104 protein-coding genes and 5 tRNA genes (2 of these 109 running past the window's edge) are annotated in these 115343 nt (G+C 48.5%); 86 read left to right on the top strand and 23 right to left on the bottom strand.

The window, feature by feature from the left end:
• Positions 1-841, top strand: the final stretch of a protein-coding gene (plsB, locus tag CEW91_RS11250) for a glycerol-3-phosphate 1-O-acyltransferase PlsB (RefSeq protein WP_232506968.1). Its footprint begins 1136 nt before the window's first position; 841 of the gene's 1977 nt are visible here — the last part of the coding sequence; its start codon lies beyond the left edge, outside the window; its stop codon occupies positions 839-841.
• A gap of 14 nt (positions 842-855) precedes the next feature.
• On the opposite strand, the gene ubiA is transcribed toward plsB, so the two are convergent.
• Both ubiA and CEW91_RS11240 read right to left on the bottom strand, forming a co-directional pair.
• Positions 856-1677, bottom strand: coding sequence for a 4-hydroxybenzoate octaprenyltransferase (gene ubiA / locus CEW91_RS11245; RefSeq protein WP_232507058.1), 822 nt, complete (start codon positions 1675-1677; stop codon positions 856-858).
• Between the two features lie 32 nt (positions 1678-1709).
• On the bottom strand, positions 1710-2294 hold the full coding sequence (locus CEW91_RS11240) for a chorismate--pyruvate lyase family protein (RefSeq protein ID WP_088769096.1): 585 nt from the start codon (positions 2292-2294) through the stop codon (positions 1710-1712).
• A gap of 76 nt (positions 2295-2370) precedes the next feature.
• Here CEW91_RS11240 and CEW91_RS11235 point away from each other — a divergent pair, with 76 nt between their 5' ends.
• Positions 2371-2769, top strand: coding sequence for a flagellar basal body-associated protein FliL (locus CEW91_RS11235; protein WP_088769095.1), 399 nt, complete (start codon positions 2371-2373; stop codon positions 2767-2769).
• Here CEW91_RS11235 and CEW91_RS11230 read toward each other — a convergent pair.
• Genes CEW91_RS11230 through CEW91_RS11215 form a run of 4 tightly spaced genes read right to left on the bottom strand, consistent with a single transcriptional unit; the run spans position 2763 to position 6181 of the window.
• Positions 2763-3608 carry a rhomboid family intramembrane serine protease gene (locus CEW91_RS11230; RefSeq protein ID WP_088769093.1) on the bottom strand — a complete coding sequence of 282 codons (846 nt, stop codon included), beginning with the start codon at positions 3606-3608 and terminating at the stop codon, positions 2763-2765. The two genes, CEW91_RS11235 and CEW91_RS11230, sit on opposite strands and share 7 nt — an antisense overlap.
• A 3-nt stretch (positions 3609-3611) precedes the next feature.
• On the bottom strand, positions 3612-3917 hold the full coding sequence (glpE, locus tag CEW91_RS11225) for a thiosulfate sulfurtransferase GlpE (RefSeq protein ID WP_088769416.1): 306 nt from the start codon (positions 3915-3917) through the stop codon (positions 3612-3614).
• 36 nt (positions 3918-3953) lie between these two features.
• Entirely contained in the window at positions 3954-4979 is a 1026-nt protein-coding gene (tdh, locus tag CEW91_RS11220) for an L-threonine 3-dehydrogenase (protein WP_088769091.1), read from the bottom strand.
• A gap of 11 nt (positions 4980-4990) precedes the next feature.
• Positions 4991-6181 carry a glycine C-acetyltransferase gene (locus CEW91_RS11215; protein WP_058576628.1) on the bottom strand — a complete coding sequence of 397 codons (1191 nt, stop codon included), beginning with the start codon at positions 6179-6181 and terminating at the stop codon, positions 4991-4993.
• A gap of 157 nt (positions 6182-6338) precedes the next feature.
• Here CEW91_RS11215 and coaD point away from each other — a divergent pair, with 157 nt between their 5' ends.
• On the top strand, positions 6339-6836 hold the full coding sequence (gene coaD / locus CEW91_RS11210) for a pantetheine-phosphate adenylyltransferase (RefSeq protein ID WP_088769089.1): 498 nt from the start codon (positions 6339-6341) through the stop codon (positions 6834-6836).
• Positions 6837-6853: 17 nt separating this feature from the next.
• Here the strand turns inward: coaD and CEW91_RS11205 are convergent, their stop codons facing one another.
• Entirely contained in the window at positions 6854-8173 is a 1320-nt protein-coding gene (locus CEW91_RS11205; protein ID WP_088769087.1) for a sodium-dependent transporter, read from the bottom strand.
• A gap of 210 nt (positions 8174-8383) precedes the next feature.
• On the opposite strand from CEW91_RS11205, the gene pckA reads away from it, so the two are divergent.
• Positions 8384-9985, top strand: a complete 1602-nt coding sequence (gene pckA / locus CEW91_RS11200) for a phosphoenolpyruvate carboxykinase (ATP) (RefSeq protein WP_088769085.1) — start codon at positions 8384-8386, stop codon at positions 9983-9985.
• Positions 9986-10081: 96 nt separating this feature from the next.
• Here the strand turns inward: pckA and CEW91_RS11195 are convergent, their stop codons facing one another.
• Together CEW91_RS11195 and fabR are read right to left on the bottom strand one after the other, a co-directional pair.
• A complete protein-coding gene (locus CEW91_RS11195; protein WP_088769084.1) occupies positions 10082-12100 on the bottom strand; it encodes a S9 family peptidase in 2019 nt (672 codons plus the stop codon).
• Positions 12101-12132: 32 nt separating this feature from the next.
• Positions 12133-12744, bottom strand: coding sequence for an HTH-type transcriptional repressor FabR (fabR, locus tag CEW91_RS11190; RefSeq protein WP_088769082.1), 612 nt, complete (start codon positions 12742-12744; stop codon positions 12133-12135).
• Positions 12745-12896: 152 nt separating this feature from the next.
• Here fabR and CEW91_RS11185 point away from each other — a divergent pair, with 152 nt between their 5' ends.
• The 3 genes from CEW91_RS11185 (at position 12897) to CEW91_RS11175 (ending at position 15339) form a co-directional block, all read left to right on the top strand.
• A complete protein-coding gene (locus CEW91_RS11185; RefSeq protein WP_088769080.1) occupies positions 12897-14036 on the top strand; it encodes a fatty acid desaturase in 1140 nt (379 codons plus the stop codon).
• A gap of 105 nt (positions 14037-14141) precedes the next feature.
• Complete coding sequence (locus CEW91_RS11180; protein WP_088769078.1) at positions 14142-14453, top strand: flagellar basal body rod C-terminal domain-containing protein; 312 nt, start codon at positions 14142-14144, stop codon at positions 14451-14453.
• A gap of 19 nt (positions 14454-14472) precedes the next feature.
• A complete protein-coding gene (locus CEW91_RS11175; protein WP_232506967.1) occupies positions 14473-15339 on the top strand; it encodes a putative metalloprotease CJM1_0395 family protein in 867 nt (288 codons plus the stop codon).
• 13 nt (positions 15340-15352) lie between these two features.
• On the opposite strand, the gene CEW91_RS11170 is transcribed toward CEW91_RS11175, so the two are convergent.
• Positions 15353-17680, bottom strand: a complete 2328-nt coding sequence (locus CEW91_RS11170) for a Tex family protein (RefSeq protein WP_088769074.1) — start codon at positions 17678-17680, stop codon at positions 15353-15355.
• Between the two features lie 63 nt (positions 17681-17743).
• On the bottom strand, positions 17744-18223 hold the full coding sequence (gene greB / locus CEW91_RS11165) for a transcription elongation factor GreB (protein ID WP_088769415.1): 480 nt from the start codon (positions 18221-18223) through the stop codon (positions 17744-17746).
• A 500-nt stretch (positions 18224-18723) separates the two neighbouring features.
• Between greB and CEW91_RS11160 the strand changes: the two genes are divergently transcribed.
• The 16 genes from CEW91_RS11160 to envZ all read left to right on the top strand — a co-directional run bounded on the left by CEW91_RS11160 (position 18724) and on the right by envZ (position 35397).
• Positions 18724-19140 carry a hypothetical protein gene (locus CEW91_RS11160; RefSeq protein WP_088769072.1) on the top strand — a complete coding sequence of 139 codons (417 nt, stop codon included), beginning with the start codon at positions 18724-18726 and terminating at the stop codon, positions 19138-19140.
• A gap of 609 nt (positions 19141-19749) precedes the next feature.
• On the top strand, positions 19750-20826 hold the full coding sequence (locus CEW91_RS11150) for a DUF4236 domain-containing protein (protein ID WP_088769069.1): 1077 nt from the start codon (positions 19750-19752) through the stop codon (positions 20824-20826).
• Positions 20827-20897: 71 nt separating this feature from the next.
• Positions 20898-21209, top strand: a complete 312-nt coding sequence (locus CEW91_RS11145) for a cupin domain-containing protein (RefSeq protein WP_088769066.1) — start codon at positions 20898-20900, stop codon at positions 21207-21209.
• Between the two features lie 41 nt (positions 21210-21250).
• Positions 21251-21625: a hypothetical protein gene (locus CEW91_RS11140; RefSeq protein WP_088769064.1), complete on the top strand. Its 375-nt coding sequence runs from the start codon at positions 21251-21253 to the stop codon at positions 21623-21625.
• Positions 21626-21714: 89 nt separating this feature from the next.
• The gene (locus CEW91_RS11135) at positions 21715-22122 is read left to right on the top strand and encodes a GFA family protein (RefSeq protein ID WP_088769062.1); all 408 of its coding nucleotides are present in this window, start codon (positions 21715-21717) and stop codon (positions 22120-22122) included.
• A gap of 25 nt (positions 22123-22147) precedes the next feature.
• Positions 22148-22438 carry a hypothetical protein gene (locus CEW91_RS11130; protein ID WP_088769060.1) on the top strand — a complete coding sequence of 97 codons (291 nt, stop codon included), beginning with the start codon at positions 22148-22150 and terminating at the stop codon, positions 22436-22438.
• Between the two features lie 135 nt (positions 22439-22573).
• Positions 22574-23473 carry a lipid kinase gene (locus CEW91_RS11125; protein WP_088769058.1) on the top strand — a complete coding sequence of 300 codons (900 nt, stop codon included), beginning with the start codon at positions 22574-22576 and terminating at the stop codon, positions 23471-23473.
• A gap of 1 nt (position 23474) precedes the next feature.
• Positions 23475-23915 carry a hypothetical protein gene (locus CEW91_RS11120; protein ID WP_088769056.1) on the top strand — a complete coding sequence of 147 codons (441 nt, stop codon included), beginning with the start codon at positions 23475-23477 and terminating at the stop codon, positions 23913-23915.
• A 104-nt stretch (positions 23916-24019) separates the two neighbouring features.
• Positions 24020-25204, top strand: coding sequence for a GGDEF domain-containing protein (locus CEW91_RS11115; protein WP_088769054.1), 1185 nt, complete (start codon positions 24020-24022; stop codon positions 25202-25204).
• Positions 25205-25219: 15 nt separating this feature from the next.
• Complete coding sequence (locus CEW91_RS11110; protein ID WP_088769052.1) at positions 25220-25885, top strand: YoaK family protein; 666 nt, start codon at positions 25220-25222, stop codon at positions 25883-25885.
• A 125-nt stretch (positions 25886-26010) separates the two neighbouring features.
• Positions 26011-27024 (top strand): efflux RND transporter periplasmic adaptor subunit, encoded by a 1014-nt coding sequence (locus CEW91_RS11105; protein WP_088769051.1) that lies wholly within the window; start codon positions 26011-26013, stop codon positions 27022-27024.
• Positions 27017-30241 (top strand): efflux RND transporter permease subunit, encoded by a 3225-nt coding sequence (locus CEW91_RS11100; protein WP_088769049.1) that lies wholly within the window; start codon positions 27017-27019, stop codon positions 30239-30241. Before CEW91_RS11105 ends, CEW91_RS11100 begins: the two co-directional genes overlap by 8 nt.
• On the top strand, positions 30231-32822 hold the full coding sequence (locus tag CEW91_RS11095; RefSeq protein ID WP_232506966.1) for an EAL domain-containing protein: 2592 nt from the start codon (positions 30231-30233) through the stop codon (positions 32820-32822). Before CEW91_RS11100 ends, CEW91_RS11095 begins: the two co-directional genes overlap by 11 nt.
• Positions 32822-33244, top strand: a complete 423-nt coding sequence (locus tag CEW91_RS11090; RefSeq protein ID WP_088769047.1) for a potassium channel family protein — start codon at positions 32822-32824, stop codon at positions 33242-33244. Before CEW91_RS11095 ends, CEW91_RS11090 begins: the two co-directional genes overlap by 1 nt.
• A 102-nt stretch (positions 33245-33346) precedes the next feature.
• Positions 33347-34072: an osmolarity response regulator transcription factor OmpR gene (ompR, locus tag CEW91_RS11085; protein WP_157776086.1), complete on the top strand. Its 726-nt coding sequence runs from the start codon at positions 33347-33349 to the stop codon at positions 34070-34072.
• Positions 34072-35397 carry a two-component system sensor histidine kinase EnvZ gene (gene envZ, locus CEW91_RS11080; RefSeq protein WP_088769045.1) on the top strand — a complete coding sequence of 442 codons (1326 nt, stop codon included), beginning with the start codon at positions 34072-34074 and terminating at the stop codon, positions 35395-35397. The genes ompR and envZ overlap by 1 nt, the downstream gene beginning before the upstream one ends.
• Here envZ and sthA read toward each other — a convergent pair.
• Complete coding sequence (gene sthA, locus CEW91_RS11075; protein ID WP_088769412.1) at positions 35378-36796, bottom strand: Si-specific NAD(P)(+) transhydrogenase; 1419 nt, start codon at positions 36794-36796, stop codon at positions 35378-35380. The genes envZ and sthA overlap by 20 nt on opposite strands.
• Before the next feature lie 126 nt (positions 36797-36922).
• On the opposite strand from sthA, the gene nudE reads away from it, so the two are divergent.
• Entirely contained in the window at positions 36923-37483 is a 561-nt protein-coding gene (gene nudE, locus CEW91_RS11070) for an ADP compounds hydrolase NudE (RefSeq protein WP_088769043.1), read from the top strand.
• Entirely contained in the window at positions 37476-38288 is an 813-nt protein-coding gene (gene cysQ, locus CEW91_RS11065; RefSeq protein ID WP_088769041.1) for a 3'(2'),5'-bisphosphate nucleotidase CysQ, read from the top strand. The genes nudE and cysQ overlap by 8 nt, the downstream gene beginning before the upstream one ends.
• Here cysQ and CEW91_RS11060 read toward each other — a convergent pair.
• Positions 38260-38496 (bottom strand): YheU family protein, encoded by a 237-nt coding sequence (locus CEW91_RS11060; RefSeq protein ID WP_088769039.1) that lies wholly within the window; start codon positions 38494-38496, stop codon positions 38260-38262. The genes cysQ and CEW91_RS11060 overlap by 29 nt on opposite strands.
• 12 nt (positions 38497-38508) lie before the next feature.
• Positions 38509-40422 (bottom strand): ATP-binding cassette domain-containing protein, encoded by a 1914-nt coding sequence (locus CEW91_RS11055; RefSeq protein WP_088769037.1) that lies wholly within the window; start codon positions 40420-40422, stop codon positions 38509-38511.
• A gap of 57 nt (positions 40423-40479) precedes the next feature.
• Between CEW91_RS11055 and CEW91_RS11050 the strand changes: the two genes are divergently transcribed.
• Entirely contained in the window at positions 40480-40683 is a 204-nt protein-coding gene (locus CEW91_RS11050; RefSeq protein ID WP_053953135.1) for a YheV family putative zinc ribbon protein, read from the top strand.
• Here the strand turns inward: CEW91_RS11050 and queG are convergent.
• Complete coding sequence (gene queG, locus CEW91_RS11045; RefSeq protein WP_088769035.1) at positions 40680-41807, bottom strand: tRNA epoxyqueuosine(34) reductase QueG; 1128 nt, start codon at positions 41805-41807, stop codon at positions 40680-40682. The genes CEW91_RS11050 and queG overlap by 4 nt on opposite strands.
• A gap of 14 nt (positions 41808-41821) precedes the next feature.
• Here queG and CEW91_RS11040 point away from each other — a divergent pair, with 14 nt between their 5' ends.
• The 29 genes from CEW91_RS11040 to CEW91_RS10900 all read left to right on the top strand — a co-directional run bounded on the left by CEW91_RS11040 (position 41822) and on the right by CEW91_RS10900 (position 72522).
• Positions 41822-43354, top strand: coding sequence for an NAD(P)H-hydrate dehydratase (locus CEW91_RS11040; RefSeq protein ID WP_088769033.1), 1533 nt, complete (start codon positions 41822-41824; stop codon positions 43352-43354).
• 1 nt (position 43355) lies between these two features.
• Entirely contained in the window at positions 43356-43814 is a 459-nt protein-coding gene (gene tsaE, locus CEW91_RS11035; protein ID WP_088769031.1) for a tRNA (adenosine(37)-N6)-threonylcarbamoyltransferase complex ATPase subunit type 1 TsaE, read from the top strand.
• Entirely contained in the window at positions 43811-45121 is a 1311-nt protein-coding gene (locus tag CEW91_RS11030) for an N-acetylmuramoyl-L-alanine amidase (protein ID WP_088769029.1), read from the top strand. The genes tsaE and CEW91_RS11030 overlap by 4 nt, the downstream gene beginning before the upstream one ends.
• On the top strand, positions 45121-46899 hold the full coding sequence (gene mutL / locus CEW91_RS11025; RefSeq protein WP_088769027.1) for a DNA mismatch repair endonuclease MutL: 1779 nt from the start codon (positions 45121-45123) through the stop codon (positions 46897-46899). The genes CEW91_RS11030 and mutL overlap by 1 nt, the downstream gene beginning before the upstream one ends.
• Positions 46886-47836 carry a tRNA (adenosine(37)-N6)-dimethylallyltransferase MiaA gene (gene miaA, locus CEW91_RS11020; protein ID WP_088769025.1) on the top strand — a complete coding sequence of 317 codons (951 nt, stop codon included), beginning with the start codon at positions 46886-46888 and terminating at the stop codon, positions 47834-47836. Before mutL ends, miaA begins: the two co-directional genes overlap by 14 nt.
• Before the next feature lie 177 nt (positions 47837-48013).
• Positions 48014-48271, top strand: coding sequence for an RNA chaperone Hfq (gene hfq, locus CEW91_RS11015; RefSeq protein ID WP_053953128.1), 258 nt, complete (start codon positions 48014-48016; stop codon positions 48269-48271).
• A gap of 28 nt (positions 48272-48299) precedes the next feature.
• A complete protein-coding gene (hflX, locus tag CEW91_RS11010; protein ID WP_088769023.1) occupies positions 48300-49592 on the top strand; it encodes a ribosome rescue GTPase HflX in 1293 nt (430 codons plus the stop codon).
• Positions 49593-49622: 30 nt separating this feature from the next.
• Positions 49623-50774 carry an FtsH protease activity modulator HflK gene (gene hflK, locus CEW91_RS11005; protein WP_088769021.1) on the top strand — a complete coding sequence of 384 codons (1152 nt, stop codon included), beginning with the start codon at positions 49623-49625 and terminating at the stop codon, positions 50772-50774.
• On the top strand, positions 50774-51667 hold the full coding sequence (hflC, locus tag CEW91_RS11000) for a protease modulator HflC (protein WP_088769019.1): 894 nt from the start codon (positions 50774-50776) through the stop codon (positions 51665-51667). Before hflK ends, hflC begins: the two co-directional genes overlap by 1 nt.
• Before the next feature lie 104 nt (positions 51668-51771).
• Entirely contained in the window at positions 51772-53067 is a 1296-nt protein-coding gene (locus tag CEW91_RS10995) for an adenylosuccinate synthase (RefSeq protein WP_088769017.1), read from the top strand.
• A 133-nt stretch (positions 53068-53200) separates the two neighbouring features.
• Positions 53201-53276 (top strand) — tRNA-Thr (locus CEW91_RS10990).
• A 19-nt stretch (positions 53277-53295) separates the two neighbouring features.
• A tRNA-Tyr gene (locus CEW91_RS10985) sits at positions 53296-53380 on the top strand.
• A gap of 45 nt (positions 53381-53425) precedes the next feature.
• A tRNA-Gly gene (locus tag CEW91_RS10980) sits at positions 53426-53500 on the top strand.
• Positions 53501-53512: 12 nt separating this feature from the next.
• Positions 53513-53588, top strand: a tRNA-Thr gene (locus CEW91_RS10975).
• 88 nt (positions 53589-53676) lie between these two features.
• On the top strand, positions 53677-54861 hold the full coding sequence (gene tuf, locus CEW91_RS10970; protein ID WP_088769004.1) for an elongation factor Tu: 1185 nt from the start codon (positions 53677-53679) through the stop codon (positions 54859-54861).
• A gap of 131 nt (positions 54862-54992) precedes the next feature.
• Positions 54993-55069: transfer RNA gene (locus CEW91_RS10965), tRNA-Trp, on the top strand.
• 45 nt (positions 55070-55114) lie between these two features.
• Positions 55115-55495, top strand: a complete 381-nt coding sequence (secE, locus tag CEW91_RS10960; protein ID WP_088769016.1) for a preprotein translocase subunit SecE — start codon at positions 55115-55117, stop codon at positions 55493-55495.
• A 3-nt stretch (positions 55496-55498) separates the two neighbouring features.
• Positions 55499-56038: a transcription termination/antitermination protein NusG gene (nusG, locus tag CEW91_RS10955; RefSeq protein WP_088769014.1), complete on the top strand. Its 540-nt coding sequence runs from the start codon at positions 55499-55501 to the stop codon at positions 56036-56038.
• 137 nt (positions 56039-56175) lie between these two features.
• A complete protein-coding gene (rplK, locus tag CEW91_RS10950) occupies positions 56176-56604 on the top strand; it encodes a 50S ribosomal protein L11 (protein WP_011233603.1) in 429 nt (142 codons plus the stop codon).
• Between the two features lie 3 nt (positions 56605-56607).
• A complete protein-coding gene (rplA, locus tag CEW91_RS10945; protein WP_053953120.1) occupies positions 56608-57303 on the top strand; it encodes a 50S ribosomal protein L1 in 696 nt (231 codons plus the stop codon).
• A 248-nt stretch (positions 57304-57551) separates the two neighbouring features.
• Positions 57552-58070 carry a 50S ribosomal protein L10 gene (gene rplJ, locus CEW91_RS10940; protein WP_088769013.1) on the top strand — a complete coding sequence of 173 codons (519 nt, stop codon included), beginning with the start codon at positions 57552-57554 and terminating at the stop codon, positions 58068-58070.
• Positions 58071-58123: 53 nt separating this feature from the next.
• A complete protein-coding gene (gene rplL, locus CEW91_RS10935) occupies positions 58124-58501 on the top strand; it encodes a 50S ribosomal protein L7/L12 (RefSeq protein ID WP_053953118.1) in 378 nt (125 codons plus the stop codon).
• Positions 58502-58717: 216 nt separating this feature from the next.
• A complete protein-coding gene (gene rpoB, locus CEW91_RS10930; protein WP_088769011.1) occupies positions 58718-62746 on the top strand; it encodes a DNA-directed RNA polymerase subunit beta in 4029 nt (1342 codons plus the stop codon).
• Between the two features lie 72 nt (positions 62747-62818).
• A complete protein-coding gene (gene rpoC / locus CEW91_RS10925) occupies positions 62819-67054 on the top strand; it encodes a DNA-directed RNA polymerase subunit beta' (protein WP_088769009.1) in 4236 nt (1411 codons plus the stop codon).
• A gap of 206 nt (positions 67055-67260) precedes the next feature.
• Positions 67261-67635 carry a 30S ribosomal protein S12 gene (gene rpsL, locus CEW91_RS10920; RefSeq protein ID WP_006956845.1) on the top strand — a complete coding sequence of 125 codons (375 nt, stop codon included), beginning with the start codon at positions 67261-67263 and terminating at the stop codon, positions 67633-67635.
• A gap of 76 nt (positions 67636-67711) precedes the next feature.
• Positions 67712-68182, top strand: coding sequence for a 30S ribosomal protein S7 (gene rpsG / locus CEW91_RS10915; RefSeq protein WP_088769007.1), 471 nt, complete (start codon positions 67712-67714; stop codon positions 68180-68182).
• A gap of 30 nt (positions 68183-68212) precedes the next feature.
• On the top strand, positions 68213-70339 hold the full coding sequence (gene fusA / locus CEW91_RS10910) for an elongation factor G (RefSeq protein WP_088769006.1): 2127 nt from the start codon (positions 68213-68215) through the stop codon (positions 70337-70339).
• A gap of 60 nt (positions 70340-70399) precedes the next feature.
• The gene (gene tuf, locus CEW91_RS10905) at positions 70400-71584 is read left to right on the top strand and encodes an elongation factor Tu (RefSeq protein ID WP_088769004.1); all 1185 of its coding nucleotides are present in this window, start codon (positions 70400-70402) and stop codon (positions 71582-71584) included.
• Positions 71585-71727: 143 nt separating this feature from the next.
• Positions 71728-72522 (top strand): ABC transporter substrate-binding protein, encoded by a 795-nt coding sequence (locus tag CEW91_RS10900; RefSeq protein WP_088769002.1) that lies wholly within the window; start codon positions 71728-71730, stop codon positions 72520-72522.
• Between the two features lie 3 nt (positions 72523-72525).
• On the opposite strand, the gene glsA is transcribed toward CEW91_RS10900, so the two are convergent.
• Genes glsA through uvrA form a run of 3 tightly spaced genes read right to left on the bottom strand, consistent with a single transcriptional unit; the run spans position 72526 to position 76710 of the window.
• Positions 72526-73482 (bottom strand): glutaminase A, encoded by a 957-nt coding sequence (glsA, locus tag CEW91_RS10895; protein ID WP_088769000.1) that lies wholly within the window; start codon positions 73480-73482, stop codon positions 72526-72528.
• Positions 73472-73879 carry an acyl-CoA thioesterase gene (locus CEW91_RS10890; RefSeq protein ID WP_088768998.1) on the bottom strand — a complete coding sequence of 136 codons (408 nt, stop codon included), beginning with the start codon at positions 73877-73879 and terminating at the stop codon, positions 73472-73474. The genes glsA and CEW91_RS10890 overlap by 11 nt, the downstream gene beginning before the upstream one ends.
• Before the next feature lie 11 nt (positions 73880-73890).
• Positions 73891-76710 carry an excinuclease ABC subunit UvrA gene (uvrA, locus tag CEW91_RS10885; RefSeq protein WP_088768996.1) on the bottom strand — a complete coding sequence of 940 codons (2820 nt, stop codon included), beginning with the start codon at positions 76708-76710 and terminating at the stop codon, positions 73891-73893.
• 131 nt (positions 76711-76841) lie between these two features.
• Here uvrA and CEW91_RS10880 point away from each other — a divergent pair, with 131 nt between their 5' ends.
• Positions 76842-78221 (top strand): MFS transporter, encoded by a 1380-nt coding sequence (locus CEW91_RS10880; RefSeq protein ID WP_088768995.1) that lies wholly within the window; start codon positions 76842-76844, stop codon positions 78219-78221.
• Between the two features lies 1 nt (position 78222).
• Positions 78223-78759 (top strand): single-stranded DNA-binding protein, encoded by a 537-nt coding sequence (ssb, locus tag CEW91_RS10875; RefSeq protein ID WP_088768993.1) that lies wholly within the window; start codon positions 78223-78225, stop codon positions 78757-78759.
• Between the two features lie 76 nt (positions 78760-78835).
• On the opposite strand, the gene CEW91_RS10870 is transcribed toward ssb, so the two are convergent.
• Positions 78836-80062 (bottom strand): adenosine deaminase family protein, encoded by a 1227-nt coding sequence (locus tag CEW91_RS10870; RefSeq protein WP_088768991.1) that lies wholly within the window; start codon positions 80060-80062, stop codon positions 78836-78838.
• Between the two features lie 102 nt (positions 80063-80164).
• On the opposite strand from CEW91_RS10870, the gene CEW91_RS10865 reads away from it, so the two are divergent.
• From CEW91_RS10865 to tldD, 28 genes are all read left to right on the top strand, one after another.
• A complete protein-coding gene (locus tag CEW91_RS10865) occupies positions 80165-80746 on the top strand; it encodes a thymidine kinase (protein WP_088768990.1) in 582 nt (193 codons plus the stop codon).
• Between the two features lie 55 nt (positions 80747-80801).
• Entirely contained in the window at positions 80802-81836 is a 1035-nt protein-coding gene (gene pyrC / locus CEW91_RS10860) for a dihydroorotase (RefSeq protein ID WP_088768988.1), read from the top strand.
• Between the two features lie 192 nt (positions 81837-82028).
• The gene (locus tag CEW91_RS10855) at positions 82029-82874 is read left to right on the top strand and encodes a Type II secretory pathway component (protein ID WP_232506965.1); all 846 of its coding nucleotides are present in this window, start codon (positions 82029-82031) and stop codon (positions 82872-82874) included.
• Positions 82871-83473: a PilN domain-containing protein gene (locus CEW91_RS10850; protein ID WP_088768984.1), complete on the top strand. Its 603-nt coding sequence runs from the start codon at positions 82871-82873 to the stop codon at positions 83471-83473. Before CEW91_RS10855 ends, CEW91_RS10850 begins: the two co-directional genes overlap by 4 nt.
• Entirely contained in the window at positions 83470-84102 is a 633-nt protein-coding gene (locus CEW91_RS10845; protein WP_088768982.1) for a Type II secretory pathway component, read from the top strand. The genes CEW91_RS10850 and CEW91_RS10845 overlap by 4 nt, the downstream gene beginning before the upstream one ends.
• A complete protein-coding gene (locus tag CEW91_RS10840; RefSeq protein ID WP_088768981.1) occupies positions 84095-84430 on the top strand; it encodes a general secretion pathway protein GspB in 336 nt (111 codons plus the stop codon). The genes CEW91_RS10845 and CEW91_RS10840 overlap by 8 nt, the downstream gene beginning before the upstream one ends.
• Positions 84427-86100 carry a pilus (MSHA type) biogenesis protein MshL gene (gene mshL / locus CEW91_RS10835; RefSeq protein ID WP_088768980.1) on the top strand — a complete coding sequence of 558 codons (1674 nt, stop codon included), beginning with the start codon at positions 84427-84429 and terminating at the stop codon, positions 86098-86100. Before CEW91_RS10840 ends, mshL begins: the two co-directional genes overlap by 4 nt.
• Positions 86101-86105: 5 nt before the next feature.
• Positions 86106-87017, top strand: coding sequence for an ExeA family protein (locus CEW91_RS10830; protein WP_088768978.1), 912 nt, complete (start codon positions 86106-86108; stop codon positions 87015-87017).
• Positions 87014-88147, top strand: coding sequence for a tetratricopeptide repeat protein (locus tag CEW91_RS10825; RefSeq protein ID WP_088768977.1), 1134 nt, complete (start codon positions 87014-87016; stop codon positions 88145-88147). The genes CEW91_RS10830 and CEW91_RS10825 overlap by 4 nt, the downstream gene beginning before the upstream one ends.
• A complete protein-coding gene (locus CEW91_RS10820) occupies positions 88144-89859 on the top strand; it encodes a GspE/PulE family protein (RefSeq protein ID WP_088768975.1) in 1716 nt (571 codons plus the stop codon). Before CEW91_RS10825 ends, CEW91_RS10820 begins: the two co-directional genes overlap by 4 nt.
• Positions 89859-91100: a type II secretion system F family protein gene (locus CEW91_RS10815; RefSeq protein WP_088768973.1), complete on the top strand. Its 1242-nt coding sequence runs from the start codon at positions 89859-89861 to the stop codon at positions 91098-91100. The genes CEW91_RS10820 and CEW91_RS10815 overlap by 1 nt, the downstream gene beginning before the upstream one ends.
• Positions 91101-91102: 2 nt before the next feature.
• On the top strand, positions 91103-91561 hold the full coding sequence (locus CEW91_RS10810; protein WP_088768971.1) for a Type II secretory pathway component: 459 nt from the start codon (positions 91103-91105) through the stop codon (positions 91559-91561).
• 45 nt (positions 91562-91606) lie between these two features.
• Positions 91607-92221: a prepilin-type N-terminal cleavage/methylation domain-containing protein gene (locus tag CEW91_RS10805; protein WP_232506964.1), complete on the top strand. Its 615-nt coding sequence runs from the start codon at positions 91607-91609 to the stop codon at positions 92219-92221.
• Positions 92222-92251: 30 nt separating this feature from the next.
• Positions 92252-92773: a type II secretion system protein gene (locus tag CEW91_RS12455; RefSeq protein WP_088768969.1), complete on the top strand. Its 522-nt coding sequence runs from the start codon at positions 92252-92254 to the stop codon at positions 92771-92773.
• A gap of 51 nt (positions 92774-92824) precedes the next feature.
• Positions 92825-93250 (top strand): type II secretion system protein, encoded by a 426-nt coding sequence (locus tag CEW91_RS12450; protein ID WP_088768968.1) that lies wholly within the window; start codon positions 92825-92827, stop codon positions 93248-93250.
• Positions 93240-93758, top strand: coding sequence for a type IV pilus modification PilV family protein (locus CEW91_RS10790; protein ID WP_088768966.1), 519 nt, complete (start codon positions 93240-93242; stop codon positions 93756-93758). Before CEW91_RS12450 ends, CEW91_RS10790 begins: the two co-directional genes overlap by 11 nt.
• On the top strand, positions 93758-94543 hold the full coding sequence (locus tag CEW91_RS10785; protein ID WP_088768964.1) for a PilW family protein: 786 nt from the start codon (positions 93758-93760) through the stop codon (positions 94541-94543). The genes CEW91_RS10790 and CEW91_RS10785 overlap by 1 nt, the downstream gene beginning before the upstream one ends.
• Complete coding sequence (locus CEW91_RS10780) at positions 94533-94979, top strand: Type II secretory pathway component (RefSeq protein ID WP_088768961.1); 447 nt, start codon at positions 94533-94535, stop codon at positions 94977-94979. The genes CEW91_RS10785 and CEW91_RS10780 overlap by 11 nt, the downstream gene beginning before the upstream one ends.
• Position 94980: 1 nt before the next feature.
• A complete protein-coding gene (locus CEW91_RS10775) occupies positions 94981-98784 on the top strand; it encodes a DUF6701 domain-containing protein (protein WP_088768959.1) in 3804 nt (1267 codons plus the stop codon).
• Between the two features lie 197 nt (positions 98785-98981).
• Positions 98982-100841: a formylglycine-generating enzyme family protein gene (locus CEW91_RS10770; RefSeq protein ID WP_088768957.1), complete on the top strand. Its 1860-nt coding sequence runs from the start codon at positions 98982-98984 to the stop codon at positions 100839-100841.
• Positions 100842-100901: 60 nt separating this feature from the next.
• On the top strand, positions 100902-101945 hold the full coding sequence (locus tag CEW91_RS10765) for a rod shape-determining protein (RefSeq protein WP_058576770.1): 1044 nt from the start codon (positions 100902-100904) through the stop codon (positions 101943-101945).
• Positions 101946-101948: 3 nt separating this feature from the next.
• A complete protein-coding gene (gene mreC / locus CEW91_RS10760) occupies positions 101949-102803 on the top strand; it encodes a rod shape-determining protein MreC (RefSeq protein ID WP_088768955.1) in 855 nt (284 codons plus the stop codon).
• Entirely contained in the window at positions 102800-103285 is a 486-nt protein-coding gene (gene mreD / locus CEW91_RS10755; RefSeq protein ID WP_088768953.1) for a rod shape-determining protein MreD, read from the top strand. The genes mreC and mreD overlap by 4 nt, the downstream gene beginning before the upstream one ends.
• Positions 103285-103869: a Maf family protein gene (locus CEW91_RS10750; protein WP_088768951.1), complete on the top strand. Its 585-nt coding sequence runs from the start codon at positions 103285-103287 to the stop codon at positions 103867-103869. The genes mreD and CEW91_RS10750 overlap by 1 nt, the downstream gene beginning before the upstream one ends.
• 1 nt (position 103870) lies before the next feature.
• Positions 103871-105337 (top strand): ribonuclease G, encoded by a 1467-nt coding sequence (rng, locus tag CEW91_RS10745; protein WP_088768949.1) that lies wholly within the window; start codon positions 103871-103873, stop codon positions 105335-105337.
• Between the two features lie 4 nt (positions 105338-105341).
• Positions 105342-109235 (top strand): YhdP family protein, encoded by a 3894-nt coding sequence (locus CEW91_RS10740; protein ID WP_088768947.1) that lies wholly within the window; start codon positions 105342-105344, stop codon positions 109233-109235.
• Positions 109189-110028 carry a carbon-nitrogen hydrolase family protein gene (locus CEW91_RS10735; protein WP_232506963.1) on the top strand — a complete coding sequence of 280 codons (840 nt, stop codon included), beginning with the start codon at positions 109189-109191 and terminating at the stop codon, positions 110026-110028. Before CEW91_RS10740 ends, CEW91_RS10735 begins: the two co-directional genes overlap by 47 nt.
• Positions 110015-111436 carry a metalloprotease TldD gene (gene tldD / locus CEW91_RS10730; protein WP_088768946.1) on the top strand — a complete coding sequence of 474 codons (1422 nt, stop codon included), beginning with the start codon at positions 110015-110017 and terminating at the stop codon, positions 111434-111436. The genes CEW91_RS10735 and tldD overlap by 14 nt, the downstream gene beginning before the upstream one ends.
• Here the strand turns inward: tldD and yjgA are convergent, their stop codons facing one another.
• Positions 111437-111970, bottom strand: a complete 534-nt coding sequence (gene yjgA, locus CEW91_RS10725; RefSeq protein WP_088768944.1) for a ribosome biogenesis factor YjgA — start codon at positions 111968-111970, stop codon at positions 111437-111439.
• A gap of 86 nt (positions 111971-112056) precedes the next feature.
• Between yjgA and pmbA the strand changes: the two genes are divergently transcribed.
• On the top strand, positions 112057-113370 hold the full coding sequence (pmbA, locus tag CEW91_RS10720) for a metalloprotease PmbA (protein ID WP_198400907.1): 1314 nt from the start codon (positions 112057-112059) through the stop codon (positions 113368-113370).
• A gap of 24 nt (positions 113371-113394) precedes the next feature.
• On the opposite strand, the gene mgtE is transcribed toward pmbA, so the two are convergent.
• The 3 genes in view from mgtE to rapZ are tightly spaced (at most 3 nt apart) and all read right to left on the bottom strand, a layout consistent with a single transcriptional unit that may run on beyond the window.
• Positions 113395-114756 (bottom strand): magnesium transporter, encoded by a 1362-nt coding sequence (gene mgtE / locus CEW91_RS10715; RefSeq protein WP_088768941.1) that lies wholly within the window; start codon positions 114754-114756, stop codon positions 113395-113397.
• Positions 114757-114759: 3 nt separating this feature from the next.
• On the bottom strand, positions 114760-115035 hold the full coding sequence (locus tag CEW91_RS10710; protein WP_088768939.1) for an HPr family phosphocarrier protein: 276 nt from the start codon (positions 115033-115035) through the stop codon (positions 114760-114762).
• On the bottom strand, positions 115028-115343 hold the end of the coding sequence (gene rapZ / locus CEW91_RS10705) for an RNase adapter RapZ (RefSeq protein ID WP_088768938.1). Its footprint extends 536 nt past the window's final position; 316 of the gene's 852 nt are visible here — the last part of the coding sequence; the start codon falls outside the window, past its right edge; it ends in the stop codon at positions 115028-115030. Before rapZ ends, CEW91_RS10710 begins: the two co-directional genes overlap by 8 nt.

Raw genomic sequence — 115343 nt, 5'->3', positions numbered from 1 at the left:
CTTGACCAAAGAAGAGCTTTTAGCGCAGTTGGATGTTTATTTGGGCGTGTTGAAAGAAGTGCCGTACAGTAAAGACATCAGTGTGCCTAAAGAGACGTCGGAAGAGTTATGGCAACAGGCCTTGCGCACCGACAAATTTAAAGTTGAATCGGACACTATGGGCGAAGTTATTTCGCTTGAACGTATGTCGGCTATAGCCATGACGTACTATCGTAACAACATACTGCACATGATGGTGGTGCCAGGCATGGTTGCCTCTATTATTATGGCGAAAAAGCGTGTGTCCGTTGGTGAAATCGTTGAGCGAACGCAAGCTATTTACCCTATGTTGAAAGCAGAGCTTTACTTGAGCCATTCAAAGGATGATATTCCGTTATGGGTGGAAGCGCTATGTGAAGAGCTAGCTCGTCAGCAGTTAATCACCCGTGACGGCAGCGACTGCGTCATTGCAAAGCGCGAAAGCGCCGAATGGTACCGCCTGCGTCTGCTGGCGAACAGTGCCAGTGAAACTCTGCAGCGTTACTGTATTGTGCTAGAACTTCTACAACAGGCACAACCAATAATGCGAGCAGAGCTTGAGAAACAGTCCATTACGCTGGCAGAGCGACTGAGCGCCATTCATGGCATCGACGCGCCGGAATTTTATGATAAGAAAGTCATGGCGACACTCATTGCCAGCTTGAAGCAGCAGGGACTTGTTGAGATCGACGACGATGGTCAACAAATTGCTGCAGAGCCCGTTGGCGCGCTAAGCGACCAAGTCGATGAACTGATTGACGGACCTGTTCTGCAAACCATCAGGCAATCGGTGCAGCAGTTCGTCAATCAGCCGAGTGAATAGCGTTTCGTTTAAACTTAGTACCAGTAATGTAATGCCAGGCCTATAGCGAAAACCATACCGACGTAATGGTTGTGCAAAAAGGCCTGGAAGCATTTCATTGGTTCGCGGTGGCGTATCATCCACTGCTGATACATAAACAATAGGACACTTACGCCAAGCGCTGCCCAGGCTATCCAGTCAGCGGTCAGTATATAAAGCACCCATGCCAATAAACCAATGACCACCAACTGCAGTAAAGCAATAATCAACTTGTCGAAGCGGCCAAATAAAATAGCCGTACTTTGCAGACCAATTTTCAAGTCGTCTTCCCGGTCGGCCATGGCGTATTCGGTGTCGTAAGCGACGGTCCAAACAATATTGGCAATAAACAGCAGTGCGGCGATAAACCATTCGTTCGATTCAAGCGCCGTAAATGCCATGAGTATGCCGAAACTAAAAGCAACGCCTAACACCACCTGCGGCAAATGCGTCCAGCGTTTGCAGAACGGGTATAACGCTGCAACGCCGGCCGCGAGGAAACTCAGCATAACGGTATTGGTGTTGAGCTGAAGCACCAACCCAAAAGCGATAGCGAGCAAAATAAAGAAGCCAATAATCGCTTCCGTTGCGGATATTTTCCCCGCCGGAATGGGGCGCTGTTTAGTTCGTCTGACATGACCGTCGAAGTTACGATCAGCAAAGTCATTGATTACGCAGCCGGCGGAACGCATAACAAAGGTACCCAGCAGAAATATCACCACAATTTTCAATGGCGGATTACCGGTTCCGGCAATAAGCAAAGCCCATATTGTTGGCCACGCCAACAAATAAGTTCCGATAGGGCGGTCAGCCCGCATTAACTGCCAAAATGCCTGAAGTTTTTGTGCTATCACTTTGTTACCTCTAGCGACCCTTCATAAATGGGTGACGACGTTAAAAATATCTCGCTGACTAACAGTTGCTCCCCTGCGGTCGAGAATATTCGGCGGCGACCTAATAAGGGTTTCGAATGGTTAAACCACTGCTGGTTCAGTTTGCCGATAACATGGGATTCCGTCACAGTCGCTATTTCAATCGGTCCTGAGGTTAAGTCGTCTCGTTGAAATAACGAGTCGCCCAGTGAACGGTTACCCAGTTCTGAAAGTTGCAACTGCTCGTTGTTTTCAGCGCTTTTTGCGAAAATACTGCGAGCAAATACCCAGGGTTTATTGTCACAGTATAGCAGCACCTCGCGCACCACTGCCGGCTGACTCTGCTTTAAGCGACGGCGCTCTTCATCATGCAGTAGCATTTCCTGTTGCCCTAATAAACGAACCTCGAAATGCTCGCAATTATTCTTCAGGCGCTGAGTTAACGAGCCCTCGAAGCACAGCCAGTCATGCTGTGTTGGGGTGAGTTCGACCTTGTCAGGAGACTGCCATTTAAGCGGTTCACTGACAGGAAATGTTGGTGCTGGGTATAACTCTGTTGTCATTTGTATTGGCGTTATCAAGCTCTATCGCTATGATAGCAAAGAGGAAACAATTGAACAGCGAAAGCTGGGTGGCTATATGAAACTGATTCGGACGTTAGGTTTAATTTTAACAATGTGCTTGCTGAGTACCGGCGCAAATGCTCAAAGTGACGTTGCGTACTACGGCTTTGAACCTGACATAACAACCAATTATTTAAAAGAAGGTAATGATTACCGCCTTGGCTTTGTGCGGGTGGCTGTGGAAGTCATGGTTCCCGACCCAAGTTATGTGAGTGTGGTGGAGCATCATGCGCCGCTGTTAAGAAACGAATTTATCAGTATTTTGAGCACAGCAACAGAACGGCAGGTGCGCACCATGACCGGGCGCGACCAACTGCGACTCAAATGCCTTGAGCGCGCCAAAGAGCTGATGACTCAGGAAACCGGTAACCCGGTCATTAAAGAAGTCATTTTCACTAAGTATATTTATCAGTAACGAATTTTAGGTGTGGGATTCAGCGCCCGCACCACAAAACCCGCTAAACAACCTGACAGCAGTCCGGCTAAATGCGCTTCGTTAGCCACATTGACCCAAAGCACACCGGTATAACCCAGTGCCAGCCAAAGCAGCATAAAGACAATGAGCCCCGGCGGCAGATACAGTGGTGTCGCCCGGCGGAAGCTATACACCCAACAGAAGCCAAGCAAACCATAAACCACACCCGACATACCGCCAAAGTTTGGACCGTTCATGAGGTACTGAATAACATTCGCGGTAATACCGGAGAATAAGAACAATGCCAGCAGCCAAGACGTGCCGAGCGTCTTTTCAATACGACCGCCCAGGTACCACCACCAAAAAATATTGAACACAATATGAAGCAGTGTGAAATGCATAAAGACCGGGGTGACAAAGCGCCAGGGCTGGTCAAAGGGCAGAGCGTTAAAAAACCGGCTAATTTTTAAAGTTTCGAGCGTTGTTTCCGGCCACATATTTAAAACAATGAAAATCAACACCGACAGCGCAGCAACAACGCGGGTTAGCCAGCCGCTTTGTGCCAGTAACGACAAAGAAATAGGCGCTGAGCGACGAGAAAAGCGAGAGGTGCTTTGTGCCGATGACGGCTGTTGTGTTGGAGCCTGGTCCAGTAACTCCGGGTTTGCCTTACATTGTTGAACTAAGTCCTTGGCGAGCGCCTCGTAGCTGCTTTGGTGCAACCACAGCTCCAGCTGCTCGCCTTTTTCCGTGACACTCACCGGTATGCCGTGCTGACGCAGATATTGGTAAAGCTTTCGCATCCATTCCGGGTCTTTACTGCTCAGCAATCGGCGCATGGTTTATTCCTTGTTAACGTGCTCGGGGTAAGACATGGACCAGGCGGTGAAGCCGCCGTTCATACTACTGACATTATTAAAGCCTTGGGCCGCAATATATTCTGCGGCGCCCTGACTACTAATGCCGTGATAGCAAACCACGATGATGGGTGCGTCTTTGTCGACAGACTCCAAAAACACACCCAAATTACTGTTGTCGATGCGCTGCGCACCCGGAATGTGGCCCATAGCAAAAGATTGAGGGTCGCGAATGTCGGCAAACACCGCGTCACCGGCTTGCCAGTGATCTGCCGCGGTGTTTAACTCCATCAATTCGTAGGTGCGTTCGTTTGAACTCATAGACGTTTAGTCCCAGTTCAGAATGACTTTACCCGACTGACCTGAAATCATGGTTTCAAAGCCCTCTTCGAAGTCGTCGACTGACATTTCATGAGTCAGGATAGGCGAAATGTCTAAACCCGACTGTAACAAGCTGGCCATTTTGTACCAGGTTTCGAACATTTCACGACCGTAAATGCCTTTAATGACCAGACCTTTGAAAATGACTTCGTTCCAGTCGATGGCGACATTCTCCGGTGGAATGCCTAACATGGCAATCTTGCCGCCGTGATTCATGGTCGCCAGCATTTGCGAAAATGCAGAAGGGACGCCCGACATTTCCAGACCAACGTCAAAACCTTCTTTCATGCCCAACTCTGTCATGACGTCAGACAGTTTTTCTTTGCTGACATCGACTGCACGGGTGACACCCATTTTACGAGCCAAGTCCAGGCGGTATTCGTTTACGTCAGTAATAACCACATGGCGCGCGCCAACGTGACGAGCAACCGCTGCCGCCATAATGCCAATAGGGCCGGCGCCAGTAATTAAAACGTCTTCACCGACTAAGTCGAATGCCAGTGCTGTGTGTACGGCATTACCGAATGGGTCAAAAATAGACGCCATTTCATCGGTCACGTCGTCCGGCAGTTTAAACGCGTTCTCAGCTGGCAACGCTAAATACTCAGCAAACGCACCCGGGCGGTTAACGCCAACGCCATAGGTGTTGCGACATAAATGACGACGACCGGCACGGCAGTTACGGCAGTGGCCGCAAGTAATATGGCCTTCGCCAGAAACGCGGTCACCAATCTCAAAACCACGTACGCCTTCACCCATGGCAGCGACTTCGCCCACGTATTCGTGACCGACCACCATAGGTACTGGAATGGTTTTTTGTGACCAGTCGTCCCATTTGTAAATGTGTACGTCGGTACCGCAAATTGCCGTTTTCTTAATTTTAATCAGAATATCGTTATAGCCGCATTCAGGCTTCTCGACATCGGTCATCCAAATGCCGGGTTTGGAATGCAGTTTCGCCAAAGCTTTCATTTCAATACTCCTTAAATCACACCCAGCTCTTTACCAATGCGGGTAAAGGCTTCAATGGTGCGATCCAATTGTTCGCGTGTGTGAGCCGCCGACATTTGCGTGCGGATACGAGCTTTGCCTTTAGGAACGACAGGGAAGGAGAATCCGATCACGTAGATATCTTCTTCCAGTAGTTTGTCTGCCATTTCCGATGCTAAGCGCGCGTCGCCAACCATCACTGGAATAATGGCGTGATCCGCACCGCTCAGGGTAAAGCCGGCCGCGGTCATTTTCTCACGGAAGTACTGGGCGTTTTCCCACAACTGAGCGCGCAGTTCATGGCCATTTTCCAGCATTTCCAGTACGCGAATAGACGCCTGAACAATGGCTGGTGCTACCGAGTTAGAGAACAGGTATGGGCGTGAACGCTGACGTAACCAATCAATCACTTCTTTCTTGCCCGAAGTGTAGCCACCAGATGCACCGCCTAATGCTTTACCTAAGGTGCCGGTGATAATATCGACACGGCCCAATACGTCACAGTATTCGTGTGTACCTTTACCATTCTCGCCTAAGAAGCCAGTGGCGTGGCAGTCGTCCATCATAACCAAGGCGTTGTACTTGTCAGCCAGGTCACAAATGCCTTTTAAATCTGCAATAACACCGTCCATAGAGAACACGCCGTCGGTCGCAATCAGCTTATGACGGGCGCCGTCAGCGTCAGCCTGCTTAAGCTGTGCTTCTAAGTCTTCAAGGTTGTTGTTTTTGTAACGGTAGCGTTTTGCCTTGCTTAAACGGATGCCGTCGATAATACTGGCGTGGTTCAGCTCGTCACTGATAATGGCGTCTTCCGGGCCCATTAGTGTTTCGAACAAGCCGCCGTTCGCATCAAAGCACGACGAATATAAAATGGTGTCTTCGGTGCCTAAAAAGTCACTCAGCTTTTGTTCCAGCGTTTTGTGAATGTCCTGCGTACCGCAAATAAAACGGACTGAAGCCGTACCAAAACCATGCTCGTCCAGACCTTTTTTGGCTGCGGCAATAAGGTCAGGGTGGTTCGCCAGACCTAAGTAGTTATTGGCGCAGAAGTTAAGCACACGGTGGTCATTAACAGTAATTTCAGAACTTTGATCAGAGGTAATGATACGCTCTTTTTTGTATAACCCTTCGGCTTTGGTTTCAGCCAGTTGATCGGCCAGTTGCTGGTAAAACGCTGAACTCATGTTCGACTCCATGTTTTGAAAAATTCGTTACCCTCTAGTTTACTGATGTTAGCCCCAACTCGCATCCTTAATTTCAATTTCGGACTTTTGTTTGGTGTCCAATTGCGTGTACTCTTTAGGGAAATTTGAGCGAGAATTTGTCGGTTTAGGAGAGTTTATGCATCGCCGAGCGATTTACCCAGGCACGTTTGACCCTATTACCAATGGGCATGCAGACCTTATTGAGCGTGCTGCGGCGCTGTTCAATGAAGTGGTCGTTGGTATAGCAGAAAGCCCCAGTAAAAAGCCATTATTCACGTTAGAAGAGCGGGTGTTACTCGCTCAGCAGGTGACCGAAAAGCTCGATAACGTCACCGTAGTCGGCTTTTCGGGTCTGTTGGTGGACTTTGCTCACGAATACGATGCAACGGTGCTTATTCGCGGGCTGCGTGCGGTGTCCGACTTTGAGTATGAATTCCAGCTGGCCAACATGAACCGCCGCCTGGATCCGAATTTAGAAAGCGTCTTTCTAACGCCAGCCGAAGAAAACTCGTTCATTTCGTCGTCGCTGGTGAAGGAAGTGGCGCTGCACGGCGGAGATGTATCTGGCTTTACCGACGCACGAGTGGCGTCGGCCTTAGAGCAGAAATTTGCGGGGAAACGTCCGGGTCAGTAATACCTGACCCGAAACAACTAACTTAACGCTACGTGGTAAAACACGATACTCATGAGCACCGGGCATAAGTAACGAATGTGCCAGCGCAATAATGTCAGCCCGAAACTGCCCGCAGCAATGGCTTTTAGATGATTGCTGCGGCGCCATAACCAACCCACTACCAGTAAGTAGAATAAGCCTGACAGTGGTAACTGGAACTGTGTGACGGCGGTGACAACCCAACCAAACAGTGGCTCGAAGAATAAAATTAATAAGAGTGAGAACACACCAATCAGCACCAGCGATGCCGCAGTAGCAACCGGACGGCTTAACTTGCGCTCCTCAATGCAGTACGACACCGGGACTTCTGCCTGAGCAATGGTCGATGTTAGTGCGGCAATACTCAGCAGACTAAAGAAGGCAAAAGCGACAAAGGGACCGGCAACGCCCATGCTGTTGAAAAGCTCTGGTAGTACTGCAAATATGAGTTGTCCTTCGCCGACCAACTCGGTCCCTTCACCAACGGAAACGCCTAAATGAATACCTGCGTAAAGTGCCGGAATAATCAGTAAGCCAGCTAAAAACGCGATGAACGTATCGAGTGCCGCAACTGACAGGCTCAAACGGCCCAAGTTTGCGCCGGGCTTTAAGTATGATCCGTAAATCATCATGCCGCCCAGACCAATCGACAGCGAGAAGAACGCCTGCCCCATAGCTGCAACCAGAATGCTGGTGTTGGTTATTTGCGTGAAGTCTGGCACTAAATAACGCTCTAAGCCGACGCTGGCACCGGGCAGAGTCATCATGTAAATAATCAGGCCGACAAGCAGAATCACTAATGTTGGCATTAAACGCTTGGACCAACGCTCAATGCCTTTTTCCACGCCCTGGAAGACGACTAACGCAGTGGCGGTTAAAAACAGCCCCGTGAAGATTAAGTCGCGAGGCATGGAGCTGTTCAGTAAGAATGCGGACACGGATGCTAAGCCAACGCCTTTAGCCAAGAAACCAAGGGCGTGAACCACCATCCAACCGGCGACGACGTGATAAAAGCTCAGCATTAAGCACGAGCCCAGTACGTTCAAATAGCCCATTAGCTTGCCGACAGGACGAGCCTTTCCTCCGGAAAGCTGAGTCAGTGACTTAACCGGGTTAGCTTGTGCACTGTGACCTATGAGCAGCTCGCTATAAAGGGCAGGAATAGCCAGAATAAAAATAACGCACAGGTACACGAGTAAAAAAGCGCCACCACCATGGTTGGCGACTTGCGTCGGAAAGCCCCAAATGTTGCCGAGTCCGACGGCGGAACCTGCGGCCGCTAAAATAAAGCCAATGCGGCTATGAAATGAATCACGCATAAATGTCCAAAAAGCTTACTGCCCCTACTTAAGTCAGGCGGGCATTCTAACGAACTGAGAAAATTTTGCCCTATCTTTTTTTAGTCAATCGGGTTACTATTCGCGCCCTGAATTTCAGCCAGTTGCCCAATTACTGAACAGGACGTTTCAAGTAAGCGCAACTGACCTAAACGTTAACGTACAAGACCGTAATCTCAGGAGCCTTACGTCATGCCAAATCTGGATCTGAGCCGCTACGGCATCACCGATGTCGAAGAAATCGTCCACAACCCGTCCTACGACCTGCTGTTTGAAGAAGAAACTCGCGATGACCTGCAGGGTTATGAAAAAGGCACGGTGACGGACTTAGGAGCGGTTGCTGTCGATACCGGAATATTCACCGGCCGTTCACCAAAAGACAAATACATTGTTCGCGACGACACGACGCGTGACACCGTTTGGTGGGCTGACCAGGGTAAGAACGACAACAAACCCTTGTCGACTGAAACCTGGAAAGAACTGAAAGGCTTAGTCACTGAGCAGCTGTCGAACAAACGCTTGTTTGTGGTCGACACCTATTGCGGTGCTAACGAAGACACACGCTTAGCGGTTCGCTTCATTACTGAAGTGGCATGGCAGGCACATTTCGTGAAAAACATGTTCATTCGTCCAAGCGAAGAAGAGCTGGAAACCTTCGAGCCAGACTTCGTGGTCATGAACGGTGCGAAGTGCATTAATCCTAAGTGGCAAGAACAAGAGCTGAACTCTGAAAACTTTGTAGCGTTTAACTTAACCGAGAAAATCCAGTTAATTGGCGGTACCTGGTATGGCGGCGAAATGAAGAAAGGTATGTTCTCAATGATGAACTACTTCTTGCCGCTTAAAGGCATTGCGTCAATGCACTGTTCAGCAAACGTGGGTAAAGAAGGCGACGTTGCTATTTTCTTTGGCTTGTCAGGTACCGGCAAAACCACGCTGTCTACTGACCCGAAACGCGCGCTGATTGGTGATGACGAGCACGGTTGGGACGACGATGGTGTCTTCAACTTTGAAGGCGGCTGTTATGCGAAAACCATCAACCTGTCGAAAGAAGCGGAACCGGATATTTACAACGCGATTCGTCGCGACGCGTTATTAGAAAACGTTGCGGTTGATGAAAACGGCGTTGTCGACTTTGATGACAACTCGAAAACCGAGAACACTCGTGTTTCTTACCCTATTTACCACATCGACAACATTGTTAAGCCGGTGTCTAAAGCGGGTCACGCGAAGAAAGTAATCTTCCTGACGGCTGACGCGTTTGGCGTATTACCGCCGGTCTCTAAGCTGACTAAAGAGCAGGCGCAGTACCACTTCCTGTCTGGCTTTACCGCGAAACTGGCGGGTACTGAACGCGGTGTGACTGAACCAACTCCGACCTTCTCAAGCTGTTTTGGTGCAGCATTCTTAAGCCTGCACCCAACTCAGTATGCGGAAGTACTGGTAAAACGTATGGAAGCTGCCGGCGCAGAAGCCTATCTGGTTAACACCGGTTGGAACGGCACTGGCAAACGTATTTCTATTAAAGCAACGCGTGCTATCATCGACTCTATTCTGGACGGCTCTATTGAAGACGCAGAGTTTGTTGAACTGCCTTACTTTAACCTCGCTATGCCAACTCAGTTAGCGGGCGTTGAAGACAGCAGCATTTTAGACCCGCGTAAAACCTATGAAGACGACGGCGAGTGGGACGTTCGTGCGAAAGACTTAGCCGAGCGTTTTGTCGCTAACTTCGAGAAGTTTACCGACACCGAAAACGGTAAAGCCTTAGTGGCAGCTGGTCCTAAGCTGTAAGCTTTAGCTAACGGTAAAAGCCGCACACTAAAAACCCCGCAACACCATAGGTGCTGCGGGGTTTTTTAATGCCCCGATTTAACGGGGCGATAAGACTTACTTCAGTTGTTCTGCGTGTGGCAGCTCGAACGGAGGCTTCTCTTCTGATTTCTCCATTAAGAACGTGTCCATCCAACGCATGAAACGCATGCTGTAGTCTAACTGTGCAGCCACTTTACGGTTACCATGGCCTTCGCCCGGGTAGAACACCAAGCGTACTGGCACGTTACCGTGAGTCTTCAGGTAACGGTACAGCTCCATCGACTGTGACGGATGCACGCGCGTGTCTTCTTTACCGTGCATAATCAGAATTGGCGTACGTGCTTTCTCTGCATGGAAAATAGGGCTGCGTTCTAAGTACCATTGCCACTTGTCCCACGGGTAGCTACGTGCGTGAACGGCGTGCATTTCTTTAGGGATATCGGTAGTACCGAATTTTGACAAGTTATTGCTAATACCGACAAACATTACACTGGCGGCAAAGTGCTCAGTCTGCGCCGTTGCGCCCCAGGCCGAAGCGTAACCACCGTATGAGCCGCCGGTAATACCCACGCGAGACTCATCAGCAATGCCCATGGCCACTAAGTGCTCTTTGGCATCAACAATGTCGTCGAACTCTTTACCCGCGTAGTCGTTTTGACCAAGCTTCGAGAATTCAACGCCACGGCCTGTGCTACCACGGTAGTTCGGGAAGAACAGCGCATAGCCTTTAGATGCGGCATGCTTAACCGGCGACGCATAGCGATCTAACCAGCCATTGCTGTAATGCGACTCCGGACCACCATGAATGACCATAACGGTTGGGTAGCTTTTACCTTCTTCGTATCCCAGTGGGTAAACCAAAATACCTTCCAGCTCTAAACCATCGCGCGCTTCATAGGTAATGGTTTCCTGACGTGGCATATCAATTTCTGACAACCAAGGGTTCGAGTCTGTTAAGCGCTCCAACCCACCGTTGGCGTATTTAAAAGCTTCGCTTGGGTGAGAAGGGCGGTGTGCGGTTAACACAAACTCAGATTTGCCCGCTTCGCCGTCAATGCTGGTCACAATGGCTTCGCCCGGCTCAACCAAAATGCGGCTTTCCAGGAATTTCAGCGTTAACGCCTGAACTTCTGACTCTGTGCCTTGGTGTCCAAGCCAAACCAACTCTTCACTGGTACGCCAGGTAAAGTCTTTTACCGAGCCTTTGTAGTTCGGTAATACGTTGCGATGCTCTTGTTCGCGAGTGTCGTAAACAAACAAAGAACCCGCTGACGGATCGTTATAGTCTGCCGCACGAATCATGGCTAAGTAACGACCATCCGGTGAGAACTCAGCACGACCCAGCTTGCCTTTAGCCTCAAAGGTTGAAGCCACTTCGCCATCTAAACCAATCAGTTGGTATTGGCTGCTCATATAGTTGTCATCAATAAGCGGGGTCGGTGCCGTGCGAACTAACAGCTGTTCGTTGTTCGGGTGGAATGCCACAGAATAAACTTGCTGATCATCTGGCGTTACGGCTTTCGCTTCAGCGTCTCCCTCACCTAAAACGACGTGATAAACTTGGGTGTAGGTTAAATCTTCTTCATACACTTCGGCTTTAAAGCCCTTTTTCGACAGCTTCTCTTTGTCGCTGTCTTTCGGGCCAGATGACAAGAACACTAATTGTTTGCCGTCTTCGCTTAAGTCGTAACTGCCAATATTGCCGTCGAACTCAAACACCGACTGCACACCACCGCCTTTAACTGGCATGCGGTACAGCTCCTGGTAGTCGTCGCCGTCTTCTTTCGCAGTGAAGTACAAGTACTCACCCTGTGGACCAAAACTGACTCGACCAAACTTTTCAGTTTTACTGAGGTAAGAAGTTTCCTCGCCCGCTGAGTTAATAAGTACTAACTCACTGTAGTCTGAACCATCGTCGTCTTCATACGGCGCACGTGGAATGGAGCGGATAACTGCCGTGAATTCGCCCGTTGGCGACAAGTCCGCCATGCGCACTGCTTCTGTTGTTACGGTATCCATTAGCGTCATTTCGCGGGCGTCGGCATCGACTGCCCAAGCCGCTAACGCGATACCCCCTGCTACACGTAAAAGCATAGTTGTCTCCGTTGTTGTTCTACTATTTAGGTTTACTTCATAAATCGTTTTGTTGCTTCGGCGCCACGCGCAACCAGACGCACTTGCGCTATCGTTGTTTCTGTAATGCGTTCGCGCTCTTCTTCGTTTACGTCAAAACAGTCAGCGCCGGCACTGAATACAATTTTGGCAATGGTGTCCGACTGTAATTCGGCTAACTCACGGGTAAATGACTGTTCATTTACTAAATACTCTTCCAGCTCGGCTTTAAAATGCTCAATTTCACGCACAACCGCTAAGCGAAAGCTGCGCGAACGACCCGAGCGTTCTTGCAGTAGGAGTCTGAATATAGCCGTGTTTTCCGCCACAAACTGCATAAAAGTTTCTACCGATACCCGGATAATAGAGCCACCGGTTTCTATGCGTTGGCGTGCCTGACGCAATAATTGACGCAGCGCTAAACCGCACTCATCAACCAAAGTAAGTCCTAACTCATCCATGTCCCGGAAATGCCGGTAAAAAGAGGTTGGTGCAATGCCTGCCTCACGCGCCACTTCACGCAAGCTTAAGCTGGAAAAGCCCGCCTCAGCACTGAGCTGATTCATCGCGGCATTAATAAGCGCGCGGCGCGTCTTTTCTTTCTGTTTTGCTCGAACCCCAGCCATATTTGTTGCCATCCTTCGCTGTTATTGAACGAATAGTAACACAGGTCTTTACACATTTTCCGCTTGTAATTTGAACGCAAAACCCGTACATTCAGCGAACAGGTGTACGCTGTTTTGTCACCTGACTTTTTTCGTTGTTTTAGGTTATATACATGCAAAAGAATTTTGAAAAACCCCCTCTTATTTGGCTTAACACCCTCGTGTTCTCCATTACATTCGCTATAGCCGCCATTGGTGTTCCTTTATACGCGTTCACCGTCGGCATTGGCGCAGAATTTTGGTGGGTTATGTTTGGTACCGCGTGTTTTGCGGGTATTTCCATCACCGCGGGCTACCATCGTTTGTGGGCGCACCGTACGTACGACGCCAATCCGGTATTGCGCTTTTTATTTGCTATTGGCGGCGCTGTAGCGCTGCAAAACAGTGCCCTGCACTGGTCGTCTGATCACCGTGTGCATCACACGCACGTTGATGACAATGACAAAGACCCGTACTCAGCAAAACGCGGCTTTTGGTATTCGCACATTGGCTGGATGCTGCGTGAGTATCAGGCGAGTCGTTATTCTGACTACGACAACGTCAAAGACTTACAGAAAGATCCTATCGTTATGTGGCAGCACAAGTATTACCTGCCGCTGACGCTGTTCGTGAACTTCGGTTGGCCAATTGCCGCCGGCTTTATGCTGGGCGATGTTTGGGCTGGCTTATTGGTTATTGGCGTATTGCGTCTGGTGCTTAACCATCACACGACCTTCTTTATTAACTCGCTGGCGCATATTTGGGGCAAGCAGCCTTATACCGACAAAAATACCGCGCGCGACAATGGCGTGCTGGCGTTTATGACCTTTGGCGAGGGCTATCATAACTATCATCACATTTTTGCTAGTGACTATCGCAACGGCATCCGTTGGTGGCAGTTTGACCCGACCAAATGGCTTATTCGTGCCAGTAGTTGGTTCGGTTTAGCGCGTAACCTTAAACGCAGCTCGCCGTATCAGGTCGAGCGCGCGAAGCTGCAAATGCAGTTAAAAGTCGCTCGTAAGAAAGCCATGAGCGCACCAGAGTCATTGTTCGAAAAAGCGCATGAGCATTACGAGCAACTGGGTACGCAATTACGTGAATACTACAAAGCACGTAAAAAGCTGCTGGACTCTAAAGCTCAGGACATAAAAGAGCACTTAAACCATGACATTGATGCATTGAAAAAGCAGGTCGATGACATGCGTGAATCTCTTGCTGAGCAGAAGCGTCACTGGAAAGCCTTATTAAACCAAATTCAGCAGCACGCGTAATAGAATTTAGCCCTTCAGTACTTGAAAATGAACAAAATATAATCAATACTGGAGGGTAAATTCTTCGAAGTCAGCACAATTGTGTTTTGTGCAAGTGAGGTGAGTATGGAAATTGGTGCAGCAATGAATTCAGGCCTTCAGGGGATGCAACGTGCAAACCAGCAAGTGTCTGAAGCAAGCCAGGAAATTGCCTCTGCGGCGGGTCGTAATGACGTGCAGCAGCAAGACAACGCCAATACAAATGGTGGTCAGCCAGCTACCGAAACCGCGACTGAAACGGCGCAAAGTGTTAACGCTGCCAGTACAACTGACTCGCTGGTTTCATTAAACGAAGGGCAGACCAACTTTGAAGCCAACACTCGTACAGTAGAAACCGCTGACGAAATGTTGGGCACTCTTATTGATACCAGTGCTTAAGTAGCCGAATGTTCTAGCCATGAATATCACCACAGCGCTACCGGCCATTCCTGTGACATCGGCTCCTCCTATGGAGTCGATGCAGATGGACAATGCCGCAAAAGCGCTGGTCAGTGAACCTACCGCAACTGAAAAGCAAAACAACAGCGCCGACAGCGCAGCTCCCACCTATTCTCCTAACGGTAAAGTCGCTAAAAAAGGCAAAGACTCAGCCGAGGGTGAGGCGAGAGGTGCTGAAGCTAAGGGAGCGGAGTCTGAAGAAGCGAAAGGCGAAGAAAAAGCTGACGCAACTGAAGAGAAAAAGCCAAACGGCCAACAGCTGGACGAGCAAGAGCTCGAAAAAGTTGATGAACTGAAAAGTCGTGATCAGGAAGTGCGCGTGCATGAACAAGCGCATGCGGCTGTGGGCGGGCAGTACGCCGGTTCACCTTCTTACGAATACGAACGTGGTCCCGATGGTAAGTCTTATGCTGTTGGCGGTGAGGTTCAAATTGACGTTAGTCCGGTTCAGGGCGACCCTCAAGCAACCATTCAGAAAATGCAGGTGGTACGTCGTGCGGCGTTAGCACCGGCTCAGCCCTCTGCTGCTGACCGTGCAATTGCTGCGGACGCAACGAGTAAAGCCACGCAAGCTCGTGCAGAGTTGGCAAAACAGCAAGTGCAAGGTGAAGAGGGCGAGCAAGCGCCTGATATCAGCATTAACGCACCCTTTAAGAAAAGCTTAGAAGGTGAGGGCGAAGCTTCGAAAAGTGAATCACCTGACGCTGCAGCACCGGCTGAGCAAGGCAAGAAAACCCTATCTGCGCCAGAGCGCGGCGCTATGGTGGCTTCTTTCTACGACAATAAAGTTCGTCCATCCGTGGACTCATTCAGCGCTACCGCTTAATCCTTTCTCTTATTTATTTCTGTTTCGCTTTTGCAAAAGCGTCGGCTAAGGCATTGCCCATAGCTGCATTTTGCGGCTGCTTGTTTTGCTGACCACGCTCACGCTGAGGCTTGCCTTTATTAGAGCTGCTGCCCTGCGGTTTAGACTTAGCAGCCGGTTTTGCAGAGACTTCATCGTTTAAACGCATGGTTAAACCAATGCGGTTACGCTCTATGTCCACTTCCAGCACTTTTACTTTCACAATATCGCCGGCTTTCACCACTTCGCGCGGGTCGCTGACAAACTTGTCTGCCAGTGCAGAAATATGAACCAGACCGTCCTGATGGACGCCAACATCCACAAAGGCACCAAAGTTCGCCACGTTGGTCACTACACCTTCTAATTGCATGCCGGGTTTCAGATCGCTGACTTTCTCAACACCTTCTTTGAATTCCGCCGTTTTGAACTCAGGGCGCGGGTCACGACCTGGTTTTTCTAGCTCAGACAAAATGTCCGTTACCGTTGGCAGACCAAAGCGCTCGTCGGTGTAGTCCGCGGCGTTAAGGCTTTTTACCAATGAGTGGTTGCCAATCAGCTCTTGCACCGGCAGTTCATTCGTTTTTGCCATACGCTCGACCACCGAATAAGCTTCCGGGTGAACCGCTGAGGCATCTAGCGGCTGTTCGCCGTTGTTAATGCGGAGGAAACCCGCAGCCTGTTCGAACGCCTTCGGTCCCATGCGTGGCACATCTAATAACTGTTTGCGGTCGGCAAAGGCGCCATTGGCGTCGCGGTAATCGACAATGTTTTTGGCCAGAGTTTTTGACAGGCCCGACACGCGCTGTAGCAACGCAGACGAGGCCATGTTCGCATCCACACCGACCGCGTTTACACAGTCTTCTACAACGGCATCCAGACTTTGTCCGAGTTGCGACTGGCTAACGTCGTGCTGGTATTGACCAACACCAATGGATTTCGGCTCTATTTTTACCAGCTCGGCTAACGGATCCTGCAAGCGGCGAGCGATAGACACCGCGCCACGTAGCGACACATCCATATCCGGAAACTCTTGTGCCGCCAATTCCGACGCCGAGTAAACCGATGCACCCGCTTCGTTCACGATAACCTTGGTGGCTTTAATTTCGCTGTGCTGCTTCAGCATGTCACCGACCATTTTGTCGGTCTCGCGCGAGTGAGTGCCGTTACCAATACTAATAAGCTCAACCTTATACTGCTTGCACAGGGTCGCCAGCGTGCGCATGGCTTTGTCCATTTGGTTTTGCGGCTGGAACGGGAACACCGTGTTGGTCGCAACGGCTTTACCGGTTTCATCGACCACGGCAACTTTAACACCGGTACGAACGCCTGGGTCTAAGCCCATAGTGGTTTTAGCACCGGCAGGCGCCGCCATCAGCAAGTCTTTTAAGTTGCTGGCAAACACCTGAATGGCGGCTTCTTCAGCACGTTCACGTACGCGAGCCATAAGTTCGGTTTCCATGTGCAGTGACAGCTTCACCCGCCAGGTCCACTGAATGACCTGACGCAGCCAGTCGTCCGCAGCGCGGCCCTTGTGTTCAAAGTTCAGGAAGTCGGCGATCATCACTTCGCAGTGCGAGCCGGAGGCTTTGTCTTCACTGCCCGGGTCAGCGTCCATGGATAGCTGCAAAAAGCCTTCATTACGGCCGCGCAGCAATGCTAGTGTGCGGTGCGAGGGAATGGTCTTAAACAGTTCAGAAAATTCAAAGTAGTCACGGAACTTAGCGCCTTCTTTTTCTTTGCCCGGCGCAACCGTGCTGGTTAGGTGCGCGTTCTGCCACAAGTGTGAGCGCAAGCGTTTAAGCAATTCCGCCTGCTCGGCAAAGCGCTCCATTAAAATAGCGCGTGCACCGTCTAGTACCGCTTTGGCGTCAGCAAAGCCTTTGTCGGCGTCAACGTAGTCAGCGGCCGCTTGCTCCGGGTTTTGTGTTGGGTCTTTCCACAGTAGGTCTGCCAGCGGCTCAATACCGGCTTCAATCGCAATTTGGCCTTTGGTGCGGCGCTTAGGTTTGTAAGGCAGGTATAAATCTTCCAACTCGGTTTTCGAGTCAGCGGTTTTAATGCTTTGAGCCAGCTCTTCGGTCAGCTTGCCTTGCTCGTCAATCGACTTCAGTATCACCTGACGGCGGTCATCCAGCTCGCGCAGGTAGTTCAGGCGCTGGTGCAGCTGGCGTAATTGTGTGTCGTCTAAACCGCCGGTGACCTCTTTACGGTAACGGGCAATAAAAGGCACCGTCGAGCCTTCGTCCAGCAACTGGATAACAGCGGCAATCTGACGCTCGTCGACCTTCAGTTCATTAGCAAGTAATTGCGGTATCTGGCTCATAGTACATCTCTTGGTTTTAAAACGTTACGACAAATAATGGGGACGAATACTATCACGAATTGACTACGCGGGCTGTTGGTAACTTATCTTATTAATGAACCAGGTCTTGGTGCCCTGCGGCGTGCGTACCTCGGCCTCGTCGTCCACCTCTTTCTTCAGCAGCGCACGCGCCATGGGCGAGTCAATCGACACCGCGTCTTTGCGATCATAAATTTCATCCGGCCCGACAATTTGAAAGGCGCGAACGTTCTCGTCCTCATCCTCAATTTCCACCCAAGCACCAAAAAACACCTTACCGTCCTGCTGCGGCGAATAGTCCACCACCTTCACTTGCTCCAGACGCTTGGTTAAGTAGCGAATGCGACCATCAATTTTGCGCAGCTTCTGTTTATTGTATTTATAGTCTGCGTTTTCAGACCGGTCGCCGAGACTCGCCGCCCACGACACCTTCTCCACGGTTTCGCGCCGCTCCACCCGCCAAAGGTGCTCGAGCTCCTTCTGCAACATTTCGTAGCCCGGCCTAGTAATTAAATTGGTTTTCATACGCTGATTCATTGGGCCTGCGTTGAATGATTAGGGGATTTTACTGGGTTATGTGTGTGAAAGAAATGGTCATGGAGCTAGCCTAACTTGCGGTTCACTTTTGTAAGCAATAGTGCATAGCTTGTTGTTGTATTACATGTTTAGCTCGTTTAATGTCAATTACATAATAAAAACGTAAAGTTAGATATTGCGCACTTCTGAGACGGGGAATGAGCATGCTCGAATTGCATTGCTTGTTTTGGGTGTTTTTTGGAAAATAAAATGGCTTATTAAAGGGTTATGAAAAAATGCCGCAATTTGATGAATGCATAAAATGCGCATGCGCAATATACAAATGTTATACATAAGGACTCAGTGTGATACGAAAACTATTTCTGGTTTTAGTAATTGCGTCAATTCCAGCGCTCGCTTGGTCATATGCAAAGCCGTTAAGGTTACTTCTGCCTCATTTAAATGGAGTGACGTGCAACGGCTCAGTGTGCGTGGAGGATACGAGGGGGATGTATCAAGCTATTGAGCTTTATGGCTCTGCGGTAAAGAACATCTCTGCAGCTCAATTTCCACTTAGGGCTAGCCCCACGTTTGTTTATTGCTCTACTGCAGAGTGCTACCAGTCGTTTGGTGGAGTAAATGAGCGAGCGATTTCTTATCCGTTTCTCGGTACGGTTATAGCTCCTGAATCGTGGCAACGCTACATCACTCAGCACGAATTGGTTCATTGGTTCCAATTTTATGAAATTGGCCCTGTTTCGACCATGATGAAACCTGAATGGTTTAGAGAAGGTATGGCGTATGTGTATAGCAACGCGCCGGAATCAGACATTCCAGAGCATTACTTGCCAATGATGGTAAAGTACGACGAGTGGCATTCCGATAAATCTTGGTCTGAAGTAGTTCAGGACGCAGGAGACCTATAATATGCATAACCAAGCCATCAAGTACGCTCCCTTCGGTCGCCCGACGCTCGCAAGCTCGCGCGGCTTATGGTGGCGTTATGCACTATACGGTCGAATATGAGTAGCAAATGAGAGTCCATTTGAGTACAGCAACGGTGACGTCACATGAAAATAGGCGTCAGTCGATGAATTTGCACTTTAATCCCGTGGTGCTGTTCGAGGGTAGCTGGCCCTTTCCTGTAGGTCATTTGAAAGACATAAGCTGGAGCATAGAGGCCGAACCGATAGGTAGGCATGACTTTGAGTTCACCACCAGTTGCGATTCACCGTTTGAAGTGGAGAATGATCGGAACTATATAGAATTCTTTCTGAGCAAGAAGAGCGTGCCATTTCAATATGACTATTACCCGTGTCAGATAATCTTTTCGGCCATATTGGACTCTCCTCATTCTGGTCCGATAGAGATAGATCGCCGGTTTTTTGGTGTAGTTAAAACAGTGTGGTCCAGAGGGCTACGCTAAAATGCATAACCAAGCTAGGCACAACGACGGCTTTTTCGTTGCGGCTTCGCCTCCACTACAAAGCCGCGCGTGCTGGCGGCGTTAGGTGCAAAAGAAGGGAGTTTCATAGATGGGATTTTATATTCGCAAAGCTATTAGCGTCGGCCCCTTCAGGTTCAATTTATCGAAATCCGGCGTTGGCGTATCAGCAGGAATCAAAGGGCTTCGATTCGGTACTGGGCCTCGTGGCAATTACGTCCATATGGGAAGGGGGGACTTGTATTACAGAAAAACTTTACCCTCGGGTTCCAGCGGAAAAAATGACGCACCAAATAGCCATGAATTTGAGCAAAGTGACGTCAATATTAAACATGAGCCTTTAAAAGAAATAGAGAGTGCCCATGTCGCGCAAATGGTTGATTCATCATCTACCGATCTTGTCGCTGAAATGAATGGCAAACGAAAGAAGATGAGAATTTGGCCGTCTATAGCAGTATTCGGTACTATTATTACGGTTATCGCCTTTCAGAACTCAGAAACGCCAACCCTCGCATTTATTGGGTTGGTCTTAACTGTCGCCCTCACTGTTATTGCAGCTATCAAGGACAGTTTAAGAAAAACAACGGTTCTATTTTTTGAGCTTGAGCCTGAAATTGAGGCGCTATACCAAAAACTACATGATTCCTTCGGTCAGCTTTCATCGTCGTCGAGTAAATGGCATGTAGAGGCAGAAGGTGCTGTGAAAGACAGAAAGCGTAATGCTGGTGCCGCGAGTGTAATCAAACGAACCTCAATATCACTGGACATCGGAAATCCACCGTATGTAAAAACCAATGTTTCAGTGCCATCCATTCCAGTTGGCAAGCAAACCTTATACTTCTTTCCTGATAAGGTGCTTATTTTTGAGCCATATGGTGTTGGCGCTGTGAGCTATCCGAACCTTAGAATTTCAGTGGAAAGCACAAGGTTCATCGAAGATGGAATTGTCCCAAGGGATGCAAAGGTTGTCGATAGAACTTGGAAGTATGTTAACAAACGGGGCGGTCCTGACAAACGCTTTAAAGATAACCTTGAACTGCCAATTGCCTTATACGAAGACCTGAACTTCACGAGTGACACAGGGTTAAATGAACGAATTGAAATATCAAGAGTTGGTCATGGGGATGGCTTTTCAAGTGCTATCGCTATGTTGGCAAAAAGCATCTAACAATGGGCTCCAAGGGACGCTGAGCGCCCCTGAGCCTAGGCGTTATAAACTATTCATAATTTGGAAGTATCGTGAAAATAATTAGAAGCAAAGAATTCAAAGCTGAACGCGCCTGGGGTGCAAAAAGCATCGCCAATATGAACGGAATTACGACTCGCTTGCATTGGACTGATAAGCCCTATAAATGGCATGTAAATGATGGCGAAGAAGTATTTGTTGTTTTGGATGGCGTTGTCGAAATGCTCTTTAAAGAAAATGGGCTTGAGCAATCAGCGATGTTAGAAACAGGAGATATTTTCTATGCGTCTATTGGAACTGAGCATGTTGCGCATCCTCGCGGAGAAGCACGAATTTTGGTCGTAGAATCCGAAGGAAGCGTATAGCAAACGCTTAAGCGGGCGTTATATAGACAGGAATCACACTGGTGAAAATTAAAAGTACCTGTAACGTTTTGGCCTTGGCGTTATTCGTATCGGCTTGCACATCGGGACGTTTGGAATATTTCACCGCCGAGGGCGAACGAAAGGTTGCATGCGAAACGGAATACACATGGCAGCCGAGTGTTGATAAATATGCGGTTGAATATGTTCTGGCGCATTGCGCTCAAGAGGCGGTATCCAGAGGCTACACGGTCGAAGATACCGCGCTTCTCGAAAAGGATTTGTCGGTTCCGCTCCCTCCCAAAGGAAGAGCGTGGAGCCATGACCTAGCAAAGCAGTATCATTCAAACGGGATGCTGACGGATAAAGAATATGGGTATCTCATCGCCTATTTAGATCTCGGTCATGATAGTGATTGAGCGTGAGCGGCAAACACCAACATGATAAACATCAGAAAATATAACGAAGCAGGGGCGCCGGGTGATGGATTTATTTAACAGGTGATGTCATGACTCAAAAATATTACGGCTCGTGTCTTTGCGGTCGTGTCGGCTACGAGGTGAGTGGTGACTTCGGCGCATTTTATTTATGCCATTGTAGCCGCTGCCAAAAAGGTACCGGCTCCGCTCATGCGGCTAATTTGTTTGCTAAAGCAGGGTGGTTGGTTTGGCTTAAAGGCGAAACGAACGTAACGCATTACCAACACACAGGCTCGCTGCATATTAAGAGCTTTTGTCAGTCTTGCGGCTCTGCGCTTCCTACATTCGCGGAGTCCATTAATTGTGTTGTGGTGCCTGCCGGTAGCCTCGATACGCCGATATCAGTTAAGCCTACGGCTAAGATCTTTGTTGCTGACTGCGCCGCCTGGTCAGTTGATTTAAGTAATGTGCCGAGTTACGACGCGTTACCTGGGTAAGGACCACGACTAAAGGAATAAAGCCATGAGAGAAATATTACAACAAAAAACCGCCTTTGCCTGGGTCTTACTGACGACCTGCGGCCTTCTATTTATCCCGTTGGTTGCCATGCAGTTTAGCAACGATGTTCAGTGGGCTCTCTCCGGTTTCGTGATAATGGGTGCGTTATTGTTAGTGGTTGGCTCTTCGCTAATACTTCTCGCTCGAAAACTGTCCAAAAAGCAATTCCGGCATGCAGCCATTGTCGTCTTACTGGGCTTTATTTATGTTTGGGCTGAGCTGGCTGTCGGTGTCTTTTTCTCGTTCGGCAGCTGATATTTGATGCCTACTTTATCACTAGATTGAGCCAGCCTCACCACCCTCAATAGCGTAAAAATTCCGTCAGTGCTTTGAAGCTCCTCTGCAAAGCCCTTATAGTGAAATCAACACTTACAAAAAACGGACTGAACAATGCAGCATGCGCTGTTAGTGGTGAACCCGAAAAGTCGTGATGGTCACGCTGACGAGCTTGACGACGCTATTGCGTTATTTCGGAGCGCTGGCGTTGAAGTAGACGTGTGTGTGACGGAAAGTCCCTCGGATATGGTGTCCTGCATTGAAAATTACGACAAGGAAAACGGTGTCATTATAGTCGCCGGTGGTGACGGAACCATTAGTGCAGCGTTAGAGCCAGCTCATAAATACAATCAGACCTTGGCGATTTTGCCGATGGGCACGGCGAATGACTTAGCGCGTTCGTTAGGCGTCCCGCAGGATATTGTGCAAGCAGCCCGGGTTATTGCGAACGACAAGCGTGAGCGCATTAACCTTGCAAAGGTGAATAACCACTACTTTGTGAATGTGGCGCATATTGGGCTGGGTGTAGAGGTCACGCACGAGCTTACCTCAGACATGAAAAAGTACTTTGGTGTGTTCGCGTATCTTGGTGCCTTTATTCGTGTCATTAAACGCAATAAAAGCTTCAGGGTCAGTATAAGCGCTGACGGCGACGAAGAGCGCTTAAGAGCAATTCACTTAGCGGTGGGTAATGGTCGCTTTTACGGTGGCGGCAATATTGTGGGCGAAGACTCGACCCTGTTAGATGGGCAACTGAACTTATTTTGTTTGAAGCCTCAGCGCTGGTGGCAGTTGCTGTTACTGGGTTTTAATTTGCGAAATGGTAACTTGCGGGTGGCCGAGCGTGTGGTGTGTAAAAAAGTCCAAAAAATGAGTGTTAAGGCGTCAAAACCCAAGCAAATTCATGCCGATGGTGAACATAAAACCGATACGCCCGCTGAATTTGAGGTGATACCGAAAGCAATAGAGGTTATTGTGGGCGATATGCCGAATCCAACGAAGAGCAAGGAATAATATGCCGATTTTACGCACAGATGATCAGGCCGATAGTATCGAAATTCTAAAGCTGATTGTTGAGACCAAGGACTACTACCGAGAAATAGCGAACGTGCTGGAAGACGGTGAGCTGGCGAATAAATTAGAGACCATTGCTGACGAACGAGCGTCTTTTATAGAGCCGTTTGAAAAGGTTGTTAAAGAGCTGGGAGAGCTGCCGGCCAAACCCGACCCCGACAAAACGTTGATGCAGGTGATTGAAGGTGAACTGACAAAATTGTTCTCGGTCGATGCGAAAAACGCGATTCTGGATAAGTGCCTGCAGGAAGATGAAGCGCTGGAAACCGCTGTAAAGAACACCCAGCTGGGTCAACAGTCTGCGGAATATCAAAGGCTGCTTGATGAACTGACCGAGAATATTAGCGATACGGAAAAGACGGTTCACGCGTTGAAAGGGTAATGTTTTTGTTTGTAAAACGTTAAAAAAATACTGCAAAGCGACGTAAAAAAGGTCAAAATTAGCCATTACTCGTTCAATTGAAACTGCTTTAGCAGGGAAAGCATTTGTCACAACAACAAGAACAAAATGACATACATTGGCTAACGGGTCAGTTTTGCGATAGGCAAAAAGAGCTAAATTACCGATACTTTATTGCCCCCAATGTTCGCTCTGACGCGCGGCTGGCGTTAATTCTGGCGTCCGCTATTTTTGCCATGTTCGGCATTACCGACTACAACCTTCTCGGGCTTACTCAAGAATACTACTTGCTGCTGACCATGCGTATTACGGTAGTGAGCTCGTGTCTAGCGATAGCGTTTATTATTGGCAAAACCGGCGGTTATGCTAAAAAAGCCTGGCTACACGCCTTGCCGCTTTGGATTTTTGCGATAGGTATTATTCTTATTGTGCCACTGCGTCCGGAGAGCATTGGCACTCAGGTTACTGCCATTGTAGTTGCTTTAATCGCGTTCTATTTGCTGATTCCTAATTTATTGACGGTAGCGGCGCTGGCGAGCGCGTTTGTGAGTATTACCTTTTTGGCAGCCGCGATGATGTATGCCGGAGTGAGTGCGGAAGGGGCTGTTCGGATAGGTCTGTTAATTGCAATGGCCAATATCGTCGGCTATTCGTCACTTCGGCGCTTAGAGCGGCTGCAGCGAAAGCAATATGCGTTACTGAATGAAGAACGTGATCAAAACCGGAACTTGCTTCAGGAAATTAAGCACCGCAAGTCGCTGGAGGCGCAGCTCCGTATGGTGGCAGAACGTGACACGCTGACCGGTGTGGACAGCCGAAGTCACTTTATGAAGCGGGCGGAAGCTCTGCTGCAACGGTCTCGGTTGGAAGGTGCGTCGTTTTGTTTGTTCATGATAGACGTCGATCATTTCAAGAAAATTAATGACACTTGGGGTCACACTCGTGGCGACGTCATTCTGACCAAAATAGCCGCAGTATGTCAGCAGTCACTTCGTCCAACCGACATTATTGGCCGCTTTGGTGGTGAGGAATTTGTTGTCGGTTTGCCCCATACAAGCCCTGCTGATGCCACTGTCGTGGCCGAGCGCTTAAAGCACAATGTCGAAGCACTCTCTTTAGACAATGAATTTAAAGACCTGCAACTGAGCGTGACCATAGGCGTTGCTGTTGCCACTCCGGAAGACGACCTCGATGCACTCATTACCCGCGCCGACAACAGACTGTATGAAGGCAAGCGCGACGGGCGGAATAGGGTGGTGTCGTCATCCTAGAAAGGACAAAAAGCATTGATATCTAAACTGCCTAAATGGATTGAGTACGGGGCGTTTGTGCTAGCCTTTGTTGCCGGGTGCATTAACGCGATTGGTTTGCTTGGCTTTGAGCACCAAGCGGTGTCTCATGTTTCAGGTACTGCCACGTTATTTGGTACCAGTATGTTGACTAGCTCTTTCGGGGATATTTTGCATTTAGCGGGAGTGCTGTTCTCGTTTTTTGTTGGCGCAGGTCTTTCGGGTTTTTTACTTCACGGAACACGATTAAAGCTTGGCCGGCATTACGATACGGCGCTTGCGCTAGAGTCACTGCTGATATTTGCCTCTTTTTACTTGCTGTCCGAAGGGTCTATTTACGGACATTACACTGCTTCATTGGCTTGCGGCATGCAGAACGCCTTGGCGACGACCTATAGTGGTGCCATTGTGCGAACCACCCACCTGACCGGTATATTTACTGATTTAGGTATCATGTTTGGCGCCATCATGCGTGGCGAAGTCTTTGATAAAAGAAAAGCGATATTGTTTGGGCTCATTATTGCCGGCTTTATCAGTGACGGAACGTCGGGCGCCTATTTGTTCACACAGCTGCAGTTCCAAGCCCTGCTTGTGCCGGGGCTTATCTGTTTAATGCTGGCAGCTTTGTATCGTTTGCACTACAAACGTATCCGCGAAATTTGAGCCTTCTGGTAACTTGCCTAACTTCCTGTTCCATCAACAAATTTGACCTATCTGAAGCCTCTATTACACTTGATGCAAGTAGTGTTACTATCGAAGAAACTCAACAACACATTTCGGTGAATGTCATGAAAACGGATATTTTTAAGTCGGCGCTAACGGCGTTTCTGCTGGCCGGTCTACTAGGATCACCGGCTTTGGCTCAAGAGTCGTTCACCGTAATAAAGCAGCCAATCAATGAAGCGTTAAGCCTGGAAGGCGTGGTTGAGGCTATTAACCAAAGCACTGTGTCAGCGCAAACCTCGGGGACTATTGTTGAGCTACCGGTGGATGTCGACGATGCGGTAGCTGCCAACCAGCTCATTGTGCGCCTGGATGCCACAGAACAAAAAGCGCGACTGAATCGAGCGGAAGCGAATTTAGAAAGCGCTCAGGCGACATTGAGCGATGCGCAAAAACGTTTTAAGCGCATTAGTGAACTGTATGAACAGAATGTCGCTTCAGAAGCTGAAAAAGATGAGGCAGAAACGCAACTGGAAACCAGAAAAGCTGGCGTCTCTGACGCAAAAGCCGCGGTAGAAGAAGCTCAAAAGCAGTTGAGCTACACCGAAGTGCGAGCGCCATACGCCGGTATTGTTACGGAACGTTTTGTTGAATTAGGCGAGTCAGTTCAACCGGGTCAGCCGCTGATGTCAGGGCTTTCACTGGAACAGCTAAGAGTGGTTACCGAGTTACCTCAGCAATACGCAAGTTACGTGCGCGATAACCGCAAAGCAGACGTTGTTACTGATGATGGTCGAGAATTGTCGATTGCCTCTATGACTTTTTACCCCTACGCAAGTGAGCAGTCACACACATTCCGACTGCGTTTGAACTTACACGATCCCGAAGGCGCCTTATTCCCTGGTATGTTGGTAAAAGTGAAAGTGGCGGTTGGTGAACGTAATGCCTTGCTTGTACCCAAAAACGCTTTATTGATAGAAGGCGAATTTCGGGGAGTGTATGTTTTGGGGGAAAGCGATACGCCTCAGCTGCGGCAGGTGCGCGTTGGTGAACGCACAAACGGTCAGGTGGAAATACTGGCTGGCTTAGCCGAAGGCGAGCAAGTTCTCGCGTCCGCGGAGGCCATGCTCGATGAGTAACAGCGATAAAAAGCTGGGGCCGTCTGGCGTTATCGCCGATATTTTCCAGCGTTCGGAACTCACTCCACTCATATGCTTGCTTGGCATTGTTATGGGGATTGTGGCTGTGCTCATTACCCCGAAAGAAGAAGAGCCGCAAATTGACGTCACCATGGCTGACATTATGGTGGGCTTTCCCGGCGCTTCTATGCAGGAGGTTGAGCAGCTTATTGCCATACCGGGTGAGCAAATTCTCAGCGAAATGCCTAAAGTAGAGCACGTTTACTCGGTGTCTCGTGCAGGTCAGGCGGTACTGACGGTGCAGTTTGAGGTGGGCGTGCCCAGGCAGGAAGCGCTGGTTACGCTTTACAACAAGACACAGTCGAACGTCGACTGGTTCCCTCCGGGGCTAGGTGTTATGCAGCCGGTGGTAAAACCCCGCAGCATTGATGACGTGCCGATAATGACGCTCACACTTTACGACAAAGATCAGGTAAAAAGCGCGGAGCAATTAACGGCGTTGGCGCACCGGCTGGAAATTGCGTTAAAACAAATTCCGGGTACGCGTGACATTAAAACGCACGGTGCTGTACGTCAGCATGTCAATGTTGAAGTGGATAGCAGTAAGCTTTCGGGTTACGGCTTAACGGTGTTAGACATAAAACAAGCCATCGATGCGTCAAATACTGCGGGGCCGGAAACGCGGGTAACGCAAAATGGCTTGTCGGTACCGTTTCAGGCCGGTGGCTTTCTGCAGTCAGTCGATGATATGAAGTCTTTAGTGGTCGGCACCGAGAAGGGGCGCCCCATTTATCTGACCGATGTTGCTGCTGTTAAAGACAGCGGTAGCCAACCGGCGCAGTCTGCTTTAATGGGTGGTGTAGATAACGACTCTCAGGTGTATCCGGCGGTGACGTTGGCGGTGTCTAAAAAGCCGGGCGAAAATGCCATTGATATAACCAATGCGGTTCGGCAGCGGCTGGCTGAATTAAAGAACGAACTGCTCCCGCCGGATATAGAGGTATCTGTTACGCGCGACTATGGTAAAACAGCGACCGATAAGTTTAACCAGTTAGTGTCAGATCTTATTTCTGCGACGGTGTCGGTGATATTGCTGGTGTTGCTGAGCATGGGCTGGCGCCAGGCCGTTATTGTCGGCATTGCGGTCATGGTGACCCTGCTGTTTACCCTGGTGTTCAGTTGGGCATGGGGCTTTACCTTAAACCGGGTGTCATTGTTCGCACTCATTTTCTCAATTGGCATTTTAGTCGATGACGGCATTGTTATTACTGAGAACATTCACCGACGAGTACGCAACTCCAAAAAAGCCTTGACTGAAACTATTCCCAAAGCCGTTGATGAGGTGGGGTCGCCAACGATTATGGCAACGCTGACCATCATGGCGGCGTTAATTCCTATGGCCTTTGTCAGTGGGTTAATGGGCCCTTATATGAGCCCAATTCCGATTAATGCGTCTGCCGGCATGGTGTTTTCTCAGTTAATGGCCTTTATTGTGGCGCCTTGGCTGGCGCTGCGGCTGTTAAACAAAGAGCGCGGCAAAGACAGTGAAGATGAAAGTGACTCGGCAGCCGGCACGTCAGATAAACTCAAAGCGGTTTTCGAGAAGCTATTAAGACCGCTGTTAGGCGACAAGCGCAGGGGAAGGCGAGCTCTGTTTGGTGCCGGTGTTTTTGCGTTATTAATTTTGGTGATGCTGTTACCGGTGTATAAAGGTGTCATTCTCAAGATGCTGCCCTTTGATAATAAGTCAGAGCTGCAAATTGTGGTTGATATGCCCGACGACGCTGCTATGGAAGAAACGCAGCGACTGCAGGTTGCGCTAGGTAATTATTTAACCACTGTCGACGAAGTGGATAGCTGGCAAGCGTATGCGGGGAAGGCATCGCCCATTAACTTTAATGGTTTGGTGCGTCAGTATTATCTGCGGAGTCAGCCTAATCAGGGCGATATTCAGATTAATTTAAAAAATAAAGAAGAGCGTGAGCGCGCTTCGCACGAGATTGCCCGTGATATACGCTCGTCGTTAACCGACATAGCTCAGCCTTTTGAAGCGGCAATAAAAGTGGTTGAAGTGCCGCCGGGACCGCCCGTGTTAGCACCAATAGTGGCTGAAATTTATGGCGGGAATGCAGAGCAGCAAATTGATTTAGCTGAAACGATTCTGGCTAAAATGTCTGACGTTAGAGGGCTTGTCGACAAAGATTCAACCGTAACCGATGACGTTGCTCGCTGGTTCCTGATGATTGATCGGCAACGTGCCGCACAACTGGGCATTTCTCAACAGCAGGTGACTCAGTCATTAATGCTGCTTATTAATGCGCAGCCAGCGGGCTATTTACATAAAGACACAGCGAAGTATGCCGTCCCTATACTGGTACAGTTAAATGAAGGTGCTAAAGCACAGAAACAGCAGATACTCTCGCTTAATGTTCGCTCACAAAACGGTGCTATGGTACCAATATCGTCGTTTGCCTCTTTGGAAACAGAGCAGTGGCAGGGCAGTCGTTACCACAAAGACTTGCAGCCGGTGACTTATGTGCAGGCAAATATGGCGGGCGAAACTGACTCACCCATATACGGCATGTTTGAGCTGGTCTCATTAATTGATGAAATGGACAACCCACCGGAGCAGTTTTTTATCAACCAACCTTCCGCAAACGGACCGGTTGCTATTAAGTGGGACGGTGAGTGGCAAATTACCTACGAAACCTTCCGAGACATGGGAGTTGCGTACAGCGTGGGTATTTTCATGATATTTGTACTGCTGGTTGCTCAATTCCGTTCGTATTTGATGCCGTTAATTATTATGTCACCAATACCCTTAACTCTGGTGGGTATATTGCCGGGTCATTGGTTACTGGGGAAAGAATTCACTGCCACTTCTATGATAGGTATGATCGCCTTAGCCGGTATTATTGTGCGAAATTCCATTTTGCTGGTGGTGTTTATTCGTCAGCTTATCGATGAAGGTTACTCACTGGAAGACGCAGTGGTGCTTTCCGGCGCTGTACGTTTAAAACCAATAGTATTAACGGCAGTATCGGCTATGATAGGTGCATACTTCATTTTGTCTGACCCTATATTCAATGGTTTAGCCATTTCGTTGATGTTTGGTCTAGCGGCATCGACGCTCTTAACCGTTCTGGTCGTTCCGCTGCTGTATTATGGACTTTATGACTATTTAGCGGACAGTAAAGGGCATAAACGTGACCGTTAATTATTTGCGACTATTCATTTTGCGTTATATCCGATATCTGCTGATACCGTTTGCGGTTGTCAGTGCATCGGTAATGGCACAAGAGACTGCATTGAAAGTCGGTGTCTACCACAACCCGCCAAAAATCATGTTCGATGAAGATGGCGAACTAAGCGGTATTCATGGTGACTTATTAATGCTCATTGCAGAGCGTCATGGTTGGCAGCTTATTCCGGTTGAGTGTGAGTGGGAACAATGCTTGCGTCAGTTAGAAGCTGGCGATATTGATATCATGCCGGACGTTGCTAAAACGTCCGCGCGCGGCGACAGGATGTCCTTTCATCGTGAGCACGTATTGCTCAGTTGGTCTCAAATCTACGCGAGTGAAAAAGCGGGTATTACAAACGTTCTTGACCTTAATGGAAAGAAAGTCGCGGTATTAAAAGAATCAGTGCAGCAAAAACATCTACAGAATATTATTGCCAGCTTCGAGCTATCAACTGAGCTTGTCCCTGTAAATTCATTTGCGGCAGGCTTTGAAGCCGTTAATAACCAAGAAGCTGATGCGGTAGCAACAAATCAGTTTTTCGGAAATCAGCAAGTCGCGACGCGCAAAATTGAAATGACACCCATTATGTTTTTGCCTAATAAATTGTACTTTGCCATGCGCCAAGGTAGCGGTAGTGAGGTGCTGGATACGATTGATCGTGACATTCGCCAGTTAAAAGCCGATAAGCAGTCAGAATACTACCAAATTATAAAAAACTGGAGCTCGCAACAGCAACCTATTCAAATTCCTACTTATTTCTGGTGGCTACTCGGATTATTAGCTCTGGGGTTATGTGTTGGTCTGTTATTTAACTACGAATTGCGCAAAAAGGTCCGTGAGAAAACGTCTGAGTTAAAAGAGAATAAACAACGGTTAGACACGATTTTAGGCAGTGTCGATGCCTATATCTTTATTAAAAATACGAAACTACGCTATGAATACGTGAACCAGCGAGTGCTTGACCTGTTTGACAGAGAAGAAAGCGATATTCTCGGAAAGGATGACTACGACTTATTTGATAAAACGACAGCCGATGAGCTGGTTGAGGCAGACCGAAAAGTGCTTTCCACGCAAGAGCGCTCGGCACAAGCCGAGGTGAATTATCTGCCCGGCGACAAAACACCACACCATTACTGGTCTACCAAAGTACCTTTATACAATGCTAGTGACGAATTGGTCGGCATATGCGGCATTTGTACCGATGTCTCCGAATACAAGCAAATGAAAGAAGAGCTGGACTCTTTGGCGTACTTTGATCCGCTTACAGGGCTTGGTAACAGACGCTTTATGCTCGATAGGTTACGTCAGGGGTTAAAACGTTATACGAAAGAGCACAGTGACGGCGCGTTAATTCTGCTCGATATTGATAACTTCAAGCACTTGAATGACAGACGGGGTCACGGAGTGGGTGACGAGCTGTTGATTCAGTTTGGTCAGCGTTTGGAACAAGAATTACGCCAGCAAGACGACGCGGGGCGCCTGAATTCTGATGAGTTTATGGTGTTTTTACAGCAGCCCCGTAATGGCAATTATGTCATGGTGGAAGAGCTGAGAGAACGCCTCACGACCTTGTTGAATAAGTTGACTGCACCTTATGTACTGGATGGGGAAGAAGAACAAGTGTCTGTCAGTATGGGCGTTGTGTTGTTGTCAGATGCCGCTTCCGAGAAAGAGATATTACAAGCCGTTGACTTGGCATTAACTCAGGCCAAAGAAGCGAGCGGGCCGCACTTGCAGTTCTTTAATGCTGGTTTGCAGAGACGGTTTGCGCACCAGCAGGCATTGTTGTCTGCGTTAAGAAAAGCGATAACTGAGGAAGCGCTGCAAGTCTATTATCAACCTCAGTACGAACGTGTGAGCGGCTCGAATCAAATAACGTGCATGGGTTACGAAGCGTTAGTGCGCTGGCATGACGATGAATTAGGTTGGATATCGCCGGGTGAGTTTATTCCGCTGGCGGAAAGTGAGGGGTTAATGCGCAGTGTGCATAAGCTCGTAGTAAAAAAAGTACTAGCGGATACACCAACGTTGCAAACTTTGAACCCAGAGAAACCAGTACGAGTAGCTATTAACGTAAGTGCTAGTCAGTTTAAGCACAGTAAGTTCGTTGATGACATGAACCAACAAATGAAAGTTGCCGGGGTATCAGGGTCTGCCATTGAGTTGGAAATTACGGAGAGTTTACTCATTGATGATATTGAGCAAACGGCTAAAACCATGCACGAGCTGAAAGAGTCTGGTATCACATTCGCTTTGGATGACTTTGGAACGGGCTATGCGTCGCTGGGTTACTTAAAAGAGCTGCCGTTGAATCGCCTTAAAATCGATCAGTCGTTTGTGCAGGATCTCACACAAGACAGCAACGCCACGGCCATAGTACAAACGATTTTAGCCTTGGGTCGGAGTCTTGAAATTGAGGTTATTGCCGAAGGTATTGAAACCGACGAGCAGTTAGCAACACTTGAAAAGCTTGGCTGTTCACAATTCCAGGGATATTATTTTTCTCGCCCCGAGCCCTTGCATGCATTAAGGAATGCAAAGGAAACGACATAATGTTGGTGTCTTTTCTATGTAACTCAATAGTTGTGGGCTTAGCGGTACTGTTCCATTACGAGGCGTTAAATCGTATTGGTTGGCTAATCACTCATATACGAGTTTTCACGCAAATTCGCATCATGTTTGGTGTCTTCCTGGCGCTTATTGCACATACTATTGAAGTTGCTATTTTTGCGGTCGCTTATTACCTGATGCATCATCGAGATGGTTTTGGTGATTTAACCGGTAACTTTGACGGCAGTTTTTTGGACTCGCTGTATTTTTCTTTTACGGTATTCACGACGGTTGGCTTCGGGGATATTGAGCCAACCGGAGCGTTACGTTTTTTAACGGGTATTGAGAGTCTAACGGGGCTTGTACTTATTACCTGGACCGCCTCATTCCTATACGTTGAAATGCAACGCTACTGGCATCGGTAGCGAAAAGATAACTGAAACATTTGTTAACAGAAGCTGGCTTCTCTCGGTATGTAAAGCGGTGTATCTTTATGGGTAGGCATGGCAGCTTGAGATACTAAAATTATGATGCAGGAAACATTAAAAGTTCTGGTAGTTGACGACGACGCACGGCTTCGTAGCTTGTTGGAGCGCTATTTAACGGAGCAAAACTTTACCGTTCGCGTGGCGCAGGACTCTGAGCAGATGGACCGCTTGCTGACGCGTGAAAACTTTCATTTGATGGTGCTTGATCTCATGCTGCCGGGAGAAGATGGGCTGTCGATTTGTAAGCGCTTGCGGAACGAAGGCAATAACATACCCGTCATTATGCTGACCGCCAAAGGCGACGAAGTGGATCGTATTATTGGTCTGGAGCTCGGTGCGGATGACTACCTGGCTAAGCCGTTTAACCCGCGTGAGTTATTGGCCCGTATTAGAGCGGTACTGCGCCGTCGAGGCTCAGAGGCGCCTGGCGCTCCGTCACAGGAAGATCAAGAAATAGAATTTGGCGAGTTTCGCCTTAATCTTGGTACCCGTGAAATGTTCCATGGCGACACGCCTATGCCATTAACCAGTGGTGAATTTGCGGTACTGAAGGCCTTAGTGACCCATGCCCGCCAGCCATTGTCCAGAGACAAACTCATGCATTTGGCGCGGGGTCGTGATTACAGCGCCCTTGAGCGTTCTATCGATGTACAGGTGTCACGCTTACGCCGTATGTTAGAAGAAGACCCTACTAAGCCTCGTTATATTCAAACCGTGTGGGGACTCGGCTATGTGTTTGTGCCCGACGGTAAACTGAAAAGCTAATGAAGCTGTTTCCAAAGTCAGCGTTTGCCAGAACGGTTGCGCTGCTTGCACTGATTTTGCTGATAAACCAGGTCGTTTCTTACGTCATGGTGAGTAACTATGTGGTTAAGCCCTCCATTGAGCAAATTAATGAGCTTATTGCCAAGCATATTCGCACCATGTTTATTCCTCGCCAGCACTCACCTGAAACCGAGCGTGAGCTTATCGAGCGCTACCGGAAAGAAACAGGTATAGAGATATTCAGTGACTCAGAAGCCAGAGAAAATGGCCTGACTAACTCTACTTATTACGGCTATTTGTCTGACGATATGAGCACGATGCTAGGTGGTGAGGCTGTTGTCCGTGTGTCGCAGGGAAGTGAGTTTTTTATTTGGGTGAAGCCACCCAAAGCGCCTGACTTTTGGATACGGGTGCCGTTAGAAAGCATGCAAAAAGGACAATTTTCCCCGCTGATTATGTATTTGCTGCTTATTGGCGTGTCGAGTGTATTGGGCGGCATGCTGTTTGCGAACTGGTTAAACCGTCCGTTAAAGGCGTTGGAAGAGTCAGCGAGAAAAGTTGGGCGAGGTGAATTTCCTAAGCAGTTGGAAGAGAAAGGCGCAAGCGAAGTTATGGCGGTAACTCGTGCGTTTAACCACATGTCCAAAGGCATTCGCGAGCTGGAAAACGACCGTAACTTACTCATGGCGGGCGTTTCACATGACTTACGTACACCATTGACGCGTATTCGGCTAGCGGCAGAAATGATGCCCGAAGACGACACGCTGGCGCAGGGCATTGTTGAAGACATCGACGACATGAATGACATTATCGATCAGTTTATTGACTATGTTCGCCTTGACCAACAAGAGAAGAGCAGTCGAGAGTCACTCAATGAGCTGATAGAACAAACCGTTGCCAACGTGCCCGACAACTGGGAAAAACATTTTGAATTGGCGTTGGGTAACTTACCGTTAGTTTGGTTGCGACCTTTGTCCATGAAACGCGTTATTGTGAACTTACTGGAAAACGCAGAGCGTTACGGTAAGCAAAATGTACTGGTCAGCTCCGGCTACGATAAAAAACAAAAAAGTGTGTGGTTCAGCGTCAGCGATGACGGTCCCGGTATTCCCGAAGAGCAACAAGCGAAATTGTTCCAGCCCTTTATGCAGGGCGACAAGGCTCGTGGTGGCGTAGGCTCCGGGCTGGGATTGGCAATTATTAAGCGCATTGTTGACCGTCACGACGGTTGCATCACATTAAAAAACCGCCCGGAAGGCGGTTTGTGTGTGCGAATAGAGCTACCGCTTCAGGCCGTCTCCAAACCTACAAAGCAAGACGATTAATGCCGTTTAAGGCGGCTACCCGATAAGCTTCGGCCATGGTTGGGTAGTTGAATGTGGTATTCACAAAATAGTCGATGGTGTTGCCGCCGTTTTTCTGCTCCATAATGGCTTGGCCAATGTGAACAATTTCGGATGCCCGTTCGCCAAAGCAGTGCAAACCCAATAGCTCTCGAGTTTCACGGTGAAACAGCAATTTCAAACAGCCAACGTCAGCGCCGGAAATTTGTGCACGCGCCAAGTGTTTGAACTGAGCACGTCCCACCTCGTAAGGCACCTTCATTTCGGTCAACTCTTCTTCCGTTTTACCAACGGAGCTGATTTCCGGAATCGTATAGATGCCGGTCGGTATATCGCTGACTAAGGCTTTGTCACTTTCGCCATTAATAATGGATGAAGCGCAAATACGTCCTTGGTCATACGCTGCGCTGGCTAAGCTGGGATAGCCGATAATGTCGCCCACTGCATAGATGTTGTCGACTGAGGTTTGGTAATTTTCATTGACCTCCAGCTGACCACGATAGTTTGGCTCCAGCCCGACAACGTCGCAGCTCAAGTCTTCGATATTACCCGAGCGTCCATTAGCGAATAATAAGCAGTCCGCCGCCATGGTTTTACCCGACTTGGTTTTTAGTACCACTTTGTCGTCATAGCCAGTAATACTTTCATATTCTTCGTTATGGCGAATAACCACACCGCTGTTGCGTAGGTGGTAACTGAGGGCGTCCGATATTTCCGCATCCAGAAATGACAGTAAGCGGTCGCGTTGGTTGATCAGGTCGACTTTAACGCCCATGCCACGGAAGATACTGGCGTACTCACTACCAATGACACCCGCACCGTAAATCAAAATGGTTTTTGGCTCGTGTGACAGCGACAAGACTTTGTCGGAGTCGTAAATACGCGGGTGGTCAAAGTTGATGTCTCCCGGATGGTACGGGCGGGAGCCTGATGCAATCACGACGTGCTTGGTAATCAGGTCGTCAACGGAGCCATCCAGCTTCGTGACGCGAATACGGTGCTTGTCTAAAAATGAGGCGGTGCCGTGCACGACAGTGACATCATTACGCTCATAGAATGAGCTGCGCAGCTTAACCTGCTTGCGAATAACGGACTCTGCATAGTGCAGAATGTGGCTGAAGGTCATACCGCTTTGCCAACCGGGGCCCGAAAACAGCGGGTTGTTGTTGTATTCAATCAGTCGGCTAACCGAGTGCCGTAATGCCTTTGATGGAATCGTTCCCCAGTGCGTACAACCGCCCCCAAGCGCTTTATGACGTTCAACAATGGCAACGTTATAACCACTTTTGGCAAGTTGCATTGCAGCGCCTTCACCGCCGGGACCTGTACCAATTACCACCACGTCAAATTCGGTTTCTGTCTCGGGCTTTTGCGTTGTCATAATGCTCACTTCTTTATTCGCTACAATGGCTTGAATACTAGCACTCATTCTAAAAACCGTAAATTCAGACTGTTTTCTGTACGCAGAGTCGTTATAGTAAAGAGAGACAATGACTTGGATGGTTGTATGACAAAGAAGCAAGTCCCTCAAATTTTATCCCGTCGTGTGGTAGCTCAAAGTCGGCTGCTGCGCATTGAAGCGGTCGATTTAAAGTTTAGCAACGGTGAGCAGCGTCAGTTTGAACGCATGAAAGGCAGTGGTCGTGGCGCCGTTATGATTGTGCCCTGTCTGGACGACAAAACATTGCTGCTTATTCGCGAATACGCGGCGGGCTCTCACGATTACCAATTGGGTTTCCCGAAAGGTTTGATTGACCCCGGCGAAACGCCGGAAGAAGCGGCGCAGCGAGAGTTAAAAGAAGAAGTTGGCTATGGCAGTCATAACCTCGAGTTTCTAACAGAAGTGTCGATGGCACCACAGTTCTTCTCCGCAAAAATGCATATCTTTGTCGCAACCGATCTTTATCCTGAGAGCTTGCCCGGTGATGAGCCGGAGCCTCTGGAAAAGGTCACCTGGGCGGTAGATGACGCCGATAATTTATTAACTCAGCCAGACTTCACCGAAGCGCGCAGTGTCGCGGCATTATTGATGTTGCTAAGAAAACGAGGTCAGTCTGCCGATGCTTGAGACATTAAAATCGATTGCCAAAGAGGCCGGCGATGTCATCATGACCATGTACGAACGCCGCGACTACAAAACATCTGAAAAGCGTGATGATTCACCGGTGACGACGGCTGACATTGTGGCCAGTGAATTAATTGAAGATCGCTTGCGGCAGCACTTCCCTCATATTCCGGTATTGTCGGAAGAAAGCGACCACGAGAACTACAATGAACGCCGTAAGTGGCAATCTTACTTTCTTATTGACCCCATAGACGGGACGCAAGAGTTTATTGCGCGATCTGGCGATTTCGCGGTGAATATCGCCTATGTTTCGAATAATGAACCCGAAATGGGCGTTATTTTCTGGCCGGTCGGTGAAGCGTTGTATTATGCAGAGAAAGGTCAGGGGGCGTTTAAGGAAGACGCCGTTGAACGACAAAAGATTTCAGTCCGTAAGCTGCAAAATCCAGAGTCTGATCCTCTCATTATTGCCATCAGTCGCCGTCAGGCGCGGGAGCCGGTGTTAAGCCGCATGCAAACCCAACGTGATCTTCAGCCACTGCCAACGGGCAGTTGTTCCTTAAAGTCCTGCTTTATCGCTGAGGGCAAAGCGGACTGTTTTTTACGGTTGGGACCGACAGGGGAGTGGGATACAGCGGCCTCGCAAGTGATTGTCGGCGAAGCCGGCGGACGCATTGTGAATGAGAACTTTGAGCCAATTACCTACAACCGAACGGTCAGTTTATTGAACCCAAACTTCTTAGTGTTGGGTGATCAAAGTGTGCCGTGGGAAGAGGTATTTATTGCTCGTCGTCCGCGTTTCCGGTAACACGGTCTTTGGGCACTACGTCGACACTTTCATGTAGTTCTGAGAACACAATAACGGCTTCCCCGCTTTTCACTTGCTCTCTGAGTTGCTCAACTTTGGTGTCAAATGACACCTCCTGCGAACCATAGTCGGTACCTTCACGCAGCACCACGGACTCAAGTAGATTGTTCAAGGTTTCAGTGTCCACTTCTTGCCATGGAATAATCATAAGTACTCCTGTTTAGTCGCTCTCTGACTGAAGCGTTTCGGTCAGCTCTGCCAATGACTCTTCCGCTTCCATCCAGGTTTCTTCCAGTTCACTCAGCTCTTTTTGAGCGGCGGTTTGCTTGTCTAATAATGTTTGTAAGTCTGTTTTTCGATCGTCGTTATACAGGCTGTTGTCAGACAATTTGTCGTGCAGTTCAGCGAGCTCGTTTTCTAAAACCTGTATGCGCTTTTCGGCTTTTTCAATGGTCTGACGCAGCGGTTTCGTCTTTTGGCGCATTTCCGCTTCTTTGCGTTTTTGTTCTTTGCGATTGTCTCGCTGGCGACTTGGTGCGGTTTGCTCTGCTCGTTTGTCATTAGCGGCTCGCTCCTGCAGCCAGGCATGGTATGCATCTAAATCACCATCGAAGGTCTCCGCCTTTTTATCGGCTACCAGACAAAACTCATCGACCGTTGTGCGCAATAGGTGACGGTCGTGCGATACCACAATTAACGCGCCTTCGTACTCTTGCAAGGCCGCAACCAGAGCGTCGCGCAGCCCTAAATCTAAATGGTTGGTGGGCTCATCAAGTAGCAATAAGTTAGGCCGTTGATAAATAATGAGAGCCAGCGCTAAACGCGCTTTTTCACCGCCGGACATGGGCTCAACCGGGCGTGTGGCATGATCACCGGAAAACCCAAAGCTACCTAAAAAGTCACGCAGTGCTTGCTCGCTGGCGCGGCTGTCCATGCGCTGTAAATGCAACAGCGCGGACGCGGACATATCCAGTGTTTCCAGCTGATGCTGAGCGAAATAACCAATCCGCAAGCCAGGATTGGCAATGCGCTCACCGGACATCGGCTCAAGCTCACCAGCTAGTAGCTTAATTAACGTCGATTTACCCGCACCATTGCGGCCAAGAAGCCCCAGGCGGGTACCCGGCACCAAGTTCAGTTTGATGTGCTCAAGAATGGTGGTATTGCCGTAACCGGCCTGTGCGTCCCGCAGTGTCAGTAATGGGTTCGGCAGCTTTTCCGGCTCTAAAAAGTGAAAGTCGATACCACTTTCCGCACGCAGCGGTGCTTGTGTCGGTAGTTTCTCAATGGCTTTCAGGCGGCTTTGAGCCTGCTTAGCCTTGCTGGCTTTATAGCGAAAGCGGTCAACGTACTTTTGCAGATGTTGGCGCATGACCTGCGCCTTTTCAAATTCACTTTGCTGCTGGGCCAAATGCTCGGCGCGCTGACGTTCAAATTGCGAGTAATTGCCTTTGTATGTGTTCAGCTTCTTATGCTCAATATGGACTATGTCAGTGGTCACAGAATCGAGGAAGTCGCGGTCGTGCGAAATAAGAATCAGCGTCCCTTCGTATTGCTTGAGCCAGCCTTCCAGCCAGAAAATAGCGTCGACGTCCAGGTGGTTAGTGGGCTCATCAAGCAGCATTAAATCAGCGCGGGCTATCAGTGCTTGAGCCAGGTTTAAACGCATACGCCAGCCACCGGAAAAGGCTTTTACAGGCTGCTGCAACTGCGATTGAGTGAAGCCTAGGCCTGCCATCAGTGACGCGGTTCGCGCTTGTATATCGTAAGCGCCAATGGCGGCTAATTTGTCGTGGCAGTGTGCAATTTGCTCGCCGTTATTGGCGGCTTCTGCGTCGGCTAATTGTGATTCTAAGGTTCGATATTCGGTGTCACCGTCCATGACGTAATCAATCGCGGCTTTTTCCAGTGCCGGTGTGTCCTGTGCCACGCTGGCAATGCGCCACTCTGAGGGGACGTGCAAGTCGCCGGTGTCGGCGTGGAGTTCGCCTTTCAGCATTGAGAACAGCGATGACTTCCCACAGCCATTGCGGCCGACTAAGCCGACTTTGTGTCCCGGAAATACTTGTAAGTCGCTGTCTTCAAATAAAACATCACCACCACGCATGAGGCTGATGCTTTGCGCTCGAATCATAAATCACTCTGCGTTATCATTAACTACGTTGCAGCCAATTCTAACACAGGAGTTGTCGTGGCTAGACAAAAGAAACGATTTATCGCTGGTGCCGTTTGCCCGAAATGCGAGGCCATGGACACGCTCATGTTGTTCATTGAAAACGACATAGAACAAGTGGAATGTGTGCAGTGCAAACACCGCTTTAGTGAACCAAAAGAGCAGGGCGGTGGCAGCGAGCGTCAGTTTGACCAAGTTATTGGCGTATTTAAGCCAGACTAAGCGTCTCGTGGCAGGCCCTTTTCTACTGCGCGAACCAATCGTTTCAGCTGTTTGGTGACCTCAGCAACGCCAGTGCGCTGACGCTCCAGCGCCCAGTCGATGTGTTCTTGCACCATGTCGGTGACGCCTTCGGTTTTATTCTCGAGAGCTTCTATAATGGTGGCGTCTGAAGGCGCATTACCTAAAGCAACAGCCAAGTTTCGCAACCAACATTCATAGCCTATGCGGCGAATAGGCGAGCCTTGTAAGTTGTCCAAAAACTGCTGCTCTGTCCAAGCCCATAACTCGAGTAACTGCGGTGAATGCAGCTCCTGACGAGGACTAAAGTCGTCTTCGTCGGTGAGTTGAGCGTAGCGGTTCCAGGGACAAATGAGCTGGCAGTCGTCACAGCCATAAATGCGGTTACCAATAAGCGGGCGAAACTCTTCAGGAATGGCGCCGCGTAGCTCAATGGTTAAATAAGAAATACAGCGTCGCGCATCCAACTCATAAGGCGCGACAATGGCTTGAGTAGGGCAAATGGTCATACAGGCAGTACAGGTGCCGCAACCTTCTTCAACGGGTTCATCAACGGGCAGCGGCAGGTTGATAAGCAGCTCGCCTAAGAAAAACCAGGAACCGCTGTCTCTGTCTAAAATGAGTGTGTGTTTTCCGGTCCAGCCTAAACCGGCTTTTTCGGCAAGAGGCCTTTCCATAATAGGCGCAGAATCGACAAAAGGTCGAAAGTCGGTACCGTCAAACTCAGCTTTTATCCGATCGCCGAGTTGTTTTAAGCGTTTGCGCATAAGCTTGTGGTAATCACGACCCAATGCATAGCGGGAAATATACCCTTTGCTGCCGTCTTTTAGCGTCTTGGCGAAACCTGCTTCAACGGGCAGGTAGTTCATACGCACAGAAATGGCTCTGACCGAGCCGGGGTGTAACTCTGCCGGACGCGCCCGCAGCATGCCGTGGCGCTCCATAAAGTCCATTTCGCCGTGATAGCCATTGTCCAGCCACTGCTGTAAAGTGGCTTCATGTTGACTAAGATCTAAGTCAGTAATACCCACTTTTTGAAAACCCAGCTCTGCGCCCCAACGCTTAATATCATTGGCCAGTTGCTGGTAGTTAATGGAATTGGACATGGTCAGGAGTAGCTATGACGGCAATTGATAATGTCAGTTTAGCACAACGCGTGTACACCGTGGAACAGGTGCAACAAGGCGAAGAGGCGGCCGCTGAAGCCTGCTCAATTAGTATGATGCAGCTGATGTCTGCAGCGGGCACCGCCGTGTTTAAGCAACTGCAAAACGACCTGAAAGCACCGGCCAAAATAGCGGTATGTTGCGGTGAGGGCAATAATGGCGGTGACGGCTATATTATCGCCCGCTTGGCGCGGGAAGCCGGCTATCAGGTCGACGTGTTTGCCCTGTCACCGGACAAGACGCTTTCTTCGAAAACGGACAATAATGCAGAGCGAGCGCGCTTAGCCTGGCGCGAAAACGGTGGCCAAGAAAAAGTCGTTCATGACTGCGCTCCCCAGAATTATGACCTGATTGTTGATGCACTGTTTGGTGTGGGACTTAACCGCGCCTTAGAGGGAACAGCGGCCGAGCTTGTGCAAAACTTAAATGACGCTTCTGCAAAAGTGTTGGCGGTGGATGTGCCGTCGGGATTGAATGCGGATACAGGTTCGGTACCTGGAGTCGCTGTTCACGCCTATAAAACGGTTTGCTTAGTTGCGTATAAACGAGGGCTGTTGACCGGAAAAGCGAAGAATCATGTTGGGCAGTTAGTGCTGGAAGACCTGGGTATTGGGGAGGCGTTTGCGAAGCAAAACAACGCTGGCTATACCAGAATGGCGGCTGAGCATGTTATGAATTGGCTACCTCTGCGACGCCCCTGTGAACACAAAGGCAATAACGGTCATGCACTTATTGTTGGTGGCCAGCCGGGTATGTCCGGGGCGGTTGTGCTGGCAATGAAAGCCGCGCTGCGCTGCGGTGCAGGTAAAGTGTCGGTCGCTTGTCACCCCGAGGTTCAGCCAGTTGTTGCCGCCGCACAGCCTGAAGCTATGGTACGCGCGGCCAATTCTCAGAATGACCTCCAGGCATTAATGGAACAAGCCAGTGTCATCGCTTTAGGTCCGGGTCTTGGTCAGAGTGAATGGTCGCACAAGATGTTTGAGTGGGTGACAAATTATTGCCAGCAGTCTGATAAGACATTAGTTATTGATGCCGATGGATTGAATACTTTGTCTTCTCAGCAATCCAAAATGAAGCGTGGGAAACACGTCATACTGACCCCACACCCGGGTGAAGCGGCTCGATTATTAAATACCGATGCAAATAAGGTAGAATCTGACCGCTTTGCAGCATTGAGCGCTTTGCGCGATACATACGAAGCGCAAATTTTATTAAAAGGCGCGGGCTCGTTAGTGACCAATGACAGCGGGCAGTTTATTCTGGATGTTGGTAGTCCGGCAATGGCCAGTGGTGGTATGGGTGACTTGTTGACTGGCTTGATAAGCGGCCTGGCTGCACAGGGGATGACTGAAGCGGATGCGGCTGTTGCCGCCGGTGTATGGCATGCCAGAGCCGGAGAATTAGCGGGTAATGAAGGTGAGCGCGGAACCTTAGCGTCGGACTTGTTGCCTTATATACGTCAATTAGTGAATGGAAAAATAACGTAAAATGAGTGAGGTTTTCGAGCAAACATTGTCGAACGAAGAAGCCACGTTGGCATTGGCGAAACGCTTTGCAAACAGTATAAAAGAGCCCGTTGTGGTTTATCTGGAAGGCGAATTGGGGGCGGGTAAAACAGCTTTTTGCCGTGGGGTTATTCAGGCGATGGGTCATGAGGGTGCGGTAAAGAGTCCAACCTATACCCTGGTAGAGCCATATCAGTTAAGCGGTTGGCGCATTCATCATTTCGACCTTTACCGCCTGGCCGATCCGGAAGAGCTCGAATACATGGGTATTCGTGACTACTTTGCCGACGACACGCTCAACTTTATTGAATGGCCGGAAAAAGGCGCAGGCTGGCTTCCGGACGCAGACATTGAAATTGCCTTAAGCTATTATGAGCAAGGCAGAAAAATAACTATAAATGCGCTAACTAACGCCGGAAAAAATATCGTTACATCATTATGATAAAAAAGTTTTGGGTTGTGCTTGTCGCCTTATGCTCGTTCAGTGTGTGGGCAGACAACAGTATTGAAAGTGTCCGGGTGTGGCCATCGCCGGACAAAACTCGTGTGGTTTTCGATTTATCGGAAACCCCTGATTACTCCTATTTCATGCTGAGTCAGCAGAAACCCTATCGGTTAGTCATAGACTTTGAGAATACCCGGTTGAAAGCCGGGTTAACCAACCTGGGTGAAGATTCTTTATTGGTGCGAAAAGTGCGTACCAGTAGCCCTAAGAATAATCGCAGCAGTCGGATAGTCATTGAGCTGAATTCGAAAACAGAGCCTAATCTTTTTGTGCTTCCCGCGAACGACTCATACAAAGATCGCTTAGTCGTTGATCTCCCCGGTAAGTCAGTTGAACGTAGCGGCCCGGCAAAGTCGATTGATGAGTTGAAAGATCGCAAAGTGACTATCGCGATTGATGCCGGTCATGGTGGTGATGACCCGGGCTCGATTGGTCCTAGAGGCACTTACGAAAAGAATGTCGTGATTCGCATCGCAAGAGCGTTGGCAAAAATGATCAATGATGACCCAGGCATGCAAGCGTATCTCGTTCGCACGGGCGATTACTATATCGGCTTGAACGAGCGGCCGCAAAAGGCCTGGGACGCTAAAGCCGACTTCTTTGTCTCGATTCACGCGGATGCCTTCAGAACACCCCAGCCACGCGGTGGTTCGGTTTGGGTATTGTCTAAACGTCGGGCTGACTCAGAAATTGGTCGTTGGCTTGAGAACCGAGAGCAAGAGTCAGAGCTGCTGGGTGGGGTGACGGACATTTTAAGTAAAAACAGCCACGAGCCGTACTTGGCCGAAACACTTCTGGATATGTCGATGGACAGTTCTATTGCAGGGGCTTACAGCGCGGCTCGACATATTATTGACGAAATGTCCGCCATCACGGAGATGCATAAAACCAGACCTCAGGCCGCGAGTCTTGCTGTACTGAAATCACCGGATAAGCCGTCGTTGTTGGTCGAAACGGGATTTATTTCTAACCCGGATGAAGAGCGATTACTGACCAGTAATGCGCACCAACAAAAGATGGCGCGCGCGCTATACAATGGTATTCGCCGGTATTTTGTGAGTAATCCGATAGACAATACCTATTTGGCGAATCAAAACAGCTTTACTTACACCGTCAAATCGGGCGATTCGTTGTCGGTTTTGGCTCAGCGCTACAACACGACAGTGAAAGCAATAAAAGCTGAAAATAGCTTACGAAGTAACGTCCTTAAAATTGGGCAAAAACTGACAATTCCGAGCCGTTAATGCCAATTCAACAGTTACCCATAGAACTCGCTAACCAAATTGCTGCCGGTGAGGTCGTTGAGCGTCCTTCATCCGTGGTGAAAGAATTAGTCGAAAATGCGTTAGACGCTGGCGCCGATGAACTGGTTTTAGATATAGAGAAAGGCGGCAGTAAGCGTATTCGCATTCGCGATAATGGTGGGGGAATTGTTCGTGACGAGTTGACGCTGGCGTTGAGTCGTCATGCGACCAGTAAGATTCAGTCGTTAGAAGACTTAGAGCGCATTGGCAGTTTAGGCTTCCGGGGGGAAGCGTTGGCAAGTATTAGCTCAGTGTCGCGGCTGCGTTTAACCTCTAAGCCAGCGGAGCAAAGCGAGGCTTGGCAGGCGTGGACAGAAGGCCGCGACATGCAGGTTAATGTTGAGCCTGCCGCTCATCCTAACGGCACCACGGTCGATATTCAGGATTTGTTTTTTAACACTCCCGCCCGGCGTAAGTTTTTGCGCACAGAAAAAACCGAGTTTAGCCATATTGACGAAGTCATAAAACGTATTGCGTTAAGTCGATTTGATGTGGCATTTCAGTTGACTCATAACGGCAAAACCTTGCGGCGGTATCCTAAAGCAGAGTCTCAAAAGCAACAGCTGCAGCGTGTCGCAAAAATTTGTGGCGGTCAGTTTGCTGAGCAGGCGTATCAGTTACAAAGTCCGGAAGGTGAATACAAGTTAAAGGGCTGGATGGTGGCGCCTGAACATTGCCGGTATCAGGGCGATGTGCAGCACTTCTTCGTTAATGGCCGTATGATGCGCGACAAGCTTTTAGCGCACGCTGTACGTCAGGCTTACGAAAAGTACCTGCCTGCTGACCGGGTGCCAACGTATATTCTTTATTTCGAACTGCCAGCCGAACAAGTGGATGTGAATGTGCATCCGGCTAAACATGAAGTGCGTTTTCATTACCAGCGTCAAGTGCACGACTTTATCCTGACTCAGATTGAACGTGTATTACGCTCTTTAACCGAGGTGCCACCGAATAGTGCATCCGAGGGAGAGCCTGCTGCTTTTCGCGACGACAGTTATGAAAGTGCGCGCGGTCATCAGTACCAGCCGGCCGATACGTCGGCAATGCGCGAAAGCAGTCGTTATTCTGTCGCCCCGCGAAGAGCGATGGGTTCCTTGCTGCCTAATGCCGTAAAGAGTGGGGTAGGAAACGCCTCGAGTCAGGCTGTATCGCCTTCCTTCGTAGCGAGTTCCGCAAGCCCTCATAAAACAAGCTCTTCGGCTAAAAGCTGGCGCTTACTGTCACTGTTTAATGGGTATCAGGCATTAATAAAAAACGCCAACTCATTGGCCTGGCTGAACATACAACAGGTACATTCCGTTTGCGCGCAGACGAGGCTGACCCAGCAAGTTGAGGGAGGGCTGTCCGGACAGCCGTTATTAGTGCCTGTGACGGTATCGGCAAAGGAATTCAAAACGCCGGTAAGTCAATGGCCGGAACAGCAGTTGAACCAACTGGGTGTTATGTACTACCGCCAAAAAGACACAATCGTCATAGAGCAAATGCCGGAAATGCTCCGTAGAGGCAATGTTGCACTGTTATTTAAGCAGCTACTGGAGCAGGTATCAGAGAGCTCAAACGGTCAAGTCATAAAGTGGCTGACAGCCCTTGTAGCTAAAAATGAATACAGTACTACTGAGGCTGAGCATTGGCTAAATCAGTGGCAAGAGCAACTGAACGCGTCTGCTACCTACCTCCAGCCTATCGATATACCAGAGGGATATCATGCAAACCACTAATGCGGTGATTACCATTTACGGACCAACAGCCGCAGGAAAGACAGCTTTGTCTCTCGCGCTGTGCGAAAAACTCGACTGCGAAATTATTTCAGTCGACTCGGCGCTTATTTATCAAGGAATGGATATCGGTACGGCAAAGCCAACCGCTGAGGAGCGTTCTAAAGTAACGCACCACCTTATCGACATCTGCGACCCGTCAGAAACATACTCAGCCGCCGATTTTCAGCGCGATGCACTGCGGCTAATTGATGATATTCAGACACGCGGAAAAGTTCCGTTGCTGGTCGGTGGCACTATGTTGTACTTCAAAGCTTTACTCGAAGGGTTGTCGCAGCTACCTGAGTCCAATGCTACCGTTCGTGAAGCCCTTACTGAAAGAATGGAAGCCGACGGGCTTGCTGCTTTGCACAATAGGCTTAAAGATATTGACCCGGTAAGCGCTGAACGGATTCATCCGAATGATTCTCAGCGAACCCTGCGCGCACTGGAGGTGTATGAAGTGAGCGGAAAAACGCTGACGGAGCTCACTAAAGAACGCTTTGGTCAATTGGATAAGCCCGTTTACCAGTTCGCAATTGCGCCTAAAGAGCGTGCCGTATTGCATCAGCGTATTGAGCAGCGCTTTGATCAAATGCTCTCAGAACCTTTTGAGGACGAAGTCAGAAAGCTGTTTGAGCGCGGCGATTTACATAAAGACTTGCCCTCAATTCGCAGTGTCGGTTATCGCCAAATGTGGCAATACTTACAAGGTGAGTTGACGTACGACGAAATGAGAGAGCGCGGCATTATTGCCACCCGACAACTTGCGAAACGTCAGCTAACGTGGCTGAACGGCTGGCCAGGCGTGACTTGGCTGGAAACAGACGACCCGCATATGAACGATAAAGTCGAGGTCGTTTTAGCTCAGCCTGCGCAAAAATTTCCTGGCCAGGATTGAAATTTTCTCAACCGCCCACAGATCCGATTAGCGAATAAATGAGTAATTTTTAACGTTTTTCCGGTTGCAAAAATTCTTTACTGGTCTAGTGTGTTTACAGGTGGTAGCAAATTGGCGGTGTTATCACTTTTTGTGTTTCGCATTGGATAATTAATAACGATAAAAAAGGAATCCAAGATGGCCAAGGGGCAAACTCTACAAGACCCGTTTTTAAATGCATTGCGCCGTGAGCGCATTCCGGTATCCATTTATTTGGTGAATGGTATTAAGCTGCAGGGTCAAATTGAATCATTTGATCAATTTGTCGTATTGCTAAAAAACACCGTTAGCCAAATGGTTTATAAACACGCTATTTCGACTGTCGTCCCGGCCAGAATTCCTCAGAATTACTTACCTCAGCAAGCAGCTGAAGGCGTGGCTGAGTTCGACGATTAACTTTAAGAAAAGAGAGGTCTGATACAACTTGTTCGATAGGTATGAAGGTGGCGACTACGCAATTTTGGTTCATGTGGACTTTCCCACTGAAGTAAACCGAGAAGATCTCTCTGAACTTAAACTTTTAGCAAACTCTTCTGGTGTTGAGACGCGCGGTGTCATTACAACAAGCCGCGGTTCGCCAACGCCGAAATACTTTGTTGGTAGTGGTAAAGCGGAAGAAATAGCTGAGCAGGTGAAAGCGCTCGATGCCAACATTGTCATCTTTAACCATGCGTTGTCTCCAACGCAAGAGCGTAACCTCGAAGCAATTTGTAAGTGCCGGGTTCTGGACAGAACGGGGCTTATTCTCGATATATTTGCCCAGCGTGCACGTACTCATGAAGGTAAACTTCAGGTTGAGCTGGCGCAGTTGCGGCATATTTCAACACGCTTGGTTCGAGGTTGGACCCACCTGGAGAGACAAAAAGGCGGTATCGGCTTGCGTGGCCCCGGCGAAACGCAGTTAGAAACTGACCGACGCTTAATCCGCGGACGCATTAAGAATATTTTGCGTCGTCTGGAAAAAGTTCAGAAGCAACGCGAGCAAGGGCGCCGCGCGAGGCAAAAAGCGGAAATTCCGACAGTGTCACTGGTTGGCTATACTAACGCGGGTAAATCAACTCTGTTTAACCAGTTAACAGAAGCCGGTGTTTATGCCGCTGACCAATTGTTTGCGACGTTGGACCCCACTCTTCGTAAGCTTACTATTGAAGATGTTGGCGACTTGATTCTGGCGGATACGGTCGGTTTTATTCGACATTTACCGCATGACTTGGTCGCTGCTTTTAAGGCGACGCTGCAAGAAACGCAAGAAGCTGATTTGCTGTTACATGTGGTGGACGTTGCTGATGAACAGCAGCAAAGCAACATTGATCAGGTAACCGAAGTTCTCGACGAAATTGACGCCGGAGATGTGCCACAGCTGATTATTTGTAATAAAATAGATCAAGTAGATGGGGCGAAGCCACGTATTGATTATGAAGATGATAAGCCTGTACGGGTTTGGGTCTCAGCTCAGGAGGGCATTGGCGTCGAATTGATTTTAGAGGCATTAACCCAGTTGTTGGGGCCTCAAATGATGGACGCGACCATAAAAATACCGCCGTCCATGGGCAAATTACGTGGTACATTGTACGAACTAAACAGTGTTACCTCTGAAGATGTTGACGAAAATGGGCAACTGGCGTTGCATGTACGTTTATCATCGGTAGACTGGCAGCGCCTTAAAAAACGATTTGATAAAAACTTGGATGAATTAATTGTCCAAAAGCATAATTAATATAAGTTAAACCATAAATTGGAGCAGTCCATGGCTTGGAATCAACCGGGGAACGGCGGTAACAACAACGACCGTGACCCATGGAAAAATCAGGGCGGCAAAGATCAGGGACCACCTGATCTGGATGAAGCGGTCCGTAAACTCTTTGCAAAGTTTGGCTTTGGCGGCAATAAAGGTGGAGGCTCTGGCGGCAGCTCAGGCATTCCAAGTAAGGGTATTGGCATCATTGCTATTATCGCCATTATTGTTTGGTTCATTGCAGGCTTTTACACCGTAAAAGAAGCTGATCGCGGCGTTGTGCTTCGATTTGGTCAGTTCCACACAATGGTTGAGTCAGGTCTGCATTGGCGTCCTGTTTTTGTCGATACCGTTGAGCATGTCGACGTTAACAATGTGCGTTCGGACAAAACTGAAGGTTACATGCTGACTCAGGATGAGAACGTGGTTCGTGTCGAGCTTGATGTCCAGTACCGTGTTGTCGATCCCCGTGCATACTTGTTCAATGTTCAGGACGCAGACGGTGTATTGTCGCGAGCGACTGACAGTGCGTTACGTTACGTCGTTGGTCACACGACAATGGATGAAGTATTGACGCGTGGTCGTGAGCAAGTTCGTGCAGACACTTTAGATATGCTTGAGTCGACAATGAATCCATATTCTATTGGCTTGCAAATTGTCGACCTTAACTTGTTGCCAGCACGTCCACCGGAAGCAGTTAAAGATGCTTTTGATGACGCTATCGCTGCACAAGAGGATGAAGAACGCTATATCCGAGAAGCTGAAGCGTATGCACGTGAAGTTGAACCGTTAGCGCGTGGTCAAGTCCGCCGTATGCTGCAAGAAGCGCAGGCGTATCGTGAACAAATTATACTGGAAGCGCAGGGTGAGGTCGCTCGTTTTAACGAGTTACTACCTCAGTATGAACGTGCTCCGGAAGTGACTCGTGAACGTATTTATTTAGACACGCTTCAGGATCTTTATGCGAAGACACCAAAAGTCTTGGTTGACGTGGAAGGTGGCAACAACATGATGTACCTGCCACTTGAGAAGTTGTTAGAGCGCCAAGGCAGAAATACAGAAACCTTCTCGCCTCCGCGAGTTCCAGAGCAAGGCGCGGGAACGTCCTTTAACTCTGAACCGCAAAATACTCGCAACAGCAACCGTAGCGGAGGTCGAAACTAATGAAAAACCTAATCGCAATAATCGTTGTGGTCCTGGTCGCACTGGGTTTGTCCTCCATTTACGTGGTGAAAGAGGGCGAGCGAGCCATTTTGATTCAATTCGGTAAAGTTGAACGTGACGCCCAAACGGGTGAAGCGATGGTATTTGAGCCAGGCTTACACTTTAAAATACCCTTTATCGAGCAAGTTAAGAAACTGGATGCGCGTCTACAAACTCTGGACGGGGACCCAGACCGCTTTGTCACCAGTGAGAAAAAGGACTTAATTGTTGATACTTATGTCATGTGGCGTATTAACGATTTCTCGACGTTCTACCTGAGTACAAATGGCGGTAATATTCTACAAGCTGAAGCACTACTTACCCGTCGAATCAACAGTGGTTTGCGTAGTGAGTTCGGTAACCGCACAATTTCAGATATTGTGTCTGGTGAGCGAGACGAACTTATGCGCGAAGCATTGCTGCAAGGTGCGAAAAGTGCCTCAGACTTAGGTATTGAAGTGCTAGACGTTCGTGTCATGCAAATTAACCTGCCTGATGAGGTGAGCCAGTCTATTTATCAACGCATGCGCGCTGAACGTCAGGCGGTTGCGACTGAGCACCGTTCAGAAGGTAAAGAGCAAGCTGAGTTTATCCGGGCTGACGTTGATGCACGTGTGACCGTTATGCTTGCAGACGCTAAACGCCAATCACGCGAATTGCGTGGTGAAGGTGATGCAGAGGCCGCTCGTATTTATGCCGAAGCATACGAAAAAGACGCTGAATTCTTTGCATTCATTCGCAGTATGGAAGCCTACACCAACTCGTTTGGTAAAGGTAACGACATGCTCGTACTCGATGCAAACAGTGACTTCTTCCGCTATCTGCAAAATATGATGGGCGAAAAGCAAGAGTAAAAGTCCAACCAGTGCCCAATGACTCCATTGGGCACTTTTCCTTCATGTACAAACTCCCCGATACAAGGTAAGATCGCCACGCTTTTTTTTTACGCGGGGCAATCATGAGTCAGAACGTTGTTATTTTAGGCACCCAATGGGGTGATGAAGGTAAAGGTAAAATCGTCGATCTGTTGACCGACAAGGCGAGCTTAGTCGTTCGTTATCAAGGCGGTCATAACGCAGGTCATACATTAGTCATTGACGGCGAGAAAACGGTTTTACACCTTATTCCTTCAGGAATTCTTCGTTCAAATGTTCAGTGCGTTATTGGTAATGGTGTTGTTCTATCACCAGAAGCACTGATTGAAGAAATTGATATGCTCGAAGCGCGTGACGTTCCTGTTAAAGAGCGTTTGCGAGTGAGCGAAGCTTGCCCTTTGATTCTGCCGTTCCATATCGCCCTTGATCAGGCTCGCGAAAAAGCTCGTGGTAAAGAAGCTATCGGCACCACTGGCCGCGGAATTGGTCCTGCGTATGAAGACAAAGTGGCGCGTCGGGGCTTACGAGTCGGTGACTTATTCAACGCCGAGCGGTTTGAAGGTAAGCTAAAAGAGTTGGTGGATTACCATAACTTTGCGTTGACTGAGTACTATAAGACCGATGCTATCGACTATGATGCAGTATTAAAGCAGTGCAAAGAGTTTGCGAAATTACTGAAACCAATGGTTGCTGATGTACCGGCAATGTTGGATCAGGCTCGTAAGAATGGCGATAAAGTCATGTTCGAAGGTGCTCAAGGGACATTGCTTGATATCGATCACGGTACTTACCCTTATGTGACGTCATCCAACACAACCGCTGGCGGTGTTGCAACGGGAGCGGGCTTTGGTCCGCGTTATATTGAATATGTATTAGGTATCGTAAAAGCTTACACGACTCGAGTTGGCAGTGGTCCGTTTCCAACTGAACTCGACTGCGATGTTGGTCAGCACTTAGGTGTTAAAGGCCATGAGTTTGGGGCAACAACGGGGCGTAAACGTCGAACAGGCTGGTTAGATGCTGTGGCTATGCGACGTGCGGTACAAATTAACTCAGTCAGTGGCTTTTGTTTAACCAAACTGGATGTGCTGGATGGTTTAGACGAATTGAAAATCTGCACCGGTTATAAGCTGGCTGATGGAACAATCAGTGAATATCCACCAATGGCCGCAGAAGACTATGATGTCGTAGAGCCGGTCTATGAGACGTTAGAAGGGTGGCAGGAAAGCACCGTTGGCTTGACTGAGCATAACCAGTTACCGCCACAAGCGTTAGCGTATATATCAAGAATAGAAGCGTTAACTGGCGTGCCAGTTGATATCATCTCAACAGGCCCGGATCGTAACGAAACGATTGTATTGCGTCATCCATTCGAATAATCTAATTTCTCGGTCAGTTTTTGCTCGAAGGAGTTAAAAACTGACCACTTGATCGTGTTTTTATAAATTTTTTGCGCAAAGCTATTGCACTATCAAATTTAGTACCATAGAATGCGCTCCACCTAACCGGGGTGCCGGCATAGCTCAGCTGGTAGAGCAACTGACTTGTAATCAGTAGGTCGGGAGTTCGACTCTCTCTGCCGGCACCAATTCAAATTGCAAAATGCGGGAGGGGTTCCCGAGTGGCCAAAGGGATCAGACTGTAAATCTGACGGCTCCGCCTTCGCAGGTTCGAATCCTGCCCCCTCCACCACGCAATTTCCTTGGTTTTGAGGTGGCCTCACAATATTGTGAATTTGCGGGTGTCGTATAGTGGCTATTACCTCAGCCTTCCAAGCTGATGACGCGGGTTCGATTCCCGCCACCCGCTCCAAATTCAAGTCGTGCTGATATAGCTCAGTTGGTAGAGCGCACCCTTGGTAAGGGTGAGGTCGGCGGTTCAAATCCGCCTATCAGCACCATTCCTTATACAGGCCATTCTAACGAAACCTTGGTAGGCAAACGTAAGTTTAGGTAAAACACCAAAAGAATTTTGTTAGAGAGGCTGCAATGTCTAAAGAAAAATTTGAACGTTCGAAGCCGCACGTAAACGTCGGCACCATTGGTCACGTTGACCACGGTAAAACTACACTAACTGCTGCTATCACAACTGTTTTGGCAAAAGTTTATGGTGGTGCGGCGAAAGACTTCGCAGCCATCGATAACGCGCCAGAAGAGAAAGAGCGTGGTATCACTATTTCAACGTCACACGTTGAATATGACACACCAACTCGCCACTACGCGCACGTAGACTGCCCAGGGCACGCTGACTATGTTAAAAACATGATCACCGGTGCTGCACAGATGGACGGCGCAATCCTTGTTGTAGCGGCAACTGACGGTCCAATGCCACAGACTCGTGAGCACATCTTGTTGTCACGTCAGGTTGGCGTTCCTTACATCGTTGTCTTCATGAACAAATGTGACATGGTTGACGATGAAGAGCTGTTAGAGCTGGTAGAAATGGAAGTTCGTGAGTTGTTGTCAGAGTATGACTTCCCGGGCGACGACCTGCCAGTAATCCAGGGCTCAGCACTGAAAGCGCTGGAAGGCGACGAAGAGTGGGCGAAGAAAATTGTTGAGCTAGCAGACGCGCTTGACAACTACATCCCAGAGCCAGAGCGTGACATCGATAAGCCATTCATCATGCCAATCGAAGACGTATTCTCGATTTCAGGTCGTGGTACAGTTGTTACCGGTCGTGTCGAGCGCGGTATCGTCAACACTGGCGACGAGTGTGAAATCGTTGGTATGAAAGAAACGCAAAAAACCACTGTTACAGGTGTTGAAATGTTCCGTAAGCTGCTTGACGAAGGTCGTGCAGGTGAGAACATCGGCGCGTTGTTGCGTGGTACTAAGCGTGACGAAGTTGAGCGTGGCCAGGTATTGGCGAAGCCAGGTACAATCACTCCGCATACTAAGTTCGAAGCGGAAGTTTACGTACTGAGCAAAGACGAAGGTGGCCGTCACACGCCATTCTTCAAAGGCTATCGTCCACAGTTCTACTTCCGTACAACTGACGTAACGGGCGCAGTAGAATTGCCGGAAGGCGTAGAAATGGTTATGCCAGGCGACAACCTGAAGTTCGTTGTAGAGCTGATTGCTCCAATCGCAATGGATGAAGGTTTGCGTTTTGCAATCCGTGAAGGTGGTCGTACTGTAGGTGCAGGTGTTGTATCTAAGATCATCGACTAATACGGTTTCAGTATCGTATACAGAGCCCGGCTTTATGCCGGGCTTTTTTATGGCTTGCGCGAAGCGCTGTCTTAGGTATAATACCGCGTCCAATCCTACACCAAGTAAGATAAGCGTGAAGGACATTATTTAGGGGCGTAGTTCCAATTGGCAGAACAGCGGTCTCCAAAACCGACGGTTGGGGGTTCGAATCCCTCCGCCCCTGCCAGATTTTAAGTTAAAAGCGAAGACCGGTCGCAATTAGGATTAAAGAATGAGCGCAAATAACGAGACGCAGAGCAGTTCATTAAACAGCTTGAAATGGATCATCACAATCGCCTTGCTAGTTGTAGCTATCGGCGGAAATCATTACTACGCAGAAGAAATCTCAGTACTTTACCGCGCTATCGGTGTTGTCGTATTGGTGGCATTGGCAGGTTTTTTTGCCTCCACAACGATTAAAGGTAGAAAGTTTTTGTCTTTCGCTAAAGAAAGTCGTACTGAGGTTCGCAAAGTCGTTTGGCCTTCGCGTCAGGAAGCAACCCAGACCACACTCATTGTTGTTGTAGCGACCGTTATTGTTGCTTTAATCCTCTGGGGTTTAGATGGAATACTTGTGCGTGTCGTAGGCTTCTTAACCGGACTGGAGATTTAAACTATGAGCGATAAGAAACGTTGGTACGTCGTACAGGCTTTTTCTGGTTACGAAGCTCGTGTTGCGGAATCTCTGAAAGAACATATCAAGCTGCATAATATGGAAGACAAATTCGGCGAAATCTTAGTGCCGAAGGAAGAGGTCGTTGAAATGCGTGGCGGCGTGCGTCGTAAAAGTGAACGTAAATTTTTTCCAGGTTATGTCTTGGTTGAAATGGTCATGGACGAAGATTCATGGCACTTAATTAAGAGCGTTCCGCGTGTACTTGGCTTTATCGGTGGTACAAGCGACCGCCCTACACCAATTTCTAAGAAAGAAGCAGACGCTATTCTTGATCGTTTACAAGACTCAGCAGACAAGCCGAAGCCCAAGACGTTGTTCGAGCCGGGCGAAGTGGTTCGTGTTACCGATGGTCCGTTTGCTGACTTTAACGGTACAGTGGAAGAGGTTGATTACGAGAAAAGTCGTGTGACCGTCTCTGTTTCAATTTTCGGTCGCGCCACACCTGTCGATTTAGAGTTTGGTCAAATCGAGAAGTCGTGATCAAAAAATCATCAATCTAGCATTGATCAACGACGCGAATTAACTTATAATTCGCGTCCTTTTTTAACGGGAAGCCGATTGAGTAACTTCGCTCTGAAAAGTTACGAGGCGTTAAACCCACAACAGAGGTAATAATCATGGCGAAGAAAGTATCAGCCATTATCAAATTGCAGGTAGCTGCTGGTTCAGCTAACCCGTCGCCGCCAGTTGGTCCAGCCTTGGGTCAGCACGGTGTAAACATCATGGAATTCTGTAAAGCATTCAACGCGCAAACAGACAGCCTGGAAAAAGGCGCGCCTGTTCCTGTTGAAATTACAGTATTTGAAGATCGTTCATTCACGTTCATTACGAAAACGCCTCCTGCGTCTTTCTTGCTTAAGAAAGCAGCGGGTATCAAGAGCGGTTCTGGCGAGCCTAATACCAAGAAAGTTGGTACGGTAACTCGCGCGCAATTGGAAGAAATTGCGAAAACTAAAGAACCCGATCTGACTGCTGCCGACATGGACGCAGCTGTACGCACTATCGCCGGCTCTGCTCGTGCGATGGGCTTGAACGTGGAGGGCTAATCGATGGCTAAATTAACAAAACGCGCTCGCATGATCGCAGAGAAAGTTGAAGCCCGCGATTACGACGTGAATGAAGCAATTGCACTGTTGAAAGAATTAGCAACAGCAAAATTCACTGAAAGCGTTGATGTTGCCGTAAACCTTGGCATCGATGCTCGTAAATCTGACCAAAACGTTCGTGGCGCGACAGTATTGCCAAACGGTACTGGTCGTGACGTTCGCGTTGCGGTATTTACTTCTGGCGACAATGCAGACAAAGCGAAAGAAGCAGGTGCTGACATTGTTGGTATGGAAGATTTAGCTGAGCAAGTTAAGAAAGGTGAGATGAACTTCGACGTTGTCGTAGCATCACCTGACGCAATGCGTGTTGTTGGTCAATTAGGTCAAATCTTAGGCCCACGTGGTCTGATGCCTAACCCGAAAACAGGTACAGTAACTCCTGACGTTGCAACAGCCGTTAAAAATGCTAAAGCGGGTCAGGTTCGTTATCGCAACGACAAAAACGGTATTGTTCACGCAACAATCGGCCGTGTCGATTTCGATGACGCGAAATTGAAAGAAAACCTTGATGCATTATTAGGAGCGCTTAAGAAAGCTAAGCCTTCTTCTGCAAAGGGTGTTTACTTTAAGCGCATCAGCTTGTCTACAACGATGGGCGCTGGTGTGAGTATTGACCAGGGTACAGTCAGCGCTGGTTAATTAAGGTTTATGGGTTGGAGCTGCCGTTTGTAATGCTCAAAAAGCGACAAGCAAGGCTCCCGTCCAAGACCGTAGGTGTACCGCGAGAATTTCAGTAGTATCGAATAGCGGCACTTAATTTCCTACGCAGATGGTGATATCCGACTCAGGCTCTCTGGGTAGAGAATCACCGTGACAACGCGGTGGAGGTAACTCCACCTAATTGTAACGCGGAGCTTCGGCTCCAAATTGAAAACGAGGTGATATCAGTGGCAATTGGTTTAGCCGGAAAGAAAGCCATCGTTAAGGAAGTTAACGACGTTGCTTCGAATGCGCTAGCCGTCACCGTTGCTGAATATCGAGGCATCGAAGTTGCCGATATGACTGAGCTTCGTAAAAAAGCACGTGAGCAAGGCGTATTTCTGAAAGTTGTTCGAAATACTCTTGCAAAACGGGCTTTTGAAGGTACTCAGTTCGACGACATGAGTGATGTACTTAAAGGACCTCTTGTTTATGGCTTTTCTATGGACGCACCGGGCGCATCAGCTCGCTTGTTCAAAGACTTTGGCAAAGAAAACAAGAACCTTCAGGTAATGGCTCTGTCAATCGGTAATGGCATCATGGGTCCTGAAAAATTGGACGCGGTTGCTTCACTTCCGACTCGTGACGAAGCATTGGCTAAATTGCTCGCCACCTTCAAAGAACCTGTTAGCAAGTTCGTTAAAACAGTTAACGAAGTACCTAGCAAGTTCGTTAGAACGTTGGCAGCAATTAAAGACGCTAAATAATACGTTGGTTTTTTAACCATTTTTTGTAATTATCAACCCAGGAGTTTAGAGTAATGGCTCTGACTAAAGACGATATCTTAAACGCGATCGCTGAAATGCCAGTAATGGAACTGGTTGAACTGATCGAAGCAGCTGAAGAAAAATTCGGCGTTGACGCATCTGCAGCAGTTGCAGTAGCAGCTGGTCCAGCAGCAGGCGGCGAAGCAGCAGCTGAAGAGAAAACTGAATTTGACGTAATGCTGAAAGGCGCTGGTAGCAACAAAGTTGCTGCTATCAAAGCTGTTCGCGGCGCAACCGGCCTTGGCTTGAAAGAAGCTAAAGCTATGGTTGAGTCTGCACCAGTTGCAGTCAAAGAAGGTGTTAGCAAAGACGAAGCTGAAGAGCTGAAAAAGCAGCTTGAAGAAGCTGGTGCGGAAGTTGAAGTTAAGTAAGTCGACTTTTGTACAAAATATGGCTCTTTAGAGCCTTGGGCTGGTGGTTAAATAACCACCAGCCTTTTTGCGCTGTATTGCTTGTATCATTTTTGCCCGAGGTTGGGATACAAGTTTTGCAAAAACAACACGGGATCGACAGATAAAAGATTCATCTGTCTTAACCATCGAACCACTCGTTGGTTAGGGTCATCAATCAGCTAGCTGAGGAACCCCATGGCGTACTCCTACTCTGAGAAAAAACGTATTCGTAAGGACTTTGGTAAACGACCGCAGGTCTTAGAAGTGCCTTATTTGCTGTCTATGCAGCTTGATTCATTTAAGAAATTTATTGAAGTCGATCCAGACGCCAATAACGGCTTGGAAGCGGCTTTTCGTTCGGTTTTTCCTATTGCCAGCTACTCAGGTAATGCGGAACTGCAGTACGTCAGTTATCACATGGGTGAGCCGGCATTTGACGTTGAAGAATGTCAAATTCGTGGTATTACCTACTCAGCACCTCTGCGTGTGAAACTGCGTCTGGTCCTGTTTGATAAAGAAGCAGCAGCCGGAACGGTTAAAGACATTAAAGAGCAAGAAGTGTACATGGGCGAAATTCCGTTAATGACAGAAAACGGAACTTTCGTTATCAATGGTACAGAACGAGTGATCGTTTCCCAGCTTCACCGCTCTCCGGGTGTCTTCTTTGACCATGATAAAGGTAAATCGCACTCGTCAGGTAAAGTTCTGTATAACGCACGAGTTATCCCATACCGTGGCTCGTGGTTAGACTTTGAGTTTGATCCTAAAGACAACGTGTTTGTTCGTATCGACCGTCGCCGTAAGTTACCGGCGTCTATTATTCTTCGTGCGCTTGAATACAGCACTGAAGAAATTCTCGATATGTTCTTCGAAACAACCTACTTTGAAATCTTGAAAACCAAAGTCAAGATGGAGTTGGTGCCTGAGCGTCTTCGTGGTGAAACGGCGAAGTTCGACATTAAAGGTACCGATGGCGAAGTATTGGTTGAAAAAGGCCGTCGTATTACCGCACGTCATATTCGTCAGTTGGAAAAACTCGACATTAAAGAAATGGACGTGCCGACTGAATACATGGTCGGGAAAGTATTAGCAAAAGACTACGCCGATAAGAAAACAGGCGAAGTCGTCGGCCATGCAAACGACGTATTAACGCTTGAGTTAATTGCGGAATTAAGCGAAGCCGGAATTAAGAAAATTGAAACGTTATTCGTGAATGACTTGGACCACGGTCCATACATGAGCGAAACGCTGCGCGTGGATTCAACCACTAACCGTTTGGAAGCGTTGGTTGAAATCTATCGTATGATGCGTCCGGGTGAACCACCGACGCGTGAAGCAGCCGAAGCGTTATTCGATAACCTATTCTTTAGTGACGAGCGCTATGACTTGTCAACTGTTGGTCGCATGAAGTTTAATCGCCGTTTAGGTCGTGATGACCTAAGTGGAGATAATACGCTGTCTAAAGAAGACATTATCGATGTTATGAAAAAGCTTATCGAGATCCGAAATGGTCTTGATGAAGTTGATGATATTGACCACTTGGGTAACCGTCGAATCCGTTCTGTAGGTGAGATGGCAGAAAACCAATTCCGTGTTGGCCTTGTTCGTGTTGAACGCGCTGTTAAAGAGCGTTTGTCGCTAGGCGACCTGGACAACACCATGCCACAGGACCTTATCAATGCGAAGCCTATTAGTGCCGCGGTGAAAGAGTTCTTCGGTTCAAGTCAATTATCGCAGTTCATGGATCAAAACAACCCACTGTCAGAAGTGACGCACAAACGTCGTATTTCTGCGTTAGGTCCGGGTGGTTTGACACGTGAGCGAGCAGGTTTTGAAGTTCGAGACGTACACCCGACTCACTACGGTCGTTTGTGTCCAATCGAAACCCCGGAAGGTCCGAACATCGGTCTGATTAACTCACTGTCGAGTTTCTCCAGAACGAACGAGTACGGTTTCCTGGAAACACCTTACCGTCGTATTGAAGACGGTGTAGTCACCGACGAAGTTGACTACTTGTCAGCGATTGAAGAAGGCAACTATGTTATCGCTCAGGCGAACGTAGCGCTTAACGACAAAGGTGAGTTAACCGAAGACTTAGTGCCTTGCCGACATAAAAACGAATTTACATTGATGAGTAAAGAGCAAGTTCAGTATATGGACGTTGCTCCTCAGCAAATCGTGTCAATCGCAGCAAGCATGATCCCATTCCTTGAACACGATGATGCGAACCGTGCATTGATGGGCTCAAACATGCAACGTCAGGCAGTACCAACGTTACGTGCTGACAAGCCGTTAGTCGGTACTGGTATCGAACGCACTATCGCAGTTGACTCGGGCGTTACCGTTGTCGCGAAACGTGGTGGTGTCGTCGACTATGTCGATGCAAGCCGTATCGTTGTTAAGGTAAATGAAGAAGAGATGGTACCGGGCGAAGCGGGCATCGACATTTACAACTTAACTAAGTACACACGCTCTAACCAAAACACGTGCATTAACCAAAAACCAACGGTTAATCCTGGTGAGCCGGTAACGCGTGGCGACGTATTGGCAGATGGTCCATCGACAGACTTAGGTGAATTGGCACTGGGTCAAAACCTACGTGTCGCGTTCATGCCGTGGAATGGTTACAATTTTGAGGATTCAATCCTTATTTCTGAGCGCGTAGCGCAAGAAGATCGTTTAACCACTATCCACATTCAAGAGCTGAACTGTGTTGCCCGTGATACCAAATTGGGTGCTGAAGAAATCACTTCAGATATTCCAAACGTCGGTGAATCAGCGCTTGGTAAGCTTGATGAAGCTGGTGTTGTCTATGTTGGTGCCGAAGTTAAAGGCGGCGACATCCTCGTTGGCAAAGTCACGCCAAAAGGCGAAACGCAGCTGACGCCGGAAGAGAAGCTTTTGAGAGCAATCTTTGGTGAGAAAGCGTCGGACGTTAAAGACAGTTCGTTACGCGTTCCTAACGGTGTCAACGGTACCGTTATTGACGTACAAGTCTTTACTCGTGATGGCGTTGAAAAAGATAAACGCGCAGTTGCTATCGAAGAGATGCAACTGGCGAAGGTTAAGAAAGACCTGACCGAAGAATTTAAGATTCTTGAAGAAGGTATTTATAACCGTGCACGCAACTTGTTGCTAGCGAACGGCTTCGACGAAGCGAAACTTGCGAGTATTGATCGTAAAAACTGGCTAACACAGGACTTAGGTTCTGAAGATGCGCAAGCACAGTTAGAGCAGATTGCAGAGCAATACCAGCAAATCAGCGACGATTTCGATACGAAGTACGAAAACAAGCGCCGTAAAATCACTCAAGGTGATGACTTAGCGCCTGGCGTACTGAAGATTGTAAAAGTTTACTTGGCAGTTAAGCGCAGTATTCAGCCGGGTGACAAGTTAGCAGGTCGTCACGGTAACAAAGGTGTTATCTCTACTATCATCCCTGTTGAGGATATGCCTCACGATGATGAAGGTAACCCGGTCGATATCGTATTGAACCCGCTAGGTGTACCGTCGCGGATGAACATCGGTCAGGTGTTGGAAACACACTTGGGTATGGCGGCTCGCGGAATTGGTAGCAAGATAGACAAGATGCTGAAGCAGCAGCGCGCAATGAAAGATCTGCGTGACTTCTTACAGCAAGTTTATGACTTGGGTGAGTGCCGTCAGAAAGTAGACATCAGTGAGTTCTCTGATGACGAAGTGATGCGCTTAGCAGGAAACCTGAAAGCTGGTCTGCCGACGGCGACACCAGTATTCGACGGTGCGGTTGAAGAAGAAATTAAAGAACTTCTGAAACTGGCGGATTTACCTGAGTCAGGTCAGATACCACTGTTTGACGGCCGTACGGGTGAGAAGTTTGAGCGTGATGTAACCGTCGGTTACATGTACATGCTGAAATTGAACCACTTGGTCGATGACAAGATGCACGCTCGTTCTACCGGCTCTTATAGCTTGGTAACTCAGCAGCCATTAGGTGGTAAAGCACAGTTTGGTGGTCAGCGCTTCGGTGAAATGGAAGTCTGGGCATTAGAAGCATATGGTGCTGCATACACCTTGCAGGAAATGTTGACGGTTAAATCGGATGACGTAAACGGTCGTACGAAGATGTACAAAAACATCGTCGACAACAACCTGCAAATGGAAGCGGGTATGCCAGAGTCGTTCAACGTATTGTTGAAAGAAATTCGCTCTCTGGGCATCAATATCGAGCTGGAACAGAACTAAGCGTCTGTTGCTGGAATTACTGGGGGAGTGATGTTCACTCCCCATAGGTTGAACTCCGACAGGAGATAAATCGTGAAAGACTTGTTGAAGCTTTTAAAGCCGACGAATCAAGCAGACGAATTTGACGGAATTCGTATTGCTTTGTCTTCGCCAGATATGATCCGTAGTTGGTCGTATGGTGAAGTCAAAAAGCCAGAAACTATTAACTATCGTACGTTCAAACCAGAGCGTGACGGGTTATTCTGTGCGCGTATTTTTGGTCCAGTAAAAGACTACGAATGTTTGTGTGGTAAGTACAAGCGTTTGAAACACCGCGGTGTTATTTGTGAGAAGTGTGGCGTTGAAGTCACCTTAACCAAAGTGCGTCGTGAGCGTATGGGTCACATTGAGCTAGCAAGCCCAGTGGCACATATCTGGTTCTTGAAATCACTGCCATCTCGTATTGGCCTAATGCTGGATATGACCTTGCGTGATATTGAACGGGTGCTTTACTTTGAATCTTACGTTGTTACAGAGGGCGGTTTAACGTCTTTAGAACAAGGTCAGATTCTTACTGAAGAAGAATACCTGGACGCATTGGAAGAGCACGGCGACGAGTTCGATGCGAAAATGGGTGCCGAAGCGGTACTTGATTTACTGCGAGCTGTCGACATTGACGCTGAAATTCAAACCTTGCGCGAAGAGTTACCAGAAACTAACTCTGAAACTAAGCGTAAGAAAATCAGCAAACGTTTAAAACTGTTAGAAGCCTTCCAAATGTCTGGCAACAAGCCAGAATGGATGATTCTGAAAGTACTGCCTGTTCTACCACCAGACTTACGTCCGTTGGTACCATTGGATGGTGGTCGTTTTGCTACGTCTGATTTGAACGACTTGTATCGCCGCGTTATTAACCGTAATAACCGTTTGAAGCGCCTATTAGACTTGGCTGCTCCGGATATTATTGTACGCAACGAAAAACGTATGCTGCAGGAGGCGGTTGATGCCTTATTAGATAACGGTCGTCGTGGTCGTGCTATTACTGGTTCCAACAAACGTCCTCTGAAGTCTTTGGCTGATATGATCAAAGGTAAACAAGGTCGTTTCCGTCAGAACCTTCTTGGTAAGCGCGTTGACTACTCAGGTCGTTCGGTTATTACCGTTGGTCCTAAGCTCCGCTTACACCAGTGTGGTCTTCCTAAAAAGATGGCTCTGGAGCTGTTCAAGCCGTTTATCTACGGCAAATTGGAGCGCCGGGGCTTAGCAACAACCATTAAAGCAGCTAAGAAAATGGTTGAGCGCGAAACCGCAGAAGTTTGGGACGTTCTGGATGAAGTGATTAAAGAGCACCCGGTATTGCTTAACCGTGCGCCAACACTTCACCGTTTAGGTATTCAGGCGTTCGAACCGGTACTGATTGAAGGTAAAGCGATTCAGTTACACCCATTGGTCTGTGCGGCATATAACGCCGACTTTGACGGTGACCAAATGGCGGTTCACTTGCCGCTGACGTTGGAAGCTCAGCTAGAAGCGCGTGCGTTGATGATGTCCACCAACAACGTGCTTTCACCAGCAAGTGGTGATCCAATCATCGTGCCTTCTCAGGACGTTGTACTGGGTCTTTATTACATGACCAAAGAGAAGATCAACGGTAAAGGCGAAGGCATGATCTTCAAAAGCCCGTCTGAAGCTGAAAAAGCTTACCGTAATGGTGATGTAGAGCTGCATTCACGCGTAAAAGTGCGTATTACGGACACAACCGCTGATGAAGACGGTAACCGTACGACGAAAACAGCCGTGCGTGATACCACCGTAGGTCGTGCATTGTTGTCGCTCATTATGCCAGAAGGCTTGCCGTTTGAGCTTATCGATCAGGCTATGGGTAAAAAGCCAATCGCCCGTATGCTGAACCAGGCGTATCGTAACCTGGGTCTGAAAGACACGGTTATTTTTGCTGACCAAATCATGTACACCGGTTTCCATTATGCGATGGTTTCAGGTGCATCGGTTGGTATCAACGATATGGTTATTCCTGAAGCGAAGAAAGAAATTGTTGCAGCGGCAGAAGAAGAAGTTGCTGAAATTCAGGAGCAGTTTGAGTCTGGCTTGGTAACCGCTGGTGAGAAATACAACAAAGTTATCGATATTTGGTCCACGGCTAACGAGAAAGTCTCGAAAGCGATGATGGATAACTTGTCGAAAGAAGTTGTCACCAATAAAGACGGTAAAGAAGAAGAGCAGGCATCGTTTAACTCTATCTTCATGATGGCGGACTCAGGTGCTCGTGGTAGCCCCGCGCAGATTCGTCAGTTGGCCGGTATGCGTGGTCTGATGGCTAAGCCAGATGGCTCAATCATCGAAACGCCTATCGTTGCGAACTTCCGTGAAGGTCTGAACGTACTCCAGTACTTCATCTCGACGCACGGTGCTCGTAAAGGTCTTGCCGATACCGCATTGAAAACAGCGAACTCGGGTTACCTGACTCGTCGTCTGGTCGACGTTTCTCAAGACGTCGTTATCATGGAAGAAGACTGTGGTACGCACGACGGTCTGACAATGAAACCATTGATTGAAGGTGGTGATGTTGTAGAGCCGTTGCGTGAGCGCGTGCTCGGCCGTGTCCTTTGTGACGACGTTCTTAAGCCAGGTAGCGAAGACGTGCTGTTACCGCGTAATACGCTGCTTGACGAGAAGAATTGCGACATTCTCGAAGAAAACTCTATCGATGAAGTTAAAGTCCGCTCGGTTATTACTTGTGACACGGACTTTGGTGTCTGTGCGCACTGTTACGGTCGTGACTTGGCTCGTGGCCATATGGTTAACCAAGGTGAAGCGGTTGGTGTTATCGCAGCACAGTCAATTGGTGAGCCGGGTACACAGCTGACCATGCGTACCTTCCACATTGGTGGTGCGGCGTCGCGTGCAACGGCTGAGAACAGCGTACAGGTTAAAAACTCAGGTACTATCAAGCTGCACAACGCTAAATGGGTTGTAAACAGCGATAAAGAGCACGTAATTACTTCTCGCTCGACTGAGTTGACACTTATCGACGAATACGGTCGCGAGCGTGAGCGTTATAAAGTGCCTTACGGTGCGGTCTTGAAGAAAGGTGAAGGCGACGCAGTTGAAGGCGGCGAAACCGTTGCTAACTGGGACCCGCATACGCACCCAATCATTACCGAGGTGGAAGGTCGCATCAAGTTCGTCGACCTAATTGATGGCGTTACTATGACGCGTCAAACCGACGAGCTAACCGGTCTTTCAAGCATCGTTGTGCTGGAAACAGGTCAGCGTACCAGCGCCGGTAAAGATATGCGTCCAATGGTTAAGCTGGTTGATGGTAAAGGTAACGATGTTAACATCGCCGGTACCGATATTCCTGCGCAATACTTCTTGCCAGGTAACGCAATCATTAACCTTGAAGATAACGCCGAAGTAAAAGTCGGTGATACCTTGGCCCGTATTCCGCAGGAAGGCTCGAAAACTCGAGACATTACCGGTGGTCTACCGCGTGTTGCTGACTTGTTCGAAGCACGTCGCCCGAAAGAACCTGCGATTCTTGCAGAGAAGACGGGTACGGTCTCGTTCGGTAAGGAAACGAAAGGTAAGCGTCGCTTAATCATCACACCTAACGACGGTGGTGATCAGCACGAAGAAATGATTCCGAAATGGCGTCAGCTTAACGTGTTCGAAGGTGAACAGGTTGAGAAAGGTGAGGTTATTGCTGATGGTCCAGAGGCACCACACGATATCCTGCGTCTGCGTGGCGTAAGCGCTGTAGCGAACTACATCGTGAACGAAGTTCAGGAAGTTTATCGCTTACAGGGCGTTAAAATTAACGATAAGCACATTGAAACGATTGTTCGTCAGATGCTGCGTAAAGCGTTAATTCTGCGCGCAAACGATACCAACTTGCTGGAAGGCGAAATGGTTGAAATGGCGGAAGTCCTGGCTGCGAACGCAAAAGCGGAAGCGGAAGGCAAAATGCCGGCAACCTTCGAACGTCAGCTCTTGGGTATTACCAAAGCGTCACTGTCGACAGAGTCGTTCATTTCTGCGGCATCGTTCCAGGAAACAACGCGTGTCCTGACCGAAGCGGCCGTTGGTGGACGCAAAGACAGCCTGCGTGGCTTGAAAGAAAACGTTATTGTAGGTCGCTTAATTCCTGCCGGTACCGGTTACTCGTACCACAAGGAGCGCATGCAGCGCCGTGTGGAAGAGTTGGAAATTGAAGAAGCTCCGACAATGACTGCAGAGCAAGCTGAACAACAGTTAGCTGACGCTCTTAACGCAGGAAATGAGTCGCCAAAAGACGATTCTGCTGAATAAACAAATACGGTTTTAGCCTATTTGTACAGAAGCCAGTACTGATTATAGTGCTGGCTTCTTTTTTATAACCTTGACAGGTGAAAATATGACCATTAGAATTTCGGCTCCCGATTTTCGGGATCCGGCTTTTTATGGTCGGGAAAAAGCGATTTTTCACGCACATTGTGCGCGCTAAAAAGCGACATCAACTAAACTAGGAGTAATGAATGGCAACAGTTAATCAGCTGGTGCGTAAAGGCCGTCAAAAGCCCGTTGTGAAGAGCAACGTTCCGGCTCTTGAAGCGTGCCCTCAAAAACGCGGAGTATGTACCCGTGTTTACACCACAACCCCGAAAAAACCGAACTCTGCAATGCGTAAAGTTTGCCGTGTTCGTTTAACCAACGGTTACGAAGTATCTTCGTACATCGGCGGTGAGGGACATAATTTACAAGAACACTCAGTCGTACTGATCCGTGGCGGTCGTGTAAAAGACTTACCAGGTGTTCGTTATCACACCGTTCGTGGCGCACTTGACTGTTCAGGTGTTAACGATCGTAAACAAGGCCGTTCTAAGTACGGCGCGAAACGGCCTAAGTCTTAACGGTTCTCCGTTAGTAAGGCCAAACTGTAATTCATAAGTTTTGGGTAATACCCTGAATTAATCGGAGAATATTGAGATGCCAAGAAGACGCGTCATAGGTCAACGTAAAATCCTGCCGGATCCTAAGTTCGGATCAGAGTTGTTGGCTAAATTTATCAATGTCGTCATGGTTGACGGCAAAAAAGCAGTCGCTGAAAAGATTATCTACGGTGCACTGGACATCCTGGCAGAGAAGTCAGGTAAAGATCATCTGGACGTTTTTGATGATGCACTAGAAAATGTGCGTCCTACCGTCGAGGTTAAATCTCGTCGCGTTGGTGGTTCTACCTACCAAGTTCCAGTTGAAGTTCGTCCGGTACGTCGTAACGCACTGGCTATGCGCTGGTTAGTTGATGCAGCGCGCACCCGTGGTGAAAAATCAATGTCGCAGCGTCTGGCAGCTGAAATGCTAGATGCATCAGAAAACAAAGGGTCAGCTGTGAAGAAACGTGAAGACGTTCACCGCATGGCTGAAGCAAACAAAGCGTTTGCTCACTATCGCTGGTAAATTCACAGTTAACCTAGAAAGGAGTTTATTGTGGCTCGTAAAACTTCCATTGAGCGCTATCGTAATATCGGTATCTGTGCTCACGTAGACGCTGGTAAGACAACCACAACAGAGCGTGTGTTGTTTTATACTGGCTTGTCTCACAAAATTGGTGAGGTGCACGATGGTGCAGCCACCATGGACTGGATGGAGCAAGAACAAGAGCGTGGTATTACTATCACCTCAGCAGCAACGACCTGTTTCTGGCAGGGCATGGACAAGCAGTTCCCTGAGCATCGTGTCAACATCATCGATACTCCGGGACACGTTGACTTCACAATCGAAGTAGAACGTTCTCTGCGTGTTCTTGACGGTGCTGTCGTTGTATTGTGTGCGTCTTCAGGTGTTCAGCCTCAAACAGAAACTGTTTGGCGCCAAGCGAACAAATATGAAGTACCACGTATGGTATTCGTCAACAAAATGGACCGTGCAGGTGCCGACTTCTTGTCAGTTGTTGATCAGATGAAAACACGCCTGAACGCCGTTGCGGTTCCAATGCAATTGCCAGTAGGCGCGGAAGACAACTTCCGTGGTGTTGTTGACTTGATCAAAATGAAGTTCATCAACTGGAACGAAGAAGACATGGGTACGTCTTTCACTTATGAAGACATCCCTGCTGATATGGTTGACCAGTGTGAAGAATATCACGCAGAGTTGGTTGAAGCTGCGGCCGAAGCTAACGAAGAGCTGATGAACAAATACCTTGAAGAAGGTGAGTTAACAGAAGCTGAAATCAAAGAAGGTCTTCGTGCGCGTACATTGGCGAACGAAATCTGCTTGGTAGCTGCTGGCTCAGCGTTCAAAAACAAAGGCGTTCAAGCAGTACTGGATGCGGTTATCGAGTACTTACCGTCTCCGACGGAAGTTAAGCCAATCACTGGTATTTTGGATGATGAATCAGAAGGTGTGCGTAAATCATCTGATGATGAACCTTTCTCAGCGTTGGCATTTAAAATCGCAACCGACCCATTCGTTGGTACGTTAACCTTCGTCCGCGTTTACTCTGGTGTTCTTAATCAAGGTGACGGTGTCGTCAACCCTGTTAAGAATAAGAAAGAACGCGTTGGTCGTATGGTACAGATGCACTCAAACAGCCGTGAAGAAATTAAAGAAGTTCGCGCGGGTGACATTGCTGCACTTATCGGTCTTAAAGACGTGACTACTGGTGACACTCTGTGTGATCCAAACAACAAGATCATTCTTGAGCGTATGGAATTCCCAGAGCCGGTAATCTCGGTTGCTGTTGAACCAAAAACTAAAGCTGACCAAGAAAAAATGGGTATTGCTTTAGGTAAGTTGGCAGCAGAAGATCCGTCGTTCCGTGTTAAAACGGACGAAGAATCTGGCCAAACCATCATCTCAGGTATGGGCGAGCTTCACTTGGATATCATCGTTGACCGTATGAAGCGTGAGTTCAAAGTTGAATGTAACGTGGGTCAGCCTCAGGTTGCATACCGTGAAGCCATTCGTAAGCCGGTTGAAATCGAAGGTAAATTCGTACGTCAATCCGGTGGTCGTGGTCAGTTCGGTCACGTATGGCTGAAACTTGAGCCGATGACCATCGAAGAAGATGATGACGGTGAAGATATCACTTATGAATTCGTTAACGAAATCGTTGGTGGTGTGGTACCGAAAGAGTACATCCCAGCTGTTGATAAAGGTATTCAAGAGCAGATGGAACAAGGTGTATTAGCTGGCTACCCAGTATTGGGTGTTAAAGCAACCTTGTATGATGGCTCTTACCACGACGTTGACTCGTCAGAAATGGCGTTTAAAATCGCTGGTAGCATGGCCTTCAAAAAAGGTGCAATGCAGGCGGACCCAGTTCTTTTGGAACCACTAATGAAAGTGGAAGTTATTACTCCAGAAGAGTCTATGGGTGACGTTGTTGGTGACTTAAACCGTCGCCGTGGTCTGATCGAAGGTATGGAAGAAGCACCTGGTGGCTTGAAAGCTGTCAACGCGGTTGTTCCACTGTCTGAAATGTTCGGTTACGCAACTGACTTGCGTTCACAAACTCAGGGTCGTGCATCTTACTCGATGGAATTCCTGAAGTATGGTGAAGCACCAAACAACATCGCTGAAAAAGTGATGGCTGAGCGTAACGCTAAAGATTAAGTAAGGTCTGGTCCGGTCTTACACAGGACCGGGCTTTCAACTTAAATTTGAGGATATATCATGTCTAAAGAAAAATTTGAACGTTCGAAGCCGCACGTAAACGTCGGCACCATTGGTCACGTTGACCACGGTAAAACTACACTAACTGCTGCTATCACAACTGTTTTGGCAAAAGTTTATGGTGGTGCGGCGAAAGACTTCGCAGCCATCGATAACGCGCCAGAAGAGAAAGAGCGTGGTATCACTATTTCAACGTCACACGTTGAATATGACACACCAACTCGCCACTACGCGCACGTAGACTGCCCAGGGCACGCTGACTATGTTAAAAACATGATCACCGGTGCTGCACAGATGGACGGCGCAATCCTTGTTGTAGCGGCAACTGACGGTCCAATGCCACAGACTCGTGAGCACATCTTGTTGTCACGTCAGGTTGGCGTTCCTTACATCGTTGTCTTCATGAACAAATGTGACATGGTTGACGATGAAGAGCTGTTAGAGCTGGTAGAAATGGAAGTTCGTGAGTTGTTGTCAGAGTATGACTTCCCGGGCGACGACCTGCCAGTAATCCAGGGCTCAGCACTGAAAGCGCTGGAAGGCGACGAAGAGTGGGCGAAGAAAATTGTTGAGCTAGCAGACGCGCTTGACAACTACATCCCAGAGCCAGAGCGTGACATCGATAAGCCATTCATCATGCCAATCGAAGACGTATTCTCGATTTCAGGTCGTGGTACAGTTGTTACCGGTCGTGTCGAGCGCGGTATCGTCAACACTGGCGACGAGTGTGAAATCGTTGGTATGAAAGAAACGCAAAAAACCACTGTTACAGGTGTTGAAATGTTCCGTAAGCTGCTTGACGAAGGTCGTGCAGGTGAGAACATCGGCGCGTTGTTGCGTGGTACTAAGCGTGACGAAGTTGAGCGTGGCCAGGTATTGGCGAAGCCAGGTACAATCACTCCGCATACTAAGTTCGAAGCGGAAGTTTACGTACTGAGCAAAGACGAAGGTGGCCGTCACACGCCATTCTTCAAAGGCTATCGTCCACAGTTCTACTTCCGTACAACTGACGTAACAGGCGCAGTAGAATTGCCGGAAGGCGTAGAAATGGTCATGCCAGGCGACAACCTGAAATTCGTTGTAGAGCTGATTGCTCCAATCGCAATGGACGAAGGTTTGCGTTTCGCAATCCGTGAAGGTGGTCGTACTGTAGGTGCAGGTGTTGTATCTAAGATCATCGACTAATACGGTTTCAGTATCGTATACAGAGCCCGGCTTTATGCCGGGCTTTTTTATAGCTGTTTAACAGCTCATCTTTACAGTTCTTGACATTGAAGCATCAAAAGTGAAAGATGAAATGTCATGATCGTTATTAATAACCGTAAAGTATGGGGCTTTTGAGTCGTTTTTTACTGCTTTTCGCAGCATTATTCTACAGTGGGGTTTTAGCAGCACAGACAAAGGTCTATGTTGCGGCTTACGACTACCCGCCTTATTTTTCCGACATTCTGGAAACCGATTTAACCCGCGAGCTGGTTAAACGCCTTAATGAGCATCAGGACAATTATGAATTCATCATCGAGGTGATACCTCCATCTGGGCGTTATGAAGCGCTAAGCGTCGGTGGTTGCTGCGATGCCATATTTTTTGAGTCGCCAAGTTGGGGCTGGCGAAATCACGATGTAGAAATTGAAAAAACTTTTCCATTAGTTCGTGGAAAAGAGCGGTTGGTAGCGGCTAAGAAAGCTGGTAGAACACAGTCATTTTTTAACAGTTATGAAGGCAAACGGTTTGCTGGCGTTAAAGGTTATCATTATTTAATTGCCGGAGAACTGAAAGCATCTGACGAGCTCAAGCAAGAGTATACGGTTTACCTCGCCGACTCCAGAATAACGAATATTCGAATGGTTTTAGGTGGTCGAGTTGACCTAACCACGGTTAACGACGAGTTATTGGCAGCGTTGGACGGTTCTCAGCAAATTAAAGTGGAGAACTTATTGCTGGCCGAGAGCACCGACTTTCAGTACGAACTTCACTTACTGGTTGGGCCCTCTAAAAAAATTGAAGCATCAACGTTACAGCGGATGTTGAGTGAATTAGGCCGAAAGGGTGAAATTGATCGGCTTTTTCGACGCTTTAATATGGAACGATTCCAGCTATATCGCCCGTCGACAATTCGCTAGCAACTAATAAACACTTAAGCCCAGTTTGTTGGCAACTTCCCGTACCATAAACATGCCGCGAGCACTGTTTCCAAACTCGTTTAAACGAGGGCTCCAGGCAGAGATTACGCCGAAATCCGGCACTACGGCAACAATGCCGCCACCGACTCCGCTTTTCGCTGGTACGCCAACGGTAAACGCGAACTCGCCGCTTTGGTCATACATACCACTGGTGGACAGAAGCGCATTAATGCGTTGTGAGTCACGTTTGGACATAATTTGCTTTTTCGAGAACGGGCAAACCCCGTCATTTGCCAAAAACGTAAATGACCGAGCCAAGTTTTCACAGGACATAGAAAGCGCGCACTGCCAGAAGTAGTGATCGAGCAACTCTTCAACGTCAGAGTCAATGTTGCCGAAGCTTTTCATTAAGTGAGCTAATGCGGCGTTGCGGTGTCCGTGGTCTTTCTCTGATTCATGCACTTCATGGTCAGCGTACACGGCTTCATTACCACAAAGGCTGCGTACCAAGCTTAAAACGGCATTTTTACTTGCCGAGTAATGGCTAACAAGGACATCGCTGATCAAAATAGCACCAGCGTTAATCATCGGATTACGCGGTATGCCTTTTTCCCACTCAAGCTGCACAATTGAATTAAAAGCCTGACCCGAAGGTTCCATTTTCACACGATCCCATAATTCATCTCCAAGTCGCTCCATGGCCAGCATAAGACCGAAAATTTTTGAAACGGATTGAATAGAAAATTGGGTTTGGGTATCGCCAACAGTGAAAGTTTCGCCATCAAGTGTTGCCAGTGTCAGTGCGCATTGCTCAGGGTCAACCGCAGCAAGGGCGGGTATGTAATCCGCCACCTTGCCGGTTTTTATTGTCATCGCCTGCTCGTAAATGTCCTGTAACAGGCGGGTTAAGTCGTCAGGCGCATGTATGTGCTGCCCGCCGCTGACAATATCACGCGTCAAGAGGGTGCTCCGGATGCGTTATTGTTGCAAGTCTTTCTCGTATATCCTGAGGTAGCTTCACTGAACACTCCTTCTGATAATCGAAATAAACTAATACCGACTTACCTTTAGCGCACAGTTTGTCTTTTTGCCAAACTTCGGTGGTAATATCAAACGAACTGCCGCCCATTCTGGTGACATAAGTATTTACTGTAACTGGGCTACCAAAGTAAATGGGAAACAAATAGTCCACCTCCAGTCGCGCCACGATTAAACTTTGGGTTTCTGGCGACATTTCACCAAAAAACTCGAATATTGGCAGCCGGCCGGTCTCAATCCACCCGGGGATGACCGTATTGTTTACGTGGCCTAGCGCGTCGGTTTCATAAAATCGAACTTTAAAGTCTTCCGATAACATACTGCTTCCTTTTATTTTAGCATCGGCTTCAAGAAACGGGCCGTATGCGATTGTTTGTTTTCACAAATGGCTTCCGGTGTTCCCTCGCAGAGTATCTCCCCGCCACCTGAACCGCCTTCGGGACCAAGATCAATAATCCAGTCGGCTGTCTTAATAACATCTAAGTTATGCTCGATAACAACAACGGTATTGCCATGATCACGCAGTCGATGAATCACTGCCAGTAACTGTTTTATATCGTGGAAATGCAAACCAGTCGTTGGTTCGTCCAAAATATACAGTGTCTTACCAGTGTCGCGCTTAGACAGCTCGCGCGACAGTTTAACACGTTGTGCCTCACCGCCTGAGAGCGTGGTTGCTGATTGGCCTAAGCGAACGTAGGACAAACCGACATCCATGAGCGTTTGCAGCTTACGAGCAATGGCTGGAATTGGGTCGAAGAACTCACGAGCGTCTTCTATGGTCATTTCCAGCACTTCATGAATGTTTTTGCCTTTGTACTGAATTTCTAACGTTTCACGGTTGTAACGTTTGCCTTTACAAATATCACAAGGCACATAGACATCTGGCAGGAAGTGCATTTCAACTTTAATGACGCCATCACCCTGACATGCCTCACAACGACCACCGCGTACATTAAAGCTAAAGCGGCCCGGTTTGTAGCCACGTGCCCGCGCTTCAGGAACACCAGCGAAAAGCTCGCGAATAGGCGTGAATATGCCGGTATACGTTGCCGGGTTTGACCGTGGCGTTCGGCCAATCGGGCTTTGGTCGATATCAACAACCTTATCCAAATACTGGAAACCGTCGACGCTTTCACAAGGTGACGGAACATCGGCTGTTGCGCCATTGAGCTCCCGGTGCGCAATTTTAAATAAGGTGTCATTGACCAGTGTTGATTTACCTGAGCCTGAGACCCCAGTCACACACGTCATAACGCCCAGCGGCAACGTCATGGTGACGTCTTTTAAGTTATTACCACTGGCACCTTTTATCACCAGTTGGCGATCATCTGGTTTATGTCTTTCAGCAGGCACATCAATCAGTTTACGGCCTGACAAGTAGTCACCAGTTAGTGAGTCTTTACTTGCTATTATATCGTCCACGTTGCCCTGAGCGATAATCTCACCACCGTGAACACCAGCGCCCGGGCCTATATCAATGACGTGATCGGACTGACGAATTGCGTCTTCATCGTGTTCTACGACAATAACCGTATTACCTAAGTCCCGCAGGTGCGTCAGGGTATTTAACAAGCGTTCATTGTCGCGCTGATGCAGACCAATACTGGGTTCATCAAGAACGTACATAACACCGACTAAGCCGGCACCAATTTGACTGGCTAGGCGAATTCGCTGAGCTTCGCCTCCGGATAAGGTTTCTGCACTGCGAGATAGACTCAAGTAGTTAAGGCCTACGTTCACCAAAAAGCGCAGGCGGTCGTTAATTTCTTTAAGAATTTTCTCAGCTATTTGAGCACGCTGACCTTCCAGGTCTAATTGCTGGAAGAAGGCCATAGCGTCACCAATGGACTGCTCGACCACTTCCGGTAAGGTCACATTGTTAATAAATACGTGGCGAGCCTCGGTGCGCAGGCGTGTGCCATGACAACTCTTACAAGGTTGTGTTGCAACGTACTTCGACAGCTCTTCGCGAACCGCTTGAGACTCAGTTTCGCGATAGCGGCGTTGCATGTTCGGAATAATGCCCTCGAAGGCATGCTCGCGGACGACTTTATCGCCGCGGTCATTCATATAAGTAAATTTTATCTCTTCTTTACCGCTGCCGAACAGAATGATATTCCGAATCTCTTCCGGTAAGTCTTTAAAGGGCTCAGACAGCTTAAACCCATAATGCTTAGCCAGTGACTGAAGCATTTGGTAGTAATAAAAATTACGTTTATCCCAGCCGCGAATGGCGCCACCAGTTAACGAAATTTCGTCATTAACAATCACTTTTTGTGGATCGAAAAACTGTTCAACGCCTAAGCCGTCACACGTCGTACAAGCACCCGCCGGGTTGTTGAATGAAAACAGGCGAGGTTCTAGCTCCTGCATACTGTATCCACAATGCGGACAGGCGAAATTCGCCGAGAACACTAAGGTTTCTTCGCCGCCTTCCATTGGCGCCACTAGCGCCGTGCCGCCACTCAGCTCCAACGCGGTTTCAAACGATTCGGCTAAACGTTGTTCCAGTCCTTCGCGGACTTTAAAGCGGTCTACCACCACCTCAATGGTGTGCTTTTTCTGAAGTTCTAGCGGAGGCGGGTCGCTTAAGTCGCAAATTTCACCGTCGATACGTGCGCGGATAAAGCCTTGCAGCGCTAAATTTTCTAAGACCTTTAAATGCTCGCCCTTGCGGTTTTGAATAATGGGAGCCAATAACATGCGCTTCTCGCCTTCTGGCGCATCCAGCACTTTGTCGACCATTTGCGATACGGTTTGTGCAGCCAGTGCCACGTCATGCGTTGGACAGCGAGGCTCACCAACACGTGCGTACATTAGGCGCAGGTAGTCATAAATTTCGGTAATGGTACCGACCGTGGAGCGAGGATTGTGAGACGTCGACTTTTGCTCAATTGAAATCGCGGGAGACAGACCCTCTATGCTGTCAACGTCGGGTTTTTCCATCAGTGACAAGAACTGTCGAGCGTAGGCCGATAATGACTCAACGTATCGACGCTGACCCTCAGCATAGAGCGTGTCAAACGCTAACGACGACTTGCCTGAACCGGATAAGCCGGTAATGACAATAAGTTTGTCACGGGGTATCGTCAGATTGAAATTTTTCAGGTTGTGCGTGCGCGCACCGCGTACTTCAATGTTTTCCATAATTCCCGTCTGTTTTGCAGTTGATATTCAACTTGTAGGAAGTCGACAACAAAACGCCATTATCGCACAGTGTGTGCCTTCTGGTACAATATCCGCATGATTCATTTTGATACTAGCGCGAACGCAGTAACATGACGCAACACTCGCTCAATAAGACTGAACGAAAAGCCGCTTTCTCACTGGCGTCTGTATTTGGTATACGGATGTTAGGGCTGTTTTTGATCATGCCGGTATTGGCGGTTTACGCACAAGCCTATCCTGACTACTCACCGCTTCTGGTCGGTGTCGCGTTAGGGGCTTACGGACTCACCCAGGCTATTTTGCAAATTCCGTTAGGTATGGCGTCCGACCGTATTGGTCGAAAGCCAGTTATCATCGGTGGTCTGGTGGTGTTTATACTGGGCAGTATTGTTGCCGCATTGGCAGACAGCCTGATCATGGTGAGTGTTGGTCGCGCGCTTCAGGGCGTTGGTGCGATAGCCGCCGCCATTCTGGCATTAGCAGCTGACCTCTCGCGTGACGAACAGCGCCCGAAGGTTATGGCGATTATTGGTATGTGCATTGGCCTGGCGTTTGCTATTTCGTTAGTTGTTGGACCGCTATTAGGCGGCGTAATCGGCTTGTCGGGGCTGTTCTGGTTTACTGCGGCTACCGGCGTGTTAGGTATATTGGTGCTCGTTATGAGTGTGCCTGATGTGGTCACAACATCCGCACGGCGAGAGTCTTTGCCGGTCGCTTCGGAATTGAAAAAACTACTGAAGCATAAACAGCTCTGGTGCCTGAATACCGGTATTTTTGTACTTCATGCCATTTTAACGGCCTGGTTTGTGACGATTCCCACTCAACTGCAAAGTGCGGGGTTTGAGAGTCAAACACACGCTTGGTTTTATTTGCCGACACTGGCCGCGTCAGTTGCATTGATGGTGCCAATGATTATTCGCAGTTCGCGTAATAACAGCTCAGTACAATGGTTGCGGGCGTCTATCGCTATTTTAATTTTGTCATTGGCTTCGGTGTTTTATGCCGGTAACTCAGCAGTTTGGCTGGTGGTCGCGTTGGTGGTTTTCTTCACTGGCTTTAACTTTATTGAAGCCAGTTTGCCGTCGCTACTAACACGTATAGCGCCTGCCGGGAGTAAAGGCAGTGCGAGTGGCATCTATTCAACCAGCCAGTTTTTAGGCGCATTTGTCGGCGGTGTTGCAGGCGGTTGGGTCTTACAAAACTATCAGACATCGGGCATTGTGGTATTCTGTTTGATCTTGCTACTATGTTGGTTTGTTATCAGCTTCCTGATGAAGAACCCGGAAAGCGTCACCAGCTTGTCAGTATCAACACCAAACCTTACGAAAGACAAAGCTGTAAGCCTAAGTGAGCAGTTACTAACCGTTGCAGGTGTGAAAGAGGCGCGCTGGGTCGAAGACGATCAGGCAACGTATTTAAAAGTCGATAAAAAAGCGTACGATGAAAAAGCAGTGAATGAACTGCTCGGTGCATTAAGAACAGGAGAGTAAAATGGCCAGCCGCGGTGTGAATAAAGTAATTCTAATTGGTAACCTGGGTGCGGACCCGGAAGTGCGTTATACCCAGAACAGCACAGCGATAGCCAACCTATCTATTGCGACCAGTGAAACCTGGAAAGACAAGCAGACCGGTGAGCCAAGAGAGCAAACCGAGTGGCACCGTTGTGTGGCGTATCGCCGTTTGGCAGAAATTGCGGGTGAGTACCTTAAGAAAGGTTCTAAAGTTTATGTTGAAGGACGTTTGCAGACACGCAAATGGACCGGTCAGGACAATGTAGAGCGTTACACGACTGAAATCGTTATCAACGAAATGCAGATGCTTGACTCTCGTGGTGGTCCTCAAGGTGGCCCGCAGGGCGGACCTCCTCAAGGCCAGGGTTATGGTGGCGGACAACAAGGTGGGTACGGTGGTCAGCAACAACGCCCGGCACCACAACCGTCTCAACAGAGCCAACAGCCTCAGCAGAAGCCTGCTGAACCAGCACCGTTTTCACCGGATACGGATTTTGACGACGATATTCCGTTCTAACCAGAAATAAAATTAAAAGTGTATAAAGTTTACTATATAAAAGCCGCACTGAATGCGGCTTTCTACTTTCTATGAGCTATTCGCTGAGTCCAAACTGCTCGACTACCTTGTCAAAATACGCCAGGTTCTGCTTGGCGTATTCACGCTTCTCAACATAACGTCCCGGGAAAAAGTTCTTTTTAAAGCCGTAAGCGACAATGTCCTTTAAGCGTTTCAATGAAATATCAAAGTTATCCAGTGCCAGTTGGTATTCGTTACTGACCGTTGTGCGAGACACCAAACGGTTGTCGGTACAAATAATAGTGGCTAAACGATTGTCCAGCATGTGCTTAAAGTTATGATTTTTAATGTCACCAATAGCTGGGTTTGTTTGTAAATTACTGGTTAAACATACCTCCACTGCAATGCGGCGGTCAGCAATATAAGAAGCCAAACTCTCACCGTAGGCTTTGGGGTCCTCAATGGACGGATCCTCGGTCATTTCTGGCGAGAACAATGAATATCCGTGACCCAGTCGGTCAGCATGACATTTGGTTAACGCTTCAAAGATACTCTCCGCGCCATAAGCTTCACCCGCATGCACGGTTTTCAGTAAAAAGTTCTCGTGCGCGTATTCATACACCTCTTTAAATTCACCGGCGGGGTAACCAATTTCCTGACCGGCAATGTCCAGTCCAACTATCGGCATACCTTCTTCGTCGCGCATGCGAACGCTGGCGCGCACTAAATCCATTGCTGCCGTTTTAATCACTTGCATCGGTTCAAAGTCGCGCATCAACTGAAATATTTGTGTGTAATAGGGCGAAAATCCTTTTTTGCCGAACATGCGCATGGCGCAGTTAATAATGCCGTAGTCAAACGGAGGCTTATCGCCGTTTTTAACGTCCGAACGATTGTTGTACTCTTTCTTCGCCCGCGATAAGCCGTCATTAACCACGTGCATAATGGTATCGAAGGTAACGCCCTTACTCGGATCCATCAGTAGCTGCGGCGCGAACCGAACCTCTATGTAATTAACGCCTTCTTCCTGATTATCAACCGCCAATTCATAAGAGGCTTGCTCTAAGTTTTCGAGGTCACGCAGTACCGCGCAGGTGTACTGAAAGCCATTGAGATATTCACCCAAATTGTTGTAGTGCGACTTAAATACCTTTTCGAACAAGCCTTCTTCGGTATAGCTGGGAAGTTCAATACCCGAGCGCTTTGCCATATCGACAAGGCTACTGGCACGTAAGCTACCGTCTAGGTGCAGGTGCAAGTCTGCCTTGGGAATGGCTTTAATAAATTCGGGGGAGTAGTGCATGGGAAGAGCTCCTGAATTGCGTTGCTTTGTCACATTTTGGCATAAAATCGTGCTAATCTCTGCATCAATTCCGACAGCGTATTAAAAATAACAAGAATAGAAATGGCTTCACTTTATTTCACCTACTCCGCCATGAATGCGGGTAAAAGCACGTCATTACTGCAAGTAGCGCATAATTATGAAGAGCGTGAGCAGCATGTCTTGCTAATGACGCCGGCGGTCGACGATAGAGCCGGGCACGGCAAAATCGCATCACGTTTAGGTATTGACCGCAAAGCACTGTCTTTTACCCATAAGTGCGACTTAACCGAGCTTGTTCGACAGGAGCATCAGCGTAAAGCAATTGACTGCGTTTTGATTGACGAAGCCCAGTTTTTAACCGAGCAACAAGTTTGGCAATTGACGACCCTGACTGATTCCGATGACATTCCCGTTATGTGTTACGGCATTCGTACCGATGCCTTTGGTAGCGCATTTCCGGGCAGTGCGGTGTTATTGGCCGTTGCCGACAAGCTTGTGGAGATGAAAACCATTTGCCATTGCGGGCGCAAAGCCACGATGTCGTTGCGAGTTGACGAGCAGGGGAATGCGGTTCGCATGGGGCAACAAATAGCCATAGGCGGCAACGACCGTTACGTGTCTTGCTGCCGAAAGCACTGGAAAGAGGCCATGCAGCTGCGCTAACAAGCGACGGAATAATACGCTACAATAGGGCATCATTTTTCAGTGGCGTATGACTATGCAAACTTTCACAATTCCAACCCCCGATGACTGGCACTTGCACCTGCGTGACGAGGCGATGTTAGCAACCACCGTACCGGCTTCCGCAGCGGTGTTTAACCGCGCGGTTATTATGCCCAACCTAGTGCCGCCGGTAACAACCGTTGAAGCAGCGATGGCTTATCGTGAGCGCATACTAAAGCAGCTGCCGGAAGGACAAACGTTTCAGCCTATGATGGCACTTTACCTTACTGCTGAAACGACACCCGGTCTGGTTGCCGAAGCGGCTGTCAACGAGCATATCATTGGCTTTAAACTGTACCCGTCTGGGGCAACAACCAATTCCGCGGCCGGGGTTAAGTCGGTTGACGCGCTGGCACCAGTGTTGGAAGCCATGCAGCAACACGAGGTACCGCTGTTGGTGCACGGCGAAGTAACGGATGCCGACGTGGATATTTTCGATCGTGAGAAAGTTTTTATTGACCGCCATTTACGGCCTATTACTGAAAAATTCCCCCAATTGCGTTTGGTACTGGAGCATATTACCACCGCAGACGCAGTTGCCTTTGTTGAAGAGTCGTCTGAGTATGTGGCTGCAACGATGACGCCACAGCATTTGCTCATGAACCGCAATGACTTGTTGGTGGGCGGTGTTCGTCCACATAATTATTGCCTGCCTATTTTAAAACGCCGCTCTCACCAAATGGAGCTGCAACGAGCCGCCTTATCGGGGAACCCTAAATTCTTTTTGGGAACCGACTCTGCACCACATACACAAGACAAGAAAGAAACCGCTTGTGGTTGCGCGGGCTGTTACTCGGCGCCAGCCGCTATTGAACTCTACGCTGAGTTTTTCGATGCGCATGGTGCGCTGGATAAGCTGGCCGACTTCGCCAGTGGCTTTGGTGCAGACTTTTACCGTATGCCAAGAAATACCAGCGAATTGACTCTGATTAAAGAGCCTTGGCAGGTGCCGGCAACGGTGGATACCGCAAATGGACCTATGGTGCCGTATTGGGCCGGTGAACCGCTGAACTGGCAAGTGAAGCGTTAGTGACGGCAGACCTTAGAAAAACGGGTTATGACATTAGTTATGTTTGTGTGTGTGCAGTGCATTTTATAATGTGCTTTACAACGATTCTGATAAGATGCTGTAAAAATAATTAAAAGGTGTTGCCGGGTGTTTGGATTTACGCAACAGAAACAAAATGCTCATCACGTTTGCTTCCAAATTACGCAAAAAAGTGTGCGTTTATTAGTCGCAAAAAGTCACGCAGGGAAGTGCGAGCTCATTGTGAATGACCAAGAAGACGCGACTCCCGGCAGCCTTATTGAAAAAGCAGTTCATATTCTTAAAAAATACAAGCGTCTTTCGTTAAAAGATGCCTCGGTATCATTGGTATTAGGTTCTGATTGTTATGAGTCTGTGCTGGTTGATCGACCGATGGTCGATCCGGAAGAAATCGCTGAAAGTTTGAAGTACAGCTTAAATGATCTGGTTTCGTTATCTGCCAGCGATATTGTTGCGGATTATTATGAATTTCCAGAACAACCAACCGGTCAGGATAAGATTGTAGCGGTAGCCGCAAGCAAGAGTTTACTGAGACCTTGGGTGGACTTTTTTGCTGAAAGCGACTTGTCGTTAGTCGCCATTACCGTTTCTGAACTGACGTTGCCTAGCCTAATTAAGCCGCCCGCACATCCGGAAATGGTCATTTATCAAACCCAGGAAGGGCATTACCTAACTCAAATTTACACCTCGAAGGGACTGTTGTTTACGCGTCTTTTGCGTGGTGTTGCTGCGATAGACGCTTATACCGAAGAGGAAATAGAGGCGGGAGCATTGGAGCCGCTGGCGACGGAACTGCAACGATCAGTCGATTATTTCGAGAGTCACTTAAGGCAAGCACCCATAAAGCACATTCATATTGCCATTGAACATGTAAAGCCAGGGGTTGTGGTAAAAAATGTATCGCAAATGCTGGCGGTCGAGTGCGACGTTTACCGTTATCCGCAGTGGACGCAAGAATTAATAGAAGGTGATTTTACAGACTTGCCTGGCCTCGCCGTATTCGAGGAGTTGCGGGTATGAAGCAAAGCGTTAATTTATATCGGGGCGACTTGGTACCGGTCCAACAGCGGCTCACACTTGCTAAATTAGCGACAGGGCTGGTTGCCTTGGTGGTCGTGGTTTTTACATTAATGATTTTTTCCGGTTGGCAACACAGTCAGACACGAGGTACAAATAATGAGCTGACAGAGCGACTTAATGTCGCCAATAATCAACTGACGTCTTTACGTGACCGTTTAAGTAACCGTAAACAGAGCCCTGAACTGGTCTCTAAGAAAGCTGAGTTGCAAGCTTACATTCAGGATGCACGAACGTTTCGACAAAGTATCAGTGACTTTGAAGCGTCTGAGTCCTCGGCGGTTGCTTCATTATTGAGTGAGCTGTCGGACATTACTCCACAAGGCGTTTGGTTAGAACGCTTTGGGCTAGACGGGGAAAAGATATATCTAAAGGGTTACGCAACGGATACAGAAAAGCTAGTGTCATGGATGGATAAGTTTGACGAGTCCGAATTATTAGCTAGTAAACGCTTTGCGGTTGTTGAACTGTCACGTAGCGAAGAAGGCTACCAGTCTTTTCAACTGCGTACCGAAAGACGTGAGGAGCCAGCAGAAGAATGAACCGTTGGCAGTATTTAGAAGAAAGTTTTGGCACGCTCCCGGCACGACAGCGAGTCATGATAGCGGCTGCCGCTGTTTTGCTGACAGTGTTGCCAATGCTGAGCTACGTCATAATGCCGGATCTGGAGAGAGCTGCAGCTCTTAGCGCTGAAAATAAACGTTTGAATCAGCAAATTGAGCAGGTTCTTTCGGCGGTGGGTGAGCTGGAAGGCGAGTTCGATGAGGACATTAACGAGCCGCTAAGACAGGAGATAAAGCAACTGCAGATGTCGGCAAGTAATGCGCGGCAGTCGGTAGAAAATAGTGCAACCTTACAAGAAGTTTCGCAGCGCAGAGAATTTCTGAACAGCGTTTTGAATACGTCGGACGCTTTAGAAATACAGAGTTTGACCGCTAAAGAGCCGCGTAAAGTCTTTGAAACAGGAAGTATTGCACTTTATGAGCATGCGGTAGAAGCTGTATTTACTGGTACCTATTTTGACGTTTTAGCGTTTGTGAGAGCGCTGCAAAGCCAGCACCCAAATGTCATTTGGGCTCACTTTGATTATCAGGTTAAACGTTACCCCCAAGGGCAGATAACTCTGGAGTGGCATTTGCTGAGTACCGACAAGGAGTTTATCAGTGGTTAAATGGTTAGGTGTTGTTCTGATATTGTTGGTAGGGTCGGTTACAAGCGTCAGTGCCCAGAAAAAGGACCCAACACGGCCGCCTGTGAATGTGGAGCCGTCATTAGCATTGGCTGAAGTTGCGGATATTCAGCTGACACAAATTATCTATTCTGACGTTAAGAAACTGGCCATTATTAATGGTACGCCTTTGCGAGAGGGCAATACCATTGCCGGTTTTACGGTGTCAGAAATATTACCGAATAAAGTGAATTTAAACCGAAGTGGTGAGCGTATTACGTTGAATGTTTTTCAGCCGCTAACGGAGTTGAAGTCGGGAGCTGAACAATGAGAATACTATTGCTGGCAATGGGTGTCGCCTTAGCGGGATGCGCGTATCAACCGGGGTATACTCCAAATAAACAAAAGGAAGCCATGACGCCCGACAGTCAAGCTAACGCAGTGGCGCCGGCGCGGCAGGAAGGCATGCCAACGGCGGTCAGTGAGTACTTACGTCAAGACGTTAGTGCGCAGCAGCAACAGGGTATTGAGCTTCTCGAAGAAGACCGTTTTGTGCTGCAGGCGGAGGATATTGATGCGAAACAATTCTTCTATGGTTTGGCCGCTGATACGCCTTATAACATGCTGGTACATCCGGACGTTTCAGGCTCTATTTCACTGAGCCTTAAAGACGTGACGCTCAATGAAACCTTGAGTGCGGTTCAGGACATTTATGGTTTTGAGATTCGCCGTCAGGGGAGAACCATTCAGGTTTACCCCGCGGGTGTGCGTACAAAAACGTTCTCGCTCGATTACTTGTCGTTAAAACGCTTTGGCATGTCGCAAACGGAAATATCCGGCGGTGGCGTGAGCGAAGAGCGCGATAATAATCGCTTTGGGGGAAACAACCGCAATAACTCAAGTGCCGTAAACTCTAATGGAACGCCACTATTCGGTGACGAGAACGGTAATTACAATCGTACAAGTCAGCAGCTTCAAGGCAACGGCTCCAGCATCAACACTCAGTCTGAAACAGACTTGTGGGGCGATCTAAAAGAAGTGATTGAGGGCATTATTGGTGGCGGCAATGTCGTTTTGTCACCGCAGGCGGGTATTGTCAGCGTTACGGCTTCACCAGATAAGTTACGAGCGGTGGGTGACTTTATTGACACTCTTGAAAGTCGTTTGCAACGTCAGGTGATACTGGAAGCCCGGATCATAGAGGTGACTCTGAATGACGGTTATCAGCAGGGGATTAACTGGAGTGATTTGGCATCGGGTAGTGCGGGTTTTGATGTCGAATTTAACGGCGTTACGCCAAGTAATGCGACCTCCGCAGCTATCGGTGGTTTGTTTGGCCTTAGCTACAGTGATGAAGCGAATGGCTTTAACGGCATGATAGAAATGCTGCAAACCCAAGGCACCGTGCAGGTTCTGTCTAACCCACGTGTTAGTGCCTCAAATAACCAAAAAGCCGTTATCAAAATTGGCGAAGATGAATACTACGTAACGAACGTCGACTCTACGACGAACCTTGCCGGTGGCAGCGGCGCCGCTGTATCCAACTCAAATGTCGACTTAACGCCGTTCTTCTCCGGGATATCGTTAGATGTTACCCCGCAAATTAGCGACGACGGTGAGGTCATCCTTCACGTACACCCGTCAGTTGTTGAAACAGAAGAGCAACAAAAAGTCATTACCTTAACCGATGGTGAGCTCGTATTGCCGCTGGCGCGCAGCAATATCCGCGAATCAGACACTATTGTTAAAGCGCGCAATGGTGAAATTGTTGTACTGGGCGGCCTCATGCAAACTGTGAATTCAGAAGAAGTGGGTAAAGTGCCGCTTTTGGGTGATATTCCACTGCTAGGTGAGCTTTTTACGAACCGTCGTAATCGTCAGGAGAAAAAGGAGTTGGTGATCCTGTTGAAACCAACCGTGGTTGGAGTTGATACCTGGCGCGATGAGCTTAAACGCTCTCGTGAGCTGTTGAATGAATGGTTTCCGGATATTGAGCAATAGCGAGTATGTACCTGTACCACTACGGCTTACGCGAACTGCCTTTTACCATAACGCCGAACACGCAGTTCTACTACGATCTTAAAAGCCATCATGAGGCTTTTGAGGTGGTGTTGACTGCGTTGAAAACGGGTGAGGGTTTTATCAAAATCACCGGCGAAGTGGGTACCGGAAAAACCTTATTATGTCGGCGTTTACTCAATGAAATGCCCGACTTTTTCAAAGCGGCCTATGTGCCAGACTCCTACCTGGACCCGGCCGAACTCAGACTGGCGATTGCACAAGAGCTAGATGTGGAGACCGACAAGCTCGTTAATCAGCAGCAGTTAGCCAGAGCCCTTCAGCAACGACTTTTAGACATCAGCAAAAGTGATCAGTCGGTCGTTATTATTATCGATGAGGCGCAAGCGTTGCCTGAAGAGAGTCTTGAAGCGTTGCGGCTGCTCTCTAATTTGGAAACGGAACGCCGTAAGTTGGTGCATATCGTGTTGCTGGGTCAGCCAGAGCTTGACGAGCGACTGTCACAAAAAGCGTTTCGGCAGCTACGCCAACGCATCAGTTTTTCTCACAAATTAACGGCAATGAACGCAGAAGAAACGGCGGATTATATAGCGCATCGAATGCAGGTTGCCGGCTACAAAGGTACGCCTATTTTTAATTGGAAATTAATTAAACACATTCATCGGTGCAGTCGCGGCGTACCACGGTTAGTGAATATGTTGTGCCATAAAATGATGTTGCTTGCTTACGGTGAAGGGCGTCATAAATTGACGAATCATGACCTTAGGTTCGCGGTGAAAGATACCGAAGATACTCGGCTGGAGTCAGGGCGTTGGCTGCCGTTAACCATTGGTATCGCCGCAATGTGTTTGTTAATAGCGGCTATGGGCTATTGGCAAATCACGGAGGGCGGACTATGAGCTTGATTAATAAAGTCCTGAAAGACCTCGACAAGCGTGGTCAAGAGCCCTTTGACCGCGAAGCCGGCGGTAGTGCTGTCGAGCGCTCAGAGCCTCGCACGAAACTTCCTTGGGTAGTACTGGGTCTGGCGGTGGTTGGTATCTCTGCTGGTATTGTACTTTGGCCGGCAAACGACAGCCAAACGATGACGGTGTATGAAGCGGAACAATCACCGCAGCCTGAGAAAGTTCAACAGAAGCCGGCGCAGACAGAAAGTCCGCGGGCTGAAGCCAGGTCTAATGATGGCGAGCTTAATAGTAATCTTGATGAGCCTGAAATCGCTAATACCGATAAGCGAGCGACAGTCAGACAATTAGAAGCACGCACAGACAATAAACCAAGCGAGTCTCAGGAGCCAGAGCTTAAGCAAACTGAACAATTAGCCGGAGCGCAATCAGAAAAGCCGCCGGAACAAGTACCGGAAAGAACACAGGAAAGAGCAGAAGAAAAGAGTACAGAGAATGATTCGGTCTTTGTAAAAAAGTCAGTTGAGCTGACGCCTGAACAAATTGCACAACAGAACATTGAAAAAGCGGAGAAGGCTCAGCAACAGGGGCGCTTAACTCAGGCCGAAGAATACTGGCGACAGGCGTTAGCCGTCACCCCTGATAATAAACGAGTGCGTAAGCAGTTGGCTGCCTTGCAATATGGTCGCAACAAAGTAACGGATGCGTTAGCGACATTAGAGGTGGGCTTTCAGAGAGACCGGACGGACACCGACTTTCGGATGTTGAGTGCGCGTATTCTAGAGCGAGAAGCAAGACCCGGTGCGGCATTAAATGTGTTGTTAAAAAACTGGCCCAGCGCCCAGGATAAGCCTGGATACTCACACAAAGTGGCGCTGCTGGCGCAAGACACTGGTCACTATGAAGTGGCGGAAACCGCCTATACGCGGTTGATAGAAGCGCAGCCTACTGAAGGCCGTTGGTATGTAGGTAAGGCGCTCGCACAAGAGCAACAGGGCAGTAACGCCGCTTTAAGTACATACCAGAAGGCGCTTCAACGCGTGACTCATGAGCCAACCCGGCAATTTATCGAACAAAAAATCGCTACTTTGTCAGCACAAGCAAATTCAGCAGGTAAGTCATGAAACGTCCTCGCCTCAAAATGCGGTTGGGTGATTTGTTGGTTCATGAGCAAATCATCAGCGAAAAAGAGCTGGAAACAGCACTGGAAAAACAACGCGAAACCGGGCGTAAGCTTGGTGCGACGCTTATCGACCTTGGCTATATTACTGAGCATCAATTGCTGGAGTTTTTATCACAGCAACTCAAGTTACCGCTGTTAAGCATCTCCGAGCGGCGAATACCGCCTGAAGTTTTTAAATTGTTGCCGGAAGTTCAGGCTCGGCGTCATCGGGCATTAGTCATCGAAGCGGACGAGAATGAAGCGTTAGTCGGCATGAGCGACCCCGCCGATTTGTCTTCTATCGATGCAATAAACCAACTACTGGCACCGCGACAGGTCGAGTTAGCGGTGGTTCCAGAGGGCGAGTTGTTAAGTGCGTTTGATAATCTCTACCGCCGCACGAAAGAAATAGAAACCTTCGCCAGCCAGCTGCAGGACGAGTACGAAGAAACCTCAGAGTTTGAACTCGGTCAGCTGAGTCTGGACGAAGAGGGCGATGAAGCCACCGTTGCCAAGTTGCTGCAGTCGGTTTTTGAAGATGCGGTTCAGGTTCGTGCATCGGATATTCATATAGAACCCGATGAAAACAAACTGCGTATCCGCCAGCGTATTGACGGCGTGCTGCAGGAAAACGTACTGGATGAAACGAATATAGCCAATGCGTTGGTGTTACGCTTGAAGCTAATGGCGGGGCTGGATATTTCCGAACGTCGCTTGCCTCAGGACGGTCGCTTCAACATGAAAATTCGCAAGCACAATATTGATGTGCGTGTGTCAACCATGCCGACTCAATATGGCGAGTCATGCGTCATGCGTTTGTTGGATCAGTCCGCGGGATTGTTGTCGCTGGCGCAAACGGGTATGCCCGACAATATTCTGAAGCGGGTCCGCTCCCTTATTAAGCGACCACACGGCATGCTCTTGGTAACCGGTCCAACGGGCTCCGGTAAGACAACAACGCTTTATGGCGCGCTGAGTGAATTGAATACCGAAGCCAAGAAAGTCATTACCGTGGAAGACCCGGTCGAGTATCGCTTACCACGTATTTCTCAGGTTCAGGTCAATAATAAAATAGGCCTCGATTTTGCCCGAGTGCTACGAACCACTTTGCGTCAGGACCCGGACATTATCATGGTCGGTGAGATGCGTGACCATGAAACCGTAGAAATAGGGCTGAGAGGCTCTATTACCGGCCACTTGGTGTTGTCGACACTGCACACCAATGACGCGATAACCAGTGCTATGCGCTTAATTGATATGGGCGCCCCTTCTTATTTGGTTGCTGCGGCACTGCGCGGAATATTAGCGCAACGATTGGTTCGCAGGGTCTGCGAAAAGTGCACCCAAAACTATCAGCCCGATGACGCAGAACAGCAGTGGCTGGAGCATTTACTAGAAGGCAGCAGCGAGTTTGAGTTTAAACATGGCATTGGCTGTCAGAACTGTAACCACACCGGGTATCACGGGCGTATCGGTGTGTTTGAGCTACTTGAAATGAACGGTGAAATGATGGATGCGCTGCGCGACAACGACACCCGAGCTTTTGCACATGCCGCGAAAAGACACCCGGGCTATCAGTCGATGGCATCTGTTGCATTAGAGTATGCGCGTCAGGGCGTGACGACCGTCGAAGAAGTGTTATTCCTGGCAGAAAGTGTTGAGGACAATATCTGATGCAGTTTCGTTACCGCGCCCGCGACAAACAAGGTCAGTTACAGACTGGCGCCGTGGAAGCTGGTGACGAGCGAAGTGCGGCAGACGCATTACTGAAACGTGGTCTGACACCGGTGGCAATAGAGGAAGATGTCGCTGCGAGCACCGCGATACCGGGCTGGGATACGTTAAAAACGAAGGTTGCTGATGGCTTACAGCCGAAAGTCTCTCTCGACGAGTTGATTATATTCTGTCGACAAATGTATTCGTTGACTCAGGCGGGGATTCCCATGCTTCGTGCTATCGAAGGGCTGGGCGATACAACGCAGAATAAGCGTCTACGAAACGCGTTAAAGGATATTCACGAGCAGCTCGAGCGGGGTCGGAATTTATCAGCAGCTATGGCCAAGCATAAAGGCATTTTTCCCCGGCTGATTATTGCCATTGTCCATGTGGGTGAAAATACCGGGCAACTGGAAGAATCGTTTCAGCAGTTAGCGGTTTATTTGGAAAATGAGCAAGATACCCGTAAGCGGATAAAAGCAGCGACACGATACCCGAGTTTCGTCATGATAGCCTTAGTCGTTGCGATGTTTGTACTGAATATATTTGTGATTCCCACGTTCGCTTCCATGTTTGAGCGTTTTAATGTGGAGCTGCCATGGGCGACAAGAGCATTGTTAGGGTCATCGCAGTTTTTTGTTTCGTACTGGCCGCTGCTATTGGCGCTTATGGTGGGCGCTTTCTTTGGTATTCGATACTACAAAGAGACTCCGCCGGGGCGACTGATGTGGGACACCTTGAAACTGAAAGTCCCCGTTATTGGCTCTATTTTACGCCGAGCTATGTTGGGGCGCTTTGCGCGCAGTTTTTCAGTCATGCTGGGAGCCGGTGTGCCACTAACGCAGGCACTGTCACTGGTGGCGGAAGCCGTGGATAATGCCTGGATGGAAAACCGAGTCATTGAAATGCGTCGTGGCATTGAGCGAGGTGAGAACTTATCTCGCGTAGCAAAGCAGTCAAACCTGTTCACACCGTTGATTTTGCAGATGATTTCAGTTGGTGAAGAAACAGGGCGTGTGGATACTTTATTGCTGGAAGTGGCTGAATATTATGAGCGCGAAACCGACTATGATCTGAAGACATTAACAGCGCGTATCGAGCCGCTGATGATTGCTGTTGTGGCGGTTATGGTGCTCATATTAGCATTGGGTATTTTCACGCCAATGTGGGACATGATGAGCGCTTACCAGGGACGTTAATAATGACGGAAAATGACGTTCAAGAACGTAGAGGCATTCGGCGATTGCAAAATGTGCTCGTCGTTGCAGTATTTTTGCTGTTGTCAGCAGTGGCCGTGAGAATGTTGCTTATTGATGAGCCGCAGCACTGGCGGGAAACGGAGAAAGACGTTGCATTGTCGACGTTTTCAGAAGCGGTGAGCTTAGTTCGGGCAGAGTGGTTGAGGCAGGGAAAACCCGGCGTTGTTGCGTTATTTGGACGTGCTGATTCACCGGCAGGTTTTATTAAGGTGAATGAAAAAGGATGGCCGTCGGCTAGTAATGACTGTTTGGCTCTGTGGAGCAAGTTAGGTGGCGAAATACCCGCTAGCGCGCTGAGTGCACGACAAGATGAAAACCGCTGTTACTTTGCCATTAATGAGAAACCATGGTTCTGGTTTGATGCCGATCAAGGTCGGATACAGCGAGAAAAACGCCGGTAGGCATTGTTGAGAACTTGTTATAAAATGGATTTATAGAGGCTAATTATGAGTGGGAACATGGGCAATAGACAGAAGAGACAACAGGGTTTCACCATTATTGAACTGATAATTGTCGTGGTGATTCTCGGCTTGCTTGCCGCTGCGGCGATTCCGCGCTTTACGGACGTTTCTTCTGATGCCGAGGATGCGGCGCTTGAAGGCGTTGCCGGAGGCTTTGCCAGCGCTGTTGGTATTGTTCGTGGCGAGTGGGAGCTGAGTGGACGTCCTAAAGGGGTTGCGTCTACCGGTGCTGGCGCTGAAGTGTCGATGGATCAAGTGTTGCTTTATGTCGATGGTAACACCGGCTATCCAGTGAGTGGCAATAATAACGCTGCGCACGATGAAAATATTCAGGCATCTGACTGTGCAAGCATCATGCAATCAATATTGCAGGGCGCCCCGACAGTGTCAGAAGACTTTGCTAACCTGGAGGAGACGCGTTACTACACGTACGTGACGCAAGATTCGACAACTGGCAATGATATGTGTGTTTACTACTTGGCGAACACCATAAAAAATGAAACGAATGCGCCATCTGGTGATGATTATCTGACACTGGGCAACGCTTTCGTTTATAATCCACGTAATGGCGGCGTGAGTATTCACAGCAATAACCAATAATTTTTTAAATCACAACTGAGAGCTTTAATTATGCGCAATCAAAAAGGTTTTACTCTGATCGAACTGATCATTGTCATTGTAGTTTTGGGGATTTTGGCCGTAACCGCCGCACCTCAGTTTATTAATTTTTCGAGTGACGCTCGTACTAGTGCCTTAAAAGGCATGGAAGGCTCTATTAAGGGAGCTATGCAGTTGACTTATTCTAAGGCGGCTGTAGAAGGTGTCGAGACTGACTCGACTGCTACGGTTTCTGTGAAAGGCACTGATGTTGATTTGGTATTTGGTTACCCAGATGCTTCTGCTACAGGTATCATTGAGGCTGTAGATGCTGGGTTTGCTGCGGACTTAACTAGTGACTGGGTCTACGAGGTAGTCACAGGGACGCCGGACACTGTTTTAATGGCTCAATCATCTTCTGTTACTGGTTCTGGAACTAGTGGCGCGTATTCTTCAGGTGATATAGCGACATCTCAGTGTTACTTGACTTATAGTGCTGCGACAAGTGCTACAGCTGAAGCGACTATTGTGGTTACAGACGACAGTGGTTGTTAAATAGACTGGAGCCCGCAGTTTACTCTGCGGGCTTTCAAATTAAGGCCAACTATGAAGTCCCAAGGCTTCACCCTCATTGAACTCATTATCACACTGGTTATTATCGGTATCCTAGCCGTATCTGCCAGCCCTATTTTTATTAGTGATTCCGGTACGAAAAGCCAAACCACACGTCTACAGGTGATGAGTATTTTGCGAGCCGTTCAACAGCAGGCGATGCAAGATACGGTGAACGACTATAGCGTGTCTGTGACAGAAAGCACTTTCGGCAATCCTCCGTACGACGATGACAATAGCCTTCAGCTGAGTAACTTAGATGACATCACGTTTTCTCCTGCAGATCTAACGATAGGTTTTAATGCGTTGGGGCAGCCAACGGATGATTGTGTTAGTGGCTGTGCGGTAATTATTACTGAAAGCTCAGGTATTAGTCGCACTATTAGCATTAATAAAGAGGGCTTTATTGATGCGCTATAAACAAGACGACGGTTTTACGCTTATAGAGCTCATTGCGGGCATTGTGGTTATTGCTATTGTGACGTTAGTCGTTACCGCAGGGTTGGGGCAGCTGTTTCGGCAAAGTGTTGACCCCTGGCAGCAGATTAGAGCGACTGAAGTTGGGCAAAGCTTAATGAATGAAATAATGGCGCGCCGGTTCGATGAAAACTCTAATGTTGGAAACCAGTATGTCCGTTGCTCTGAAGGCTCGGGTAGCTGCACAACACCAGCGCCATGTCCCAGTGACGGAAGCACGCCCAATGCAGAAGAAGCTCAGCGCTCTCAATTTGATGATGTCGACGATTACAATGGTTTGAAGCTTAACGGCGCCCAGCTCAGTGGCTCATCACCTAACCGCTATAACGGTTTTGAAGCCCTGGTTTGTGTTGCTGAAAAAGAAGCGAATAAGTTGAAAAGAATTACCGTCACCGTAACGACACCGCAAGACGAAAGTATTGAGTTCAGCTCCGTTAAGGGGAACTGGTGATGAACACGCAACGAGGTTTTACCTTAATCGAACTTATTATTGTCATTGTTTTGCTGGCAATCGTTGCAGGTTTTAGCTTCCAGTTTGTGGGCATTGGTGCACAAATGTTTAGCTCCGGCTCTGAGCGCTTGCAGACTATTGAGAAAAGCCGCTTTGCTATCGAGCGACTGACTCGGGAAATTAGAGGCGCGGTTCCAAATAGTGTCCGTGTGAGCGGTGACTGTATTGAGTTTGTTCCCGCGAAAGTGGTGGGGGCCTACTACGCCACACCGATTCGGCCCGATTCATCGAATGAAATGACGTTGGTTACTTTTGCAGGCAGCCCAGACGCGTCCAATATTGGCTGGGCGCTCGACGGTACCGAACGCGTCTTTATATATGCGACACGGCCTAATTACATCTACGCGGATACCCCACAGCGTTACGCTAATATTGACGGTGCTTACTCTGCTACCAGTGTCGATAATAACTTGCCATTAGAAGAAGGGAGTCAGTTTGCAAAAGAGTCCCCGTTAAAAAGAGCTTACATTGGCAGCCCGCCAGTAAGTTTTTGCCTAAGCGCGGGAAGTCTGTTTAGAATTAGTGACTATGGATGGAGCCAGGCGCAAACGGAGTGGACCGCTGGAGACTTGATGGCGACAGGGGTGAGCTCTGACGAACCCTTTGACGTAACTGCTAATAATCAGCAAAGTAATAATATAGTCACCATACAGCTTCAGTTCGGTGATAATGCGGAAGAGCAAGTTTTCTATTATCGCGAGGTGCACATTCCCAATGCGCCATAACAGCCCTTTCAAGCCAATAAATAAACAACGAGGCAACACCTTGGTTATTGCGGTGTTTGTGATTGTCGTGCTTGGAGGACTGGTTACGGCACTGGCCAGTTTGCTGAGAACCTCTTCTGAGAGCGTGGTCATCGAAGTGCTCGGTGCACGCAGTTATTTAGCTGCGCAGTCAGGTTTGGAACAAGCGATGATGACGGTTTATCCTTTAGGCAGTGCACCTGATACCAGTTGCGGTGTTGATGCGGTTGAGTACACCTTTGCCGGCAATCAGAGTCTTGAGCAGTGTAGCGCGGACGTTAGCTGTAGCAGCGCTGAATACACCGATGAGTCGAATACAACATATACTCACATTGTCATCACCTCGAGCGCATTATGCGAAGCGGGTGAACAGCGAGCATCGCGAGAGCTGCAAATAGAGACGCGGGTGGAGAACTGATATGAAGCGCTACGCCCTATTGTTTGTCTTTTTACTTAGCTTATTAACGACGTTTGTGGTTGAAGCTAAAAAATATAACTTACCAAACCAAAGCCTACCAGGCTGCACACAAAGTGGAACAACATACACCTGTGGCACCTTAACCCTTAACAGCGGCGACGAAATCGAAGTGACCGGTAACGAGGGCGTGGTCATTATTGTTGAAGCGGTCGATTTTGGTGAAGGCGTCACCATAAACAGTAAAGGCCCTTCACTCGATATGCAGTTTCTGTCAGGGGGGCAGACCACTATCGGACCGAACAGTTCGGTTAATGCGTCGTTTGACAGCGATGGTGATGTCATTATCAGTGATGGAACAACGGTGACCGGGGATATTCGTTCCGACGGTAATATTACCTTAGGTGATAACGTTACTGTGGATGGTGATCTCAGCGCATCTGGAACGGTGACTATCGGTGCCGACAGTACGGTAAACGGAGATGTCAACGCGCCGGTAATCAACAACAACGGTGGATCTATTAATGGCGAAACCTGTAATACGCCCGGTAACGTGGGTGACTGTTCGCAAACACTCCCTGAGGCTATTGGTTACTGGCATTTCGATGAGTTGAGCTGGAGTGGTGCTGCCGGAGAAGTTGTTGATTCATCCAGCTACGGTTACAACGGTACTGCAATCAGTTACGCATTCACGTCCGGCTTTAACCCAGCCTTTGAATTCAATGGTGACAGTACTTGCCGTTATGGTCGCTTTGACGGTAATAACCGAGTTCGGGTACCTAATGTAAACGAAGCGATGAACTCAAACACGGTGTCGGTTGCGTTTTGGTTTAAAGGTGCTGCTGAGCTACAAAACCCTAATGACAGTTATCAAACGATGTTACTACTGGGTGAAGGAACAACGGAAACCTCTGCGGGACGATTTGAAGTCTACCGGCAAGATGACTCCGATGGCGGTGGCTTGTATTTTGAAGTCCGTAAAAATAACGGCGACCTTCTGACCATTGAAGCCGGTAACACCAATAATGGCAGCGAGAACCTATTTGACGATGAGTGGCATCATTTAGCGGCCAGTTATAATTCCGATAACAACGTTCTGTATATCTATATCGATGGAGAATTGATTGATACGAACTCTTATGGCGGTGACACAAAACTGAATGATAGTGCACAGCCTACTCTCTATATTGGTGGTCAAAGCGGTCCTCAGAACAGTTTTCGGGGTGAAATTGATGAGGTTTATGTCAGTAACGGCGTATTTACTACAACAACCGCTGCAATTTTGTACTATAAAACACGACCCTGTGCTTACGCTCGTCCGCAGTGCTCTGACGTTTGGCCGCAAGCGTTTAGTCCGTTAAACGATGTGCCGCTTCCCTTTGATTTACCGGACCGGGCGCTGAATTCGCAATTGCCAGAGGCTTTGCAGCCAACCGACTATTTACGAGCCGGTGACTTTGGGGACGTTGGCGCTAACTACTCGACAAACGGACAAACCTCCAGAGTTTATATTGATGGTGACTTAACCATTCAGTCCGGACGTCGAATTAATATGGCGGGTGAGGCGAATGAGCTCATATTGATAGTTACTGGGGACTTATATTTAGAACGAGATGTCGAGATTAACGGGTTCATATACGTAAGCGGAAATCTGTTTTTTGAGCGAAGCTTTTGGTGGTGGAATAGAAGTCGTATCGAAGGTGGTCTGAGTCTTGATGGGCAAGCATCCGCTTATGGTTTCTTTGGTTTTTTTGCGCCTAGCATTGAGTATCGTTCACCAGCAGAGCCACTCGACGGCGGCAGCTTTTGTAATGCGGGAGATGTTGATCCACCGGTAACGGCGCCTCATCACTATCGTTTATCGTACGCGAGTCCAGTACTGACCTGCGAAGCGGCAGACGTAACCGTTGAAGCGTGTGCTGACGCGTCCTGCTCAAGTTACGCTTCCGTTTCCAGTTCCGTGTTTTTATCGGAAAATGCTGGTGACTGGGGCCAAAACCCAGTCGCTGCGTCCCCAGTTGCAACTACGCAGTTAAGCCAAACCGAAGCGGGCACGTACACGCTTGCCATAGATGACATAGAAACCACACCGGGAGCGCTGAACCCGACTCAGTGCTATATGAATGGAAACTTCAATTCCGACTGCTCGATTACCTTTAATGATACCGGCCTCAAATTTGATTCTATCGGCACGCAAACATCGGGTGATAGCTTTCTCACTAACTTATCGGTTGTACGGACGAACGACAACACGCGGGCGTGTGAGGTGATTTCAGAACAAATTAGCCAGGTAGACATGGGCATGCATTGCGTTAATCCAGGCAGTTGCAGTGATTTTAGTGAGTTTCCCTATGCGCAAATGTCTATTGATCAGGCGCTTATTAATGAGCTTCAGGACGATGGTTCAGGTAGCTTTACCGGTTGGACTCCAGTAACCGCCAATTTTCAGGCGGGCCAGCAAGCGTTAGAAGTTCAGTACGGTGACGCGGGTAAAGTGAGCTTACGGGCAAAAGCGCAGCTACCGAACGGCAAAGTGATTGAAGGCGTGTCCAATGAGTTTGTTTACAAGCCGGCAAGCATCGGCATGGAAACGGTGAGTACTTATAGCGGGGATATTCTAGCGAAAGCCGGAGAGCCATTCTTCATGGCATTGCAGGCATTAAATTCTGGTGAGCAGGTTACGCCAAACTTTGGGCGTGAAACACCGCAGGAGTCACTGGATCTGGCGGTGGCGGTTGACGCTGTCGCTCCTGCTGAAGTGAATGGCGAACTCGATAACAGCGCTAGTTTCAGTGCTCAGAGTGTTGTAAATGTACGTTTTGAAAATGATTCCATTTCATACTCTGAAGTGGGCAGTGCAAAAGTCACCGCGAAGGTAGCGGACGCCAACTATTTAGGCGCTGGTTCTGTTACAACCGAGCATACTCTCGGGCGATTTATTCCCTACGAGTTTGAGCCTTTAACCGCTGAATTCGATGGAGCCTGCACTGATTTTTACTACATGGGGCAGGCTCAACCTATCGTTCTGTCAGCGCAAGCGGTTAATGCCTCCGGAGAGCTGACTCTAAATTACACCGGATCATTAGCAAAAGCGACGCCGCTATTTTACGCCTATGACTCATCTGAAAATCAACTCGTCGATCATAACGTCAATTACGATGGGGTTTGGGAGTGGACTGATGGCGTCGGCCAGTTTACCGGAAGCGCTTCAGTAACGGTTTCCCGCTTAAGTTCGGGGCAACCCGATGGTCCGTTCAGAGACTACATTCTGGGCTGGCAACTCGATGACCAGGAAGATAATAATTTTTACTCAACGCTTCAAAATAGTGTTCTACCGGCTTCTCCCGGAGCAACGAAGTTAGATACGGCAAACCTGTACTACGGTCGCTTCAGCCTTCAGGACACCTATGCGGCAATGGATGATGTCATGCCAATTGCTGGCACGGTGGAATATTGGGAAAGCGGTGAGTTTTTTGTAAATGACAGCGATAACTGTACGGTTATTGAGAGAAATGCGGTCAATCTGCTTGATGAGTCAATGGCAAGCCTGGAGCCTGAACCGATTAACGTGCAACTGGCTAACGGTTTGTTAAGCTCGCCGGATAAAGATATTAATGAGTTATTCCGATGGGTATCCTCGGGGACTGACGAACCTTATTCGTTCGGTTTTGAGGTAGAAGTACCTGCTTACTTGCAATATGACTGGGCGGGAAATAGCGCCTACGATGACAACCCTCAAGCCGAAGGCACCTTTGGTATTTACCGTGGGCGAGATCGCCAGATTTACTGGCGTGAGTTAGGATGGTAGTATTCATTTAACGAATAATCGACAATTCGGTGACAATGCCTCTTGCTCTTTTGTTAACAAGCAAATAGCATAAAGCAGAGTTTAAACAAAAAATGCGCGACGTTGACGAACGTTCATTATTATTACAATAACGATAGCGCGATGACGGCTTTGGCTTTTACGCCGCTTTGTTATTTTTTCAAGCTTGGAATGGAAACATGATGCGATTGGCTCGACTGGCCTTAATTATGGCCTCTACATTGACTCTCGCCTCGACGGCTCTTGCTCAGCAAGAGATGACCGTCGAAGAAATTACAAACCAAATTACAAACTTAGAGAGTGAGTTTGATAACTTTTCTACGACGGTTAACACGTTACAGCAGGAGGAGCGAGAGCTTAGAGAAAAGCTTCAGTCCTTACGTGAACGTAACCAGGAATTAGAAGAGAAAAGAGAGTCTGCACTGGCGGAAATGAATGACCGCTATCAACGTTTAGTGGAAGATCCTACCATTGATATTGCTGGCGCTCAGGAAGCCTACAAGCAAGCGGTTATGGCTCACCAGCAAAATAAAGAAGACATCAAACAACAAGTCAGCTTGGTGAACCAAAAGTCTAAAGAAGTTGAAGAGGCTCGAGTCAGCAAGCACAGCTTGATTAACGAAATTGAAACGTTGAAAGAGCAGCGCAACATTGCTCGTGTTGACCGTCTTGAAAATGAGTTTAACCGCTCAGGTGAACTCGAAGTGAGCCAATCAATTAGCTGTGACCGAAATGAAACGTTAGGTCAGTGTGAAAATCGCGGCAAGTTGATGGCAAAACAGAAAGCGTCTAAGCAATATCTTGACGAGATTCTGACAAGCTTAAGCGAATCGTCGCTGGCGCGTGAAAACCTGGAAAAAGCCAGCCCGAACGTTCAAATCTTAGGTTCTAAGACAATCAGCAACGGCTTTAGCGGTGCAGGCAACTACGGCGTTAAACTGGCAGTAGAACTTCGTGGACAGTTACCACAAAGCCAAGCCTGTACATTACTTGACGTAGATATGCGTTATTGCGCAACGGAACAACGGCCGGGGGAGTTGCAGGCGGGTGATGAAGAAACGGTTGATAGCTCCGTCATGCACCCGTTAACAATACGTTCAAACGTTTACGACGATGAAGTTATCATTGATGGTGTTAGCTACGGTTCGACACCTATCGAAGTGATGTTGCCAGGTGGCGAGCACGAAGTCGAAGTCCTGAAATATGGCTATTCAGCCTATGCAGAAAAAATTCGCTTGAAGGATGCCATGTCGATTCGAGCGGATCTGGAAAAATCTGAGTATTCATTTACTCGCGGCGAGAAAATTCAGGATATCTTATATCGTGATGTTAGAGGCCCGGAGCTTGTTGTCGTTCCGGCGGGAAAGTTCAAAATGGGCGACTTGGTTGGTAATGGCCTGCCGAATGAACGACCGGCTGAAACTCGCGAAATACCGAACGCACTCGGCATTACTGATACTGAAATCACGGTTAAGCATTTTAGAGACTTCGTTGAAGACACTGCCTATGTAACCGACGCAGAGAAACGTGGAACCTGTGCAATACTTAAGAATGGCCGTCCGGAGTTCAACGAAAAACTTAGCTGGAAGAACCCCGGCTATAAACAATCTGATAATTCGCCGGTTGTATGCGTAAGTTATAACGATGCGAAGGCTTATGCTGATTGGTTGACAACGAAAAGTGGATTTAAGTACAGCGTACCGACTGAGGCAGAATGGGAATATGCTGCTCGTGCCGGAACTGAAACCGACTTCTGGTGGGGGAACGATGTTGGTTTTGGCAAGGCAAACTGTCGTAACTGTGGCTCAGACTGGTCGAATCAACGTCCTGCGCCAGTGGCAAGTTTCCACCGTAACCCTTGGGGACTCTTTGATACCGTTGGTAACGTCTGGGAATGGGCGCAAACTGACAACGGTGTTGTCGTTAAAGGCGGTGCGTGGAACTTTACACCAAGTCTTGCCCGAGTTTCGACAAAAATGGAACTTCCGGCAGATTTTAACTCTAACTACATTGGATTCCGTGTTGTAAGGGCGCAGTAAGTACTTACTGTGCTCTTTGCTGTCACTCTGTTAGCTTTATAAGTAGGGATATACCGCTTCATGTTTAAAAAAATTCGCGGCCTTTTTTCAAACGATTTATCTATTGACCTTGGTACCGCCAACACCCTCATTTACGTTAAAGACGAAGGCATTGTTTTAAATGAGCCTTCAGTTGTAGCAATACGACAAGAACGCTCAGGCGGACCTAAGTCTATTGCGGCCGTTGGTTCAGCCGCTAAGCAAATGTTAGGTCGTACTCCAGGCAATATTCGTGCTATTCGCCCAATGAAAGACGGTGTTATCGCAGACTTTTATGTGTGCGAAAAAATGCTTCAGTTCTTTATTAAGCAGGTCCACGACAGCCATTACTTCCGTCCAAGCCCGCGAGTTTTAGTGTGTGTTCCTTGTGGTTCAACCCAGGTAGAGCGCCGTGCGATTCGTGAATCAGCGTTGGGCGCGGGCGCACGTGAAGTGTACTTAATTGATGAACCAATGGCGGCAGCGATTGGTGCTGGTTTGCCTGTATCCGAGGCAACCGGTTCCATGGTGGTTGATATTGGTGGCGGTACAACCGAAGTCGCTATTATTTCACTGAACGGTGTGGTTTATTCGTCATCTGTTCGTATTGGTGGTGATAAGTTCGACGAAGCTATTATCAGTTATGTCCGTCGTAACTTTGGTGCACTGATTGGTGATGCTACCGCAGAGCGCATTAAACATGAAATTGGCTCAGCGTTCCCGGGCGAAGAGCTGAAGGAAATTGAAGTGAGGGGTCGTAACCTAGCTGAAGGTGTACCACGCTCCTTTACACTGAACAGCAATGAAATTCTAGAAGCGTTACAAGAGCCGCTCATGGGTATTGTGAGTGCGGTTATGGTTGCGCTAGAGCAGTCACCGCCAGAGCTCGCGTCTGATATTTCAGAGCGCGGTATGGTGTTAACCGGTGGTGGCGCGCTATTAAAAGATTTAGATCGCCTGCTTGTCGAAGAAACAGGCATTCCGGTAATTATTGCTGATGACCCGCTTACCTGTGTAGCGCGTGGTGGTGGTAAAGCATTAGAAATGATCGACATGCACGGCGGTGATTTATTCAGTTATGAGTAAATCATGAAAACGCTGTTTGTCCGCGGCCCGTCTTTACTCTCCAGGCTAGTGCTCGCACTAGCCTGTTCGTTTCTGCTCATATTTATTGATCACCGGTTGCAAGCCATGCAGCCTGTTCGCGTGTTTCTTAACTCACTCGTTGCGCCTGTTCAGTATTTAGCCATATTACCCGAGCAGTTACTGGATAACTTTTCGGAGTCGGTAAAAACCACGGAGCAGTTAAGTGAGGAAAACCAAGCGTTAAAACAACGAATACTCATGCTTCAGGGGCAGCAGCAGCAATTACAATTCCTGAAAAACGAAAACCGCCGCCTTAGAGAGTTACTCGGTTCGGACGCACGTGAGTCTGCCCGAAGAATGGTTGCCGAGGTGATAGCCGTTGCGTCTGAGCCATTTTCGCAACAGTTGGTGATTAATAAGGGAACCTTAAGCGGTGTGTACGAAGGTCAACCGGTATTAGATAGCAGCGGGATTATTGGACAAGTCCAGGACGTTGGAGGGAGTACCGCGCGAGTGCTACTTATTTCCGACCAAAGTCATGCTATTTCTCTGCGCTCAGAAAGAAACGACATTCGAGTGTTAGCCCAGGGTACAGGGGATATTGGTCGTTTAGAGCTTATGTTCATTCCGCACAGCACAGAGTTGCGAGAAGGCGACCTGCTGATGTCGTCCGGTCTGGGAGACGTGTTTCCGGAAGGGTACCCTGTCGCACGTATTGCCAGCATAGTGAGGGATGAGTCACTGCCGTTCGCTACAGTGTTCGCCGATCCAGTAAGCGCCTTAGACAGAGTGCGAAATGTCTTATTATTGTGGCCAAGCGAAAGTAAGCAACAACCGATTTATGAGGACGAGGAATGAAGCTCTTGAAGCCGGGAATAGTGACTCTGCTCGTTACCTATGTCATCGCGTTAACGTTAATGGTCATGCCAATGCCGGCCACCTTCGACGTATTTCGTCCGGATTGGGTAACGCTGGTCATGTTGTACTGGGTGATTGCTTTGCCTCATCGGGTAAGCATTGGAACTGCACTCATTCTGGGCGTGCTAAGTGACGTTCTTCTGGGCTCTATCGTCGGCGTGCATGCATTAGGCATGGTCGTTGTTGCCTATTTAGCGGCTAGAAACTTTCAGCGCATTCGTAATTTTGCCCTGATACAGCAGGCCGTTGTTATTGCCGTTCTGATACTCCTGAAACGCTTCATTATCTTCGAGGCAAACGTCTTTCTGCACGACGCCGAATTTACGTTATCGTATTTTTGGCCTGTATTAACCTCGGCTGTTTTCTGGCTTTGGGTATTTCCGTTGTTGCGTAAAGTTCGCCGCCAGTTTGGGGTGTCATAATGCGTATTGTCTTAGCTTCCTCGTCGCCTCGTCGGCGCGAATTATTGAACTTCTTGCATCGCCCGTTTGATTGCTATGTGCCCGATATCGATGAAATTCGACAGAGCAATGAGAGTGCTGAGGGTTACGTGCTGCGGCTGGCGAACGAAAAGGCATTAGCCGTTGCGACGCGGCAGTCTGATGAGTGTCTCGTTATTGGCTCGGACACGTTGATTCGGTGTGACCAAGAGGTCATGGAAAAGCCGTTGGACTTTGAACACTTTCAGAAAATGATGCGTCAATTGTCCGGACGTACTCATGAGGTACTGACATCGGTCGCCGTTTGCCACTGGAATGGGCAGAGTTTAGTGGCGAGTGAATCAACATTGGTTACCACAAGCGTTGAGTTCGCCTTGCTAACAACCGACGATATCGAAAGTTACTGGGCAACCGGAGAGCCTCAGGATAAAGCGGGTGGCTATGGTATTCAGGGGTACGGTGGCAAATACGTGAAACGAATTGAAGGTAGCTACTTTGCAGTGGTTGGCTTACCTTTATATGAAACAGAGCAATTACTTCGCATGTTCGAAGTAACAGGTGGTTGAGATGAGCGTTGAAGTTCTCATGAACGTTACACCCACGGAAACGCGGGTGGTCCTCGTTGAAAATGGCATTTTGCAGGAAGTTCATATTGAACGGCAGGCGAAACGAGGTCTGGTGGGTAACATCTACATGGGAAAAGTGTCCCGTGTTTTACCGGGAATGCAGGCGGCCTTTATCGATATTGGTTTGGATAAGGCGGCATTCTTACATGCGTCAGACATTGTGGTGCAAGTTGACGGAGACGACCTTCCTCAGCCGGACCGACCTGAAAGAGACATTACTGAACTGGTTCACCAAGGCCAGCAAATTATGGTTCAGGTCGTCAAAGACCCTTTAGGCACGAAGGGCGCCAGACTGACTACTGACATTACGCTACCGTCCCGCTATTTGGTATTCATGCCGAAAAGTGACCATGTGGGTGTTTCGCAGCGCATTGAAGAAGGCGATGAGCGTGATCGTTTAAAAGAAATAGCGGAGTCAGTCAGTACCGACGATGGGAAATTTATTGTTCGTACAGCGGCAGAAGGAGCCTCTGAGCAGTCATTGAAAAGCGATGCGGACTTTCTTTTCCGACTTTGGGAGAAGATTAAAACACGCAAGAAAAGTCAGCGCAAAGTTGGCATGTTGTATGAAGACTTAAACTTGTCCTGTCGTGTACTGCGTGACTTTGTCGGTGAGGAAATCGAGCGCATTCGGGTAGACTCGAAAGTGACTTTTGACACCCTGAAAACCTTCACCAAAGACTTTATTCCCGAATTAACAGGTGTGCTGGAGTACTATACCGGTGACCGGCCTATTTTTGACCTGTTTGATATTGAAAATGAAATGCAGCGTGCTCTTGACCGCCGCGTTGATTTAAAATCGGGCGGCTCGTTAATTATTGATCAAACCGAGGCGATGACGACCATCGATATCAATACCGGTGCTTTCGTCGGTCACAGAAACCTCGAAGAGACCATATTCAACACCAATATAGAAGCGACTCAGGCAATAGCACGACAACTGCGGTTGCGGAATTTGGGTGGCATTATCATTATCGATTTTATCGATATGCGCGACGAAGAACATAAACGACGTGTCTTACACAGCCTGGAGCTTGCCTTGTCAAAAGACAGGGCGAAGACCACGATTAACGGCTTTACGACGCTCGGACTGGTTGAGATGACCCGTAAGCGAACCCGCGAAAGCCTCGAACACGTGCTGTGTTCTGAGTGCCCCGTTTGTCAGGGGCGTGGCACGATGAAAACCGTTGAAACCGTTTGTTACGAAATTATGCGAGAGATTGTGCGCGTGCATAAGGCCTACGAGGCCGACAAATTCGTTGTTTATGCGTCAGCTAAAGTCAGTGAGGCATTAGTGAACGAAGAATCTCACGCGTTAGCTGAACTTGAGCTGTTTGTTTCACGTCAAATTACCGTACAGACCGAACCTCTGTATAATCAAGAGCAATTTGACGTGGTAATGATGTAGGTTAATGCAAGCACTGTCCTGGGTATTAAAAAAACTGTGGCTACTACTGGCTATTGTGCTGGTATTGGTTGCTGTTGCCCTGAGTTTGCTTCGCTATAGTCTGCCGTATCTGCCAGACTTAACTCAGCCCCTCGAGAATGAACTAGAGTCACGCTTCCAGCAACCTGTCAGTATTAACGATCTGTCTATGGCATGGACTCAGCAAGGGCCGTCTATCGTACTCGAAGACCTCTCATTGTCACCGGCAAACGATGCAAAGGTGAAGTTTAATGTAGCGCAAGTGTATGTGGTTTTAAACTTCTGGCAAAGCATTGTTCAGCAGCAATTTGTGGCTGACGAGTTTATCTTGGATAAAGCCAATATTGCGGTTGATCTCAGGCAGCTAACCGATGTGCCGGGGAATGACACATTAGATATTGATAACCTCAGTGAGTTGTTTCTACATCAGTTAGAGAAGTTCTCAATACACCAGGGACAAGTCTTTCTGACTAATTTAAGGGGGATCACCCGAAGAATTGAGCTCGAACGTTTGTCCTGGGTCAACGAAGGATCACGGCACCGCGCGGTCGGTAGCTTAAGAATGGACGACTTCGCGACCAACGCTCTGGATATCATTGTTGACCTCAATGGTGATACTTGGTCGGAATTAACGGGTCAGTTCTATGTGAATGCACAAAACATCGATATTAGTCCTTGGCTGGAGGAGAGATTGGGTGATATCGACGTACAGGAGTCGGATGTCAACTTTACCGCTTGGCTGGATATGCAAAGTGGTGAGCTATTTGAAGGGCTTCTGCAGCTTCGTCAGAACCGCATAACCTGGCAATATAAGGGCGCTGGGCAAACACATTGGTTGGATATTCCTGGGGGAAAAGTCATCTTGAGACCGCAGGAAAATGGTTGGCTAATGAATAGTTTACCAATGACCCTGGAGTCTTCTTCGGGCAGTGTTCGAATTCCGAGAGTTGCCTGGCAAAATAAAAACAGTATTCACGATATTAGTGTTTCAAACGTCAATCTAGACGATGCCACATCATTGTTAACGCTGTTACCGTTTACCTCCCAAGAAGTGGTGAAATGGGTTAAGAGAACGGGTATTAATGGTCAGGTCGACGGTCAATATCGGTTACATCCCATCACAGGAAGCCAGTGGCGTGTTGATGGCACTGGGCTGTCTATCGAAGGTGGCAATAACACACCCAGTGTAAGTGGTTTACGCATGAGTGTGAGCCAAATGAATAATCAGGCTCAATGGCATTTGTATGGTAGTGGTGTCTCAGTGGCAAGCCGACATTTGTCCTCAGAACACGCCTGGGCTATTAACGAACTGGATTTATCCGGAACCTGGATAGCCAATGATAACGGCTGGTCAGTTTCGCTAACGCAAATGCTGGCACAAGTAAACGACTTAACCTTGCAGGGAAGTGCTCAGCTATCTTCAGATAATGCGTCAGGCAAACCGTCTATTGAGTCGTTTATTTACTCGACGGCACCGTTTTCGGTGGCAACAGCTCGCAAACTGTTGCCCAAAGCGATGGGCGACGGTGTGCATAGCTACTTAAGTGAGGCTATGCACGCAGGGCAATTAAGTGGCATTGAAGCAGTGTGGCGAGGCGATATTGATAGCTTTGCCAATGACAGTTTGGCATCGGTGTTTAGTGCGCGCGCGGGCTTCGAATCGTTGGACTTTAAGTTTCAGCCTGACTGGCCGGTTCTTGAAAAGGCGCCCATTCATCTGGACTTTTATCAGAATACTTTGCTCATGTACGCAGACAAAGCGGTTATTGGCGCAGTTAATGTCGACAATGTTTTTGCGCGAATTCCGGATCTCACTGACGGTAGCATCGGACTGCAAATAGACGCACAAGCATCGGGCGATGCTCAGCAGGTCTATAATGTATTCAAGAATTCGCCTTTAGACTCGGTAACAGAAACCTTTAATCAACTGAATCCACAAGGACAGGTGGCCGGGCAGGTGGCGTTGGATATTCCGTTCGATGAGTCTCGCGAGGTTGGTGTATTTGTTGAAGCGCCATTGGCAGGCGTTCAGGTAACGGTTGACGCAATAAAACAACGATTCAGCATCAATGAAGGGAAGTTGACTGTCAATAACGGCAGCGTTAATACCTCAGATTTGATACTGAGTTGGTACGGTATGCCTGTGACAGCCTCTGTTGAGGGGAACCCCAAAAATGACGGCTATGAATTAGCCATTAATACGGAGTTAGACTGGCAGACGGAACCGTTATTCAAACAGTTTCCTTACGACCAGTGGGAAGAGTTCTTTTACGGCGCGGTTAACGGTGAAAGCCGGGTGACGTTACAGTTTATCGGTGACACGATGAAGGTTGATGCTGAAGGACAATACGACCTAACCGGTTTAGAAACGTATTTGCCAAGCCCGTTAGAAAAGAGTTTTGGTGAAGGCTGGCAGTTTTATTTCTCCTTAAACGGCTCAGGCGATAACTATACAGTGACTGGGCGCATTGACGAAAGAGCGCGTTTTGAGGGTAGCTGGCGACTGGATATGCCGGGGTGGCAAAAAGCGACGTTAGCGGTCGGTGAAGACAGTCAGATTGAGGACGCAGGCAGTGGATTCACTGTGTTGGCTGAGCTTGGAGACGCCGATATCGGCCGTTGGTATTCACTTATTTATGCGCTTGGAAGTGGAAGTTCTTCAGTGGGGGTTGCCAGCGCTGAAGCACAGAACCCATGGCTGCCCGATTCAATCAGTGTGTCAGCGAATGAGCTGAAATGGGCAGAGCAAAGCTTTGGGGCTGCGAATATACGAAGCTGGCCTGAGGCAAACGAGTGGCAGGTTCAGGTTAACTCAGACAAAGCTGTGCTCAACGTCGGTATTCCTAATGAATTTATGAAAAAAGGCATTGATGTCAGGGCTGACTATCTCGAGCTGTCCACCGATATTGAACTGCCAAGTTCTGACAACGATGACGAGGCGAAATGGGATTGGCTGGGGAAAGTGCCACCGGTCAATGTCAACTGCCGAAGCTGTCGAATTAACGAGCACAACTTAGGAGAAGTCGATTTAGCGATTTCTCCAATCGAGGCGTCCGCGCAGGCAAAAGGTTTTACGATTGACCGCCTAAACGTCACTCGAAATGGCGATCGTATACAGGCTAACGGTGTGTGGCGCTATGAAAATGAACAAGCCTATAGTGAGTTAAATGGTCAATTAAATACCAGCGATTTAGGTGAATTGCTGCGTCAGTTTGGTATTGAAACCGCTATTCGGGATAGCTCCGCGGATATTAATTTCTCTCTGAACTGGGATGATCATTTGCACCAACCCAGCTGGTCTTCATTGGACGGGAATATTTCCTGGTCATTGGGTAAGGGTTACCTTGCTGAAGTGAGTGACGGGGGCGCTCGTATATTCTCGATACTCAGTTTGGACAGTATTTTGCGTAAGCTGACGTTAGACTTCCGTGACATATTCTCTCAGGGCATGTTCTTTACTGAACTGTCAGGAAGCGCCGCCATAGAAGATGGTGTTGCTCAAACAGATGATGCCAGATTGCTTGGTTCAGCAGGCGATATGGATATTCGGGGCTGGACAGACATGACCAGCGGTGAACTGAATTATACGTTAACATACGCACCGAAAGTGACCTCGAGTCTCCCCGTTATTTTGGCATGGATGGTCAATCCGCCCAGCGGACTGGCTGCGCTACTTATCGACAAAGTGCTGCATGACGCGAAAGTTATTTCGAAGCTACGCTATGAAGTGACCGGCACTATAGAGAATCCGGTAGTACAGGAAATAGAGCGTGACAGCCGCCCGGTTGATTTGCCAGAATTGGAGGAAGACCCCAAAAATCCAGAGGTAAACGATGAAGAAGGTGCAACTGACAGCGCTGCAAATGAGCAGCCGTTCTAAACCTGAAGACAACCTCGACATTGTCAAAAAGCTTCTTAACAATCTCCCGTCTGCCAATCATCCGCATCTCGTGGTTCTTCCTGAAGCCTTTGTCTGCTTTGGCGCTGGTGACAGAGCGCAGCTGGATATGGCTGAAAACTACAAAGACGGCGATGTGCAAAGAACGCTCTCTTCGCTCGCGAAGCAACACGGTGTGTATTTGATTGGTGGCACTATCCCTATTGACGCGGGTGAACGCTTTTCGGCCGCATCGTTGATGTATTCGCCAGCCGGAGAGCTTGTTGCGCGGTACGATAAAATTCACCTGTTCGACGTGGATGTAGCTGACAACACCAAACAGTATCGTGAATCAAAATGGACGAAGCCGGGTACGGAAGTGGTTGCAGTAGATACCGACTGTGGTGTTGTCGGTATGTCGGTGTGTTATGATCTCCGTTTTCCTGAGCTGTTCAGGGCCTTGCGCGAAGCTGGCGCAAATGTCATTGCGTTGCCGTCTGGATTTACTCAAGTGACCGGGAAAGCACACTGGCATGCGTTGGTTAGAGCTCGAGCTATAGAGCAGCAGGCTTATGTGGTGGCCCCTAACCAAGTGGGTGTGCATGATAACGGGCGCGAAACTTACGGACATTCCATTATTGTCAGCCCGTGGGGTGAAATACTTGCGGAGCAGGCAAAAGGTGAGGGCATTATTTCAGTCGAAGTAGACTTAGATAAAGCGGACGAGATACGTCAACAAATGCCGGTCGCCAAACAAAATCAATTTGAGGTAGTAAACATACATGACACTAAATGACTATTCGTTGTCACAGAGCGATATTAGTAAAGCGCTGGCAACGTTATACAGCGGTACAATTGATTTTGCAGATATTTATCTGCAACACAGTGTCAATGAATCCTGGGTGCTGGAAGACGGCATTATTAAAAACGGTGCTTTTCATATTGAAACCGGCATGGGCGTCCGGGCCGTTCAAGGTGAGAAAACCGGCTTTGCTTACGCTGATGAAATTACTCTGGAAGCACTTAAACGCACGAGCGAAGCCGCAAGAGGTATTGCAAGGCAAGGACAAAGTAAGTCAGTAGCGGCGTTGCAGTCTGTGCAGGCCGCTTCACGGTACGAGGGCATCAATCCGTTAAATACACTGTCGGAAGATGAAAAAATTGAGTTGTTAAAACAAACGGATGCTCATGCACGAGCGCAGGACAGCCGGGTAACGCAAGTGGTTGTCAGTATAAGTGGTAGTTATGACGACGTGCTGGTAGCCGCTACCGATGGCACCTTTGCCACCGATAAGCGCCCGCTGATTCGCTTGAACTGCTCTGTTATTGCAGAGCAAAACGGTCGTCGTGAGCGCGGTAGTGCCGGTGGTGGTGCTCGCGTTGGTTACGAATTTTTTATAGAAGACACAGATGGCAGTACTCGCTGGAAGCATTTTGCTGAAGAAGCGGTTCGCCAGGCGTTAGTGAACTTAGAGGCGCGTCCGGCACCGGCGGGTAACATGCCTGTTGTTTTGGGCGCCGGCTGGCCAGGGGTGTTATTGCACGAGGCGGTTGGTCATGGCCTTGAAGGTGATTTCAATCGCAAAGGGTCGTCAGCTTACTCCGGTCGTGTGGGTGAAAAGGTGGCATCAGAGCTCTGTACTATTGTCGATGACGGCACCATGAATGACTGTCGTGGCTCGATGACGATAGACGATGAAGGAACACCGAGTGGTTACAACGTTCTGATAGAGAACGGTCGCTTGCGTGGTTATATGCAGGACAAGATGAACGCACGGTTGATGAAACAAAGCGTGACCGGCAACGGCCGCCGGGAAAGTTTTGCTCACTTACCGATGCCGCGTATGACCAATACCTATATGCTGCCGGGCGAGAGTACGCCGGAAGAGATTATAAGCAGTGTCAAAAAAGGGATTTATGCGCCTCAGTTTGCTGGTGGTCAGGTAGATATTACTTCAGGCCAATTTGTATTCTCGGCGTCAGAGGCTTACTTAATTGAAAACGGTAAAATTACCGCACCTATAAAAGGCGCTACGCTGATTGGAAACGGACCGGATGCCATGGCGCAAGTGTCTATGGTTGGTAATGATTTAGAACTGGATGCGGGTGTTGGCGTGTGTGGCAAGGACGGTCAAAGTGTTCCTGTTGGTGTTGGGCAACCAACCTTGAAACTAGACTCAATGACCGTTGGTGGCACGGAGTAATTAAAGGATAACGCTGCGCAGGTAAACAAATAGCTCTCGAGCCGCTTTAGGTGGTTTGTCCTGGGCTTTTTGCTGCTCAGCTAAGCGCATCAGCTGTCGAATTTTTTGGCGATCGGCCTGAGGGTAGTTTTCGATAAAGCTTTGCAAGGCCTCGTCTCCGCCGTTGAGGAGCGAGTCCCGGGCGTCTTCGACAGCGTGAAACTTAGTGGTTTCCTGCTGGTGCGCATTACGAAGGTCTGACAGCGCTTGTTCAATGGGCTCAATATCCCGAGAGCGCATCAGCTTACCAATGAATTGAAGTTGGCGTCGGTAGCCTTCGTGTTTATTACGAATTTTACGAGCCAATAATACGGCGTCACGAAGCTCGTCGTCTAACGGCATGCTCTTTAATTGAGCATCGCTGAGCTCGACTAAGTCGGTACCGACTTTTTGTCGCTCTGCCATTTCGCGCTTTTTTTGTGACTTACTGACGAAATCGTCATTGTCATGAGCGTCGATATCAGAGGATGGATTTTGTGACTTTCGTTTCGACATAATTACAACTCGATTAGCGCTAAAGCCGCTAGTTTAGCAGTGAGGAGAGTTTTTTGATAGTACAACTGGATGACCTTAACAAAGAGATGGGGCAAGTCGAGGCTGCCGTAAAAGAGGCCTTGTCGCTGGCGAAACAAAAAGGTGCCAGTGATGCGGAATGCTCTATTAGCCAAACCTCAGGCATTTCTGTGGGCACTCGTCTGGGAGAGGTCGAAACCGTCGAGTTTAACCAAGACGGCGCATTAGGCATTACGGTGTATCGCGGACAGCAAAAAGGCTCTGCGTCGACTACGGACCTGTCAAAGGCTGCTATTGAAGCCGCTGTTGACAAAGCTTGCGATATTGCCCGTTTTACGTCGCCAGATCCATACAATGGTTTAGCGCCGTCCAATCTTATGGCGACTGATATTGCGGATTTAGATTTGTGTCATCCGGGCGACCAAAGTGCAGAGTATGCTATTGAACAGGCGCTGGCATGCGAAAAGCATGCATTGAACCTTGATGAGCGCATTGTGAATTCCGATGGAGCACACTACGGTAGTCACACCGGCTTTCGGGTTTATGGCAACACACACGACTTTATTGGTGGCTTCCTGCAGTCTCGCCATAACTTAGGTTGTGCGCTTATTGCTCGTGAAGGCGATAAAATGCAGCGTGATATGAGTTATACCGTGGCGAGAAAAACGTCTGACTTATGGACGCCGGAAAAAGTGGCAGAAGACGCCGCCAGTGAAACTTTATCTCGCTTGGGAGCCAAACAGGTACCAACCGCTAAGGTTCCAGTCATTTTCCGTGCTGATATTGCGGGGAGCTTGTTTGGGCATTTCGTCTCAGCCATTAGCGGTGGAAACCTGTACCGCAAGTCGAGCTTCTTACTCGATCATTTAGGGAAATCAGTACTCCCGGAATGGCTGACCATTCAAGAGCGGCCGCATATCGTCGGCGGATTAGCCAGTACACCATTTGACGCTGAAGGCCTTAAAACCCAAGACAGAACTATTGTCGATAAGGGTGTATTGGAAACGTACTTATTGACCAGTTATGCGGCTCGTAAAATGGATATGCAACCGACCGGTCATGCAGGCGGTATTCATAATTGGCGGGTTAGTCAACAGGATAAGTCTCTACAGCAGCTGTGCCGGCAAATGGGAACCGGGCTTTTGGTGACTGAAGTTATGGGGCAAGGGGTTAACCTCGTTAATGGCGACTACTCTCGTGGCGCTGCCGGTTTTTGGGTTGAAAATGGCGAGATCCAGTACCCCGTTGAAGAAGTCACAATAGCTGGCAACTTAAAAGACATGCTGGCGAACATCGTTGCTATTGGCAACGATACCGATGAACGACATGCATTGCACACTGGCTCTGTACTGTTAGAACAAATGAGTGTGGCAGGTCATTAGCCTGCCTTTACAACAAAAAGGCGCTTAAGAAAGCAGGAGAGTCGCTGAGCCAAGGAAGGCGAAAATACCGACAACATCGGTCACCGTGGTTAAAATTACGCCACCGGCAAGTGCAGGGTCAATGTTAAAACGCTTCAACATAAGCGGAACGGTTGCCCCCGCCAGCCCTGCGGCTAATAGGTTCATCATCATAGCAAATGCGATAATACCGCCAACCAGTAAGTCTTGCTTCCAAAGCGCAACGACTGCAGCAATAAGCACCGACCATATTACGCCGTTTAAGAAGCCTATCGCGAGCTCTTTACCGATTAACCATCGGGAGTTACTGGAGCCGATATGACCGAGCGCCATACCTCGAATAACCAGTGTTAAAGTTTGACTACCGGCAATGCCGCCCATACTAGGAACTATGGTGTTCAAAATCGCCAGTATGGCCATTTGCGCCAGTATGTCTTCAAACAGTGAACTGACCATGGCGGCTAATAAGGCTGTCACCAAGTTAACTGCAAGCCATACGGTACGGCGGCGGGTACTTTTCAATACCGGCGCAAAGGTATCCTCGTCATCTTCCAAACCCGCCATACTGAGCATCGAGTGCTGGGCTTCTTCACGAATAATATCAACCACATCATCGATCGTAATACGACCCACAAGTTGTTGATCACTATCGACAACCGGTGCAGAAACCCAGTCATGTCGCTCAAAAAGCTTAGCCACTTCGGTTTCTTCCATATCGACGGGTATGGTCGTAATATCCGATGACATAATTTCATCGATGCGGCGGCTGGGGTCGATTGTTAGTAACTGAGTCAACGAAATCTCGCCAGTGACTTTTTCATTACGATCAACGACATAGAGTTTATCGGTTGCTTCGGGTAACTCTCCTTTAAGGCGCAGATAACGCAATACAACGTCGATAGTGACGTCTGAGCGTACTGTAATGGTATCGGTATTCATGATACCACCAGCGCTGTCTTCGGCGTAGGAAAGAGCGGTTTCTGCCCGCTCCCGGTCGCCTTCGTCCATGGACTTTAAGACTTCCTGATACACCGGCTCCGGCAAACCACGCAGAACGTAGGCGAGGTCATCGGTGTCCATGCCTTCGGTCGCTGCCGCCAGATTTTCCGGAGCCATCTGACGAATAATGTCTTTCTGAACTTCTTCGTTCAGCTCTTCAAGAATTTCACCGTGCTCGTCAATATCGACCAGCTTCCAGATTTTAGAACGGCTTTTCGGTGGAGAAGACTCTAACAGTAAAGCGACATCGCAGGCCGGCATGTTGTGTAGCATGCGTCGAGCTGCCACGAACATTCCGTCGGCTAACGCAGAGTTAACCTCCTGAATTCGTTGCATGGCGTATTCTTTATCGGACAGCTCGGCTATCATTGGTTACTCGTTTTCCTCAAAGCGATCTTCGAACAATTCGCTCACCGCTATTAATGCGTCTTCTGCGTCATCGCCTTCGGCACAAACTTCGACCGACTTACCTTGTTGACTGGCGAGCAGCATTAAGCACATCACACTGGCAGCGTTAACGCATTGTTCACCCTGCTGAACGGTAATTTCTGACTTGAATGACTGCGTGAGCTGCGCAAGTTTGGTCGCAGCCCTAGCATGAAGGCCCAGTTTATTGCGTATAACAAGCGTCTTGCAAGCTTTACTCATGCTGCTTTAACTCCCGGTGACGAACCTGAACCTTCACTGATTTTTGTTCAAAGCGCTCCGCTAACTGCTGTGAAATATAAACGGAGCGATGCTGCCCACCAGTACAGCCTGTCGCAATCGTTAAATAGCTGCGGTTACTGCGTTGAAAGTGAGGCAGCCAAGTGCCTAAAAAGTTTTCGAGCTGATAGACAAACTTCGTGACCAACGGCTGTTGGCGAAAATAATGCTGTACGTCCGCATCTAAGCCGGTTAGCAACTTCAGTTCAGGTTGCCAGTGCGGGTTTGGTAATATGCGTGCATCAAATACA

This window comes from Idiomarina piscisalsi (genome assembly GCF_002211765.1).
GTDB lineage: Bacteria > Pseudomonadota > Gammaproteobacteria > Enterobacterales > Alteromonadaceae > Idiomarina > Idiomarina piscisalsi_A.
The sequence above is the reverse complement of the archived record's forward strand: the minus strand, read 5'-3'. Positions and strand labels throughout refer to the sequence as shown.

Bases quoted from the DNA above. Each gene is read 5' to 3' on its own strand.
- CEW91_RS11150 (WP_088769069.1), top strand. From the start codon at position 19,750: ATGGGATTTTATATTCGCAAAGCTATTAGCGTCGGCCCCTTCAGGTTC.
- queG (WP_088769035.1), bottom strand. From the start codon at position 41,807: ATGTCCAATTCCATTAACTACCAGCAACTGGCCAATGATATTAAGCGT.
- CEW91_RS11235 (WP_088769095.1), top strand. From the start codon at position 2,371: ATGAAACTGATTCGGACGTTAGGTTTAATTTTAACAATGTGCTTGCTG.
- CEW91_RS11205 (WP_088769087.1), bottom strand. From the start codon at position 8,173: ATGCGTGATTCATTTCATAGCCGCATTGGCTTTATTTTAGCGGCCGCA.
- CEW91_RS10780 (WP_088768961.1), top strand. From the start codon at position 94,533: ATGCGCCATAACAGCCCTTTCAAGCCAATAAATAAACAACGAGGCAAC.
- mreD (WP_088768953.1), top strand. From the start codon at position 102,800: ATGAAGCTCTTGAAGCCGGGAATAGTGACTCTGCTCGTTACCTATGTC.
- CEW91_RS11185 (WP_088769080.1), top strand. From the start codon at position 12,897: ATGCAAAAGAATTTTGAAAAACCCCCTCTTATTTGGCTTAACACCCTC.
- CEW91_RS10845 (WP_088768982.1), top strand. From the start codon at position 83,470: ATGAACCGTTGGCAGTATTTAGAAGAAAGTTTTGGCACGCTCCCGGCA.
- rplA (WP_053953120.1), top strand. From the start codon at position 56,608: ATGGCTAAATTAACAAAACGCGCTCGCATGATCGCAGAGAAAGTTGAA.
- CEW91_RS11120 (WP_088769056.1), top strand. From the start codon at position 23,475: ATGCCGATTTTACGCACAGATGATCAGGCCGATAGTATCGAAATTCTA.
- rpsG (WP_088769007.1), top strand. From the start codon at position 67,712: ATGCCAAGAAGACGCGTCATAGGTCAACGTAAAATCCTGCCGGATCCT.
- tldD (WP_088768946.1), top strand. From the start codon at position 110,015: ATGACACTAAATGACTATTCGTTGTCACAGAGCGATATTAGTAAAGCG.
- CEW91_RS10740 (WP_088768947.1), top strand. From the start codon at position 105,342: ATGCAAGCACTGTCCTGGGTATTAAAAAAACTGTGGCTACTACTGGCT.
- ssb (WP_088768993.1), top strand. From the start codon at position 78,223: ATGGCCAGCCGCGGTGTGAATAAAGTAATTCTAATTGGTAACCTGGGT.
- CEW91_RS12450 (WP_088768968.1), top strand. From the start codon at position 92,825: ATGAAGTCCCAAGGCTTCACCCTCATTGAACTCATTATCACACTGGTT.
- tuf (WP_088769004.1), top strand. From the start codon at position 53,677: ATGTCTAAAGAAAAATTTGAACGTTCGAAGCCGCACGTAAACGTCGGC.
- CEW91_RS12455 (WP_088768969.1), top strand. From the start codon at position 92,252: ATGCGCAATCAAAAAGGTTTTACTCTGATCGAACTGATCATTGTCATT.
- CEW91_RS11170 (WP_088769074.1), bottom strand. From the start codon at position 17,680: ATGAGCCAGATACCGCAATTACTTGCTAATGAACTGAAGGTCGACGAG.
- CEW91_RS10830 (WP_088768978.1), top strand. From the start codon at position 86,106: ATGTACCTGTACCACTACGGCTTACGCGAACTGCCTTTTACCATAACG.
- rplL (WP_053953118.1), top strand. From the start codon at position 58,124: ATGGCTCTGACTAAAGACGATATCTTAAACGCGATCGCTGAAATGCCA.
- nusG (WP_088769014.1), top strand. From the start codon at position 55,499: ATGAGCGATAAGAAACGTTGGTACGTCGTACAGGCTTTTTCTGGTTAC.
- CEW91_RS11105 (WP_088769051.1), top strand. From the start codon at position 26,011: ATGAAAACGGATATTTTTAAGTCGGCGCTAACGGCGTTTCTGCTGGCC.
- CEW91_RS11060 (WP_088769039.1), bottom strand. From the start codon at position 38,496: ATGATTATTCCATGGCAAGAAGTGGACACTGAAACCTTGAACAATCTA.
- ubiA (WP_232507058.1), bottom strand. From the start codon at position 1,677: ATGCGGGCTGACCGCCCTATCGGAACTTATTTGTTGGCGTGGCCAACA.
- CEW91_RS10820 (WP_088768975.1), top strand. From the start codon at position 88,144: ATGAAACGTCCTCGCCTCAAAATGCGGTTGGGTGATTTGTTGGTTCAT.
- mgtE (WP_088768941.1), bottom strand. From the start codon at position 114,756: ATGATAGCCGAGCTGTCCGATAAAGAATACGCCATGCAACGAATTCAG.
- hflK (WP_088769021.1), top strand. From the start codon at position 49,623: ATGGCTTGGAATCAACCGGGGAACGGCGGTAACAACAACGACCGTGAC.
- nudE (WP_088769043.1), top strand. From the start codon at position 36,923: ATGACAAAGAAGCAAGTCCCTCAAATTTTATCCCGTCGTGTGGTAGCT.
- glpE (WP_088769416.1), bottom strand. From the start codon at position 3,917: ATGGAGTTAAACACCGCGGCAGATCACTGGCAAGCCGGTGACGCGGTG.
- tdh (WP_088769091.1), bottom strand. From the start codon at position 4,979: ATGAAAGCTTTGGCGAAACTGCATTCCAAACCCGGCATTTGGATGACC.
- CEW91_RS10750 (WP_088768951.1), top strand. From the start codon at position 103,285: ATGCGTATTGTCTTAGCTTCCTCGTCGCCTCGTCGGCGCGAATTATTG.
- CEW91_RS10865 (WP_088768990.1), top strand. From the start codon at position 80,165: ATGGCTTCACTTTATTTCACCTACTCCGCCATGAATGCGGGTAAAAGC.
- CEW91_RS11055 (WP_088769037.1), bottom strand. From the start codon at position 40,422: ATGATTCGAGCGCAAAGCATCAGCCTCATGCGTGGTGGTGATGTTTTA.
- coaD (WP_088769089.1), top strand. From the start codon at position 6,339: ATGCATCGCCGAGCGATTTACCCAGGCACGTTTGACCCTATTACCAAT.
- fabR (WP_088769082.1), bottom strand. From the start codon at position 12,744: ATGGCTGGGGTTCGAGCAAAACAGAAAGAAAAGACGCGCCGCGCGCTT.
- CEW91_RS11135 (WP_088769062.1), top strand. From the start codon at position 21,715: ATGACTCAAAAATATTACGGCTCGTGTCTTTGCGGTCGTGTCGGCTAC.
- CEW91_RS11030 (WP_088769029.1), top strand. From the start codon at position 43,811: ATGATAAAAAAGTTTTGGGTTGTGCTTGTCGCCTTATGCTCGTTCAGT.
- CEW91_RS11160 (WP_088769072.1), top strand. From the start codon at position 18,724: ATGTATCAAGCTATTGAGCTTTATGGCTCTGCGGTAAAGAACATCTCT.
- CEW91_RS10825 (WP_088768977.1), top strand. From the start codon at position 87,014: ATGAGCTTGATTAATAAAGTCCTGAAAGACCTCGACAAGCGTGGTCAA.
- cysQ (WP_088769041.1), top strand. From the start codon at position 37,476: ATGCTTGAGACATTAAAATCGATTGCCAAAGAGGCCGGCGATGTCATC.
- hflC (WP_088769019.1), top strand. From the start codon at position 50,774: ATGAAAAACCTAATCGCAATAATCGTTGTGGTCCTGGTCGCACTGGGT.
- miaA (WP_088769025.1), top strand. From the start codon at position 46,886: ATGCAAACCACTAATGCGGTGATTACCATTTACGGACCAACAGCCGCA.
- hfq (WP_053953128.1), top strand. From the start codon at position 48,014: ATGGCCAAGGGGCAAACTCTACAAGACCCGTTTTTAAATGCATTGCGC.
- CEW91_RS10995 (WP_088769017.1), top strand. From the start codon at position 51,772: ATGAGTCAGAACGTTGTTATTTTAGGCACCCAATGGGGTGATGAAGGT.
- ompR (WP_157776086.1), top strand. From the start codon at position 33,347: ATGATGCAGGAAACATTAAAAGTTCTGGTAGTTGACGACGACGCACGG.
- CEW91_RS10810 (WP_088768971.1), top strand. From the start codon at position 91,103: ATGACGGAAAATGACGTTCAAGAACGTAGAGGCATTCGGCGATTGCAA.
- CEW91_RS10890 (WP_088768998.1), bottom strand. From the start codon at position 73,879: ATGTTATCGGAAGACTTTAAAGTTCGATTTTATGAAACCGACGCGCTA.
- greB (WP_088769415.1), bottom strand. From the start codon at position 18,223: ATGAAAACCAATTTAATTACTAGGCCGGGCTACGAAATGTTGCAGAAG.
- CEW91_RS11090 (WP_088769047.1), top strand. From the start codon at position 32,822: ATGTTGGTGTCTTTTCTATGTAACTCAATAGTTGTGGGCTTAGCGGTA.
- rplK (WP_011233603.1), top strand. From the start codon at position 56,176: ATGGCGAAGAAAGTATCAGCCATTATCAAATTGCAGGTAGCTGCTGGT.
- envZ (WP_088769045.1), top strand. From the start codon at position 34,072: ATGAAGCTGTTTCCAAAGTCAGCGTTTGCCAGAACGGTTGCGCTGCTT.
- CEW91_RS11180 (WP_088769078.1), top strand. From the start codon at position 14,142: ATGGAAATTGGTGCAGCAATGAATTCAGGCCTTCAGGGGATGCAACGT.
- CEW91_RS11215 (WP_058576628.1), bottom strand. From the start codon at position 6,181: ATGAGTTCAGCGTTTTACCAGCAACTGGCCGATCAACTGGCTGAAACC.
- CEW91_RS10735 (WP_232506963.1), top strand. From the start codon at position 109,189: ATGAAGAAGGTGCAACTGACAGCGCTGCAAATGAGCAGCCGTTCTAAA.
- CEW91_RS11195 (WP_088769084.1), bottom strand. From the start codon at position 12,100: ATGCTTTTACGTGTAGCAGGGGGTATCGCGTTAGCGGCTTGGGCAGTC.
- rpsL (WP_006956845.1), top strand. From the start codon at position 67,261: ATGGCAACAGTTAATCAGCTGGTGCGTAAAGGCCGTCAAAAGCCCGTT.
- CEW91_RS10765 (WP_058576770.1), top strand. From the start codon at position 100,902: ATGTTTAAAAAAATTCGCGGCCTTTTTTCAAACGATTTATCTATTGAC.
- pyrC (WP_088768988.1), top strand. From the start codon at position 80,802: ATGCAAACTTTCACAATTCCAACCCCCGATGACTGGCACTTGCACCTG.
- CEW91_RS10900 (WP_088769002.1), top strand. From the start codon at position 71,728: ATGGGGCTTTTGAGTCGTTTTTTACTGCTTTTCGCAGCATTATTCTAC.
- pmbA (WP_198400907.1), top strand. From the start codon at position 112,057: ATGGGGCAAGTCGAGGCTGCCGTAAAAGAGGCCTTGTCGCTGGCGAAA.
- secE (WP_088769016.1), top strand. From the start codon at position 55,115: ATGAGCGCAAATAACGAGACGCAGAGCAGTTCATTAAACAGCTTGAAA.
- CEW91_RS10785 (WP_088768964.1), top strand. From the start codon at position 93,758: ATGAACACGCAACGAGGTTTTACCTTAATCGAACTTATTATTGTCATT.
- rng (WP_088768949.1), top strand. From the start codon at position 103,871: ATGAGCGTTGAAGTTCTCATGAACGTTACACCCACGGAAACGCGGGTG.
- CEW91_RS10770 (WP_088768957.1), top strand. From the start codon at position 98,982: ATGATGCGATTGGCTCGACTGGCCTTAATTATGGCCTCTACATTGACT.
- CEW91_RS10870 (WP_088768991.1), bottom strand. From the start codon at position 80,062: ATGCACTACTCCCCCGAATTTATTAAAGCCATTCCCAAGGCAGACTTG.
- CEW91_RS10710 (WP_088768939.1), bottom strand. From the start codon at position 115,035: ATGAGTAAAGCTTGCAAGACGCTTGTTATACGCAATAAACTGGGCCTT.
- CEW91_RS11175 (WP_232506967.1), top strand. From the start codon at position 14,473: ATGAATATCACCACAGCGCTACCGGCCATTCCTGTGACATCGGCTCCT.
- CEW91_RS11240 (WP_088769096.1), bottom strand. From the start codon at position 2,294: ATGACAACAGAGTTATACCCAGCACCAACATTTCCTGTCAGTGAACCG.
- rpoB (WP_088769011.1), top strand. From the start codon at position 58,718: ATGGCGTACTCCTACTCTGAGAAAAAACGTATTCGTAAGGACTTTGGT.
- pckA (WP_088769085.1), top strand. From the start codon at position 8,384: ATGCCAAATCTGGATCTGAGCCGCTACGGCATCACCGATGTCGAAGAA.
- tsaE (WP_088769031.1), top strand. From the start codon at position 43,356: ATGAGTGAGGTTTTCGAGCAAACATTGTCGAACGAAGAAGCCACGTTG.
- mreC (WP_088768955.1), top strand. From the start codon at position 101,949: ATGAAAACGCTGTTTGTCCGCGGCCCGTCTTTACTCTCCAGGCTAGTG.
- CEW91_RS11130 (WP_088769060.1), top strand. From the start codon at position 22,148: ATGAGAGAAATATTACAACAAAAAACCGCCTTTGCCTGGGTCTTACTG.
- CEW91_RS10815 (WP_088768973.1), top strand. From the start codon at position 89,859: ATGCAGTTTCGTTACCGCGCCCGCGACAAACAAGGTCAGTTACAGACT.
- CEW91_RS11040 (WP_088769033.1), top strand. From the start codon at position 41,822: ATGACGGCAATTGATAATGTCAGTTTAGCACAACGCGTGTACACCGTG.
- CEW91_RS10805 (WP_232506964.1), top strand. From the start codon at position 91,607: ATGAGTGGGAACATGGGCAATAGACAGAAGAGACAACAGGGTTTCACC.
- CEW91_RS11230 (WP_088769093.1), bottom strand. From the start codon at position 3,608: ATGCGCCGATTGCTGAGCAGTAAAGACCCGGAATGGATGCGAAAGCTT.
- uvrA (WP_088768996.1), bottom strand. From the start codon at position 76,710: ATGGAAAACATTGAAGTACGCGGTGCGCGCACGCACAACCTGAAAAAT.
- CEW91_RS10850 (WP_088768984.1), top strand. From the start codon at position 82,871: ATGAAGCAAAGCGTTAATTTATATCGGGGCGACTTGGTACCGGTCCAA.
- mutL (WP_088769027.1), top strand. From the start codon at position 45,121: ATGCCAATTCAACAGTTACCCATAGAACTCGCTAACCAAATTGCTGCC.
- CEW91_RS11125 (WP_088769058.1), top strand. From the start codon at position 22,574: ATGCAGCATGCGCTGTTAGTGGTGAACCCGAAAAGTCGTGATGGTCAC.
- yjgA (WP_088768944.1), bottom strand. From the start codon at position 111,970: ATGTCGAAACGAAAGTCACAAAATCCATCCTCTGATATCGACGCTCAT.
- sthA (WP_088769412.1), bottom strand. From the start codon at position 36,796: ATGACAACGCAAAAGCCCGAGACAGAAACCGAATTTGACGTGGTGGTA.
- CEW91_RS10880 (WP_088768995.1), top strand. From the start codon at position 76,842: ATGACGCAACACTCGCTCAATAAGACTGAACGAAAAGCCGCTTTCTCA.
- mshL (WP_088768980.1), top strand. From the start codon at position 84,427: ATGAGAATACTATTGCTGGCAATGGGTGTCGCCTTAGCGGGATGCGCG.
- CEW91_RS10790 (WP_088768966.1), top strand. From the start codon at position 93,240: ATGCGCTATAAACAAGACGACGGTTTTACGCTTATAGAGCTCATTGCG.
- CEW91_RS10775 (WP_088768959.1), top strand. From the start codon at position 94,981: ATGAAGCGCTACGCCCTATTGTTTGTCTTTTTACTTAGCTTATTAACG.
- CEW91_RS11100 (WP_088769049.1), top strand. From the start codon at position 27,017: ATGAGTAACAGCGATAAAAAGCTGGGGCCGTCTGGCGTTATCGCCGAT.
- tuf (WP_088769004.1), top strand. From the start codon at position 70,400: ATGTCTAAAGAAAAATTTGAACGTTCGAAGCCGCACGTAAACGTCGGC.